This is a genomic window from Variovorax sp. RCC_210, assembly GCF_041355175.1.
GTDB lineage: Bacteria > Pseudomonadota > Gammaproteobacteria > Burkholderiales > Burkholderiaceae_C > Variovorax.
Genome location: NZ_JBFUPJ010000007.1, coordinates 1 through 114,169 on the forward strand (window position 1 = coordinate 1; position 114,169 = coordinate 114,169).

At 69.5% G+C, this 114,169-nt stretch carries 94 protein-coding genes (1 of these 94 cut by a window edge); 46 read left to right on the plus strand and 48 right to left on the minus strand.

All coding sequences use genetic code 11. The features are described 5' to 3' along the window. Positions 1-231: 231 nt before the first annotated feature. The 19 genes from AB6807_RS19905 to AB6807_RS19995 all read right to left on the minus strand — a co-directional run bounded on the left by AB6807_RS19905 (position 232) and on the right by AB6807_RS19995 (position 26,056). Positions 232-1,833, minus strand: coding sequence for an ABC transporter substrate-binding protein (locus AB6807_RS19905; protein WP_371085907.1), 1,602 nt, complete (start codon positions 1,831-1,833; stop codon positions 232-234). A gap of 34 nt (positions 1,834-1,867) precedes the next feature. Continuing rightward, positions 1,868-3,616 carry a hydantoinase B/oxoprolinase family protein gene (locus tag AB6807_RS19910; RefSeq protein WP_371085908.1) on the minus strand — a complete coding sequence of 583 codons (1,749 nt, stop codon included), beginning with the start codon at positions 3,614-3,616 and terminating at the stop codon, positions 1,868-1,870. Then, a complete protein-coding gene (locus AB6807_RS19915) occupies positions 3,613-5,301 on the minus strand; it encodes a hydantoinase B/oxoprolinase family protein (protein WP_371085909.1) in 1,689 nt (562 codons plus the stop codon). The genes AB6807_RS19910 and AB6807_RS19915 overlap by 4 nt, the downstream gene beginning before the upstream one ends. A 268-nt stretch (positions 5,302-5,569) precedes the next feature. Then, entirely contained in the window at positions 5,570-7,726 is a 2,157-nt protein-coding gene (locus tag AB6807_RS19920) for a hydantoinase/oxoprolinase family protein (protein WP_371085910.1), read from the minus strand. 76 nt (positions 7,727-7,802) lie between these two features. Continuing rightward, positions 7,803-8,993 carry a cystathionine beta-lyase gene (gene metC, locus AB6807_RS19925; RefSeq protein ID WP_371086164.1) on the minus strand — a complete coding sequence of 397 codons (1,191 nt, stop codon included), beginning with the start codon at positions 8,991-8,993 and terminating at the stop codon, positions 7,803-7,805. Between the two features lie 62 nt (positions 8,994-9,055). After that, positions 9,056-9,715 carry a cysteine dioxygenase gene (locus AB6807_RS19930; RefSeq protein ID WP_371085911.1) on the minus strand — a complete coding sequence of 220 codons (660 nt, stop codon included), beginning with the start codon at positions 9,713-9,715 and terminating at the stop codon, positions 9,056-9,058. Positions 9,716-9,740: 25 nt separating this feature from the next. Further along, a complete protein-coding gene (locus tag AB6807_RS19935; protein ID WP_371085912.1) occupies positions 9,741-10,622 on the minus strand; it encodes an amino acid ABC transporter ATP-binding protein in 882 nt (293 codons plus the stop codon). Beyond that, entirely contained in the window at positions 10,609-11,427 is an 819-nt protein-coding gene (locus AB6807_RS19940) for an amino acid ABC transporter permease (protein ID WP_371085913.1), read from the minus strand. The genes AB6807_RS19935 and AB6807_RS19940 overlap by 14 nt, the downstream gene beginning before the upstream one ends. Then, positions 11,417-12,163, minus strand: a complete 747-nt coding sequence (locus AB6807_RS19945; protein WP_371085914.1) for an amino acid ABC transporter permease — start codon at positions 12,161-12,163, stop codon at positions 11,417-11,419. The genes AB6807_RS19940 and AB6807_RS19945 overlap by 11 nt, the downstream gene beginning before the upstream one ends. After that, entirely contained in the window at positions 12,160-13,410 is a 1,251-nt protein-coding gene (locus AB6807_RS19950) for an aminotransferase class I/II-fold pyridoxal phosphate-dependent enzyme (protein WP_371085915.1), read from the minus strand. Before AB6807_RS19950 ends, AB6807_RS19945 begins: the two co-directional genes overlap by 4 nt. Before the next feature lie 20 nt (positions 13,411-13,430). Then, positions 13,431-14,261: a transporter substrate-binding domain-containing protein gene (locus AB6807_RS19955; RefSeq protein ID WP_371085916.1), complete on the minus strand. Its 831-nt coding sequence runs from the start codon at positions 14,259-14,261 to the stop codon at positions 13,431-13,433. A gap of 295 nt (positions 14,262-14,556) precedes the next feature. Beyond that, the gene (locus AB6807_RS19960; RefSeq protein WP_371085917.1) at positions 14,557-15,417 is read right to left on the minus strand and encodes a transporter substrate-binding domain-containing protein; all 861 of its coding nucleotides are present in this window, start codon (positions 15,415-15,417) and stop codon (positions 14,557-14,559) included. Positions 15,418-15,496: 79 nt separating this feature from the next. Then, positions 15,497-17,188, minus strand: a complete 1,692-nt coding sequence (locus tag AB6807_RS19965; protein WP_371085918.1) for a rhodanese-like domain-containing protein — start codon at positions 17,186-17,188, stop codon at positions 15,497-15,499. A gap of 133 nt (positions 17,189-17,321) precedes the next feature. Next, positions 17,322-18,218 carry an NmrA family NAD(P)-binding protein gene (locus AB6807_RS19970; protein WP_371085919.1) on the minus strand — a complete coding sequence of 299 codons (897 nt, stop codon included), beginning with the start codon at positions 18,216-18,218 and terminating at the stop codon, positions 17,322-17,324. Further along, the gene (locus AB6807_RS19975; protein WP_371085920.1) at positions 18,215-19,315 is read right to left on the minus strand and encodes an ABC transporter substrate-binding protein; all 1,101 of its coding nucleotides are present in this window, start codon (positions 19,313-19,315) and stop codon (positions 18,215-18,217) included. The genes AB6807_RS19970 and AB6807_RS19975 overlap by 4 nt, the downstream gene beginning before the upstream one ends. 169 nt (positions 19,316-19,484) lie before the next feature. Further along, positions 19,485-21,149, minus strand: a complete 1,665-nt coding sequence (locus AB6807_RS19980; protein ID WP_371085921.1) for an ABC transporter substrate-binding protein — start codon at positions 21,147-21,149, stop codon at positions 19,485-19,487. Then, a complete protein-coding gene (locus AB6807_RS19985) occupies positions 21,146-22,720 on the minus strand; it encodes an ABC transporter substrate-binding protein (protein ID WP_371086165.1) in 1,575 nt (524 codons plus the stop codon). The genes AB6807_RS19980 and AB6807_RS19985 overlap by 4 nt, the downstream gene beginning before the upstream one ends. Positions 22,721-22,812: 92 nt before the next feature. Beyond that, positions 22,813-24,366 carry an amidase gene (locus AB6807_RS19990; RefSeq protein WP_371085922.1) on the minus strand — a complete coding sequence of 518 codons (1,554 nt, stop codon included), beginning with the start codon at positions 24,364-24,366 and terminating at the stop codon, positions 22,813-22,815. 70 nt (positions 24,367-24,436) lie between these two features. Further along, positions 24,437-26,056, minus strand: a complete 1,620-nt coding sequence (locus AB6807_RS19995; protein ID WP_371085923.1) for an ABC transporter substrate-binding protein — start codon at positions 26,054-26,056, stop codon at positions 24,437-24,439. 239 nt (positions 26,057-26,295) lie between these two features. On the opposite strand from AB6807_RS19995, the gene AB6807_RS20000 reads away from it, so the two are divergent. The 12 genes from AB6807_RS20000 to AB6807_RS20055 all read left to right on the plus strand — a co-directional run bounded on the left by AB6807_RS20000 (position 26,296) and on the right by AB6807_RS20055 (position 40,310). Continuing rightward, entirely contained in the window at positions 26,296-27,543 is a 1,248-nt protein-coding gene (locus AB6807_RS20000) for an acyl-CoA dehydrogenase family protein (RefSeq protein WP_371085924.1), read from the plus strand. Between the two features lie 103 nt (positions 27,544-27,646). After that, positions 27,647-28,831 carry an LLM class flavin-dependent oxidoreductase gene (locus AB6807_RS20005; RefSeq protein WP_371085925.1) on the plus strand — a complete coding sequence of 395 codons (1,185 nt, stop codon included), beginning with the start codon at positions 27,647-27,649 and terminating at the stop codon, positions 28,829-28,831. Positions 28,832-28,911: 80 nt separating this feature from the next. Further along, positions 28,912-29,937 (plus strand): aldo/keto reductase, encoded by a 1,026-nt coding sequence (locus AB6807_RS20010; RefSeq protein WP_116913672.1) that lies wholly within the window; start codon positions 28,912-28,914, stop codon positions 29,935-29,937. Next, positions 29,934-31,199: an SfnB family sulfur acquisition oxidoreductase gene (locus AB6807_RS20015; protein ID WP_371085926.1), complete on the plus strand. Its 1,266-nt coding sequence runs from the start codon at positions 29,934-29,936 to the stop codon at positions 31,197-31,199. The genes AB6807_RS20010 and AB6807_RS20015 overlap by 4 nt, the downstream gene beginning before the upstream one ends. 26 nt (positions 31,200-31,225) lie before the next feature. Next, positions 31,226-32,191 (plus strand): aliphatic sulfonate ABC transporter substrate-binding protein, encoded by a 966-nt coding sequence (locus tag AB6807_RS20020; protein ID WP_371085927.1) that lies wholly within the window; start codon positions 31,226-31,228, stop codon positions 32,189-32,191. Continuing rightward, positions 32,188-32,979 carry an ABC transporter permease gene (locus tag AB6807_RS20025; RefSeq protein WP_371085928.1) on the plus strand — a complete coding sequence of 264 codons (792 nt, stop codon included), beginning with the start codon at positions 32,188-32,190 and terminating at the stop codon, positions 32,977-32,979. Before AB6807_RS20020 ends, AB6807_RS20025 begins: the two co-directional genes overlap by 4 nt. Next, entirely contained in the window at positions 32,976-33,755 is a 780-nt protein-coding gene (locus tag AB6807_RS20030) for an ABC transporter ATP-binding protein (protein ID WP_371085929.1), read from the plus strand. The genes AB6807_RS20025 and AB6807_RS20030 overlap by 4 nt, the downstream gene beginning before the upstream one ends. After that, the gene (locus AB6807_RS20035; RefSeq protein ID WP_371085930.1) at positions 33,752-34,789 is read left to right on the plus strand and encodes an LLM class flavin-dependent oxidoreductase; all 1,038 of its coding nucleotides are present in this window, start codon (positions 33,752-33,754) and stop codon (positions 34,787-34,789) included. The genes AB6807_RS20030 and AB6807_RS20035 overlap by 4 nt, the downstream gene beginning before the upstream one ends. A gap of 78 nt (positions 34,790-34,867) precedes the next feature. Then, positions 34,868-35,908 carry an ABC transporter substrate-binding protein gene (locus tag AB6807_RS20040; protein WP_371085931.1) on the plus strand — a complete coding sequence of 347 codons (1,041 nt, stop codon included), beginning with the start codon at positions 34,868-34,870 and terminating at the stop codon, positions 35,906-35,908. A 141-nt stretch (positions 35,909-36,049) separates the two neighbouring features. Then, positions 36,050-36,853 (plus strand): MetQ/NlpA family ABC transporter substrate-binding protein, encoded by an 804-nt coding sequence (locus AB6807_RS20045; RefSeq protein WP_286515631.1) that lies wholly within the window; start codon positions 36,050-36,052, stop codon positions 36,851-36,853. 73 nt (positions 36,854-36,926) lie between these two features. Then, positions 36,927-38,522, plus strand: a complete 1,596-nt coding sequence (locus AB6807_RS20050; protein ID WP_371085932.1) for an ABC transporter substrate-binding protein — start codon at positions 36,927-36,929, stop codon at positions 38,520-38,522. A gap of 159 nt (positions 38,523-38,681) precedes the next feature. Further along, complete coding sequence (locus tag AB6807_RS20055; protein WP_371085933.1) at positions 38,682-40,310, plus strand: thiamine pyrophosphate-binding protein; 1,629 nt, start codon at positions 38,682-38,684, stop codon at positions 40,308-40,310. Between the two features lie 16 nt (positions 40,311-40,326). On the opposite strand, the gene AB6807_RS20060 is transcribed toward AB6807_RS20055, so the two are convergent. From AB6807_RS20060 to AB6807_RS20075, 4 genes are all read right to left on the minus strand, one after another. Beyond that, positions 40,327-41,601, minus strand: a complete 1,275-nt coding sequence (locus AB6807_RS20060; protein WP_371085934.1) for an acyl-CoA dehydrogenase family protein — start codon at positions 41,599-41,601, stop codon at positions 40,327-40,329. 29 nt (positions 41,602-41,630) lie between these two features. Further along, on the minus strand, positions 41,631-41,975 hold the full coding sequence (locus AB6807_RS20065) for a DUF3088 domain-containing protein (RefSeq protein WP_371085935.1): 345 nt from the start codon (positions 41,973-41,975) through the stop codon (positions 41,631-41,633). Positions 41,976-42,006: 31 nt separating this feature from the next. Then, complete coding sequence (locus AB6807_RS20070; protein ID WP_371085936.1) at positions 42,007-43,209, minus strand: acyl-CoA dehydrogenase family protein; 1,203 nt, start codon at positions 43,207-43,209, stop codon at positions 42,007-42,009. A gap of 125 nt (positions 43,210-43,334) precedes the next feature. Beyond that, complete coding sequence (locus AB6807_RS20075; protein ID WP_371085937.1) at positions 43,335-44,378, minus strand: ABC transporter substrate-binding protein; 1,044 nt, start codon at positions 44,376-44,378, stop codon at positions 43,335-43,337. A gap of 213 nt (positions 44,379-44,591) precedes the next feature. Between AB6807_RS20075 and AB6807_RS20080 the strand changes: the two genes are divergently transcribed. After that, positions 44,592-45,038, plus strand: a complete 447-nt coding sequence (locus tag AB6807_RS20080) for a GNAT family N-acetyltransferase (protein WP_371085938.1) — start codon at positions 44,592-44,594, stop codon at positions 45,036-45,038. Between the two features lie 113 nt (positions 45,039-45,151). Next, a complete protein-coding gene (locus AB6807_RS20085) occupies positions 45,152-46,498 on the plus strand; it encodes an LLM class flavin-dependent oxidoreductase (RefSeq protein ID WP_371085939.1) in 1,347 nt (448 codons plus the stop codon). Positions 46,499-46,514: 16 nt separating this feature from the next. Here the strand turns inward: AB6807_RS20085 and AB6807_RS20090 are convergent, their stop codons facing one another. Further along, a complete protein-coding gene (locus AB6807_RS20090; protein WP_371085940.1) occupies positions 46,515-47,531 on the minus strand; it encodes a DUF2891 domain-containing protein in 1,017 nt (338 codons plus the stop codon). A 229-nt stretch (positions 47,532-47,760) separates the two neighbouring features. On the opposite strand from AB6807_RS20090, the gene AB6807_RS20095 reads away from it, so the two are divergent. The 5 genes from AB6807_RS20095 to AB6807_RS20115 all read left to right on the plus strand — a co-directional run bounded on the left by AB6807_RS20095 (position 47,761) and on the right by AB6807_RS20115 (position 53,470). Beyond that, positions 47,761-49,566 carry an FAD-dependent oxidoreductase gene (locus AB6807_RS20095; RefSeq protein ID WP_371085941.1) on the plus strand — a complete coding sequence of 602 codons (1,806 nt, stop codon included), beginning with the start codon at positions 47,761-47,763 and terminating at the stop codon, positions 49,564-49,566. Positions 49,567-49,717: 151 nt separating this feature from the next. Further along, on the plus strand, positions 49,718-51,565 hold the full coding sequence (locus AB6807_RS20100; protein WP_371085942.1) for a 2-oxoacid:acceptor oxidoreductase subunit alpha: 1,848 nt from the start codon (positions 49,718-49,720) through the stop codon (positions 51,563-51,565). Next, entirely contained in the window at positions 51,562-52,617 is a 1,056-nt protein-coding gene (locus tag AB6807_RS20105; protein ID WP_371085943.1) for a 2-oxoacid:ferredoxin oxidoreductase subunit beta, read from the plus strand. Before AB6807_RS20100 ends, AB6807_RS20105 begins: the two co-directional genes overlap by 4 nt. Positions 52,618-52,663: 46 nt before the next feature. Then, the gene (locus AB6807_RS20110; protein ID WP_116913635.1) at positions 52,664-53,101 is read left to right on the plus strand and encodes a CBS domain-containing protein; all 438 of its coding nucleotides are present in this window, start codon (positions 52,664-52,666) and stop codon (positions 53,099-53,101) included. 42 nt (positions 53,102-53,143) lie between these two features. Next, a complete protein-coding gene (locus AB6807_RS20115) occupies positions 53,144-53,470 on the plus strand; it encodes a hypothetical protein (protein WP_371085944.1) in 327 nt (108 codons plus the stop codon). Positions 53,471-53,485: 15 nt separating this feature from the next. Here the strand turns inward: AB6807_RS20115 and mug are convergent, their stop codons facing one another. Continuing rightward, positions 53,486-54,034, minus strand: coding sequence for a G/U mismatch-specific DNA glycosylase (gene mug, locus AB6807_RS20120; protein ID WP_371085945.1), 549 nt, complete (start codon positions 54,032-54,034; stop codon positions 53,486-53,488). Positions 54,035-54,264: 230 nt separating this feature from the next. Between mug and AB6807_RS20125 the strand changes: the two genes are divergently transcribed. The 4 genes from AB6807_RS20125 to AB6807_RS20140 all read left to right on the plus strand — a co-directional run bounded on the left by AB6807_RS20125 (position 54,265) and on the right by AB6807_RS20140 (position 57,305). After that, a complete protein-coding gene (locus tag AB6807_RS20125) occupies positions 54,265-55,266 on the plus strand; it encodes a GlxA family transcriptional regulator (RefSeq protein ID WP_371085946.1) in 1,002 nt (333 codons plus the stop codon). Positions 55,267-55,447: 181 nt separating this feature from the next. Beyond that, complete coding sequence (locus tag AB6807_RS20130; RefSeq protein WP_371086166.1) at positions 55,448-56,443, plus strand: SLAC1 anion channel family protein; 996 nt, start codon at positions 55,448-55,450, stop codon at positions 56,441-56,443. 38 nt (positions 56,444-56,481) lie between these two features. Beyond that, entirely contained in the window at positions 56,482-56,643 is a 162-nt protein-coding gene (locus AB6807_RS20135) for a hypothetical protein (RefSeq protein WP_371085947.1), read from the plus strand. 254 nt (positions 56,644-56,897) lie between these two features. Next, on the plus strand, positions 56,898-57,305 hold the full coding sequence (locus AB6807_RS20140; protein WP_116913639.1) for a transcriptional repressor: 408 nt from the start codon (positions 56,898-56,900) through the stop codon (positions 57,303-57,305). A gap of 37 nt (positions 57,306-57,342) precedes the next feature. On the opposite strand, the gene AB6807_RS20145 is transcribed toward AB6807_RS20140, so the two are convergent. Next, positions 57,343-58,278, minus strand: a complete 936-nt coding sequence (locus tag AB6807_RS20145; protein ID WP_371085948.1) for a LysR substrate-binding domain-containing protein — start codon at positions 58,276-58,278, stop codon at positions 57,343-57,345. Between the two features lie 100 nt (positions 58,279-58,378). Here AB6807_RS20145 and AB6807_RS20150 point away from each other — a divergent pair, with 100 nt between their 5' ends. The 6 genes from AB6807_RS20150 to AB6807_RS20175 all read left to right on the plus strand — a co-directional run bounded on the left by AB6807_RS20150 (position 58,379) and on the right by AB6807_RS20175 (position 67,203). Continuing rightward, positions 58,379-59,929 carry an MFS transporter gene (locus AB6807_RS20150; RefSeq protein ID WP_286515590.1) on the plus strand — a complete coding sequence of 517 codons (1,551 nt, stop codon included), beginning with the start codon at positions 58,379-58,381 and terminating at the stop codon, positions 59,927-59,929. Between the two features lie 232 nt (positions 59,930-60,161). Next, positions 60,162-62,339 carry a TonB-dependent receptor gene (locus tag AB6807_RS20155; RefSeq protein ID WP_371085949.1) on the plus strand — a complete coding sequence of 726 codons (2,178 nt, stop codon included), beginning with the start codon at positions 60,162-60,164 and terminating at the stop codon, positions 62,337-62,339. A 26-nt stretch (positions 62,340-62,365) separates the two neighbouring features. Then, positions 62,366-63,106, plus strand: coding sequence for a cobalt ABC transporter substrate-binding protein (locus tag AB6807_RS20160; protein WP_371085950.1), 741 nt, complete (start codon positions 62,366-62,368; stop codon positions 63,104-63,106). Positions 63,107-63,210: 104 nt separating this feature from the next. Continuing rightward, positions 63,211-63,516: a hypothetical protein gene (locus AB6807_RS20165; RefSeq protein WP_371085951.1), complete on the plus strand. Its 306-nt coding sequence runs from the start codon at positions 63,211-63,213 to the stop codon at positions 63,514-63,516. Between the two features lie 436 nt (positions 63,517-63,952). Further along, on the plus strand, positions 63,953-66,307 hold the full coding sequence (locus AB6807_RS20170; protein WP_371085952.1) for a TonB-dependent receptor: 2,355 nt from the start codon (positions 63,953-63,955) through the stop codon (positions 66,305-66,307). Between the two features lie 113 nt (positions 66,308-66,420). Continuing rightward, positions 66,421-67,203 carry a tetratricopeptide repeat protein gene (locus tag AB6807_RS20175; RefSeq protein ID WP_371085953.1) on the plus strand — a complete coding sequence of 261 codons (783 nt, stop codon included), beginning with the start codon at positions 66,421-66,423 and terminating at the stop codon, positions 67,201-67,203. Positions 67,204-67,224: 21 nt separating this feature from the next. Here AB6807_RS20175 and AB6807_RS20180 read toward each other — a convergent pair whose 3' ends face one another. Both AB6807_RS20180 and AB6807_RS20185 read right to left on the minus strand, forming a co-directional pair. Then, positions 67,225-68,076 (minus strand): hypothetical protein, encoded by an 852-nt coding sequence (locus tag AB6807_RS20180; RefSeq protein ID WP_371085954.1) that lies wholly within the window; start codon positions 68,074-68,076, stop codon positions 67,225-67,227. 83 nt (positions 68,077-68,159) lie between these two features. Then, complete coding sequence (locus AB6807_RS20185) at positions 68,160-69,083, minus strand: LysR family transcriptional regulator (protein ID WP_371085955.1); 924 nt, start codon at positions 69,081-69,083, stop codon at positions 68,160-68,162. A 136-nt stretch (positions 69,084-69,219) separates the two neighbouring features. Here AB6807_RS20185 and AB6807_RS20190 point away from each other — a divergent pair, with 136 nt between their 5' ends. The 4 genes from AB6807_RS20190 (at position 69,220) to AB6807_RS20205 (ending at position 74,514) form a co-directional block, all read left to right on the plus strand. Beyond that, a complete protein-coding gene (locus AB6807_RS20190; RefSeq protein ID WP_371085956.1) occupies positions 69,220-70,149 on the plus strand; it encodes an alpha/beta fold hydrolase in 930 nt (309 codons plus the stop codon). After that, complete coding sequence (leuC, locus tag AB6807_RS20195; RefSeq protein WP_371085957.1) at positions 70,146-71,552, plus strand: 3-isopropylmalate dehydratase large subunit; 1,407 nt, start codon at positions 70,146-70,148, stop codon at positions 71,550-71,552. The genes AB6807_RS20190 and leuC overlap by 4 nt, the downstream gene beginning before the upstream one ends. Then, positions 71,549-72,235, plus strand: coding sequence for a 3-isopropylmalate dehydratase small subunit (gene leuD, locus AB6807_RS20200; RefSeq protein ID WP_371085958.1), 687 nt, complete (start codon positions 71,549-71,551; stop codon positions 72,233-72,235). Before leuC ends, leuD begins: the two co-directional genes overlap by 4 nt. A 107-nt stretch (positions 72,236-72,342) precedes the next feature. Next, the gene (locus tag AB6807_RS20205; RefSeq protein ID WP_371085959.1) at positions 72,343-74,514 is read left to right on the plus strand and encodes an ATP-binding protein; all 2,172 of its coding nucleotides are present in this window, start codon (positions 72,343-72,345) and stop codon (positions 74,512-74,514) included. A 35-nt stretch (positions 74,515-74,549) separates the two neighbouring features. Here AB6807_RS20205 and AB6807_RS20210 read toward each other — a convergent pair whose 3' ends face one another. Then, positions 74,550-74,810, minus strand: a complete 261-nt coding sequence (locus tag AB6807_RS20210) for a hypothetical protein (protein ID WP_116913650.1) — start codon at positions 74,808-74,810, stop codon at positions 74,550-74,552. A 390-nt stretch (positions 74,811-75,200) separates the two neighbouring features. On the opposite strand from AB6807_RS20210, the gene AB6807_RS20215 reads away from it, so the two are divergent. The 4 genes from AB6807_RS20215 to AB6807_RS20230 all read left to right on the plus strand — a co-directional run bounded on the left by AB6807_RS20215 (position 75,201) and on the right by AB6807_RS20230 (position 79,844). After that, positions 75,201-76,277 carry a helix-turn-helix domain-containing protein gene (locus tag AB6807_RS20215; protein ID WP_371085960.1) on the plus strand — a complete coding sequence of 359 codons (1,077 nt, stop codon included), beginning with the start codon at positions 75,201-75,203 and terminating at the stop codon, positions 76,275-76,277. After that, the gene (locus AB6807_RS20220) at positions 76,270-77,343 is read left to right on the plus strand and encodes a helix-turn-helix domain-containing protein (RefSeq protein ID WP_371085961.1); all 1,074 of its coding nucleotides are present in this window, start codon (positions 76,270-76,272) and stop codon (positions 77,341-77,343) included. Before AB6807_RS20215 ends, AB6807_RS20220 begins: the two co-directional genes overlap by 8 nt. 116 nt (positions 77,344-77,459) lie before the next feature. After that, entirely contained in the window at positions 77,460-78,572 is a 1,113-nt protein-coding gene (locus AB6807_RS20225; protein ID WP_371085962.1) for a helix-turn-helix domain-containing protein, read from the plus strand. A 69-nt stretch (positions 78,573-78,641) separates the two neighbouring features. Continuing rightward, the gene (locus tag AB6807_RS20230; RefSeq protein ID WP_371085963.1) at positions 78,642-79,844 is read left to right on the plus strand and encodes an FUSC family protein; all 1,203 of its coding nucleotides are present in this window, start codon (positions 78,642-78,644) and stop codon (positions 79,842-79,844) included. Between the two features lie 44 nt (positions 79,845-79,888). Here the strand turns inward: AB6807_RS20230 and AB6807_RS20235 are convergent, their stop codons facing one another. Further along, entirely contained in the window at positions 79,889-80,407 is a 519-nt protein-coding gene (locus tag AB6807_RS20235) for a hypothetical protein (RefSeq protein WP_371085964.1), read from the minus strand. Between the two features lie 221 nt (positions 80,408-80,628). Here AB6807_RS20235 and AB6807_RS20240 point away from each other — a divergent pair, with 221 nt between their 5' ends. From AB6807_RS20240 to AB6807_RS20250, 3 genes are read left to right on the plus strand one after another with little or no spacing between them, the layout of a single operon-like run. Continuing rightward, on the plus strand, positions 80,629-80,979 hold the full coding sequence (locus AB6807_RS20240; protein ID WP_371085965.1) for a GCG_CRPN prefix-to-repeats domain-containing protein: 351 nt from the start codon (positions 80,629-80,631) through the stop codon (positions 80,977-80,979). Then, the gene (locus AB6807_RS20245; protein WP_371085966.1) at positions 80,976-81,488 is read left to right on the plus strand and encodes a cupin domain-containing protein; all 513 of its coding nucleotides are present in this window, start codon (positions 80,976-80,978) and stop codon (positions 81,486-81,488) included. Before AB6807_RS20240 ends, AB6807_RS20245 begins: the two co-directional genes overlap by 4 nt. Then, complete coding sequence (locus AB6807_RS20250; RefSeq protein WP_116913655.1) at positions 81,485-81,853, plus strand: hypothetical protein; 369 nt, start codon at positions 81,485-81,487, stop codon at positions 81,851-81,853. The genes AB6807_RS20245 and AB6807_RS20250 overlap by 4 nt, the downstream gene beginning before the upstream one ends. Positions 81,854-81,890: 37 nt before the next feature. On the opposite strand, the gene AB6807_RS20255 is transcribed toward AB6807_RS20250, so the two are convergent. From AB6807_RS20255 to AB6807_RS20275, 5 genes are all read right to left on the minus strand, one after another. Beyond that, positions 81,891-82,913 (minus strand): helix-turn-helix domain-containing protein, encoded by a 1,023-nt coding sequence (locus AB6807_RS20255; RefSeq protein ID WP_371085967.1) that lies wholly within the window; start codon positions 82,911-82,913, stop codon positions 81,891-81,893. A gap of 98 nt (positions 82,914-83,011) precedes the next feature. Beyond that, complete coding sequence (locus tag AB6807_RS20260; protein ID WP_371085968.1) at positions 83,012-84,154, minus strand: alpha/beta fold hydrolase; 1,143 nt, start codon at positions 84,152-84,154, stop codon at positions 83,012-83,014. A 53-nt stretch (positions 84,155-84,207) separates the two neighbouring features. After that, the gene (locus AB6807_RS20265; protein ID WP_371085969.1) at positions 84,208-84,678 is read right to left on the minus strand and encodes a glycine zipper 2TM domain-containing protein; all 471 of its coding nucleotides are present in this window, start codon (positions 84,676-84,678) and stop codon (positions 84,208-84,210) included. 128 nt (positions 84,679-84,806) lie between these two features. After that, entirely contained in the window at positions 84,807-85,808 is a 1,002-nt protein-coding gene (locus AB6807_RS20270; RefSeq protein WP_286515562.1) for a tripartite tricarboxylate transporter substrate binding protein, read from the minus strand. A gap of 92 nt (positions 85,809-85,900) precedes the next feature. Further along, positions 85,901-87,109 carry a CaiB/BaiF CoA transferase family protein gene (locus tag AB6807_RS20275; RefSeq protein ID WP_371085970.1) on the minus strand — a complete coding sequence of 403 codons (1,209 nt, stop codon included), beginning with the start codon at positions 87,107-87,109 and terminating at the stop codon, positions 85,901-85,903. Between the two features lie 195 nt (positions 87,110-87,304). Here AB6807_RS20275 and AB6807_RS20280 point away from each other — a divergent pair, with 195 nt between their 5' ends. Continuing rightward, positions 87,305-88,195, plus strand: coding sequence for a LysR family transcriptional regulator (locus tag AB6807_RS20280; RefSeq protein ID WP_371085971.1), 891 nt, complete (start codon positions 87,305-87,307; stop codon positions 88,193-88,195). Between the two features lie 10 nt (positions 88,196-88,205). On the opposite strand, the gene gcvA is transcribed toward AB6807_RS20280, so the two are convergent. After that, positions 88,206-89,144, minus strand: a complete 939-nt coding sequence (gene gcvA / locus AB6807_RS20285) for a transcriptional regulator GcvA (protein WP_371085972.1) — start codon at positions 89,142-89,144, stop codon at positions 88,206-88,208. A 176-nt stretch (positions 89,145-89,320) separates the two neighbouring features. On the opposite strand from gcvA, the gene AB6807_RS20290 reads away from it, so the two are divergent. Together AB6807_RS20290 and AB6807_RS20295 are read left to right on the plus strand one after the other, a co-directional pair. Then, positions 89,321-90,430 (plus strand): MFS transporter, encoded by a 1,110-nt coding sequence (locus AB6807_RS20290; RefSeq protein ID WP_371085973.1) that lies wholly within the window; start codon positions 89,321-89,323, stop codon positions 90,428-90,430. A gap of 185 nt (positions 90,431-90,615) precedes the next feature. Next, positions 90,616-95,721, plus strand: coding sequence for an autotransporter outer membrane beta-barrel domain-containing protein (locus tag AB6807_RS20295; RefSeq protein ID WP_371085974.1), 5,106 nt, complete (start codon positions 90,616-90,618; stop codon positions 95,719-95,721). Between the two features lie 81 nt (positions 95,722-95,802). Here the strand turns inward: AB6807_RS20295 and AB6807_RS20300 are convergent, their stop codons facing one another. From AB6807_RS20300 to AB6807_RS20325, 6 genes are all read right to left on the minus strand, one after another. Beyond that, positions 95,803-97,353 (minus strand): Ldh family oxidoreductase, encoded by a 1,551-nt coding sequence (locus AB6807_RS20300; RefSeq protein WP_371085975.1) that lies wholly within the window; start codon positions 97,351-97,353, stop codon positions 95,803-95,805. Further along, a complete protein-coding gene (locus AB6807_RS20305) occupies positions 97,354-98,163 on the minus strand; it encodes an ABC transporter permease (protein ID WP_371085976.1) in 810 nt (269 codons plus the stop codon). Continuing rightward, on the minus strand, positions 98,150-98,692 hold the full coding sequence (locus AB6807_RS20310; RefSeq protein WP_371085977.1) for an ABC transporter permease: 543 nt from the start codon (positions 98,690-98,692) through the stop codon (positions 98,150-98,152). Before AB6807_RS20310 ends, AB6807_RS20305 begins: the two co-directional genes overlap by 14 nt. 325 nt (positions 98,693-99,017) lie before the next feature. Beyond that, positions 99,018-99,836, minus strand: coding sequence for an ABC transporter ATP-binding protein (locus AB6807_RS20315; RefSeq protein ID WP_371085978.1), 819 nt, complete (start codon positions 99,834-99,836; stop codon positions 99,018-99,020). Next, positions 99,824-100,918 (minus strand): ABC transporter substrate-binding protein, encoded by a 1,095-nt coding sequence (locus AB6807_RS20320; protein WP_371085979.1) that lies wholly within the window; start codon positions 100,916-100,918, stop codon positions 99,824-99,826. The genes AB6807_RS20315 and AB6807_RS20320 overlap by 13 nt, the downstream gene beginning before the upstream one ends. 41 nt (positions 100,919-100,959) lie before the next feature. After that, positions 100,960-102,291 (minus strand): LLM class flavin-dependent oxidoreductase, encoded by a 1,332-nt coding sequence (locus AB6807_RS20325; RefSeq protein ID WP_286515540.1) that lies wholly within the window; start codon positions 102,289-102,291, stop codon positions 100,960-100,962. Between the two features lie 343 nt (positions 102,292-102,634). Here AB6807_RS20325 and AB6807_RS20330 point away from each other — a divergent pair, with 343 nt between their 5' ends. Further along, complete coding sequence (locus AB6807_RS20330; protein ID WP_371085980.1) at positions 102,635-103,315, plus strand: XRE family transcriptional regulator; 681 nt, start codon at positions 102,635-102,637, stop codon at positions 103,313-103,315. Positions 103,316-103,359: 44 nt separating this feature from the next. On the opposite strand, the gene AB6807_RS20335 is transcribed toward AB6807_RS20330, so the two are convergent. From AB6807_RS20335 to prpR, 6 genes are all read right to left on the minus strand, one after another. Next, positions 103,360-104,925: an esterase/lipase family protein gene (locus AB6807_RS20335; RefSeq protein WP_371085981.1), complete on the minus strand. Its 1,566-nt coding sequence runs from the start codon at positions 104,923-104,925 to the stop codon at positions 103,360-103,362. A 17-nt stretch (positions 104,926-104,942) separates the two neighbouring features. Continuing rightward, entirely contained in the window at positions 104,943-107,174 is a 2,232-nt protein-coding gene (locus AB6807_RS20340) for a TCAD7 domain-containing protein (protein WP_371085982.1), read from the minus strand. 11 nt (positions 107,175-107,185) lie between these two features. After that, positions 107,186-107,533, minus strand: coding sequence for a GYD domain-containing protein (locus tag AB6807_RS20345; RefSeq protein ID WP_116913113.1), 348 nt, complete (start codon positions 107,531-107,533; stop codon positions 107,186-107,188). A 26-nt stretch (positions 107,534-107,559) separates the two neighbouring features. Beyond that, the gene (locus AB6807_RS20350) at positions 107,560-109,212 is read right to left on the minus strand and encodes a hypothetical protein (RefSeq protein ID WP_371085983.1); all 1,653 of its coding nucleotides are present in this window, start codon (positions 109,210-109,212) and stop codon (positions 107,560-107,562) included. Next, positions 109,209-110,513, minus strand: a complete 1,305-nt coding sequence (locus AB6807_RS20355; RefSeq protein WP_371085984.1) for a CHAT domain-containing protein — start codon at positions 110,511-110,513, stop codon at positions 109,209-109,211. Before AB6807_RS20355 ends, AB6807_RS20350 begins: the two co-directional genes overlap by 4 nt. 187 nt (positions 110,514-110,700) lie before the next feature. Then, the gene (gene prpR / locus AB6807_RS20360; protein WP_371085985.1) at positions 110,701-112,680 is read right to left on the minus strand and encodes a propionate catabolism operon regulatory protein PrpR; all 1,980 of its coding nucleotides are present in this window, start codon (positions 112,678-112,680) and stop codon (positions 110,701-110,703) included. A 214-nt stretch (positions 112,681-112,894) separates the two neighbouring features. On the opposite strand from prpR, the gene AB6807_RS20365 reads away from it, so the two are divergent. Together AB6807_RS20365 and AB6807_RS20370 are read left to right on the plus strand one after the other, a co-directional pair. Continuing rightward, positions 112,895-113,872 carry a Bug family tripartite tricarboxylate transporter substrate binding protein gene (locus AB6807_RS20365; protein ID WP_371085986.1) on the plus strand — a complete coding sequence of 326 codons (978 nt, stop codon included), beginning with the start codon at positions 112,895-112,897 and terminating at the stop codon, positions 113,870-113,872. A 7-nt stretch (positions 113,873-113,879) separates the two neighbouring features. After that, positions 113,880-114,169 carry the 5' portion of an oxaloacetate decarboxylase gene (locus AB6807_RS20370; protein ID WP_371085987.1) on the plus strand. Its footprint extends 610 nt past the window's final position, so only the first 290 of its 900 coding nucleotides appear in the window; it begins with the start codon at positions 113,880-113,882; its stop codon lies beyond the right edge, outside the window.

Genomic DNA, 114,169 nt, shown 5'->3' on the forward strand with positions numbered 1-114,169 from the left:
GGGGATCAGGGCCGCAGCTGTTTGAGCGAAGCGAGTTCTGCGGACCCCCCTCTACGTCGAGCACCGCAGGTTGCCCGTAGCGAAGCGAAGGGACGCAGACAGCAGGGTCGCCTTTTCTTTGGCTACTTTCTTTTGGCGAAGCAAAAGAAAGTAGATCGCCCGCCGGGGCGAGACCCGGCCGACAGCCTAAAGAAAATTCACAGCCAGAAGCAAGCACCGGCAGCAAGCGACTTACTTCTTCCCCTCATCTACCCAAACATCCGCCAGATTCGACTCCACCCCATCCGCCGTCAGCGAATGGTCATGCACCCGCTGGCTGGCGATGGTGATGAACACCGGCTGGTACAGGTTCAGGTCGGGCACGTCGCGCGCGACGGTGTCCTGGAAGTCCTTGAACAGCTTCAGCCGCTTCGCCGGGTCGTTCTCTACGGCGGCGTCTTCCAGTAGCTTGTCGACCACCGGGTTCTGGTAGTGCGTGCCGTTGGAGAAGGGCACGCCCTTGATGAAGTTCTTCGACCAGTACAGCCGCTGCACGCCCACGGTGGGGTCGAACAGGTTGCTGGCGCCGTTGTGGGTGAAGGCGAAGTCGCGGTCGGTGTAAATGCGCTTGATGAAGGCGCTCGGGTCCTGCGCGCGCACGGTCACGGCGATGCCCACGCGCGCGAGCGCGGAGCGCAGGTAGTCGGCCAGGCGCGGGCCGTCGGCGCCGATGGGGTTGAAGTCCAGCGGCACGGCGAAGCGCACGCCGCCGGCCTTCTTCGGGTAGCCGGCCTCGTCGAGCAGGGCGTTGGCCTTCTTCACGTCGAAGGCGTAGGGCGAGGGCGCGGGGTCGTGGAAGGCCTTCAGGCCCGGCGCGATGGGCGAGTAGCTGACCTGGCCGTAGCCGTAGTTCACCACCTTCACGATCACGCCGCGGTCCACGGCGTGGGCCACGGCCTGGCGCACCTTCTCGTTCTTGAAGTACTCGTTGTCGAGGTTGAACTCCAGGCGCGTCACGTTCGACGAGTAGCTGTTGCCCTTGGTCTCGAAGCGCAGCGCGGGCACCTTCTTCAGGCGCTCCAGGTCGGCCAGCGGCACGGGGGTGCGGTAGCCCAGGTCGACGGTGCCGGTCTCGAAGGCCACGGCCGCCGCCGCGGGGTCGGTCACGAAGCGCACGATGAGCTGGTCGACGAAGGGCTTGGGCTTGTCCCAGTAGTCGGCGTTGCGCTCGTACACGATGTGGCTGCCGCGCACCCACTCCTTGAACTTGAACGGGCCGGTGCCGATGGGCGCGTTGTTGTTCGGATTGTTCGCCGGGTCGGTGCCCTCGTAGATGTGCTTGGGCACGATGGGCGTCTCGGTGGCGACCAGCGCGCGAATCAGGTACGGCGCGGGCTTGGACAGCCGCAGGATGGCGGTGTACTTGTCGGGCGTGTCGATGGCGGTGAGGTTGGCAAAAGTGTTGCGCCCGCGCGGGTGGATCTTTTTCAGCAGCTCGATGGAATACGCCACGTCGGCAGAGGTGAAGTCCTTGCCGTCGTGCCACTTCACGCCCTGGCGCAGGGTGAAGGTGTAGGTCAGGCCGTCGGGGCTGATGGCCCACTTGGTGGCCAGCTGCGGCTGCGGGTTGACGTCGTAGTCGTACTTCAGCAGCCCTTCGGTGACCTTGGCGCTCACGCTGAGGATGGGCGTGGCCACGTTGCCGATGGTGACGAGCGCGGTCGGCTCGCTGGTCGACAGCAGCGTGAGCGTGCCGCTGTGGTTGGGCGGCGCGGCATGGGCCGCGAGGCCCACGGCGAGCAGCGCGGCAAGAAGGGCGCTGCGAAGCGGGAAAGCGTTGTTCGAGAAAAGCATGGTGTGAGGAAAGAAGTCGGAAGAACAGAAAAGATCAGGCAGTGACCGGTGCTAACGACGCGGCACCGGCACGGACCGACGCCGCGGCGGCCTCGGCCGACACCAGCCCTTCGCGCAGGTCGCGCGCCACCAGCGCCGGGTCGCGCTTCGAAGGTTCGCCCAGGCCGCCGCCGCCGGGCGTCTCGACCACCAGCCGGTCGCCCGCGGGCACGATCTGCCGGCCCTTGGCGCGCAGCGTGGCGCCCGAGGCCAGCCGCAACCGGCCCGGCGCGCCGTCGCCACCGCCGAGCGCGCCGCGCGCGGGGTTGTCCACCCGGTCGAAGGCCGCGGCAATCAGGAAGGCGGCGTCGGGCTGCGCATGCCGCACCTCGATGACCTGGCCCAGGCCGCCGCGCACGGCGCCGGTGCCGCCGGAATCGGTGCGGAACTCCTTGCGCTCGAAGACGACGGGCGCCTGCGTCTCCAGGATCTCGAGCGACACGTTGCGCACGCCGCTCGGGTAGGCCGTGACCGACAGGCCGTCCTTGCCCGGCCGCGCGCCGGTGCCGCCGGTCGAGAAGCTGATGACGTTGAAGCGCGCGCCGCGGCGCACGGCCTCGGCGTCGGCCTGGCTGGTGCCCGCGAGCACTTCGCCGCCGACCAGCTGCAGGTTCCACAGCGACGAGGCGCCTTCGGCCGGCACCTTGTCGGCGCGGGCCTGGCGCAGCGCGCCGAACACCGCGTCGGGCAGCAGCTGGCCGACCACATGGCGCGCCGTGACGGCGGCCGGGTGCAGCGCGTTCAGGATGCAGCCCGCGGGCGCCTCCACGCGAATGAGGCCGAGCGAACCGGCGTTGTTCGGCACGTCCGAGCCCACGAGGCAGCGGATGCCGAAGGAGGTGTAGGCGTCGGTGTACGCCTTCACCACGTTGATGCCGCGCGCCACCGTGCCCGAGGTGCCGGCATAGTCGACGACGATGCCGTCGTCGGCGATGGTCACCGACACCTGCAGCGTGATGGGCGCGTCGTAGCCGTCGGCCACCAGGGTGTTGTGCCAGGTGCCGCGCGGCCAGTCGCGCAGCGCCTCGCGCATGGCCTGGGCCGAGCGCGCGATGACGAAGTCGCCCAACGCCTCGAGGTCGTCGAACCTGAACTCGCGCAGCAGCGTGCGCAGCCGGCGGCCGCCTACTTCGTTGCAAGCCACCAGCGCAAACAGGTCGCCTTCGACCTGCTCGGGGTCGCGCACGTTGGCGCGGATGATGGCGCGCACCGCCGGGTCGACCGTGCCCTGGCGCACGAAGCGCAGGATGGGCAGGAACAGCCCCTCGTGGTAGATCTCCAGCCCGTCGGGGCTGGAGCCGATGCCGCCGATGTCCACCACGTGCAGCGTGGAAGCGAACAGCGCCACCGCCTTCTTCGCCGCGCCTTCGCCGTGGAAGACGGGCGTGACCATGGTCATGTCGAACAGGTGGCCGGTGCCCTTCCACGGGTCGTTGGTGAGGTACACGTCGCCGTCTTCCATCGTGTCGACGGGAAAGCGCTGCAGAAAGTGCTTGACCGATTCGGCCATGGAGTTGACGTGGCCCGGCGTGCCCGTCACGGCCTGCGCGATCATGCGGCCGTCGGGCAGGAACACGCCGGCCGACAGGTCGCCGGCCTCGCGCGTGGAGGTGCCGAAGGCGGTGTGGATCAGCACCTGTGCCTGTTCCTCCACCACGGAAAGAAGCCGGTTCCAGGCGAGCTGGTTGCGGATGAGCTGGCTGCTGGCCAGCGCCTTGGGAGTTGGGTTCGGGGTGGTGCTCATGCAGCGGTTCCTGCGAAATCTTCGGAAGGGGTGGGTGCGGTCCTGGTGACCAGCCCGGCTTTCAGGTCGCGTGCGACCAGCGCGGGGTCGCGTCGTGCCGGGTCGCCCAGGCCGGCGCCGCCGGGTGTCTCGACCACGAGCACCTCGCCCGCGGGAATGACCTGGCGGCCCTTGCCGCGCAGCGCGGTGCCCGAATGCTTGAGCCGCGCGGCGCCGGGTGCGCCGTCGCTGCCGCCGAGCGCGCCGCGCGCGGGAAAGCGCACGCGGTCCCAGGTGGCCGAAAGCACCATCGGGTCGCCGTCGGCGTTCTCGATCTCGATGACCTGGCCGAGCCCGCCGCGCGAGGTGCCGGCGCCGCCCGAGTCGGGCCGGTACTCCTTGCGGCGGAACAGCAGCGGCGCCTGCGTCTCGAGGATTTCGAGCGACACGTTGCGCACGCCGCTCGGGTAGGCCGTGGCCGAGAGCCCGTCCTTGCCCGGCCGCGCGCCGGTGCCGCCGGTCGAAAAGCTCACGATGTTGAAGCGCCGCGCGCGCCGCAGCGCATCGTTCGGCCCGCCCTCGATGGGCTGGCCGCCGAACAGCCGGATGTTCCACAGCGACGACGCGCCTTCGGCCGGCACGCGGTCGGGCCGTGCCTGGCGCAGCGCGCCGAACACCAGGTCGGGCAGCATCTGGCCGATGGCCGCGCGCGCCGCCACCGCGGCCGGCGGCAGCGCGTTGACGATGGAGCCTTCGGGCGCCACCACGCGAATGGGCGCGAGCGAGCCCGAGTTGTTGGGCACGTCGGCGCCCACCAGGCAGCGGATGCCGAAGGAGGTGTACGCGTCGGTGTAGGCCTTGGGCACGTTGATGCCGCGCGCGATGCTGGCCGAGGTGCCCTCGAAGTCGACCAGGATGCCGTCGTCGGTGATGGTCACGGCCGCGTGCAGCGCCAGCGGCGTGTCGTAGCCGTCGACCGTCATGTGGTTGCGCCAGGTGCCCTTGGGCCAGTCGCGCAGGGCCTCGCGCATGGCCAGCCGCGAGCGTTCGATGATGTAGTCGCCCTGCGCCTGCAGGTCGGCCAGCTTGAACTCGCGCAGCAGCCGCTGCAGCCGCACCGCGCCCACGGCGTTGCAGGCGACCAGCGCATGAAAGTCGCCCTCGACCTGGCCGGGCTCGCGCACGTTGGCGCGCACGATGTCCAGCACGGCCTCCTCGATCACGCCCTGGCTCACGAAGCGCAGCGGCGGCAGGAACAGGCCTTCGTGGAAGATCTCCAGCGCATCGGGCCCGGCGTTGACGCCGCCGATGTCGACCACGTGCACGGTCGAGGCGAACAGCGCCACCGGCTTGCCGCCGTGGAACACGGGCGTGACCATGACCACGTCGAACAGGTGGCCCGTGCCCTTCCACGGATCGTTGGTGACGAACACGTCGCCGTCGCGCATGGTGTCGATGGGAAAGGCGCGCAGAAAGTGCAGCACCGAATCGGCCATCGAGTTGACGTGGCCCGGCGTGCCGGTAACGGCCTGCGCGACCATGCGGCCGTCGGGCAGGAACACGCCGGCCGACAGGTCGCCGGCCTCGCGCGTGGGGGTGCCGAAGGCGGTGCGGATGAGCGCCTGCGCCTGCTCTTCGACGACGGCGAGCAGGCGGCTCCAGACGAGCTGCTGGCGCAGTTGCTGGCGTGCGGGTGCGGCGGTCATAGGTATTTCTCCCTTCCCCTTTGGGGGAGGGCAGGGGTGGGGGTAGGCGGCGATCGATGAGGCGCCGCGTGGGAGCCAGCGCCGTCGTGCCCCCATCCCAGCCTTCCCCCAAAGGGGGAAGGAGCAATGCGGAATTTCTCCCTCCCCTTCCGGGGGAGGGCAGGGGTGGGGGCAAGCAGCGATCGATGAGGCGCTGCGTGTGGGCCAGCGCCGTCGTGCCCCCATCTCAGCTTTCCCCCGAAGGGGGAAGGAGCAAGACGGGTCTTGCTCATGCCGCGGCCTCTTCGGCGATTTCTGCATCGGCGTGGCGCACCGAAGCCTTGTCGTCCAGCACCAGCGCCCCAAGCCGCGTCGCACGCGCCTCGAAGCCCGCGATCACATGCGTGGTCGTCTCGTCTTCCACGATCAGCGCGGGCCCTGCGATCCACTTGCCCGCGGCCAGCGCCTGGCGTTCGTACACCGGCACCTCGGCCCACTGGCCGGCTTCGGCGTCGTACAGGCGGCGCGTGCCCGAAGGCGCCGCGCGCCCGGTGTCGGCCACCACCTCGTCGGGCTCTGGTGCATCGCGGCCGCCGGCTTCCACCGCGACCGACCAGCTCACCGCCTCCGCGGCGATGTGCGGCAGGCTGCGGCCGTACAGCGCGGCGTACCGCGCCTCGAAGCGCTCGTGCAGCGCCTTGCTGGCCGCTGCATCGAACGGACCTTCAGGCAGCTCGACCGGAATCTCATGCCCCTGCCCCGCATAGCGCATGAAGGCCTGGCGGTGACGCACCAGCGCGGCGCCGGGCGCGGCGCGCAGCACCACGTCGTCGGCGGTGGCCGTCAGCTCGGCCAGCAGCCTGTCTACGGCGACATGGTCGATGCGGTCGAGCCGCTGCGCCAGGCTGCGTACGGTCTGGTACGCCACCGGTGCCCACAAAAAGCCGAGCGCCGAGCCGACACCGGCCGAATTCGGAATCACCAGCCGCGCCACGCCCAGCTTGCGCGCCAGCAACGCGGCATGCAGCGGCGCCGCACCGCCGAAGGCGATGAGCGTGCTTTCCTCCGCGACCTTGCCGAGCTCGGACGCGTGCACGCGCGCGGCGTTGGCCATGTTCTCGGTCACGATCTCGACCACGGCCTGCGCGGCCGATTCCACGTCGAGGCCGGTCTGCGCGGTAAGGCCCTGCAGCAGCGCATCGCGCGCACGCTGCGGGTCCAGCTGCACCTTGCCGACCGCGAAGCGCGCCGGGTCGATGGTGCCCAGCGCGGCATGCGCGTCGGTCACGGTGGGCAGCTCGCCGCCCAGGCCGTAGGCGGCCGGGCCGGGCGAGGAGCCGGCGCTGTCGGGGCCCACCTGCACCACGCCCAGGTGGTTCACGCGGGCGATGGAGCCGCCGCCCGCGCCAATTTCCACCATCTCGATGACCGGGATGCGAATCGGCAGGCCCGAGCCCTTCAGGTGCCGGTGCACCCGGCCGAACTCGAAGCTGCGGCTGATCTGCGGCTGGTAGTCGTCGATGAAGCAGATCTTGGCCGTGGTGCCGCCCATGTCGAACGAGAGCGCGCGCGACGCGCCGATCTGCTCGGCCACCTGGCGCGCCAGCACGGCGCCGCCCGCGGGGCCCGACTCGACCAGCCGCACCGGCTCGTCGATGCCCGCCTGCAGCGTGGTGATGGCGCCGCCCGAGGTCATGAGGAAGGGCTCGGCGCGCAGGCCGCGCGCGGTGGCGCCTTGCTGCAGGCGGCGCAGGTAGCCCGCCACCTGCGGCTGCACATAGGCGTTGGCGCTGATGGTCGACAGCCGCTCGTACTCGCGGATCTCGGGGCACACGTCGGAGGCCAGCGACACCCACAGACCGGGCGCGTGCTCGCGCAGCAGCTCGCGGACGCGGCGCTCGTGCACGGGGTTGGCATAGCCGTGCAGGAAGCACACGGCCACGCTCTCGATGCCGTCGGCCAGCAGCTGCCTGGCAAGCACGGCCACCTGCGCCTCGTCCAGCGGCGTGATCACGCGGCCGGCCGCGTCCACGCGCTCGACCACGCCATGGCGCCAGTGGCGCGGCACCAGCGGCGCGGGCTTGTCGAGGAACACGTCGTACTGCGCGAAACGGTCTTCCAGGCCGATTTCCACCAGGTCGCGAAAGCCGTGCGTGGTCAGCAGCGCGGTGGGCGCGCCCTTGCGCTCGATGAGCGCGTTGGTGGCCAGCGTGGTGCCGAGGATGAGCAGGTCGACATCGGCCCAGCCGGCGCCGGCCTTCTGCAGCACTTCTTCGACACCGCCGAGCACGGCCTGCTCGGGCGCCGTCGGCGTGGTGAGCACCTTGAGCGTGTGTTTCTCGGCGCCGCGCAGCAGCACCACGTCGGTGAAGGTGCCGCCGACGTCGACGGCGACGCGCACGCGCGCATCGAGCGGCGCGGAAGATGAATGAGGGTTCGAGGACATGAGGTGAGGTGTTCTTGTGAGAAAGGAAATCAGCGCGGCGCGGTGGCCGTGGCCAGGGCCGTGTTCAGAGCCGTGTTCAGGCCTTGTTCAGCGCCTGCGCCAGGTCGGCGATCAGGTCCGCCGGGTCTTCCAGGCCGATGTGCAGGCGCACCACCGGTGCATTGCCGGTCCATTGCCGGTGCTCGCGCAGCCGCTCGGGTTGCGCCACCAGCGCCAGGCTTTCGTAGCCGCCCCACGAGGCGCCGATGCCGAAGAGCGCGAGCGCATCGACGAAGGCGTTGGCCGCCGCCGGCGTGGCATGGCTGAACTCGAAGGACACCAGCCCGCTCGCGCCGCTGAAGTCGCGCTTCCACAGCGCATGGCCGGGGTCGCCCGGCAGCGCGGGGTAGAAGACGCGCGACACCTGCGGCTGCCGCTGCAGGAACTCCGCCACTTCGGTCGCGTGGCGCTGGTGCTGCGCCAGCCGCACGGGCAGCGTGCGCACGCCGCGCAGCGCCAGGTAGGCGTCGTCGGCGCCCACGGTCAGGCCCAGCGCCTCGTAGGCGGTCGAGATCTTCGCGGCCAGCGCCGGGCTGTCGACCACCACCACGCCCTGCATCAGGTCGGAATGGCCCGAGATGTACTTGGTCGCGGCCTGGATGGAAATGTTCGCGCCCAGTGCCAGAGGCTGGTAGAACCAGCCGCCGCTCCAGGTGTTGTCGGTGGCCACGGTCACGCCGCGGTCGCGCGCGACGGCGGTGAGCGCCGGCAGGTCGAGCACCTCGTACAGCAGCGAGCTCGGCGACTCCAGGTACAGCAGCCGCGTGTTCGGCCGGATGCGGCTGGCCAGGTCGTCGTGCGTGGGCGAGAAGTATTCGACCTCCACGCCCAGCCGCTGGAGCAGCGTGCTGTCGACGCGGCGCAGCGGCGCGTACACGCCATCGGCCACCAGCGCGTGGTCGCCGGGCGACAGCAGCGCCAGCAGCACCAGCGTGATCGCCGACAGGCCCGAGGGCGTGAGGAAGGCGCGGTGCCCGCCCTCCAGTCCCGTCACCGCGTCCTCGAGCGCGCGGTGCGTGTCCAGCCCGTGGCGGCCGTACGCGGCCACGCGCTCGCCGGCGGTGCGGCGGTGGTGGTGGTCCGCGTGCGCGGCGGTGTTCTCGAAGCGCACGGTGCTGGTTCGCACCACGGGCACGTTGACCGGGCCGCTGCCGTCGCGCAGCGCGGGCGCGCCGGCGTGCAGCAGCTTGGTGCGCGCGCGCAAGGTGTCGCCTTCGGTCACGCGCAGGGTGTCGCCTTCGCTCACGCGCAAGGTGTCGCCTTCGCTCACGCGCAAGGTGTCGCCTTCGCTCACGCGGCCACCTTGCTCGGCTTGAGCTGCGTGGCGTTGTAGTTGACGACCGCGCCGGTCTCCAGGTTCACGCCGATGCGCTGCGACAGCGTTTCCAGCGGCCGGCCGTACAGGTGGAAGTGCAGCGTGGGCTGCTCGCCGATCACGTGGATGCTGTGCAGGTCGTCGGCCAGGAAGCCGATGGACGTGCCGGGCTGCACCGTCACTTCGCGCTCCAGCGCGAGCCGGGCCACCGCGGGGTCGCTGCCGTCGTCGGTACGGCGGTAGACGCGGTTTTCTTCCTGGCCCTCGACTGCCACGATGGTGGCCCAGGTCGTGTGGTTGTGCGGAATGGAGGTCTTGCCGGGGTTGATGGAATTCAGGTACAGCGCCACGCCGTCTTCGCCGTCCGCGGGGTTGAGCCGGTAGCGCGTGGAGGCGCCTACGCCCTCTGTTGCGGCGGGCGGGGGAAAGTCGGCGCGCGTGAACAGCGCGGTGTGCGAGGCGAGTTGCTCGAGCCGTGCCGTGATGCGCGCGAGCACGGCGCGGTCGAAGGGCTGCGTGGCTGCGATGGCGCGCACGTCGGCCAGGGCCTGGTCGACGGCGGCGCGGCGTTGCGTCGCGATGTCGGCCGAAGAGGGTGTGGAAGGAGTGGAAGGAGTGGAGGTTTCTGTTGTCATGGTTCTTGGGGAAGCAAGGTGGGGTTCAGAGCGCGAAGCGCAGTCGCTCGAAGGGCAGCGTTTCGGGGAAGGGAGCGGGCAAGTGGGCGGGCTGGGCCGGCGCCAACGCGGAGGCGCGCGGCCCTTCGCCCAGCGGGCGGTGCAGGAAGGCGCGGGTGCGCTCGCTCTCGGGCGCGCCGAAGATGCGCGCGGCCGGCCCGTGCTCTACGATCACCCCGGCCTCGGTGAAGTACACCGTGTCGCTGATCTCCTCGGCAAAGCGCATCTCGTGCGTCACCAGCACGCAGGTCAGGCCGTCGCGCACCAGGTCGCGGATCACGGTGAGCACCTCGCCCACGGTCTCGGGGTCGAGCGCGGAGGTCACTTCGTCGAACAGCATCAGCTCGGGCCGCATCGCCAGCGCGCGCGCAATCGCCACGCGCTGCTGCTGCCCGCCCGACAGCTCGCCGGGGTAGGCGGCTTCCTTGTGCGACAGGCGCACCTTGTCGAGCAGCGCGCGCGCTTCGCGCTCGGCGGTGGCGCGGTCGCGCCCGGCCACGCGCGTGGGCCCGATCACCAGGTTCTGCAGCACCGTGAGGTGGGGGAACAGGTTGTACTGCTGGAACACGAAGCCCACGCGCTTGCGCAGCGCAATCAGCTCGCTCTCGGTGCGCAGCGTGTCCACGCGCGTGTCGCCCACGCGAATCTCGCCGTGCTGCGGTCGCAGCAGCCCGGTGATGCAGCGCAGTACGGTCGACTTGCCCGAGCCCGAGGGCCCGATGATCGACACCGCCTGGCCGCGCTGCACCTCGAGGTCGATGCCGCGCAGCACCGCGTTGTCTCCGAACGAAAGCTGCACGCCGCGCAGGGCGACGAGCGGTGAGGGTGCAGCAGAAGAGACGGGAGAGACAGGTTCAATGGCGGGCATGGCGGCGCTCCAGCGCGCGCGTGGCGCGGGCAATCGGGTAGCAGTAGGCGAAGAACACGCCGAGCAGCGTGAAGTAGACGAGCACCGTGAAGTCGGTGCGCGCCACGGTGTTGCTGGCGATCTGCGCGGTGTCGACCACGTCGTGCGCGCCCACCAGCGAGGCGAGCGCGGTGCTCATGGTGATGCTGGCGTACAGGTTCATCCACGGCGGCAGCATGCGGCGCAGGCACTGCGGCAGCACGATGAGCCTGAAGATCTCGGTGCGGCGCAAGGCCAGCGACTGCGCCGCCTCCCACTGCGCGCTGGGAATCGACTGGATCGCGCCGCGAAAAATCTCCGCCACCACCGCGCTGGTGGGCAGCGCCAGCCCGATCACCACCTTGATCCAGTCGGGGAAAGGCACCGTCCACTTCACCAGGTGCAGCTCGAACGGAAACACGTAGGTCGTGAAGTAGATGAGCACCAGCACCGGCGCATTGCGAAAGAACTGCACGTACCAGCGCGTGAGCACGCGCAACACGCGCAGTGGCGACAGCGACAGCGCCCCCACCACCAGCCCGGCCAGCGTGCCCAGCGCCATGGCGAGCACGCTGATCTCGATGTTGGTGAGCAGCCCCCACAGCAGCGCGGGCGTCCATTGCCACAGGAACACCAGCGCGACCGGCGTGGTGCCCGTGGCCACCCAGGTGCCTGTAACCGCCAGCACGGCCGCCAGCGCCGTCCACCACGGATGCCGGCGCGGGTCGAAGCGCGTGCCCGAGGCGGCGCGTGCCGGCAGGAGGTTCGCTACCGCTTCATTGGCCATAGCCGGGCATCCTCAAGCGGCCTTCGAGCCAGTGGCCGGCGCGGCTGACCAGCCAGGTCAGCGCGCCGAAGTACAGCAAGATCAACAGCAGCAGCTCCAGCACGTTGTCGCGCTGCGTCCAGATCATGATCGACTCGTAGGTCACGTCGCCCACCGCAATGGCCGAGGCCACCGCCGTCATCTTCACCAGGTCGACCAGGTTGTTGACCAGCGACGGCAGCGCGAAGCGCACCGCGAGCGGCAGCTCCACGCGCCACAGCAGCTGCCGCTGCGAAAAGCCCAGCGAGCGCGCCGCCTCCAGCGTGACCTGCGGCACCGCCTCGATGCCCGCGCGCAGCGCCTCGGCATGGAAGGCGCCCTTGTGGATCGCCACCACGATCACCACCCACACGAAGGGCGTGAGCGGGTTGCCGCCCACGCCTTCGAGCTGGCGCGTGATGAGCATGTTCAGCACCAGGAACGCGCAGTAGAGCTGCACCAGCGTCGGCGTGTTGCGCGTGACCTCGACGAAGGCGCGCGCCGGCAACGCCAGCCACCGGCGGCCCGAGGTGAGCGCGGCGGCCATCGCCACGCCCGCCACCAGGCTGGCCGGAATGGTCAGCAGGCAAAGCTCGAAGGTGACGACCAGCCCGCGCAAGAAGGCCTGCCGCTCGCCCAGGTCAAGCAGGAAGGCGTAGTTGAGCCCCAGCGGCTTGATGGCCGCCACCGCCTGGGCGAGCAGGCCGGGCTCGCTCATTCGGGCGCCTTCAGTGCCGCGACAGCGCGCGCGATGCGCTGCACCGCCTGCGCGAGCACGGCGTCGCTGGCCGCGATCGACAGGCGGATGTAGGGGGAGAGTCCGTACGAGGGCCCATCGACCACGGCAACGCCTTCGGCTTCGAGCAGCCAGTCGACGAAGTCGGTGTCGCTGGCAATCGCGCGGCCGTCGGGCCGCACGCGGCCGATCAGCGCGGCGCAGTTCGCGTAGACGAAGAACGCGCCCTGCGGCGGCAGCACGACCAGGCCCGGCACCGTGGCCAGCGCCTCGGTGACGAGTGCCGCACGGCGCGCGTAGGCCGCGCGCGCTTCACCGACGAAGCGCTGGTCGTCCGACTGCAGCGCGGCCGCCGCCGCGGCCTGCCCGATGGCATTGGCCCCGGACGTGGCCTGCGACTGGATGACCGTCATCGCGCGCGCCAGCGCCTCGGGCCCCGCGCCCCAGCCGATGCGCCAGCCCGTCATCGCATAGGTCTTCGAAACGCCGTTGACCAGCAGCGTGCGCTCCCGCAGGTCGGGCGCGGCGTGCAGCAGATGCGGCGGCGGTGCGTCGCCGAACCAGATGTGCTCGTACACCTCGTCCCACAGCACCAGCACGCGCGGATGGCGGCGCAGCACCTCGGCCAGCGCCTGCAGTTCGTCGCGGCTGTAGATGGCACCGGTCGGGTTGCCCGGCGAGTTCAGGACGAGCCAGCGCGTGTGCGGCGTAACGGCTCGTTCGAGCGCGCGCGCCGTGAGCTTGAAGCCACTGGCCTCGTCGCACGGCACGATGACCGGCGTGCCGTCGTTCACGCGCACGATGTCCGGGAACGAGGGCCAGTAGGGCGCGGGCACGATCACCTCGTCGCCCGCGTCGAGCGTGGCGGCAAAGGCCTGGAACACGATCTGCTTCGCGCCGTTGGCGACCACGACCTGCGCGGGTGTGTAGCCAAGGTCGTTCTCGCGCCGGTACTTGGCCACGATGGCCTGCCGCAGCGCGGCGGTGCCCGGCGTGGCCGTGTACTTGGTCTGTCCGCGCGCGAGCGCGTCGGTGGCGGCCTGCTTGATGTGCGCGGGCGTATCGAAGTCGGGCTCGCCCGAGGTCAGCGTGAGCACGTCTCGCCCTTGCGCGACCAGCGCGGCGGCGCGGGCGCTGGCGGCGGCGTTGGCGGAGAGCTTCACGCGGGAGGCGCGCTGCGAGAGTGCGAGCGCGGGCGTGGTGGTGTTCACGGTGCTTGCGTTGTCCACGGTGTTCGTTGGCGTGTTGCTCACAGCGGCGCCTTCGCGAACTTCGCCTTCAGCTCGTGCAGCAGCGGCGTGGGCGTCATGCCGTTCTTCTTCTCCACCTCGATGAGCCAGCCCGTGCGGTGCCAGCCCTGCACGATGCGGTCGATGGCGGCCTGCGTGTCGGCCTCGCCCTTGCGCACCCAGATGACGGAGGGCGAGGGAATCAGGTCCGACGGGGACACGATGGCGTAGTCCTTCCAGTCGGTGTTGCCCGCGGCCAGCTCGCGCAGCGTGGGGCTCACATGCACCGCGGCCACGCAGTTGCCGCCCTTGAGCGCCAGCAGCGATTCGGGTTGTCCGCGAAAGGCCTTGATCTGCGCGCCGTACTGTTCGGCCAGCGGCTTGGTGAAGTTGCTGCCTTGCGACACGCACACCGGCTTGCCCCGCAGGTCTTCCCACTTCGAAAGCCCGCTGTCCTTGCGGGCGATGGCCGCGCCACCCACTTCTTCGAACGGCGTGGGAACGAACGAAAGAATCTCGCTGCGTTCCTGCGTCCACTGCATGTTGGCGATGAGGATGTCCACCTTGCCCTGCTGCAGGAACTGCACCCTGTTCGACGGCTGCACCTGCACCGTGTCCAGCCCCACGCCCAGGCCCTTGGCAACCCCTTCGGCCAGCTCGACGTTGTAGCCCACGGGTTTCTGCGTCGCCGGATCGATGGTGCCGAAGGGCGGCCCCGAGAGGATGACCCCCACGGTCAGCTTGCCGCGCTGCCTGATCTTGTCGAGCGTCGCGTCGGCGTGGACGGCGCCTGCGGTTGCTGCCAGGTACAGGGCGGTCAGCAAGGGGAGGAGTAGGGGGCGTGGCTTCATGTCGTGTCAGGAAGGGTGAGGGCGGGGGGTGCGATCGCGCCGACGGGGTATCCCTTTTCTCGAATGTCCCCCGGGGCTTCGCCCCTCCTCCTTTATTTCTCGAAAAGGGACACCCCGACGTCGCGATCGCTGGGCAGTGCGGTCGTCGGTCAGCGCTTCACAAGCAGCGTGTCCAGGTGAACAGGGCGTCGGGTGCTTCCCGCAGCGAAATAAAGGAGGAGCCGAAGGCGGGGGACATTCGCGGAGGGAAGTACCCGGCGGCCTGTTCACCCGCCCCGAACCAACGTAAAAAAACTCAGGAAGCAGCACCCCGGAACTTCGCCTGCAGCTCAGGCAACAGGGGCTGAGCAGGCTCGATGTGGTTGCGCTTCTCCGTCTCGATCAGCCAGCCGGTGCGGTGCCACTGCTTCACCACCTTGTCCACCGCCGCGATCGTGTCCGCCTCGCCCTTGCGGGCCCAGACGACCGAAGGCGCCGGCAGGATTTCTTCAGTGATGGGCGCGGCATAGCCGGCCCATTCCGCACTGCTGCGCAGCAACGGCTGGATCAAGGTCGAGTCGTGCACCGCGGCCACGCAGTTTCCGCCGCGCAACGCCAACAGCGATTCCGAAGAAGTCTTGAAGCCCCGCACCTGCGCGCCGTATTGCTCCTGCAGCGGCTTCACGAAACTGCTGCCCTGGGATGCGCAGACGATCTTGCCGCGCAGGTCTTCCCACTTCGCGATGCCGCTGGTCTTCAACACGGCCGCCGTGCCGCCCACGCGGTAGAACGGCGTCGGCGCGTAGCCCAGGATCTCGCCGCGGTCGGGGTTGTATTCCATCGACGCGATCAGCAGGTCCACCTTGCCCGACTGCAGGAACTGCACCCGGTTCGCCGGTTGCACCTGCACCAGCTCCACTTCCGCGCCGAGTTGCTTGGCCAGGTCGCGCGCCAGGTCGGGGTTCCAGCCGATGAGCTGCTGCGTGGCTGGGTCGATGGAGCCGAAGGGCCCGCCATTGACCATCACGCCGATGGCGACCTTGCCGCGCTGCTTGATGCGGTCGAGCGTGGCGTCGGCATGGGCCGCGCCCGCGCCGATGCCCAGCAGCGTGGCCAAAGCCACGGCGGTGCGGGAAGAAGAGAAGAGGGAAAAGACGGAGTGCGAGCGGGAGTTCATCGTTGGGGGCGCCCGAAAAAGGCGAAGCAAGGCAGGCGGCGATCTTCCGAGCCCGCGCCTGCCCCCGCAACGAACGCCTTCAACTATCGATATGCGTTTTTTCGTGCGAACCGGTGTTCGCATCCGCCGGAACGCGGAAGCTGGCCAGCTCCTCGGGCGCGCACTGCGCGATCAGGCCCAGCTCCCAGTCGAGGTAGCGCCGCGCCGCGTCCAGGTTGCCGTCGTGCCGGTCGTGCACGAACAGCAGGTAGTCGATGGCCTCGGCATCCGGCGGCGATGCCGGCGTGGCCTGCTGGGCCCAGCCTGCCGACGCAATCGCTTCCGCGCGCGCCCACCACAGGTGCTGCCAGCCGGCCTCGCGCAGGTCTTGCGCGGCCAGGCGCGCGGCGGTTTCGTCGGGCGCGACCAGCAGCACCGGGTGCTGCTGGTCACCGCCGGTGGCCTCGCGCGCATCGGCCACCACGCGCGGGCGAATCGACCAGAGCGCGCCGTGTGCGTGCTGCGCCCGGTACGCCTGCGAGGGCCGCAGGTCGAGCACCGCGGGCGCGGTGTCCGCGTCGTCGCGCCAGGCGGAGAGCACCTCGGCGTCGGCGGCGGTCAATGCCGGGGGCAGCTGCACAGGGGCGCGCACCGGCACGCGCAGGTCGCTGGCCAGGCCGTCTTCGACCAGCGCCGCGTCCAGGCCGAGCCGGCGCAGCCACAGGGCCACCACCGGAGCGCGCGTGCCGTCGTCGTCGAGCACCAGCACGCGGGCATGGCGCACGCCGATTTGCAGGTCGGTGGCCTGCAGCAGCTGGCCGCCGGGCGCATGGCGCGCGCCGTGCAGGCCGCCGGCCGCGAATTCTTCGGCCGTGCGCACGTCGAACACGAAGGTGGTACGCGTGCCGTCGTCGAGCCAGCCTTGCGCCTCGGCCGCGGTCAGCACCGGCACGTTGGCGCGGTGGGCCGCTGCGGCGGCGTCTTCGCGCGCGGCTTGGCGCTGCGCGGCGTCGGGCGGCGCCGGCAGCGTTCGGGCGCTGCCGCGCTCCAGCTGCAGGCCCGCCAGCGCCCAGCCCTGCGTGCCGTTTTCGAGCGCGAGCACCGGGTTGGGCACGCCCAGGTCGCGCAAGATCTGCGCGCCCACGATGCTGCGCGTGCGCCCCGCGCAGTGCACGACGATGGGCGTGGTCGCGTCGGGCACCAGCGCGCGCCAGCGCAGCGCCAGTTCGCCGTTGGGCACGGGAATGGCGCCGGGCAGCGTCATCTTGCGGTGCTCTTCGAGCGTGCGGCCGTCCAGCAGCACCAGCGGCTCGCCCTTGCGCTGGCGCTCGGCCAGTTCGAGCGCGCCGATGTGCGGCACGCCGAAAGCGTGCTCGGCGATTTCGCCGAAGGTCTTCGACGGCAGGTTCACGCCCTTGAACAGCGTGTGGCCGGCACGCGCCCAGGCCGGCGCGCCGCCGGCGAGCACCGACACATCGTCGTAGCCCAGCGCGGCGAGGCGGCGCGCGGCCAGGTGGGCGAGGGCGTCGCCCTGCTCGCCGTCGTCGAACAGCACGGTGCGGGTGGCGCGGCGCGGCACCAGCCGCGCCACTTCGGTTTCGAGGCGGCTGTAGCCGGCATGCACCGCGAAGAAGGGGTGGCCTTCGCCGTACTGGCCGTGCTCGCGGATGTCGAGCAGCGCCAGCTCACGGCCGTCCTGCAGCCATTGGTGCAGGGTGGCGGCCGAAAGGGTGGGCGTGGGGTTGGTGGAGGCCGTGGCGGCTGGCTTGGAGATTTCGGCAGTAAGGGACATGGGGTGCGCGGGATGAGAGGTCGGCGGCACCATAGCCCCGGCAGCATGCGCGTGGCTACGAAGACTTCCGCATAAGCAAACTCAGCCTTTGTCGCACGCGCGCGGCCACGTCATGCCGCGGGCACGGCCTGCCTCACGCATCGGCATGACGCGCCAGCACCTCGGCCAGAAAGGCTTCCACCGTGCGTGGCGCGCGCCTGAGCACTTCGGCGACCGTGCCCGTCACGGGCTGTGCCTCGCCCGCGGCGATCAGCTCCGCGAACTGCGCATGCACGCGCGCGATGAAGGGCGAAGGCGCGTTCGCCGCCTGGCGCTCGCGCAGCGCCTGCGCGGACAGCGGCGTAGCGACGATGTCGCGGCCCGTGAGGCGCGCCGCAATGCGGGCGATATCGCCGTAGCCCACCGCCTCGCCGCCTGTGAGCACCCAGGGCGCTGTCGATGCGCCGGGCGCTGCGGGTTGCTCGAAAAGCGCCTCCACCGCCACGTCCGCAATGTCCCTCGCATCGATGAAGGCCACGCGCGTGTCGCCCGGCGGCGCGTGCAACACGTCGCCGGCGGCCAGGTCGGCGGCCACGCGCGCCAGCATCACCTGCAGCCATGCGTTCGGGCGCAGCACGCGGTGCGCGATGCCGCTGCGCGCGAGCGCGGCCTCGATCTCGCCGTGCGCGTCGCCCGACAGCGAGCGGCCCGGCGGCACGATGGTCCAGTGCGAGCCCGACAGCTTCACGATGCGCGGCACGCCGGCCGCCGCCGCCGCGTCGATCACAGCGATCTGCTGCTGCGCGAGCGTGGGCGTGATCGGCGACAGCAGGAACAGGTGCGACACGCCCTGCAGCGCGCGGCGCAAGGCATCGGGGTCGTCGAAATCGCCGACGGCTGTTTCGGCGCCTTGCGCGCGCAGGCCGCCGGCCCGCGCCGCATCGCGCGTCAGCGCGCGCACCGTGGCGCCGCGCGCGAGCAGCCGGGGCACCAGCAATTGGCCCAGGCGGCCGGTGGCGCCCGTCACCAGGATGCGGGGCGGGGTGCTCATGCGGCGGTGCCCAATGCGATGGCCGGGGCGGGTTCGGCGGTGGCCTGCTTCGCCTTCGCATGCAGCGCGCGCAGCGGGGCCTGGTCGACCCAGGCATCGAGGTCGAAGTCGCCTGGCAGGAAGCCCCATTCGAGCAGGAAGTCCTTGAAGTGCCCGATGGCCGCGACCAGCGGCGCGTCGAGCCCGATGCCCAGGTGCTTGTGCACGTCGGGCCCGTTCGATGCCAGCACGGCCTCTTCGTTGGTGGCGATTTCGCGCGCGACGAAGCGCAGCGTTTCGTCGGGGTGCGCCTCGGCCCAGCGGCCGGCGCGCGCCACCACGTCGAGCAGTCGCACCACCAGGTCGGGGCGCTGTTGCGACAGCGCTTCGTCCACCGTAAGCACGCGCGGCGTGCCGTTGTTGATGCGCACCTTCGGGTCGGGGTGGTTGCCGAACTCGGCCACCACCTGCGCGCCGATCAGGTTGGCCACCACGATGCCTTCCGCGCCCTTCAGGAAGATGGCGTCCACCTCGCCGCTGGCCAGCGCCTCGACCTCGCGGAAGTACGGGTGGCGGCGGCGCAGCCCGAACAGGCTGGCCTCGCCCTGCGCAATGATCACGGACTCCTCGATGGGCAGCTCCACCAGCGTCACGTCCTTGGTCGTGAGCCCGCTCAGCGACAGGCCCGACACCAGGCCCTTCAACGCCGTGGCGCGGTGAAAGTCGATCAGGTCGTTCACGCGTCGTGGCACCGCGAAGCGCCGGCCGGCCAGTTGTTCGATGGACGCGATGCCGCGCCCCGGCAGCGTGACGATGGCCTGGAACTCGTCGGTCCAGGTGATGGCCACCAGCCGCGTGGCGCGCCCGTTGGCACGCGCCCAGATCGGCGGAATGTTGCCACCCTGGCGGAAGGACCACGCGAGGTGATGGTCGAAGTGGCTTTCGCGGATGCTGCGGTCTTTCGAGTCGATGATCGATTCGATGGCGATGCCTTCCGCCGCGAAGGTCTCGGCGAGCCAGCCCTGGCGCGCGGCGATGCCGAGCGGGGAGGGGACGGGGCAGCGGGTGTACCAGAGGGTGTCGGGGGTGGTGGAGGTGGTGGAGGTGGATGAAGTCATGGGTTGATCTCCTGTCTGAAAAAAGAGCACGGCTCGGCTGTTGCTCCCTCTCCCCTCGGGGAGAGGGCTGGGGTGAGGGCCGGCGGCGATGGCAAGGGCATTGCGCGTGCAAAGGCCGCACCCTCACCCCAACCCTCTCCCCAAGGGGAGAGGGAGTAAGAGGGCGCGTTCACGCGCCTATCCACGCACCCGCCAGGTTCCCCGCAATCCCATCGGCGCTCACCGTATGCCCCCGCACGCGGCGGTCGGCAATCGTGTAGTTGTCCAGCGCCAGCAGCGTGATGTCCGGCAAGTCCCGCACGATGTGGCGCTGAAACTCCGCGAAGGCCGCGCTGCGCCGCCCCTCGTCGACCTCCACCGCGGCCGCTTCGAGCAGCCGGTCGACCTCGGGGTTGCTGTAGCCCGAGCCGTTCGAAAACGGCAGCCCCTTCTTGAAGTTCTTCGACCAGTACAGCCGCTGGATGCCGACGGTCGGGTCGAAGGTGTTGCTCATCACGCTCACATGCAGGTCGAACGCGCGATCGGCGTACACGCGGCGCACGTAGGTCGCGAAGTCCTGCGCGCCGATGGTCACCTCGATGCCGATGCGCCCCAGGCTCTGCTTCAGGTACTCGGCCGTGCGCTGGCCGCCCTCGTTGGGGATGGGCACCAGCGCCAGCTTCAGCCGCAGGTTGCCGCCCGCCTTGCCGCGCGTGAAACCCGCCGCGTCGAGCAACGCCTCGGCCTGCTTCACGTCGTGCGGCAGCACGGGCAGGTCGGGCACGTAGAACTTCTTCAGCGCCGGGTGCACCGGCCCCGGAATGAGCCTGCCTTGCCCGTACCACACCGTCTTCTGCACCACCTGCCGGTTGATGGCATGCGCAATGGCCTGGCGCACGCGCAGGTCCTGCAGCGCGGGGTTCTCCAGGTTGAACTCCACGCGCGAGACGTTGTTGATGTATTGGTAGCCGTTGGGCTCGAACACCAGGTTCGGCTTGGCGCGAAGCCGCTCCACATCGCCCAGCGGCACCGGCGTGCCGGGGCTCAGGTGCACCTCGCCCTTTTCGATGGCGGCGGCGCGCGCCGCCGCATCGGGAATGAAGCGCACGATGAGCCGGTCGACGTAGGGCTTGGGGTTGTCCCAGTACTCGGGGTTGCGCTCGTAGGTCACGTGGCTGCCGCGCACCCACTCCTTGAAGACGAAGGGGCCGGTGCCGATGGGCGCGTTGTTGTTCGGGTTGGCGTCGGCCTTGCCGCTCTCGTACAGGTGCTTGGGCACGATGGGCGACTCGGCCGCCGACAGCGCCGTGAGCAGGTAGGGCACGGGCTTGCTCAGCACCAGCACGGCGGTGTACGCGTCGGGCGTGCGCACCTCGGCCACGCTCGAAAAGGTGGCGCGCCCGCGCGGGTGGTACTGCTTGAGCAGGCCGATGGAATGCGCCACGTCGGCGGAAGTGAAGGGCTTGCCGTCGTGCCACTTCACACCGCGGCGCAATGCGAAGGTGTACTGCAGCCCGTCGCTGCTCACGCTCCATGCCGTGGCCAGTTGCGGCTGCGGCGACAGGTCGAAGTCGTAGGTCAGAAGGCCTTCGGTGGTCTTGGCCGAAATGAGCACCGACGCACCCGCCGAATGCGCGATGGTGGTGAGCGTGGGCGGCTCGGGGTCGATCAGCACGGTGAGCGTGCCGCCGCGCACCGGGGTGCCGGTGGTGGCACCAGCAGCTGGCGCCTGCGCCCACGAGGGCGCGAGGCCTGTCAGCCCCGTCAGCCCCGTCAGGCCCGTAAGGCCCGTCAGGCCGAGGCTGGCGCCGCCCTGCAGTAACCGGCGGCGGGGAAAGGCAGTGGGTGTCGTCATGTGCGGGTCTTGATATGGATGTCGGCGAAGTTGCCAGAGAGCCCTTCGGCGCCGACCGTGTGGCCGCCGATGCGCCGGTTGGCGACGGTGACCTGCGCCACCGCCACCAGGCCGATGGTCGGCAGCTCGGTGGCGATCACGCGCTGGAACTCGCTGAACAGCGCGCGCCGCTTCGCGGGGTCGTTCTCCACCGCCGCGGCTTCCAGCAGGCGGTCGACCGCGGGGTTGTCGTAGTGCGCGCCGTTCGAAAAGGGCACGCCGGGGCGAAAGTTCTTCGACCAGTAGAAGCGCTGGATGCCCACCGTGGGGTCGAACATCTGGCTCATGCCCTGGTTGTTGAAGTCGAAGTCGCGCTCGGTGTACACGCGCCTGATGTAGCTGCCGAACTCCTGCGTGCGCACCGTCACCTCGATGCCCACGCGCGCCAGCGCCTGGCGGATGTACTGGCCCACGCGGTTGCCGCCACCGTCGAACACGTCGTGGCTCACGCGAAAGCGAATGCCGTCGGCGCCGCGGGCAAAGCCCGCCTCGTCGAGCAGCGCCTCGGCGCGCTTGCGGTCGAAGCGCGGCACCGCCACCTTCGGGTCGTGAAAGTTCTTCAGCACCGGCGAGATGGGCCCCGGCGCGGCCACGCCGTAGCCGTACCACACGGTCTTCAGGATCACGTCACGGTCGATGGCGTGCGCCACGGCCTGGCGCACCTTCGCATGCCGGAAGTAGCGGTTGTCCAGGTTGAACTCGATGCGCGTGGTCGAGTTGTTGAAGTACTCGTTGCCGCGCGTGTCCAGCGCCAGGTGCGGCAGGTCCTTCAGGCGGTCCAGGTCGGGAATGGGCACGGGCGTGGCGCCCGCGAGGTCGACCGTGCCGCTTTCCAGCGCGGCCGCGGCGGCGGCCTGGTCGGGAATGAAGCGCACCACCAGCCGGTCGATGTAGGGCTTGCCCGTGTCCCAGTAGGTCGGGTTGCGCTCGTAGATCACGTGGCTGCCGCGCACCCACTCCTTGAACACGAAGGGGCCGGTGCCGACGGGCGCATTGTTGGCCGGGTGGCTGGCCAGGTCCTTCCCCTCGTACACGTGCCTGGGAACGATGGGCGACTCGGCTGCGGCCAATGCGGTCAGCAGGAAGGGCGCGGGCTTGCTCAGCACCAGCACGGCGGTGTGCGCGTCGGGCGTGCGCACCTCGGCCACGCTGGCGAAGGTGGCGCGCCCGCGCGGGTGCGAGGCCTTCAGCGACAGGATGGAGAAGGCCACGTCGGCCGACGTGAAGTCGCGCCCGTCGTGCCACTTCACGCCCTGGCGCAGGCGGAAGGTGTATTGCAGGCCGTCGGGCTGCACCTCCCACGCCACGGCGAGCTGCGGGCGCGGGCGCAGGTCGAAGTCGTAGCTCAGCAGCCCTTCCACCGCCTTGGGCGACACCAGGAAGGTGCCCGCGGCGGAGTTGACCAGGCCGACCAGCGTGGGCGGCTCCAGCGCGGTGAGCAGGGTGACGACGCTGCCGGGGGTGTACCGGGCAGGCGCTACGGATGCTGCGGACGCTGCGGGTGTGGTCGTCGCTGCAGTCGTTGCTGCCATGGCGGATGTCGCCACAGGCGCAACCAGCGGCAGCCCGAGGCCGCCGAGCAGGCGCCGGTGAAAGCGCCTTCGGCTGATGGGGAGCGTGGGCTTCATGCGGCCGGGGCCGACGCGTTCGCGGCGCCCGAAGCGTCCGCAGCATCCGCCGCGTACCCCGGCGGCGCGATGAAGCCGCCGTACACCTGCTCCAGCAGGTGCGCGAACGCGATGGTCGTGCGGTCTTCCAGGTACGGCCCCACGGCCTGCGCGCTCACCGGCAGGCCTTGTGCGTCGAGGCCGAGCGGGAAGCTGGTGGCAGGCAGGCCCGGCAGCACCGGCAGGCCGGCCCAATGGAACAGGTCCAGAAAGCGCACCTCGCGCGTGCCGCCTTCGAACTCGACCGGGTACGTGCGCGCGTCTTTGGGCTCGCTGTGGTTGTGGCGAAAGGCGGGCAGCGGCGCAACGGGTGTCACCACCACGTCGTAGGCCTCGAAAAGCCGCTCCCACTGGTGGCGCAGCACGTGGCGCGCCTCGTTGTCGCGCAGCCATTCGGCGTGGCGCAACGTGGGCGCGCGCAGCCAGGCGGCGTCGGCGCTGTTGTCCTCGGGCGAAAGCGCGTCGAGCCGTTTCTGCGCGGCCTCGCTCAGCGCGGGCGGCGTGGCCAGCGACGAGCCCAGCAGGCTGCGGTACACGCGGTGCTGCAGCGCCAGGTCGGGCAGCAGGCCGGCCGGCACGTCGGCCACGCGGCTCACCTGCACGCCCTGCGTGCGCAGGCGTTCCACCACGCGCTCGACCACCTGTTGCTCGTGCAGGCTGCGTTCGGTGCCGGGCCATTGGTCGATCACCAGCACCCGAAAGCCTTGCAGCGTCGCGTGTCGCGCGGGCGGCAGCGTGGCCTTCCAGGCCTTGGCGGCCAGCGGCTCGCGGTTCAGCAGCAGGTCGAGCGCCAGTTCCAGGTCGGCGGCGGTGCGCGCCAGCGGGCCGGCCACCGTCAGGTCGCGGTCGGCCACGCGGCCCGAAGGCACGCCGGTGCCGCCGAGCGCGACCAGCCCGGCGGTCGGCTTGTGGCCGTACACGCCATTGAAGTGCGCCGGAATGCGAATGGAGCCGCCGATGTCGGTGCCCAGCTCCAGCGCCACGTAGCCGGCGGCCAGCGCGGCGGCCGAGCCGCCCGACGAGCCGCCCGGCGTGCGCGCCAGGTCCCAGGGGTTGTTGCTCGTGCCGTAGATCGCGTTGTAGCTCTGCAGGTCGGCCAGCGCCAGCGGCACGTTGCTCTTGCCGACGATCACCGCGCCGGCCTCGCGCAGCGCGGCCACGGCGCGTGCGTCGGTGGCGGCCACGTTGTCGGCATAGGCGGGGTTGCCGCTGCTGGTGACGAAGCCGGCCACGTCGAACGATTCCTTCACCGTGATCGGCACGCCCAGCAGCGGCCGGCGCTCACCGCGCGCCAGGGCCGCATCGGCCTCGCGCGCCACGGCGCGGGCGGCCTCGTCGTTGCGCACCACGACCGCGTTGAGTTCGTTGTCGAACCGGTCGATGCGCGCCAGCACGTGTTCGAGCAGGGCGACGGCCGACACGCGGCCATCGGCCAGCGCCTGGGCCTGCGCGCGGGCGCTGGCGAAGGTCAGCGAATCGAGATCGGAGTGGTGGATGTCTTGCGTAGTCATGTCGATGTCCTTCGGGTGTGTTCTTCTGGGTTGTTCTTCAAGCGTGTTCCGCCGGCCCTGGCCTTGGCGTTTACTTGCGCGGCTCGACCCAGGTGTCGGCCAGGTCGCCGGCCATCAGGTCGATGCTGTTGTTCAGGTTGTGCACGCGCGCGCTGTACACCTGGATGAGCGGCACGCTCACCAGCGGCAGCACGGGCAGCTCGCGCCCGACGATCTGCTGCACCTGCTTGAACTGCGCGGCGCGCTTGCCGGCGTCGACCTCCACCGCCGCCTGCCGGAACAGCTCGTCGACCTGCGGGTTGTCGTAGTGCGCGCCGTTGATCCAGATGAGCGGGTTGCGCACGCCGTCGCCCCAGTAGATGCGCTGCACGCCCACCGTCGGGTCGAACAGGCGGCCCAGGCCGTTGATGTTGATGTCGAAGTCGCGCGTGGTGTACACGCGCTTCAGAAAGGTGGGCAGGTCGCCATCGACCACCTCGACCTTGATGCCCACGCGGCCCAGCGCCGAGCGCAGGTAGTCGGTGGTGCGCTTGAACTCCGCGCCGGGGATGTAGCTCACCCGCAGCGAAAAGCGCTGGCCGTTGGCCTGCTTGGGTTGGCCCGCCTCGTCGAGCAGGCGGTTGGCCGCGGCCACGTCGAAGGGGTAGCGGAAGGTGCTGTCGTCGTAGTAGTCGGCCAGCACGCGCGGCACCGGCGAGTTCACCACCTCCACGCGCTTGTAGTAGATGGTGTTGCGAATGAAGTTGCGGTCGATGGCCTGCGCAATGGCGTGGCGCACCTTCACGTTGGCCAGCACCGGGTTCTCCAGGTTGAACTCCAGGAACGAGGCGTTGTTCAGGAAGCCGTCGTAGGTGTCGTCGATCTTCAGCTTGGGGTTGGCGGCCAGGCGGTCGAGGTCGGCCAGGCCCACGCCCTGCGCCACGTCGACTTCGCCGGTTTCCACCGCGGTGGAGATGGCGGCCGGGTCGCGCACGAACTTGACGATCACGCGGTCGAGGTGCGGGTAGCCCTTGCGCCAGTAGTTCGGGTTCTTGCGCAGCACCAGGTGGCTGCCGCGCACCCATTGCTCGAACACGAAGGGACCGGTGCCCACGGGCGCGGTGATGTTCGAGTTGCCCAGCGGCTCGCCGTCGCTGTAGCGGTGCGCCGGCACGATGGGCAGCTCCGCCGACGACAGCGACTTCAGCAGGAAGGGCGCCGGCTTCGACAGCACGATGACGGCGGTGAGCGGGTCGGGCGTGTCCACGCGCTCCACGTTGGCCAGCGTGATGCGCCCGCGCGGGCCCTGCTTTTTCTGCGTGAGCACCGAGTAGCGCACGTCTTCCGACGTGAGGTCGTGGCCGTCGTGGAACTTGACGCCGGGGCGCAGCTTGAAGCTGTACTTCAGCCCGTCGGCGCTCACCTGCCATTCGGTGGCCAGCAGCGGCTGCGGCGTGAACTTGGCGTCGTAGCGCAGCAGGCCTTCGGTGACCTTGGCGCTCACGTTGCGGTTGTCGGTCTTGGTGTCGAGGAAGGACACGAGCGAGGTCGGTTCCTGCGACACCGCATAGGTCAGCGTGCCGCCTTCGACGGGCTTCTGCGAAGGGGCTTGTGCCGACGCGGTGAAGGGCAGCGCGGCCAGCGCGAGGTGAACCAGCCGCCGGTCGAAATGGAGTTTCTTGAGCAGTGAAGGCAGGAGAAGGGAGAGCATGAATTGAAGCGCCGTACCGGCAATGGAGTTCGATGAAAGTCCAGCCGATGGTCTTGGAAATTGGCGCGCGCACTTAGCATTTTTTCGATCTTCGAAATTCAGTCCGAAGGCAGCGCCAATACGGCGCCAATACGGCGCGGCCGCAATCGGCGAAACGAGAAATCCGAATTTGGTTATGCGAAAGCCGAACGGCGCGCGAGCCTATATTCGCGGCCCTCTGCTTCGTTTCAGGAATCGCGATGAACGCCGTCCTCCAGCCCGCAACGCATACCGCGCAGGCACCGGAACTCCACACGCTGCTGGCCCGCTTGCCCGCGCTGGCGGCATCGATGGCCGAAGGCGCCGCCCAGCGCGAGCGCGACCGCACGTTGCCCTTCGAGGCCTTCGCGCAGTTCAAGGCCTCGGGGCTCGGCACGCTGCGCGTGCCGCCGGAGCGTGGCGGCCCGGGCGGCACCATCGAAGACCTCGTGCAGGTGGTGGCCACGCTGGCCGCGGCCGACTCCAACGTGGCGCATGCGCTGCGCACGCACTACAACGCCATCGAGCTCTGGACCACCGCGCCGCCCGATGCGAACAGCGACCGGCAGCTGGGTCGCGTGCTGCAAGGCGCGCTCTTCGGCGGCGCCTTCACCGAACTGGGCACGCCGCGCTCGGGCACCGTCACCACCGCGCTCGAACGCCGGGGCGACCAGCGCGTGCTCAACGGCAGCAAGTACTACGCCACGGGCACCGCCTTCGCCGATTTCGCGAGCATCGCGGTGCACGACGAAGAAGGGCGCGACGCCACCGTCATCGTGCCCACCGACCGCGAGGGCCTGCATGTGAAAGACGATTGGGACGGCATGGGCCAGCGCCTGACGGCCAGCGGCAGCCTGGTGTTTGACAACCTGCGGGTGCACGACGACGAGGTGGTGCACCCCCGGCAACGCAGCCTGCAGCGCCGGCATGCGTCGTCGTTGCGCCAGCTCTACCTGGTGGCGGTGGCCGGCGGCATCGTGCGCAACGTGTTCAGCGATGCGCTGCACTACGTGCGCCACCACGCGCGCCCCGCGGCGCACAGCCCTGCGGCTTCGGCGCCGCAAGACCATTTCACGCAGTGGGTGGTGGGCGACCTGGCCACGCACACCCATGCGGTGGACGCGCTGATCGCGGACAACGCACGCCGGCTCGACCGCACGGCCGAGGCGCTGCGGCGCGGAGGCGATGGCGATGATGACGACCACGGCGCCGCGCAGCTCGTGCTCGACGGCGCGCTCGCCACCGCCAAGACGCAGCTCGCGGTGAGCCGTATCGCGCTGCAGGCGGCCGAGCGGCTGTTCGACGCGGGCGGTGCTTCGGCGACGTCGCGGCAGCACAACTTCGACCGGCACTGGCGCAACCTGCGCACCCTCTTCAACCACAACCCGCTGCAGCAGAAGGCGCGCGTTGTGGGCGACTACCACCTCAACGGCACGACCGCGCACCTGGAAGAAGGCAAGGTGTTCTGAACTGGCCTTGCATTGCACGCTGGTGAATTTCGATATGCGAATTCCGGGCGTGCCAATTGCGCGGCGCTTGTCCAGAATTGTTGAACCCCAGAGGTAATTCCCCATGCCCATTTCCAACCGGCCCGGCGCCATTGCCGGGTGGGAGCGCTTTGTCGCGCCTACCGAATTCAGCGAGAGCCCCATTTCGCAGGCCTTTCGCCAGCCCGTGCTGCTGGGCCTGTTCCTCCCGATACAGGCGGGCGGCTGGAGCGCATCGACCCTGCCGCGCAGCACCGACTGGCGCTACGACTACAACAAGAACCTGGTGCTGAAGGCCGAGTCGCTGGGCTTCGACCTGGTGTTCGCGCTGTCGCAGTGGCTGCCCAAGGGCGGCTACGGCGGCGTGTTCGACGGCAACGCGCTCGACTCGTTCATGACCACGGCGGCGCTCACCGCGGTCACGAGCCGCATCATGCTCATCTCGACCATCCATGTGCTGTACGGGCCGCTGCATCCGCTGCACCTGGCCAAGTACGCGGCCACGCTCGACCACATCTCGGGCGGGCGCTGGGGCATCAACGTGGTCACCGGGCACCGCGCGGTGGAGCACGAGATGTTCGGCTCGCACCGCATCGAGCACGACCGGCGCTACGAGCTGGCGGCCGAGTTCCTGGAGGCCGTGCAGCGGCTGTGGGCCGACACCGAGAACTGGTCGTTCCAGGGCGAGTCGCCGTGGAAGCTCGACGGCGCCTTCGTCACGCCCAAGCCGAATTTCGGCCGGCCGGTGCTGGTGAACGCCACGGGCTCCGACGCCGGCATTGCCTTCGCGGGCCGCTACTCTGACATCGTCTTCATCACCAGCCCGAGCGGCTCGGCCTTCGCAAGCGCCATCGAGGCACTGCCGGCGCACACCGCGCGCGTGAAGCAGGCCGCGCGCGACGTGGGTCGCGAGGTGCGCACGCTGCTCAACCCCATGGTCATCAGCCGCGAGACCGAGCGCGAGACCTGGGACTACCACGATGCCATCGTCGCCCATGCCGACGCCGACCCCAAGACCAGCTTCAACCGCTTCGACAGCGACGCCCACGCCTGGCGCGGCCGCGTGGGCAACGACGCGGCCAAGCGCCGCGCCATCGGCGGAAACATCGAGGTCATCGGCACGCCCGAGCAGGTGGTGGAGCAGTTCGTGCAGCTCAAGCGCGCGGGTGTCGACGGGCTGCAGCTGAGCTTCTACGACTTCAAGCCCGACCTCGAGTTTTTCGGCGACCGCATCCTGCCGCTCATGAAGCAGGCGGGGTTGCGGCTGTAGCCGCGCTTTCTTCCCTTTTGCGTTCTTCGCGCACACCCGACACCTCAAGCCTTACAGAGAGTTTCTTTTCAATGAGCACCATCGACTACCGTCCCCTCGGCCGCAGCGGCATCCTCGTGTCGCCGCTGACGCTGGGCACCATGATGTTCGGCAACCAGACCGACCGCGCCACCGCGCAGCGCATCACCGAGCGGGCCTTCGAGCAGGGCATCAACTTCATCGACACCGCCAACGCCTACAACAAGGGCGAGTCGGAAACCGTGGTCGGCCAGCTGGTGGCGGCGCAGCGCCACCGCTGGGTGGTGGCCACCAAGTTCGCCAACGCCGACCCCGACATCGCCGGCCCGAACAACAAGAGCACCGGCCGCCACGGCATCGTGCAGTCGGTGGAGGCCAGCCTGCGGCGCCTGGGCACCGACCACATCGACCTGCTGTACCTGCATCGCGAAGACCGCGCCACGCCGGTGGCCGAGACGGTGCGCGCGCTGGGCGACCTGATTCGCGCGGGCAAGCTGCGCAGCTACGGGCTGTCGAACCACACGGCCTGGAAGATTGCCGAGTTCTCCCGCACGGCCGATGCGCTGAACGTCGACCGTCCCGTGGCGAGCCAGCCGCTGTACAACCTGGCCAACCGCCAGATCGAGGCCGAGCACCTGCCCGCCGCCGAGTACTACGGCCTGGGCGTGGTGTCTTACAGCCCGCTGGCGCGCGGCGTGCTCACCGCCAAATACCAGCCCGGCGAGGCGCCGCCGCCCGGCACGCGCGCCGGCCGCGACGACAAGCGCATCCTGCAGACCGAGTGGCGTCCCGAGTCGCTGGAGATCGCGCAGCGCGTGAAGCAGCACGTGGAAGGCCGCGGCATCACGCCGGGGCAGTTCGCGCTGGCCTGGGTGCTGAACAACAAGCTGGTCACCTCGGCCATCGCCGGGCCGCGCACGCTGGAGCAGTGGGAAGACTACGTGCCCGCGCTGCAATACCGCTTCACCGAGGAAGACGAGGCGCTGGTCGATGGGCTGGTGACCACCGGGCATTCGTCGCGCCCGGGCTTCAACGACCCGAGCCATCCGTTTTTCGGGCGCGTGCCGCGGCATCGCCCGGCGGCATGAGCGCCGTGCTGGCCTCCGTGAGCAAGCGCCACGCTGAACACGGCACCGCGCCCGGTGAGCGCACGGCGCGCGCCGTTGCACCAGCGCAGCTGCTGCGCAACGACGCCGAAGTGCTTGACGCGGCGCGACGCATCGCCGGCCTCATCGCCGAGGGCGCGGCGGCGCGGGACCGCGAGCGCATCCTGCCCGAGCGGGAGCTCGACCTGGTCTCCGGCGCCGGACTCTGGGCCATGAACGTGCCGCGCGCCCGCGGCGGCGCGGGCGTGTCGTACGCGACCGTGGCGCAGGTGTTCGCCTTGCTGTCGGCGGCGGACGCGTCGATCGGCCAGATCCAGCAGAACCACAACAGCGCGGTGTTCTGGCTGTCGAGCATCGGCACGGCGGCGCAGAAAGACTTCTTCCTGGGCGAGATCCTGCGTGGATGCCGCTTCGGCAATGCCAATGTCGACGCGGCCACCGTGCCCGGGGTTCAAGGCGCGCAGCCCACCGTCATCGCGCGCACGGCCCATGGCTACGTGCTGAGCGGCGAAAAGATCTACGCGACCGGCGCGCTCTTCGCGCACTACGTGACCGTCATCGGCCAGAACGAGGCGGGCGAGAAAACCGTCGCCATCATTCCGGCTGGCACGCCGGGCCTCACCATCGAGGACGACTGGCAGAGCTTCGGCCAGCGCACCACCGCCAGCGGCCGCGTGCGGCTCGACCGCGTCGAGCTGCCAGCGCTGTGCGTGCTGCCCATCCACCGCGCCTACAGCGAGCAGTCGATGGGCGCGGTGTCGCAGCTGAGCCATGTGGGCATCGACCTGGGCATCGCGCAGGCCGCCCTCGACGACACGGTGCGCTTCTTGCGCGGCCACGCGTCCATCAGCCAGCCCGAGGGCGCGCCGCGCGCGGTGACCGACCCGCTGGTCATCGCGCAGGTCGGCGAGATACAGACCCGGCTGCACGCCGCCGAGGCCATGACGCTGCGCGCGGGCCTCGCGGTCGATGCGGCCATCGCCGTGCCCGACAAAGCCCGCCGCGCCGCCGCTTCGCTCGCGGTGGCCGAGGCCAAGTGGCTCACGTCGGACATTGCGCTGCACGCGTCGAGCAAGCTCTTCGAGCTGTGCGGCACGCGCTCGGCGCAGCACCCGCACGCGTTCGACCGCCACTGGCGCAACGCCCGCGTGCACACGCTGCACGACCCGGTGCGCCACAAGCTCAGCGTGGTGGGCGAGCACCTGCTCAACGGCATCGGGCCCGAGAGCGCCGGCGCGCTCTGACCTCTTTCAAAAACCATCGGTTCGCCATGATTTCCAGACGACATTTCGCCATCGCGGCCAGTGTGGCCGGCGCCGCCGCCGGCCTTTCCCCCCGCGCGTGGAGCGCCAGCGGCCTGAAGGGCAACACGCTGACGCTGGGCTACCAGAAGACCGGCATCCCGCTGGTGGCGCGGCAGTTGAAGGTGTTCGAGAAGCGCTTCGAGCCGCTGGGCATCCGCATCGAATGGGCCGAGTTCACCTCGGGGCTGAACCTGCTGCAGGCGATGGACACGGGCGACGTGGCCTTCGGCAATGCCGGGAACGTGGGCTGCATCTTTCTGCAGGCCTCGGGCGGGCGCGTGGCCTACGTGGCGGCGCAGCCGTCGACGCCGCGCTCCGAAGGCATCCTGGTGAAAGAGGGCTCGCCCATTCGCACCATCGCCGACCTGCAGGGCCGGCGCGTCGGCTACGCCAAGGGATCGAGCTCGCACAACCTGGTGGCCGCCGCGCTGGAGAGCCAGGGCCTGGACATCAAGGCCGTGACCAGCATCGGCCTGGGCGCGGCCGACGCGGGCTTTGCCTTCGACGCCGGCGAAATCGACGCCTGGGCCATCTGGGACCCGTACTTCACCATGGCCCAGCGGCGCGGCAAGACGCGCGTGGTTGCGTACCAGGGCGATGTGCTGAAAGACAGCGCCAGCTTTCTGCTGGCCAACACCGAGTTCGCCAAGGCCTGGCCCGCGCATGTGCGGGCGCTGGTCGAAGGTTCGGCAGAGGCCGGCGCCTGGGCCCGTCGCAACCTGGGCGAGGTGTCGAAGTCGCTCTCGGCGGCCACCGGCATGCCGCTGGACGTGGTGAGCGAGGTGAACGCCAATGCCGGCTTCGACGTGGTGCCGCTCGCGCCGGCCATCCTCGATTCGCAGCAGCGCACGGCCGACCGGTTGTTCAAGCTGGGCGTGCTGCCCAAGGCGGTGGATGTGCGCGCTGCCGTGTGGTCGGGCGCGGCGGCGTGAACTTTGCCGTGAACCGCACCGTGACCCGCGCCGCAAGCATCGGCCGCCGCCTGCTGGTGCTGGCCATGCTGGTGGTCGCGTGGCAGTGCGCCTCGTGGTTCGGCTGGGTCAACGTGCAGACGCTGGCATCGCCGCTGGAGGTGTGGAGCGCGGGCGCCAAGCTGTGGCATTCGGGCGAGCTGGTGCCCAGCATCTTCATTTCGCTGCGCCGCGTGAGCATCGGGCTGCTGATCGGCGTAAGCATCGGCGCGGCGCTGGGGCTGGTCGCCGGGCTGTCGCGCATCGGCGAGGAAATCGTGGACGCGCCGCTGCAGATGCTGCGCGCGCTGCCGTTCCTGGGCCTGCTGCCGCTGCTCATCGTGTGGCTGGGCATCGGCGAGGGCATCAAGGTGGGGCTGGTGGTGATCGGGGTGATCTTTCCGATCTACCTCAACCTGCACAAAGGCATTCGCGCGGTCGATCCGCGCTTTGCCGAGCTGACGCAGGTCTGCGGCGTGGGGCGCTGGGGCCTCATTCGCTGGGTGGTGCTGCCGGGCGCGTGGCCTTCGTTCCTGGTGGGCTTGCGCTTTGCGCTGGGCATCGCGTGGCTGTCGCTGGTGGTCACCGAGGCGGTGAACGCCGACGCGGGCATCGGCTACCTTATCCAGCAGGGCCAGCAGTTTCTGCAGACCGACGTGATCCTGCTCGGCCTGGTCATCTACGGCCTGCTCGGGCTGCTGCTCGAGGGGCTGGTGCGGGCCATCGAGTGGCGCACGCTGGACTGGCGCAAGGACTTCGCTTCCGCATGAACGCACGCATTCCCTTCATTCAACCCGTGGCTGCCCATGTCGGCGCGCCGGCACCCGCCGTCGAGGTGCACGGCCTGGGCCGCGCCTTCGACGGCCGCGCGGTGCTGCGCGGCATCGACCTGGCCATCGCGCCCGGCGAGTTCCTGGCCATCGTGGGCAAGAGCGGCTGCGGCAAGAGCACGCTGCTGCGCGCCATCGGCGGGCTGGACCGCGGCTTCACCGGCACGCTGCGGGTCGACGGCGTGGTGGCCTTCGGCTTCCAGGATGCGCGGCTGCTGCCGTGGGCGCGCGTGTGGCAGAACGTGGTGTTCGGGCTGCGCGGCCCGCGCGACGTGCTGCGCGCCAAGGCGCTGGAGGCGCTGGCCGCGGTCGATCTCGCGGCGCGTGCCGACGCCTGGCCGCGCACGCTGTCGGGCGGGGAGGCGCAGCGCGCGGCGCTGGCGCGCTCGCTCATTCGCGCGCCTTCGGTGCTGCTGCTCGACGAACCCTTCGGCGCGCTCGACGCGCTCACCCGGCTTCGCATGCACGCGCTGGTCAACGGGCTGTGGCGCGACAAGGGCTTTGCGGTGGTGCTGGTCACGCACGACGTGGAAGAGGCCGTGCTGCTGGCCGACCGCGTGGCCGACCTGTTTCGCGTCGAGCTGCCGCGCCCGCGCTCGCGCACCGACGAACGCTTCGAGGCCGCGCGGCTTCGCATCCTGGACGGCCTGGGCGTGCTCGCACTCGACGCGAGCCTCAGCGCCCACGAGGAACCCCATTCGGAACTTCATTCATGACCCACCCCCTTCGATTCGGTGTCTGGGCGCCCGTGTATGGCGCCTGGGGCAGTTTTCAGCACCCCGGCGATCCGCCCGATGCCGGCTACCGCCGCAGCCGCGACCTGGTGGTGCGCGCCGAGGCGCTGGGCTTCGACTCGGTGCTGCTGGCGCAGCACATCGTCAACCCCTCGTTCAAGGACGAGGCCGTGCTGGAGACATTGACCGCCGCCGCCGGCATCGCCGAGGCCACCGAGCGCATCGAGATCATCGCGGCCATCAAGCCGCTGCTGTTCCACCCGGGCGTGCTGGCCAAGATGTCGCTGGGCATCGACGACATCAGCGGCGGCCGGCTGGCCATCAACCTGGTGAGCGCGTGGTTCCGCCCGGAGATGGGCCGGCTGGGCATCGACATGCCGGCACACGACGCGCGCTACGCCTATTCGGCCGAGTGGCTGGACGTGGTCACGCGGCTGTGGTCGGGCGAGGTGGTGAGCCACCGGGGCGCGCACTTCAGCATCGACGAACTGCGGCTGGCGCCGCGCCCGCGCAAGGGCGCCCGCCCGACGGTGTACCTGGGCGGCGAGTCGGAGGCGGCGAGGCAGTTGGCGGCTGGCGCGGCCGACGTGCTCTTCATCAACGGCCGGCCGCTGGCGGACACCGCCGCGTTCATCGACGACATGCGCGCTCGCCCGCGCCAGGGCGCCGCGCTGCGCTTCGGGCTCTCGGCCTTCGTGATCGCGCGAGACACCGAGGCGGAGGCGCTGGCAGAGTACGAGCGGCTGCAGGCGCTGTCCGACCTGGACGACCGCTCGGCCATCCTGCGCGGGGTCGATCCCGAGGTCGCGATGTTCAAGGTGGGCGCGGGCCAGAAGAAGGTCGGCACCAACGGCGGCACGCTGGCCGGGCTCATCGGCAGCTACGCGCAGGTGGCCCGGAAGATCGAGGCCTTTGCCGAGGCCGGGGTCGAGCTTTTCATGCTGCAGTTCCAGCCGCTCGAAGCGGAGCTGGAGCGCTTCGCGCGGCACGTGCGGCCACTGGTCGCGCGCCGCTGATCGCGCGCCGCTGGTCGCGCGCCGCTGGTCGCACCCCGCTGATTTCCTGATTTCTTTCAAACCGCTGGAGCCACCCTGATGACCTCGTTCGACACGCCGCTGCGCCGCGGCGCGTACCTGCTTTTTTCGCTCGTCTTCGCCTGCGGGCTTGCCGCCTGCGGCAAGGAGACTGCCGCGCCTGCTGCTGTTGCTGCCGGTGCCCCGGCCGGCAAGCTCGACCCCGCCAACCCGGTCACGCTGGTGGTCGGCGTGCCGCGCAACTTCGGCTACCTGAGCACGCTGTGGGCGCGCGACGCGCAAACGCCGGGCGTGAAGATCGAATACAAGTACTTTCCCAACTTCGTCGACATGCTCACCGCCTTCAACGCCGGGCAGGTCGACATCACCGAGATCGGCGACGTGGGCGCGGCCCAGTCGTTCGCGGCCAGCAAGGGCAACGTGCGCGTCATCGCGGTCACGCAGCCCAACGCGGGCAACACCGGCCTGCTGGTCGCTAAAGACAGTCCGTACCAGAAGTTCGAAGACCTGAAGGGCAAGCAGCTGCTGTTCCTGAAGTCGACCAACACCTACCTGGGCGTGAAGCACAAGATCGCGGACGCGGGCCTGCAGGAGCCGGACTTCAAGTTCGTCGAGCTGGCCGGCCCCGCCGCCGTGAAGGCGTTCCAGACCGGCCAGGTCGAGGGCTACCTCACCATCGACCCCAACATGGCGGACGTGGTCGAGAAGACCGGCGCACGGCTCATCTCCGACGGGCGCGACCAGCGCATCCAGAACCTGTACCCCTACGTGACGCAGAAAAAGGTGGTCGAGCAGAAGAGCGCCGCGCTCGCCGCCTTCGTGCACGTGCTGGCCGACACCATCGCGTGGGCGCAGGCCAACCCCGACGAGCAGGCGCGCATCGTGGCGCCCAAGATCCAGTTCAGCGAGTCGGCCATCAAGACCACCTTCGGGCGCGGCGCCAAGGCGCTGCAGCCCATCGACGCGCGCTTTCTTGCCGAGCAGCAGGCCAACTTCGACGAACTGCTGGCCGCGGGCGTGCTGAAGGAGGCGGTGCAGGCGAAGGATCTGTACCTGGCCGATTTCAACGGCAGCATCAAGCCGTCAGCGGACCCGCGCTGAAGCGCAAGAAACGCAATGAGCGTGCGGTAGCACACGCCCTTGCTCCGTAAACGAATAAGCAACCGCCGATTCATTGCTTGGGCGCGGCGCACTGCGCCACTAACCTGCGCGGTGTCAAACAACACCGAGGGAACCCAAGCCATGTCGATCTCGTTTCAACGCGCACTGTCCGTGATGGTGCTCTCTGTTGCCGGCCTCGCCGCGTCTGCCCACGCACAGGAGGCCCTGCGCGTGGCCGCCTCGCCCGTGCCGCACGCGGAGATCCTGGAGTTCATTCGCCCGCAGCTCAAGGCGCAGGGCGTGGACCTGGAAGTGAAGGTCTTCAACGACTACGTGCAGCCCAACCTCGCTGTGAGCGACAAGCAGCTGGACGCCAACTTCTTCCAGAACCGGCCGTACCTCGACTCCTTCAACAAGGACCGCAAGACCGACATCGTCGAGGTGCCGCACAGCGACGTGCACATCGAGCCCTTCGGCGCCTACTCGCAGAAGATCAGGAAGACCTCCGAGCTGCGCGACGGCGCCGTCATCGCGATTCCGAGCGACCCGTCGAACTCGGGCCGCGCGCTGTCGCTGCTGGCCAGGCAGGGGCTCATCAAGCTGAAGGACGCGTCGAACATCAAGTCGACCGCGCGCGACATCGTTTCCAACCCCAAGAAGCTGGTGATCCGCGAGCTTGAGTCGGCCCAGCTGCCGCGCGCGCTGCCCGACGTGGACCTGGCGCTCATCAACACCAACTACGCGCTCGAAGCCAAGCTCGACCCGGCCAAGGACGCGCTGTTCATCGAAAGCGGCCAGAACTCGCCCTACGCCAATTTCATCGCGGCGCGCAAGGACAACGTGAACTCCCCGGCGGTGAAGAAGCTGGTGGCGGCCCTGCACACGCCGGAGGTGCGCAAGTTCATCGAGGGCAAATACAAGGGCGCGGTGATTCCGGCGTTCTGAGCAGCCGCGATTGCCTGACCTCACACAACGGTCACAACGGTCACAACGTCAACAACGACAGACAAGAACTGAAATGAAACAATGGACAGCGGCGCGCACCTTCGCGCGCCAGGCGGCGGTGGCCGCCATCGCGGTGTTCGCCGCATGGAGCGTGGCCGCGCAGCCGCGCGCGGGCGGCACGTTGACCTGGCTGGTCAACCCGGTGCCGGCGTCGATCGTGCCGCTGACCACCACGGCCGGCGGCAACGCCGAGATCGGCCCGAAGATCGTCGAGGGGCTGCTCACCTACGACTACGACCTGAAGCCCAGGCCGCTGCTGGCCACCGCCTGGTCGCAGAGCAAGGACGGCCTGCAATACACCTTCGAGCTGCGCAAGGGCGTGAAGTGGCATGACGGACGCGACTTCACCTCGGCCGACGTCGCCTTCTCCATCCTCACGCTCAAGCAGGTGCACCCGCGCGGGCGCGGCACCTTCGCCAACGTGGTGGACGTGAAGACGCCCGACGCGCACACGGCCGTCATCGTGCTGAGCAAGCCGTCGCCCTTTCTTCTGACGGCGCTGGCGGCCACTGAATCGCCCATCGTGCCCAGGCACCTGTACGAGGGCACCGACATCGCGTCGAACAAGTACAACAGCGCGCCCGTGGGTACGGGCCCGTTCGTGTTCAAGGAGTGGGTGCAGGGCAGCCACATCATCCTGGAGCGCAACCCGAACTACTGGGACAAGCCCAAGCCCTACCTCGACCGGGTGGTGGTGCGCTTCGTGCTCGACTCGGCCGCGCGCGCCGCCGCGCTGGAGTCGGGCGCGGCCGACCTGGCCAATGGCACGGGCGGCATCCCGCTGTCGGACGTGGAGCGCTTCGGCAAGCTGCCGGGCGTGCAGATCGATGCGCGCATTTCGCCGTACCTGGGCAGCCACCAGCAGATCTATTTCAACCTGGACACGCCCGCGCTGCAGAAGATCGAGGTGCGCCGCGCCATTGCGCAGGCCATCGACGTGAACGCCTTCGCCAAGACCGTGTGGTACGGCTACGGCACGCTGTCGGCGTCGCCCATCGGCAAGGGCATCAGCCGTTATCACGACGCGAGCATCCAGCCGTACCCGTTCAACCCGAAGGAGGCCGAGGCCGCGCTGGACGCGGCGGGCTTCAAGCGCCCCGCCGCGGGCGGCACGCGGCTGAAGCTGCGCGTGCTCTACAACCCGTTCCAGGAGCGGCGCGCGGCCGACTTCGTGCGGCAGTCGCTCGGGCGCATCGGCATCGACGCGGTGGTGGAAAGCTACGACTTCGCCACCTACGTGACCAAGGCCTACACCGACCGCGCCTTCGACATTACGCTGGAGAGCCTGACCAACCTGTTCGACCCCACGGTGGGCGTGCAGCGCGTGTTCTGGTCGAAGAACTTCAAGGTGGGGCTGCCGTTTTCGAACGCGGCGCACTACGTGAACCCCGAGGTCGACCGCCTGCTGGAAGCCGCTGCGGTGGAGGTGGACGAGGGCAAGCGCCGGCAGCTGTTCGTCGACTTCCAGAACATCGTGCACCGCGACATTCCTTCCATCGAGCTCGGCGCCAACCCGGCGATCACGGTGGCGGCGAAGAAGGTGCGCGACTACGCGCCGACGGGCGAGCACATTCGCGGGAGTTTCGCGGACCTGTACTTCGCGCCTTGAAGGCGGTGTGCGGTCGAGGGGCCGCGCTGTTCGAACAGGGGGGCGGGAGCCGTAGGGCCGCTGGGCCGCGTGATGCACGCGCACACCGAAGTGCTGCATGATCGCCGGCGAGCTTTTCTCCCCCCAGATTCTTCGTCCTGCGCCAGGACCCGCGAACCCATGACCCATCCTTCGAGCCAACGAGGCGCCGACGCGCTCATCCAGTCCCTGCGGGCCGCCGGCGTGCGGCGCATCTTCACGCTGTCGGGCAACCACATCATGCCGGTGTTCGATGCCGCCTACGGCAGCGGCATCGAGCTGGTCCACACCCGCCACGAGGCCAGCGCGGTGCACATGGCCGACGCGTGGTCGCGCATCACCGGGCAGGTCGGCATTGCGCTGGTGACCGGCGGGCCGGGCCATGCGAACGCGGTGGCGGCGCTGTACACCGCGCAGATGGCGGAGGCGCCCATCGTGCTGCTGTCGGGGCACGCGCCCAACGACCAGATCGGGCAGGGCGCCTTCCAGGAGATGCGCCAGGCCGAGATGGCCGCGCCGGTCTGCAAGGCCGCCTGGGTGTGCGCGCATGCGGACGACGTGGCCGCCGATGTGGCCAGGGCCATTCGCCTGGCCCTGTCCGGCCGGCCCGGGCCGGTGCACCTGAGCTTGCCGACCGATGTGCTCGAGGCCGCCACCTCGGCGGGCGTGCCGGAAGCCGGCGCGTTTTCTGCGGAGCCCGTGCCACTCGACGCGGCCGTCGCGGCAGACCTGGTGCAGCGCCTTGCGCAAGCGAAGCACCCCATGGTGCTGGTCGGCCCGGCCTGCATGACCCACGCCGCCCGCGCCCTGACCGACGCGCTCGAACAGGCGACCGGCGTGCCGGTGATCGGCATGGAAAGCCCGCGCGGTGTCGGCGATGCGAGCCTGGGCGCGTTCGCGCAGTTGCTCGCGCGCGTCGACTGTCTCGTGCTGGTGGGCAAGCGGCTGGACTTCACGCTGAAGTTCGGCACGGCCTTTCCCGCGGCAGCGCAGGTCCACCAGGTCGATGCGGAGGCCGCGGAGATCGAACGCAGCCGCCGCGCGCTTGGTGAGCGGCTGCAGGTCACGGCGCAGGCCGATGCATGGTCGGCGCTGCGGGCGCTGACTCAAGAGGCGCAAGCGCACCAACCCTCAGCTTCCGATTGGTTGACTGAAGCGCGCAGCGCCATCGACTACCGCCCCGCCGCATGGGACAACGCCACGTCACTACTGCCAGGCCGCCTGCACCCCGTCCAGATGCTGCGCCCCCTGCAGGCCGTGCTCGACAGCCACCCCGAATCCGTGCTGGTCTGCGATGGCGGCGAGATCGGCCAGTGGGCCATGGCCTGCCTGCGCGCTCCGCACCGCGTGAACAACGGCGTGGCCGGCGCCATCGGCGCGGGCCTGCCCTATGCGCTGGCGGCGCGCTTCGCCCGGCCCGAGGCACCCGTGGTCGCGGTGATGGGCGACGGCACGGTGGGCTTTCACATCGCAGAGTTCGACACGGCCGTGCGCCACGGCCTGCACTTCGTGGTGGTGGTGGGCAACGACGCGCGCTGGAACGCCGAGTACCAGATCCAGCTGCGCGACTACGGCGTCGAGCGCCTCGTCGGCTGCGAGCTGCGGCCCCTGCGCTACGACACCGTCGCGCAGGCCTTCGGCGCGCACGGCGAAGGCGTGACGGACGCCGCCGCGCTGCCACAGGCGGTGCAGCGGGCGCTGGCCAACGGGCTGCCGGCCTGCGTGAACGTGATGATCGAAGGGGTGCCCGCGCCGCTGATCAAGCGCTGATCGGCATCCCCGCTCGTCACTGGAAGGTGCCGGGCTCCGGCACGGTGTCGCTCACGAACCAGCGCCCGACGTTGCGCGTCTTGTACTCGGCCGGGTTGTGCAGCGTGTGGATGCGCGCGTTGCGCCAGAAGCGGTCGAGGCCTTCGGGCCGCACGGCGGAGCGGGCGCCCATCACCTCGAAGATCTCGCTGGTCACTTCCAGCGCGACCTGGCCGGCCAGCACGTTCGCCGCCGCGATGGCCACCGCGGCCTCGCCGCGCTGCGCGTGCGTCAGCGCCTCGCCCTGCGCGGCCACATGGTCGAGCGCCGCGAGCGCGCGGTCGGCCAGCGCGGTGGCGGCCCGTGTCTTCACGTAGAGCTCGCCGTACTGGCGCTGCACCCACGGGTCGTCGGTGTGGCGCGCCACGCCCGAATGCACCCAGGGGCGCGACTTGTGCAGCGTGTACGCGCGCGCGGCGCGAAGCGCGCCCTGCGCGGTGCCGACGAACACGTTGAGCAGCACGCTTTGCTGCTGCAGCGGCGTCACGGTGCGCCAGGCTTCCGCCGGCGCGCCAGCCGGGTTGAGCGGCGCGGGCGCGCCCAGCACTTCGCCTTGATGCACGCGCACGCCGTGGTAGCTGACGCGGCCGCTGCCGGTCTGGCGCTGGCCGATGCCGTTCCAGTCGTCTTCCACCACGATGCCTTCGCGGTCTGAAGGAAGGGCGGCGAAGCGGCGCTCGCCGGTCTGCGGGTCTTCCCAAGCCACCGACAAAAAGTCGGCCACGTGCGAGCCCGAGGTGAAGGGCCGGTAGCCGTCGAGCACGAACCACTCGCCCTCCTGCCGGCCGAACAGGCTCCTGGAGAAGCTGTTGGCAGTGTTGCCCCAGAACCAGTTGCCTTGCACCGAGCGGCGCCAGAGCTCGGCGGTTTTCCCGGGCTCCTTGCGCAGGCGGGGGCTCAGCAGGCTGCTGTGGTGGTAGCCGAACAGGTGGCCCAGCGAGCCGTCGACCTGCGAGAAGGTGCGCGTGATGCGCAGGGCCGTGGACCAGGGCTCGCCCTGGCCGCCGTGCTCGCGCGGCAGCAGCAGGTGGAGCAGGTCGTTTTCCTTCAGCAGCTGGATCTGCGCCAGCGGCTTGCCGCCCGCGCGGTCGCGCTCGATGGCGTCGCGCTCGAAGATGTCGCGCAGCGCCACCGCGCGGGCCAGGTAGGGGTTGGCGGTGTCGGGCTCGAACAGGGCGGGTGCGTCGGCGGCGGCAGGGTGCAGGTACGCGACGGCGGCGTTCGAGGTGCTGGGGGCAAGGGATGCGGACATGGGCGGCAGGTGGGGTGTGCGTCGGGGCGTCAGTGGACCTTGGGGAAACCGTGGCGCTCCGCCAGCAGTTCCAGGATGCGGCGCGTGTCGGTCACGAAGCGCTTGTCGCCCAGCACGAGCGCATCCGCGGGCGCGGGTTGCTCGTCGCCGAGGATCAGCGCGGGCAGGCCCTGGTGCGCCTCGTCGAGCGCGGCGATCACCTCGGCGCGCGGGCGCGTGAAGGGCTGGTGCGACACGTCGAGCCGCGCGCGCAGTTCGGGCGCCGCGGCCAGCAGCCCTTCGACGGGCAGGCAGTGCGGGCAGACGAAGTGCTCGCCCGGCTGTTTCGGGTCTTCGAAACCGGGGGCAAGCAGAAGGAGGCGGTCGCGGCTCATGGCGGGTCTTTCAGATGCAAAAAATGGAGGCTCAGCGGTAGATCGCCGGCTCGGGGTGCGCGCCCGTCAGCAGCCAGGTGCCGACCAGGCGCTTCTTGTATTCGGCGGGGTTGTGCAGCGTGTGCGTGCGCGTGTTGCGCCAGAAGCGGTCGAAGCCGTTGGCCGTGGTGGCCGATCGCGCGCCCATCACCTCGAAGATGTCGCTGGACACGGCCAGCCCCGTTTCTCCGGCGTAGAGGTTGGCCGTGGCGACGGCGATGGCGGCCTTGCCGCGCTCGGCCTCGCCCAGTGCGCGGCCGTGGGCATAGGCCGCGTCCAGTGCCGTTGCCGCGTCTTCGGCCAACTCGGTGGCGGCCAGCGTCTTGATGGCGAGCTCGCCGTACTTGCGCTGCACCCACGGGTCGTCGGTGTGCTTGTCCACGCCCGAATGCACCCAGGGGCGCGACGTGGTGTTGGTGTAGTCGCGCGCCTCTTCGAGCGCGCCCTGGGCACTGCCCAGGAACACGTTGAGCAGCACGCTCTGCTGCAGCAGGGTGGTGAGCGAGGCGAAGGGCGTCAGCGGCTCGCCGGGCTGGCCGAGCAGTTCGTCGTCGCGCACGCGCACGCCCTGGAAGCGCACGGTGCCGCTGCCCGTCTGGCGCTGGCCGATGCCGTCCCAGTCGTCTTCGATCACGATGCCCTCGCGGTCTTGCGGCACCACGGCGGACAGGCGCTGGCCCAGGGGGTTCTCCCACGAGACCAGCAGCCGGTCGGCCACGTGCGAGCCCGAGGAGAAGGGGCGGAAGCCGTCGATGACCCAGGCTTCGCCACCGCCTGCGCCGTCATCGCTCTCGCGTCGGGCACTGGAGGTCGGCGACATCGCATTGCCCGAGTTGCCCCACAGCCACTGGCCCTCGGCCGAGGCACGCAGCAGGCTGTCGCGCTGGGCCGGCGTGGCCCGTGCGTTGACTGCATGCAGCGGCAGGTGGTGGTAGCCGAACAGATGGGCCAGCGAGCCGTCGGTCTTCGCGAATTCACGCACCACGCGCAGCACCGTGCGCCACGAGGCGCCCGCGCCGCCGAACTCTGCGGGAATGGCCGCCGCGAGCAGGCCGCTTTCGCGCAGCAGGCGCACCTGTTCCAGCGGACGGCCGCCAGCCTCGTCGCGCGCCACCGCATCGGTGTGGAAGAGCTTGCGCAGCGCCGCCGCGCGTTCGACCCAGGGGTCGGAGGAGTCGTGTTCGAAGACGGGCATCGGTGCTTTCCGGGTGCTTTCAGGAAGATGAATTCATCGTAGGCCGCACCCGATGCACACGCCAACGCGAAATTCGCGCATCGATATTCGGCCGCGGCCTGCGGCGAGTTCGCTTCGCAGGGGCCTCAGGCCAGCACGTCGACCGTCAGGAATTTCGCGAAGCGCGCCGGGTCGGTGGTCTTCTTCAGCACGCCCACCTGCTTGAGGTCGACCGCGTAGCTCTCGATCTCCTTTGTGAGGTCGAAGCGCTTCGTGTGGTGCTGGTAGCCGATGGTCGCCAGGATGGCGCCCAGCTCGTCCTGCGCCACCTTGGGAAACAGCTTGCTCACCGCGCGGCCGGCCTCGTTCGGGTTGTCGGAGATGAAGAGCGCCGCCTGGTGCAGCGCGCGCACCACGCCCGCCACCTGCTTCGGGTTGCGCTTCACCAGCTCGCCGCGGGCCGCGACGATGCAGCACAGCCGGTCCTTGAAGTCGCCCTTCAGGATGTTGGCGATCTCGGTGTACGCGCCGGGGTTGCGCTTTTCCACCAGGTAGAGGTTGGGGTCGGAGTCGGCGATGACGTCGATCTCGCCCTTCTTCACCGCCACGTCGAGCTGGTCGGCGGGGTACACGCGCCACTGCACGTCCTGCTCGGGGTTGACGCCGCGCCGCGCCAGCGCGGTCGAGAAGAACTGGCGCCCGTAGCCCGCGGGGCTGGCCACGCCGATGGTCTTGCCCTTCACGGCCTCGATGCTCGCGATGCCCGAGCCCTTCGGCGCGAGCACGCGAATGCAGCCCGCGTGCGCCGTGCCGACCACCTTCACGTCGAAGCCGGCCTCCAGCGGCTTGAGCCATGCGTGGATCAGCCCCAGCGAGATGTCGGCCTTGCCGGTGGCGATGGATTCGAGCACCTGGTCGGTGGCGCCCGCGAAGTTGATGATGTTCACCTTCACGTTGTTCTTCTCGAAGTAGCCCAGCTCGTTGGCCACCACGATGGGGCTCAGGCACAGGCCGGTGCCGGTCCACGAGAGCGTGAGCGGCTTGTCGTCGCCGTCCGCGCTCCAGGCGCGCTGGCCGAGCAGGCCGAGGCCGGCGGCGCCCAGCGTGGCGGCGGCGCCGCGCACGAGGGTGCGGCGGGTCGGCAGACGTGAGGATGGGGAGGGCGATGCGGGGTGCGGTGAACGGCTCATCGAAAAGGCTCCTTGTGAAGACGTGGACGAAACGGTGGGAACGCGGGAGCTGCGAACGTATCGGCGCGCGCATCGCGCGGTCAACGCATAAAAGCGCATGACCAAACGCGTCGCGCCGCATTCGGAAAATTCGGCATACCCCTGGTCAAGACGCAGAGCCGCGCGAAGCCTTGGCCGCATGAAAATGCGCGCATGCAAAACGACACGACCCCCATGACGCCCCCCGCCCATTCGACCGTGCTCACCGACACCCCCGAAGACGCCGCGCGCGCGGCCATCGTTCGCGGGCTGCTCGCCTACAACCACGGCAAGACCGGCATCTCGGACCACCGGCCGCTCGCCGTGCTGGTCCACGACGAAGGCGGTGCCGTCATCGGCGGCCTGTGGGGCCGCACGGCCTACGGCTGGCTCTTCACCGAACTGCTCTTCGTGCCCGACAGCCTGCGCGGCACCGGCCTGGGCCGCTCGCTGCTGCTGCAGGCCGAAGCCGAGGCGGCGGCGCGCGGCTGCCACGGGGCGTGGCTGGACACCTTCGCCTTCCAGGCGCGGCCGTTCTACGAACGCCTGGGCTACGAATGCTTCGGCGAGATCGGCGACTACCCGCGCGGCTCGTCGCGCTTCTTCATGAAGAAGGCGCTGTCGCCGGCCAGCGTCGGCTGAACCGCTGGCGGGGTCGTCGTGCATGCCGGCTTCAACGATTTCCGCATCAGCAAATGCGGGAACCGTCTAAGGCCGACGCCCAGAATGGACCGATCAAGATCCCTTCTGACACCATGACCGCTTCCCCACGGCAAATGCACCTCGGCGCCTTCTTCTTCGGCGTCGGCCACCACCTGGCCGCGTGGCGGCACCCCGACGTGGACGCGGGCGCGGCCAGCAGCATCGAGGCGCTGAAAGAGTGGACGCGTATTGCCGAGGCCGCCAAGTTCGACGCCGTGTTCTTCGCCGACAACGTCGGCCTGCCCGGCCCGCCCGACGAGGTGGTCGCGAAGAACGCGCTGTGGTATCCGCTCGATCCGCTCATCACGCTGGCGGCGCTGTCGCAATCGACCACGCACATCGGGCTGGTGGCCACGGTGTCGGCCACCTACCTGCCGCCTTACCACCTGGCGCGCAAGTACGCCTCGCTCGACCAGGTGAGCGGCGGGCGCAGCGGCTGGAACCTGGTGACCTCGGGCAGCGACTTCGAGGCGCGCAGCTTCGGCCTGCCGCAGCAGCTCGCGCATGCGCACCGCTATGCGCGCGCCCACGAGTACGTGAAGGTCGTCAAAGGCCTGTGGGACACCTGGGAGGACGATGCCTTCGTGCACGACAAGGCGGCCAACCGCTTCTTCGACCCGCGCAAGCTGCACCGCGTGGCGCACGAGGGCGAGCACTTCACCGTGCACGGCGGCCTGCAGACGCCGCGCGCGCCGCAGGGCTACCCGGTGCTGGTGCAGGCGGGCTCCTCGGGCGACGGGCAAGACCTGGCCGCCGCCACCGCCGAGGTGGTGTTCACCGCGCAGCAGACGCCCGAAGATGCGCGCGCTTTCTACAACGCGCTGAAGGGCCGCCTGGCCGCCTACGGCCGCACGCCCGACCAGGTGAAGGTGCTGCCCGGGATCTCGCCCTTCGTCGGGCGCAGCCAGCAGGAGGCGCAGGAAAAGTTCGAGCAGCTGCAGGGGTTGATCGACCCCGTGCTGGGCGTGGGGCTGCTGTCGACCTTCCTGGGCAACGTCGACCTGTCGGGTTACTCGGTAGACGACCCGTTCCCGCAGGACCTGCCCGTGACCGAAGGCTGGAAGAGCCGGCAGGTGCTGTTCAGCGAGATGGCGCGGCGCGACAACCTGTCGATTCGCCAGCTCTATGAAAAGGTGGCCGGCGCGCGCGGCCATTGGACGCTGGTCGGCACGCCCGAGACCATCGCCGACCAGCTCGAGCACTGGTTCACCACTGGCGCGGCCGACGGCTTCAACGTGCTGGCGCCGACGCTGCCGCACGGCCTGAAAGACTTCGCGCAGCTGGTCATTCCCGAGCTGCAGCGACGCGGGCTGTTTCGCACCGAGTACACCGGCCGCACGCTGCGCGAGCACCTGGGGCTGGCGCGGCCGGCGCACCCGTTGGCGGCCCGCCAGGGCTGACGTTCGAGTCTGAAGCTCAGGCCTCCAGCGCCAGCACCGCGAAGCTGGCCAGCCAGTGTTCGCCCATGTAGTCGCCCGCCACGTGGGGCAGCCCGTGCACGAGGTGCTCGTCGGCCGCCTGCTGCGCGACCGCGTGTCGTGCGTCGCCTTCGGGCAGTGCCGAGGCAATGCCGCGCCAGCACCAGGCGCGGCTGAGGTTCAGGCCGTCGAGGTGCGCGATCTTGCCGTCGGTGCGGTCGGACACCGTCGCCGGGCGGAACAAGGTGGCGGGCTCGTGCGCGGCGATGCGGGGCAGGAAGCGGTCGAGCCAGGGCGCGTACTCGGCGGCCGGCAGCAGGCGGCGCATGCACTCGGCCTCGATGAGCGCGGACGACAGAAAATCGTCGCCGCTCGGCTCGCCCCAGGCCGGGCAATCGGTGTCGCTGCCGTACCAGCGGCGGGCGGTACTTGCGAGCAGCTCCGACAGCGCGTCGTCCGAGCTCGCTTGCGCATAGTCGGCGGCCATGCGCAGGCCGAAGGCGGTGTTGAAGTGCGTTCCCACGCGCACGGGGTAGACCGACAGCGGCAGGAAGTCGCGGTAGCGCTGCGCGAAGACTTCGGCCAGCGGCGCCAGCGTGTTGGCCCCGCGCGCGTCGGGGTGCTGCGCCAGTTCGGAAGCCAGCTTCAGCAGCCAGCCCCAGCCGTAGGGGCGCTTGAAACCACGCGCCGTGGGCTGCGCCAGGTAGGCGCATTCGGCCGTGACCTTGTCGTGCACGAAATGCGTGTCGAACAGGCGCTCGATGCGCGCGGCGGGTGCCATGCCCGGAAAGCGGCGCAGCAGGTAGGCCAGCATCCAGTAGCCGTGCACGCACGAGTGCCAGTCGTAGCTGCCGTAGAACACAGGGTGCAGCTCGCTGGGCGTCCGCGCGTCGGTGGGGCCGGCCAGCACGTGGTCGGGCTTGTTGGGGTACTCGCGGGTGACGTGGCCGAGCGCGATGTCGGCGAAGCGGGCGCCAAGGTCGGGGGTGAGGTCGGGGGTGAGGGTGTGTCGCATGAGGGCTTTCAGTCGATGCGGTGGAGCGTGCGAGCCATGGTTGTCGCGGCTCGCCATGCTGCACGAAGTCGGGCGAACGCACTGGCTCGGGGACTCTTTTGCGCTGCAGCGCAGCATGCGAAAGCTGCGGGATTCCACCAAGCCCGCACGCCCGGCAGCGCCGCATACTGGCCCGACAGCCACTCGCCGCGCCCCTTTCGGGTTCCAGGCGACAGCCAGGAGACACGCGTTGCAGCGAACCAATATCGCCAACCCGACCTATTTCCACAAGGTCGTCGATTGTCAGTACGCCTGCCCGGCGCACACCCCCGTTCCCGAGTACATCCGCATGATCGCGCAGCGCCGCTACAGCGACGCCTACATGATCAACTGGGCCTCCAACGTGTTCCCCGGCATCCTCGGGCGCACCTGCGACAGGCCTTGCGAGCCGGCCTGCCGGCGCGGGCGGGTGGAAGAGGGCAACACCGGCGTGCCCGAGCCGGTGGCCATCTGCAGGCTCAAGCGCGTGGCCGCCGACATGAAGGACGACGTGCACGCCCGCATGCCCAGGCCCGAGGCGCGCAACGGCAAGCGCGTGGCCTGCGTGGGCGCGGGCCCCGCGTCGCTCACGGTCGCGCGCGACCTGGCGCCGCTGGGCTACGAGGTGACGGTGTTCGACGCCGAGGCCAAGGCCGGCGGCTTCATTCGCACGCAGATACCGCGCTTCAGGTTGCCCGAATCGGTGATCGACGAGGAGACCGGCTACGTGCTCGACCTGGGCGTGGAGTTTCGCGGCGGCGAGCGCATCGACTCGATGAAGGCGCTGATGGCGCAGGACTGGGACGCGATCTTCGTCGGCTGCGGCGCGCCGCGCGGGCGCGACCTGGACATCGAGGGCCGCCATGAAGCGGCGGCGCAGATCCACATCGGCATCGACTGGCTCAACTCGGTGTCCTTCGGCCACGTGAGCAGCATCGGCCGGCGCGTGATCGTGCTGGGCGGCGGCAACACGGCCATGGACTGCTGCCGCTCCGCGCGCCGCCTTGGCGGCACCGACGTGAAGGTCATCGTGCGCAGCGGCTTCGCCGAAATGAAGGCCTCGCCCTGGGAGAAGGAAGACGCGCAGCACGAGGGCATTCCGATCATCGACTTCCACGTGCCCAAGGCTTTCGTGCACGAAGGCGGCAAGCTCGTGGGCATGCGCTTCGAGCGGGTGCGCGCCGAGTTCGACGACCGTGGCCGCCGCACGCTGGTGCCCACCGGCGAGCCCGAGGCGTACTTCGAATGCGACGAGGTGCTGGTGGCGGTGGGCCAGGAAAACGCGTTTCCGTGGATCGAGCGCGATTGCGGCATCGGCTTCGACAAGTCGGGCCTGCCGACGGTGGACGCGACCACCTTCCAGTCGACGGTGCCGCGCGTGTTCTTCGGCGGCGACGCGGCCTTCGGCCCGAAGAACATCATCACGGCGGTGGCGCACGGCCACGAGGCCGCGGTGTCCATCGACAAGCTGCTGCGCGACGAGCCGGTGGCCGTTCGCCCGCCGCCCATGACCAACCTGGTGTCGCAGAAGATGGGCATCCACGAGTGGAGCTACGACAACGACACCTCGAACGACCTGCGCTACAAGGTGCCGTGGGCCAAGGCCGAGACGGCGCTGGCGAGCATTCGCGTGGAGGTGGAGCTGGGCTTCGACGCCGCCACCGCCTTCAAGGAGGCCGAGCGCTGCCTGAACTGCGACGTGCAGACGGTGTTCGTCGAGACCGCCTGCATCGAATGCGATGCCTGCGTGGACATCTGCCCGATGGACTGCATCAACTTCATCGAGAACGCCGACGAGGCCGAGTTGCGGCCGCGCCTGAAGGCACCGGCCTTGAACCTGACGCAGGAGCTGTACGTGTCGGGCGGGCTCAAGACGGGCCGCGTGATGGTGAAGGACGAAGACGTGTGCCTGCACTGCGGCCTGTGCGCCGAGCGTTGCCCGACGGGGGCGTGGGACATGCAGAAGTTCCTGCTGAAGATGACGCCCGCGGGCGCGGAGCAGGGAGTGGCGGCATGAGGTCCCCGTCTTGCCCCCTCTCCCCTCGGGGAGAGGGTTGGGGTGAGGGCAGGGGCCTGTGCAATCGCGCCGCCTCTGCCACCGCCGTCGGCCCTCACCCCCGCCCTCTCCCCAAGGGGAGAGGGAGCCATACAAGCACGGAGATGGCCGCATGAACGTCCCGCAGATCGAAGCCGTCAACGACTTCGTCATCAAGTTCGCCAACGTCAACGGCTCGGGCTCGGCCTCGGCCAACGAGCTGTTCGCCAAGGCCATCCTGCGCATGGGCGTGCCGGTGAGCCCGCGCAACATCTTCCCCAGCAACATCCAGGGCTTGCCGACCTGGTACGAGGTGCGCGTGACCGAAGAGGGCCACCTGGGCCGGCGCGGCGGCACCGACATGATGGTGGCGATGAACCCGCAGACCTGGGACGCCGACGTGGCCGAGCTGGAGCCCGGCGGCTACCTGTTCTACGACAGCACGCGGCCGCTGCCGCCGTCGAAGTTTCGCGACGACATCCGCGTGATCGGCATGCCGCTCACCGAGATCTGCAACGCCGTCTACCAGGACCCGCGACAGCGCCAGCTTTTCAAGAACATCGTGTACGTGGGGGCGCTGGCCATCCTGCTGGGCATCGAGCCGGAGGTGGTCGAGAAGCTGTTCGGCGAGCAGTACAAGGGCAAGGAAAAGCTGCTGGCCTCCAACGTGCGCGCGCTGCACCTGGGCTGCGACTTCGCGCGCGAGAACCTGCGCGAGCCCGTGGGGCTGCGGGTGCGGCGCGCCGACCGCGTGGGCGAGCGCATCTTCGTGGACGGCAACAGCGCCGCGGCGCTGGGCTGCGTGTATGGCGGCGCCACGGTGGCGGCGTGGTATCCGATCACGCCGTCGTCCTCGGTGGCCGAGGCCTTCCAGAAGTACTGCACCCAGTTCCGCGTGGACCCGGCCACGGGCCAGCACCGCTTTGCCATCGTGCAGGCCGAAGACGAGCTCGCCTCCATCGGCATGGTGGTGGGCGCGGGCTGGAACGGCGCGCGCGCTTTCACCGCCACGTCGGGGCCGGGCATTTCGCTGATGGCGGAGTTCATCGGGCTGGCCTACTTCGCGGAGATTCCCATCACGCTGATCAACGTGCAGCGCGGCGGGCCTTCCACCGGCATGCCGACGCGCACGCAGCAGGCTGACATCCTGGCGTGCGCGTATGCCTCGCATGGCGACACCAAGCACGTGCTGCTGTTTCCGCAGGACCCGCACGAATGCTTCGAGCACGCGGCCGCGTCGCTGGACCTGGCCGACCGGCTGCAGACGCCCGTCTTCCTGATGACCGACCTGGACATCGGCATGAACCAGCGCCTGTGCGAGCCCTTCGAATGGGACGACAGCAAGGCCTACGACCGCGGCAAGGTCATGAGCGCCGACGAGCTGGAGGCGGGCCGCGACTTCGGCCGCTACAAGGACGTGGACGGCGACGGAATTCCCTGGCGCACGCTGCCGGGCACGCACCCGAGCAAGGGCAGCTACTTCACGCGCGGCACCACGCGCGACGCCTACGCCCGGTATTCGGAGCGCGGGCCCGACTACATCTACAACATGGAACGGCTGCTGAAAAAGTTCGAGACCGCCGCCACGCTGGTGCCGCAACCGGTGCTGCGGCCCGCACCGGGGAAGACCACGCTGGGCGTGATCTATTTCGGCTCGACCAGCCCGTCGATGCACGAGGCGCTGCAGGCGCTGGAAGCACGCGGCATCCACCTCGACGCGCTGCGGCTGCGCGCCTTTCCGTTCCCCAGGAGCGTGGCGCAGTTCCTGGCGGCGCACGACAAGGTGTTCGTGGTCGAGCAGAACCGCGACGCGCAGATGCGCAGCCTGCTGGTCAATGAACTGGACGTGGACCCGGCGCGGCTGGTGCGGGTGCTGCACTTCGACGGCACCCCCATCACGGCGCGCTTCATCGTGCAGGCGATCAGCGCAAACCTGCAGTCCAGCCCCCAGGCGCATGCCGATGCGAAGGAGCCCGCATGACCTACCTCGCCAAGCCGCGCCTGCGCCACCCGACGCTGAGCACCAACAAGGTCGGCTACACGCGGCGCGACTACGAAGGCAAGATTTCCACGCTGTGCGCCGGCTGCGGACACGACTCCATTTCCGCGGCCATCATCGAGGCCTGCTGGGAGCTGGACATCGAGCCGCACCGCGTGGCCAAGCTGTCGGGCATCGGCTGCAGCTCGAAGACGCCCGACTACTTCCTGGGTGCGTCGCACGGCTTCAACACCGTGCACGGCCGCATGCCCAGCGTGCTCACGGGCGCCAACCTGGCCAACCGCGACCTGCTGTACCTGGGCGTGTCGGGCGACGGCGACTCGGCCTCCATCGGCCTGGGCCAGTTCGCGCACGCCATGCGCCGCGGCGTGCGCATGGCGTACATCGTGGAGAACAACGGGGTGTACGGCCTCACCAAGGGCCAGTTCTCGGCCACGGCCGACCAGGGCTCCAAGAGCAAGAAGGGCGTGGTCAACACCGACAGCCCGGTCGACCTGGTGGCCATGGCGCTGCAGCTGGGCGCGAGCTACGTGGGCCGGGGCTTCTCGGGCAACAAGGCGCAGCTGGTGCCGCTCATCAAGGGCGCCATCAGCCACGGCGGGGCGGCCTTCATCGACGTGATCAGCCCTTGCGTGGCCTTCAACAACCACCCCGGCAGCACCAAGAGCTACGACTACATCCGCGAGCACAACGAGGCGGTGAGCCGCATCGACTTCATCGGCGGGCGCGACGAGATCGCGGTGGACATCGAGCCGGGCGAGGTGATGGACGTGCGCCAGCACGACGGCACGCTGCTGCGCCTGCGCAGCCTGCACCCCGACTACAACCCCGGCGACCGCTACGCCGCCATGGCCTACATGCAGCGCCACCACGAAATGGGCGAGGTGGTGACGGGCCTGCTCTACGTCGACCCGCTGGCCACCGACCTGCACACCGCGCTGAACACCTGCGACAAGCCGCTCAACGCGCTCGACGCCGGCCAGCTCTGCCCGGGCGCGAAGGCGCTCGAGCGGCTCAACACCGCCTTGCGCTGAACGCCGGGCGGCGGCACCATTCACGCTACTTTCCGGAGGGCGCACCATGGCCGAGCGCACCGTATTCCAGTCCGTCTCGCGGGCCCACGTGGTCAGCCTGGGCCCGCAGGCCAGCGTGCGCGACGCCGCCTGCGTGATGACGCGCGCCAACTGCGGCAGCGTGCTGGTCATGGAGCTGCCCGACACGCTGCTGGGCATCCTGACCGAGCGCGACCTCATGACCCGCGTGCTGGCGCGGGGCCTGGACCCCGACCGCACGCCGGTGAGCGAAGTGATGACGCCCAACCCGATCTGCGTGCCGCCCGAAACGCTGGTGTCCGACGCGGTGGCGCTGATGCTGGAGCGGGGCTTCAGGCATTTGCCGCTCACGGCGGGAACGAAGATATTGGGCGTGTTCTCGGTGCGCGACGCGCTGCCGCGCGAGATTGGCGCGGCGGTGAGCCTGAGCGAGTTTCGCGAGCAGGTGAACGACGCGCTGGGGTAGGGCGGCAAGGCGATTCTTCAGGCGCCGGAAGCAGGCACTGCGGTGGCGATGGGCCATCTATGCCTGTTCTCCTACTCGGCGATCCGGCGCGGCGGCGCACGATCGTTTCATTGCAACGATTTCAGTGCGGAAAAGAACATGCTGACTTTGGAAGCCGAGCGGGTTCTCGCCTATTTCCGGCAGGAGTACTGGCCCCACGAAGAACGGTCGGCCAACGCGCTGCAACTCCACAGGAGCGTGGTGGCCTGCCGTGACGGCATCCGGGAGCTGATGGCGGCCGGCATGCTCACCGAGTCGCTGGACAAGTCGTTCTTCCGGCTCACGGACAAGGGCGTGGACGCATTGGCGCTGTCCGACGCAAAGCTCTGAACGAGCCCGGAGCCTTCAAGGGTGGGGCGACCCGATGGCGTCGTGCAGCGCGCGGTAGGCGCTGACCAGTTCGTCGAGTGAAAACGAGCGGTTGAGTCCGCTCGGATTGGGCAGGATCCACGTCTCGATGCCCGCGAAGCGTTCTTGCTGCAGGCCCCAGGTGACCTGCTTGTGGCCCGTCATGCCCGCGTAGGCCGCCTTGCCGAGGAAGGCGAGGCGGCGCGGTTTGAACGCCATCATCTTTTGAATGAACTCGCTGGCTGCTGCGGCGAATTCGTGCGGTGCCACTTCGCTTGCGCGCGCGGTGCCGCGAGCGACCACGGTCGTCAGCCCGCATCCCTGGGCCAGCAGAAGACTGCCCTGCTCGGGTGTCATCAGTTGAGCAGTGAAGCCTGCCAGGTGCAGCACCCGCCAGAAGCGATTGCCCCGCCCATCGAAATGGTGGCCCGAAGCCGCGGCGCGCTGGCCGGGGTTGATGCCGCAGAACACGACCTCCAGGCCGGGGGCGAGAAGGTCGGGCAAGCCACCCTGGGTGGTGTTCGAAAGGGTGGCGTCGTGCGGCATGCGATGGAGTGTGCAGCGGGTGCGCTGCACGGCCGCGCAAGTTTCTGCCTGCGCGACGCTGCGCGCGCAGCCGGGATGGTGCATTCGCGGCCAGGTTGCAGCTGTTTCAGGCCACCGCGGCGTGTGAAGACAACAGGTCACGGGCGACGAAAACGGCCAGTCCTAGAATGGCCGGCCGCTCCAATCAATCCTCAAGCACGGTCTTCGCCGCAACGAAAAAAGCTGGAAACATGAAGCTCGTGATCGTCGTGTTCGACGGGGTGCAGGCACTGGACATCGCAGGCCCGATGGACGTGTTCGCCGAGGCCAACAACTACCTGGCGCCGCACCAGCAGTACGAGATCACGCTCGTCGGCCTGCACGCCGGCAACGTGCGCTGTGCCAACGGCATGGAGCTCAAGGTCGACACCGACTACCTGCACTACGACGGCCAGCCCGACCTGTTGCTGGTGGCAGGTGGCCCCAGGCTGCCGGAGGTGCAGGCCTACGCGCCCCGCTTTCTGGAATGGCTGGGCGCGAAGGCGATGCTCTCGCAGCGCTTCGGCTCCGTGTGCAACGGCGCGTTCACCCTCGGCCATGCGGGCTTGCTGAACGGCAAGGAGGTAACCGCGCATTGGCACGACGTGGACCGGCTGGTCGCGCAGTTTCCGCGGGCACGCGTGCGGCCCGACAAGATCTTCGTGCGCGACGGCAAGCTCTTCACCTCGGCCGGTGTCGCCGCCGGCATGGACCTGTGCCTGGCGCTGGTGACCGAAGACTGGGGCCACGAGATGGCGCTGCGCATCGCGAAGCGGTTGATCGTGTACATCCGCCGCGACGGCGGGCAGTCGCAATACAGCCCCTACCTGGCGGTGGGCCCGAAGGAAGAGACCATCGTGGCCAAGGTGCTGCGCCACGTGACGGACCACATCGACGAGCAGCTCTCCATCGACCAGCTGGCCGACGCCGTGGGCGTGAGCCGTCGCACCTTTTCACGCGTGTTCGCCAAGCACGCCAACATGACGCCTTCGGCCTTCGTGGACCAGGTGCGACTGGAGTTCTGCCGCAAGCTGCTGGAAGAAACCGACCTGCCGTTGAAGACGGTGGCGTTTCGCTGCGGCTTTCACAGCGCGAGCCACATGCGGACCATCTTCGCGAAGCGGCTCGACACGAGTCCGCGGGAGTACCGGGCGCGTTTCAAGGGAGCGCAGCCTGCGGCGCAGGCACATGATGCGGCGCTGGAACTGGCCTGATAGCGGTGCTGATTGGCGCAAACGCCACCGCTTTGCAGGCGGCTGAACGCGCCCCCGAACCTAGACTTTGAACGTCGCTCCCGCTAACGAAAAGAGCGGCGCAACGACGGAATTTCTCCAATGACGAGAGCGCTGCATTCGCAGCGCGTTGGCGGAGCTTTTCCTCCAACCAGGAGCACGTATCAACACCACGCAAACGCCGAGCCCGGCGGGCCACCCGCGGCAGGCATCCATCCAGTACCTTCCCGTCAACCTGTTCGCTTCGGTCATGGGCATCTCGGGCCTGGCCACGGCGTGGCGGCAAGCCAGCCACCAGTTCGGCGCGAGCCCGCTCATCGACGCCGCGATCGGCTGCGTTGCCGTGGCGCTCTTCGCGTTGCTGTGCGTGGCCTATGCCGCGAAGGCGGTGCGCTGCCCGCAGGCGGTGCGCAACGAGTTCATGCACCCCGTTGCAGGCAACTTCTTCGGCACCGCGACCATCGCGACGCTGCTGGTGTCGTCGGTGGTGGCGCCGGTGAGCGCGCGGGCGTCGGAGCTGCTCTGGAGCGTGGGCGCGGCGGCGACGATTGCGCTGGCATTCACGATCGTCAGCCGCCTGTTGCGCGGCAAGGTCGATGCGGGCCATGCGGTGCCGGCGTGGCTCATTCCGGGCGTGGCCACGCTGGACATCACGGTGGCCGGCAGCACCATGCCGATGGCCTGGGCCCGGGAGCTCAACCTGTTCTCGATGGCGGTGGGCACGATGGTGGCGCTGGTGTTCTTCACGATGATCGTGTCGCGCCTCATCCATCACCACGAAAAGCTCGCGAACGAGATGGTGCCGTCGCTGATGATCTTGATGGCGCCGTTCGAAGTCGGCTTTCTCGCGTACACGAGCTTCTTCCAGCGCGTCGACGCCTTCGCGGCGATGCTTTTCTACTTCGGGCTCTTCGTGTTCCTGGCGCTGGTCTTCAAGGTGTTCAAGCGCAGCGTGCCCTTCGCGGCCGGGTGGTGGGCGCTGAGCTTTCCGATTGCGGCGCTCGCCAATGCCGCGCTGCGCTATGCGGAACACGCCGGGAGCGCCGTGGTGACTGCGCTGGCGGTGGCGTTGCTCGCGTTCCTGAGCGGCCTGATCGCGGTGCTGCTGTTTCGCACGTTGCGGCTTTTTGCGAGCGGCAAGCTGCTCGCGCCGCGGTGAGTTCGCTTCGCCTTTTTCCACTCGATAAGTTGATGAACATGTCTGAAAAACTGTCCGCGAATTCCGCTGAGGCCGACGCACTCGCCCAGGAACACGCTGCCGCGTTGATCGCGCAATGGGAGCAGGTCGGCAACTGCAGTTGCCTGGACCGGGTCGAAGCCGCCGGGGCGAGTCGCCCAGTGGAGGCCGTTGCCGAATGAAAGGGCCTGCGAAGTTGATGGTTTCTCTTCGACAAATGAGAAGCAATCTCATTTGATGTAAGATTCGCTCATCGAAAGGCGCAGCGGTTTTCCTTGCTCCTTTCATCGATTTCATCGTGGGGCGACCCGAGACCTTCAAACGTCTCCAAGGTCGTTTTTTGCTAGCCATCGGTTCTCCGGCCAGCCATGCATTTTTTCCACGAGCCTCCCCCGGCTTTCTCTCGTCCCTCTTTTTTCTTCCGCCTCCCCGACGCATGGAGCACGCCGACAAACTCAAGCACACGGGCCTGAAGGCCACGCTTCCGCGGATGAAGGTGCTGGAGCTGTTCGAGCACAGCGACCGGCGCCACCTCTCGGCCGAAGACGTGTACCGGCAACTGCTGACGCTGGACCTCGACATGGGGCTGGCCACCGTCTACCGCGTGCTGGCGCAGTTCGAGCAAGCGGGGCTGCTGAAGAAGAGCCAGCTCGGCGCGGGCAGGGCGGTGTACGAGCTCAACGACGGCGAACAGCACCACGGCCACCTGGTCTCGCTGGTGGACGGCGCGGTGCACGAATTCTTCGATCCGCGCATCGAGGAGCGCCTTGCGGCCATCGCGATAGAGAAGGGCTTCGACCTCGACGATTACGTGGTGACGGTGTTCGGCCGGCCACGGCGCTGAAGAGCGCGACCCTCTCGTCTTTCAGCACTTAAGTGCTTCATCCGGGCAATGACCCGGCGTGGATGCGCGGCGGCAACTGCACCACCAGGTAGTCGATCAGGCTGCGCACAGCCGGCAGCATGCCCCTGGGCGGCGGATACACCAGGTGCAGCATGTGCCCCTCGGCCGCCCAGTCGGGCAGCACCTGCTCGAGCCGCCCGTCGTGCAGCGCGGCCGCGACGACGGGTTCGGGCAGGAAGGCAACGCCGATGCCGTGCACCGCGGCCTCGAACAGCACGCTGAAATCGCTGGTCACCAAACGAGGGTGCACCTTGGCGGTGTCCGCCTGCCCCGCGCGGCGCTTCAGATGCCAGTGCGCGCTGCCGTCCTGCCGGTCATGCATGTCGTGCACGTGGCTGATCACGTCGATGTCGCCCAGCGCGGCCAGTTGCTGCGGCCGGCCATGCGCGGCCACGAAGGCGGGGCTTGCGACCAGGATGAGCCGCGCCGTGCCCAGCGACTGCGCGACCATGCCCGGCTCGGGATCGTTGCGCGGGCGGCCGCGCAGCGCGAGGTCGAAGCGCTCCTCGATCAGGTTGACCGTGCGGTCGGTCGCTTCCACCAGCACCTTCACCTTGGGGTGGCGCGCCAGGTAGCCCGGCAGCACGGGCGCGAGGTAGCTCTGCGCCATCACCACGGGGCACGACAGGCGCACGGTGCCCGAGGGCTCCTTCTGCAGTTCGGCGACGCTGTCGTAGGCGGCCTCCGCGCTTTCGACCGCCGCGAGGCAGCGCGCGTAGAAGCGCTCGCCCGCCTCGGTCAGCGCAATGGAACGGGTGGAGCGCTGCAGCAGCCGCAGCCCCACGCGCTGCTCCAGCTCGGCCACGCGCCGGCTCAGCCGGGTCTTTTCGACGCCGGTGGCGCGCGCCGCCGCGGTGAAGCCGTTGTTCTGGACCACGGAGGCGAAGAAGTAGAGATCGTTGAGGTCGTGCATGGGGCTGATTGGTGCAGTGGAGCACCAGTCCTTGGCGATTCGGCCATCTTATCAATCGATTGGTGCGGCCATAGAGTCCTGCTACAGCACGGAGACCGCCATGAACTCGCCCCATTCGCCACCCGCAAAACCCGCATCGCCCGACCCGGCGCTGCTGCTCATCATCTTCCTGCTGACCTTCCTGGAGTTCCTGCAGACCGGAATGATCGCTTTCGGCGCGGGCCCGATCATGGGAGAAATCGGCGCGTCTCCCGAGGAGTTCAGCCTGGCCACGGTGGTCTATGCGTGCGTGGCGGTGTCGACCATTTCCAAACAGCGCTGGCTGGTGGAGCGCCTGGGCTGGCGCAACTTCGTGCTGCTGTCGCTGGGGCTGTTCGTGCTGGGCGGCGCCATCTGCGGCACCAGCGGCTCGTACCCGCAGTTCCTGGCCGGGCGCGCCGTGATGGGGCTGGGCGGTGCTGCCTTCATGACGACGGGCCGCGTGCTGGTGAACCTGATTGCGCCGGGCCCGAAGCGCTTCACTGGCATCCGCTACTTCGCGACGGGGCTTGCCGCCGGCATTGCGTTTGCGCCGGCGCTGGCGTCGTTCGCGGTGTCGCACGGCCATTGGCACGGCATCTTCGCGATGTTGATCGTCGCGGCCCTGGTCGCGGCGGTGCTGGCGGCGCTGTGCCTGCCCACCGAACTGGTGCCGGCGCAGTTGCGCAGCCAGAGCCATCCCCTGGTGTTCATGGGCCTGGCCAGCGGCAGCTTTCTGCTGCTTTATGTGCTGCAGCGCAGCCAGTACGACTTTTTCAGCGACGCGACGATGCTCACCGCCGGGCTCGGCTGCGGCGCGCTCGCGCTGTATTACTTCTTCAGATCGCTGCGCCGGCATGAGCGGCCGCTGCTCGCGCTGAAGGCGCTTCGGCATCCGCGCTACATCGGCGGCGTGGCGGTGTTCACGCTGTGCTACGTGCTGTTGGGTGCCAACAACTTCATGCTGCCGGTGCTGATGCAGCGCACGCTCGGCTATTCATGGGAAACGGTGGGGCAGGTCCAGTCGCTGGGCCTGTCGTCGGCGCTGGCGGCGTGGATGCTGATGTCGTGGGCCATGCCGCGCTGGCCGGGCGCGAAGAAGTTCCTGGTGTCGGGTTTCGTGGCGCTGGCGATGTTCGGCGTGCAGCTCTCGCGCATCGACGCGGACGTGTCGCTGTGGGCCAGCGTGCTGCCCGCGCTGGCCTGCAACGGCGTCTTCCTGATCTTCGTGATGGCGACCACGGCGATGCATGCCTTTCGCGATGTGCAGCAGGACGAGTCGGTGCTCTCGCACGCGCAGCAACTGAAGAACATGACCGCGCAGTTCGGCACGGCGCTGGGCACCGCGGCCGCCACCTTGCTGCTGCAGTGGCGCAGCACGGCGCACTACAGCGTGCTCAACAACCGCTTCGCGACGGGGGATTCGGTGTACACGCAAACGCTGCACGACCTGAGCCAGTTGCTGGCATCGCGCGGCGCAGGTCCTCAGTCGGACGCGATGGCCGCGGCGTCGCTGGCGCAGGTGTTGGGGCAGAACGCGACGCTGCTTGCGTGCCTGGATTACTTCGCGGTCATCGCCGTGGTCGGGGTGCTGGGTGCGTTGGCGATGGGTTCGCAGCGGCTGATGAAGTAGGGCCAGAAAAAGGGCGGAAGCAAGGCCGTGTCGAAGGGGCATTGGCACGACACAGTTAGGCAACAATTATGATGAGAATGCTTGTTATTAACATTCTCGTCCGGAGTGGGCGCCATGGGGAATGCGCGCCGAACACGGTGCGCTTTCCGGCCGCCGCACTCCGTTTTTCTCACCCGGCTCACCTCGCTCAGCCGGGTTTTGTTTGCCTTTTCCTGTTCGATTTTCCCCACCCATGCCTTCGTCGACTGCCTCTTCGTCCCGCGCAGAATTCCGTTTCACGCCCACCCCGCTCGCACGCCTCGCGCGCCAATGCCTGGGCGCCTCGCTCGTCCTCGCCGCCGCCGGTGCGGCTGCGCAAACCGCCTCCGCGCCAGGCCAGCTGCAGGAAGTCACCGTGTCCGACCAGGCCGAAGCCATCGGCGGGTTGCAGAAGACGTATTCGGGCGGGCAGTTCGCGCGCGGCGGCAGCCTGGGCATCCTGGGCATCACCGACCTGATGAACGTGCCCTTCAGCACGACCAACTACACCTCCGAGCTCATCGACAACCAGCAGGCGCTGAGCGTGGCCGACGTGGTGATGAACGACGCGTCGGTGCGCCCGCTGACCTCGCGCGGCGGCTTCGGCGACGACTTCCAGATTCGCGGCTTCACCGTGCCCAACTCCGACATCGGCATGAACGGCCTGTTCGGCCTGTCGCCCACCACGCGGATTCCGCTGGAGATGATCGAGCGCGTCGAAGTGCTCAAGGGCCCGGGCGCGCTGGCCAACGGCGTCGGTCCCACGGGCAGCGTGGGCGGCAGCATCAACGTGGTGACCAAGCGCGCGGCCGACGTGCCGCTCACGCGCCTGACCACCACCTACATGAGCCGCGCCCAGTTCGGCACGCACCTCGACGTGGGCCGGCGCTTCGGCAAGGAGAACGAGTGGGGCGTGCGCGTGAACGGCGTGCTGCGCAACGGCGAAGGCAACATCGACAACGGCAAGCAGAAGCTCGGCCTGGCCACTCTGGGGCTCGACTACCTCGGCACGCGCCTGCGCTGGTCGCTGGACGCTTTCGCCAGCAAGGGCGACACGCGCGAGTTCCGTCCGCAGACCAGCTTTGCCGCCGGCATCACGGAAATTCCGGAGCCGCCGTCGGCACGGCTGAACTTCTATCCGGGCACGCAGCTGAAGGACAACGTCAAGACGACCATCTCGCGCGTCGAGTACGACATCAGCGACACCACCATGGCCTACGGCAGCGTGGGCTACACCGACCAGGACTACCAGCAGACCTTCCCGAGCGGCCGGCCGAACTCGCTGGGCAACTTCAACGTGTCGAACGCCTACTACGACTACTACGGCAAGACCACCGCTGCAGACGCCGGCCTGCGCACCCGCTTCAAGACCGGCAGCGTGGGCCACACGCTGGCGCTGGGCGTGAACCTGCTGAGCCAGGAGACGGGCTTCTTCTACGCGACCTCGCCGCGCACCAACCCGTCCAGCCTGTACAACCCTGCGCCGCTGCCGGCGGTGACGGCGCTTCGCACGCCCGCGACCAAGGCCGGCGAGCTCAGGCAGACCAGCGTGGTGCTGGCCGACACGCTGTCCTTCGCCAACGACCGGCTGCTGGTCACGCTGGGCCTGCGCGACCAGACCATGGAGCAGGAGGCGTTCTCGCAGACCACCGGCGCATCGACCAGCCGCTACAAGGCCAGCGCCGTCACGCCGCTGGCGGGCGTGGTGTTCAAGGTGGCGAACAACGTCTCGCTGTACGGCAACTACACCGCCGGCCTCACGCGCGGCGGCACGGCCGGCCCGGGCACGGCCAACGTCGGCGAAACCTTCGCGCCGCAGAAGTCGAAGCAGTACGAAGCAGGCGTGAAGGTCGACTGGGGCCAGCTCACCACGCAGGCCGCCGTGTACCAGATCACCCGGCCCAACAGCCTCACCGACCCGGCCACGCTGGTCTACAGCTTCGGCGGCGAGCAGCGCAACCGCGGGCTGGAGCTGACGGCCTACGGCGAAATCCACAAGGGCTTGCGCCTGATGGCCAGCGCCGCCTTCAACGACGCCACGCTCACCCGTACCGCCGGCGGCGTGAACCAGGGCAACGACGCCACCGGCGTGCCCAAGCGCACCTTCAACCTCGGGCTCGACTGGGACACGCCCTGGGTGCCGGGCCTGAGCCTGAACGGCCGCGTGATCAACACCTCGTCGGTGTACGCCGACGCCGCCAACCGCCTGAGCGTGCCTTCGTGGACGCGCCTGGACATCGGCGCGCGCTATGCCACCAAGGTGGCGAACAAGGCCGTGACCTTCCGCGCCAACCTGGAGAACGTGTTCGACAAGAACTACTGGGTGACCAGCACCTACGTCACCGTGGGCGCGCCGCGCACGCTGATGCTCTCGGCCTCGATCGACTTCTGAAACCCTTCCGACACAAGAGAATCCGCATGACCCGAACGTCTTCCATCGCCAGCGCCGCCCTTGCCCTGCTGGGCCTTGCCAACGCCGCGCAGGCGCACCAGATCTGGATCGAGCAGCCCGCCGGGCAAAAAACCGCCATCGTCCGCTTCGGCGAATTCGGCGACAACCTGCGCGAGGCCTCGCCCGGCCTGCTCGACAAGTTCGGCAAGCCCACGGCCACGCTGCTGTCCGCCAAGGGCGACCAGGCCGCCGCGCCGCAAAAGACCGCCACCGGCTTCGCCTTGCCCTTCGGCGCGGCGGCGGGCGACAGCATCGTGGCCGAAGACGCCGGCTACCCGCTGTACACCCGCAAGCAGGGCGACACCGAAACGCGCAACCGCTACTACCCGGCCGCGCGCCTGGTCACCAGCCTGGCCGCGCAGCAACCCAAGCTGGCGCTCGACCTGGTGCCCTCGGGCCAGCCGGGCGAGTTCAAGCTGTTCTTCAAGGGCGAGCCCAAGGCCAAGACCAAGGTGGCGCTGGTCACCCAGTCGGGTTGGAGCAAGGAGGGGCACACCGACGAGCAGGGTGTCGTGAAGTTCGACATGCCCTGGCAGGGCACCTACGTGGCAGAAGTCAGCGTGAACGAGCGTGCGCCCGGTGAGCGCCAGGGGGCGGAAGGCGTCGAGAAGTTCGAGTCCGTGAGCTATGTCACGTCGTTGACGTATGTGAAGAGCGACGGCCTGGCGCCGCTGCCGGCCGGGCCCGCGGCCGCGCCCAACAAGTAAGCGAAAGAGGCCGGCCGGGCCTCATTGACTGCGTGGCGGGTGAAAAAGGGCTGAATCCAGATGTGAACTTTGGTCGTACTGGTGAAAACCCTGATCACCACGCCATGCCACACCTTGAAGAAGCCACATTCGCCACCGACCGTTTCGACGTGCTCGACGCCCAGGGGCGCAGCGAGACGGTCGTCGAATACACGACCTACCTGACCAGCTCCAGCGGAACGACGCACTTCAGGCCCATCTTTGCGGGCGTGCGTTATGGGCTGGAAGACGGAACTGCCGTGCGCCGCACCGGCGAGCGACGCTTCGAGGCGCTGGGCGGACGGTGCATGCGCGCCATCGAGCGGCAAGACCAGCGCGGTCAATGCCAGCGCGCGCGGGCACCGCATGCGCGTTGCGGCGCCGAGAGCTGAGAGCTAAGAGCTAAAAAAAGGGGCTGGCGCCTGACGCTGCCCAGCCCTCGGGCTTGCGCTTACTGAAGCTCGTCGAGCTTCCTGGCGGTCATGAAACCCGACACCACGACCGCGGCAACGGCGGCAAGGCTCAGCAAAAGGGTGGCCATCTGTTAACTCCTGGATAAAAGTATTGCCGCGATTCTAGGGGTAAACCCTATATCGAGGAGTTCATCGGGTCATTGGCGGTGAAACCTGAACACTGTCTTAACAATGCAACAAAGTTCGCTTGTATTTGCAAACGAAAGGTAAAGAAGCGTCGTGATGGTATTGCGAGTCATTAGCATTCGCATGCCGCATAAGAGTACAGACTTCATCTGAACCGCGATCTCCCGACTGTCAGAGGGCGGGAGCGCATCGCTACCGAGCGGCCCAACAACACCCTTGGAGGGCTCACATGACTTACATCAAAAGTCGCATGCATTCGCCTGCGCGCTACCTTTCCGGCCGCACGGCCACCACCGCCACGCTGGTCGCCGTCGGCTCCATCGGCGCCGTTCACGCCCAGACGCTGAACGAAGTTCGCGTCGAGGCCGGCTCCGAATACAAGGTCGACCAGTCGTCCTCGTCGAAGGCCACGGCGCCGCTGCTGGACACCGCCAAGTCGGTCACGGTGATCCCCCAGGAAGTGATGACCCAGATCAACGCGACCTCGCTGACCGAGGCGCTGCGCACCACGCCCGGCATCACCTTCGGCGCCGGCGAAGGCGGCAACCCGGTGGGCGATCGGCCCTTCCTGCGTGGCTACGACAGCCAAGCCAGCACCTATGTGGACGGACTGCGCGACATCGCGCCGAGCACGCGCGAAGTGTTCAACCTGGAATCGGTGGAAGTCGTCAAGGGCCCTGACTCGACCTCGGGCGGCCGCGGCGGCGCCGGCGGCACCATCAACCTGTACAGCAAGACGCCGAAGAACGAGAACTTCTTCACCGGCACCGTGGGCCTGGGCAGCGACAAGTACCACCGCGAGACCATCGACCTGAACCGCACCTTCGGCGAGAGCAGCGCGTTCCGCCTCAACGTGATGGACTTCGGCTCCGACATTCCCGGCCGCTACGGCCCGAGCAACAAGCGCTGGGGCATCGCGCCTTCGGTCACGTGGGGCCTGAACACGCCCACGCGCGTGACGCTTTCGTACTTCCACATGCAGACCAACGACGTGCCCGACGGCGGCGTGCCGTACGAGCTGCCCTCCAGCTTCCCGCGCTTCGGCGAAGTGAAGCTGCAGCCCACCTTCGGCGGCAACCGCGAGAACTGGTACGGCGTCAAGCGCCGTGATTTCCGCCAGGACAAGTCCGACGCGCTGACCCTGCAGGTCGAGCACGACATCACGCCCGAGATGAAGTTCCGCAACATCACGCGCTTCACCAAGTCCACCATGGACTACATCTGGACCCAGCCCGACGACAGCCAGGGCAACGTGGCGCGCGGCCTGGTGTGGCGCCGCTTCAACGGCAGCATGCGCGACATCTACACCTTCGCCAACGCCTCCGAGCTCACCGGCAAGTTCCAGACCGGCAGCGTCAAGCACAGCTATGCGCTGGGCCTGGAGCTGTCGCGCGAAAAGGCCGACAACGACAGCTACACGCAGCTCAACAGCGCCTACGCCGCGCAGCAGAAATGCCCCGGCGGCCTGGCACGTTCGAGCTATGTGTGCACCAGCCTGTTCACGCCCGACCTGAACGATCCGTGGCTGGGCACCTTCGTGCCGAACAACAACCCGACCAGCTTCCGCACCGACACGGCGTCGCTGTACGCGTTCGACACCGTCGAGCTCACGCCGCAGTGGCTCGTCAACGGCGGCCTGCGCCTGGACAACTACAAGACCCGCCAGACCAACCCCTACCCCAGCACCACGGCCACGGGCGGCCTGAGCCTGCCGGTGATCACCAGCCTGAACCGCCCCGAGTTCTCGCGCAACGACACCCTGGCCAACTACCAGCTCGGCGTGGTCTACAAGCCGGCGCCCAACGGCAGCATCTACGCGTCGATCGGCACCTCGTCCACCCCGGGCGGCAACTCGCTCGGCCAGGGTTCGGAGTCGCAGGCACTGAGCGCCACCGTGGGCGGCGTGGCCAACACGGCGCTCGACCTGAAGCCCGAGAAGAACCGCAGCGTCGAGCTTGGCACCAAGTGGGAGCTGCTCGACCGCAAGCTGTCGCTGACCGGCGCGCTGTTCCAGATCGACACCACCAACGCCCGCATCACCAACCCGACCGACGGCAGCGTCACGCTGGCCGGCGACAAGCAGGTGCGCGGCTTCGAGCTCGGTTTCTCGGGCAACGTCACGCGCCAGCTGCAGGTGTTCGGCGGCTACACGCTGCTGGACAGCAAGGGCAAGAACATGGGCCTGTCGAGCACCACCGATGCGAGCAACCGCACCGTGTACGTGCCCAACGCGGCCACGGGCCAGCCCTTCCCGAACACGCCCAAGCACAGCGCCAGCATCTGGGCGACCTACAAGCCGACGCAGGACTGGACCTTCGGCCTGGGCGCCTTCTACCAGAGCGAGGTCTACGGGGGCTTCGCCTACGCGGCAGGCACCGGCGGCGCCACGCTCATCAAGCGCAGCGTGCCCGGCTACACCCGCGTGGACGCCATGGTCGGCTACCGCGTCAACAAGAGCTTCAGCCTGCAGCTCAACGTGCAGAACCTGACCGACAAGACCTACTACTCGTCCGCCTACTCGACGCACTACGCCAACATGGCGCCGGGCCGCTCCGTGACGCTGATGGGCAGCTTCGCGTTCTAAGAACTCTGACCTGACGGCCTGAACCGGAGCCCTGGAAGCCGACGCTTCCAGGGCTCCTTCGCACTTTCGCCGCCGCAAGGCGCACCCACACACACAACGAACACAGCAAGACCGTGACCGCAGGCAGCACCGGCCCCCAACGCATCTTTCCCAACGCGAGCGATCTCGACGCGCTGAGCCGCGCGCAATGGGAGGCCATCCTGAACGGGCCCGCGGCCCCGGCCGTGACGTGGATCACCGCCGCCGCGCGCGAGAACAACGCACAGGCACAGGCCGTGCTCGGCCAATGGCTGCTCGACGGGCGAGGCATGGAGCGCAACGCGAGCGCGGCCTTCGCCTGGTTCCAGCGCGCAGCCGCGCAAGGGCACGCCATGGCCGCGAACATGGCCGGCCGTTGCCTGGAGCACGGCTGGGGCACGGCGGAAAACCACGCCGAAGCCGTGCGGCTCTACCGCCAGTCCGCCGACGGCGGGCTCGACTGGGGCATGTACAACCTGGCCAACATGCTGGCCACGGGTCGGGGCGTGGCGCTCGACCAGCCGCAGGCCTTCGACTGGTACCGGCGGGCCGCCGAACTCGGGCATGCACGCTCGATGAACATGGTCGGGCGCTACCTCGAAGAAGGGCTGGTGGTGGCGCAGGACACCGTGCGCGCCTTCGCGCTCTACCGGCAATCGGCCGAAGCCGGCGATTTCAGGGGGCAGTTCAGCTACGCGAGCATGCTGCTCGAGCAGGGGCAGGTGGACGCTGCGGTGCAGTGGTTCGAACGCATTGCCGACTCGGCGCCTGCGGTCCACATCGAGCGCATCGCCCGGCAGCTGTCGGCGTCGCCGGAGCCCAAGGTCCAGCAGGTGGCGCAGCACCTGCTCGCCGAAAGCGCGAAGCGTTCGAGCTGACGGCGGGCACGGGCGGGCTGATCAGCGGCTGTCGCGCTTTCCTTGCGCATGCCGGTTCTGCGAACCGGCGTGTGCATGCAGCGCGATGTTCTCCGCGCGCTCCTTCAACGGGTTCAACCGGGCCGCGCGCGGGTTGATGTCCAGCGGCGCCGTGACGAGCGGCGCGCCCGCCGCGGCAGCACCCAACGGCGAAAGCGTGGCGGGAGCCTTCGACGAATGCTCCTGCACAGGCACGGCCGCCAGGGCCGCGTGCTTGAGTTCCAGCGCCTGCTTGACCGCGGTCTTCAGGCTCATCGGCTTCGCAGCCGGCTTGCGGCTTTTCCTGGCCGGCGCTTTCTTCGTGGCAGCGGTCGGTGCGGGCTCGGCCTTGGCGGCGGTCTTGCGCGCCGCCGGCTTGGTCACCGTGTTCACCTTGGTCACCTTCGTGGTGTTCTTCGTTTTCGCAGGCGCCGCCTTCACCGCTCGCGCCTTCGGAGCAACGCCGCTCTCCTTCGCTTCCTTCGCGTCGAGCTGCGCAAGCCGCGCCTCGAAGCGGTCCAGCACCTCCTCGAACACCGTCGCCTTCTTCGCCGTGCGCTCGTTGTCGCCACCGGCGGCCGCGCGCTTGCCTGCCGCGGCCTTGCGCGTCGCGACGCTCTGGCGCCGGTACAGGTCGCGGTACTTGTCGCGCAGCGCGCGTGCGCGTGTCACCTTGCCGCGCAGGCGCGCCGCGGTCAGTTCCTTGACCGGGCCGGCCCGGCTCTGGTCGAAGACCGCGAGTTCCGCGGCGGTCAACAGCACTCGCGCCTGAGTAAGGGTGTAAGCCATGCGATGTCTCTCCTTCATGTGATTGAGGGCAGGCTTCCACCTTAGTGGCTGGCCCTCGGTGGCCATGTGGGACGGGGTCGACGATTTGCCCTTGCGTGAGCGTGGCAACAACAGGCAATCCCGAGGCAATCCAGAGGCAACTCAGGCCCTCACCAGGGCGAAGCGCCGTCAGTCGCGCCTTCGCGCCGCGCTTCGAAAGCCTCGTGCAGAAACTCCACCAGCGCCCGCGTCTTCGCCGACATGTGGGCCTTGGTCGGAAAGACCATGAAGATGTCCGCGGGCGGCGGCGACCAGCTGCCCAGCACCTGCCGCAGCCGCCCCGAACGCAGGTAGGGCGCCGCGTCCCACTGCGAGCGCATCAGGATGCCGTGCCCGTCGAGCGCCCAGGCCAGCGCGCATTCGCCGTCGTTGCTGCTCAGCGCGCCGCGCACCTTCACCGTTTCCTGCCGGCCACCCGAGCGCAGGTGCCACGAGCCGAAGGCCTCGTCGCCCTCGCGGATGAACAGGCAGCTGTGCTGCGGCAACTCACGCGGGTGCGCGGGCTCGCCTGCCTTCGCCAGGTAGCGCGGCGAGGCGCACAGCACGCGCGCGTTCGAAGCGAGCTTGCGCGCCGTCAGCCGCGCATCGGGCAGGGTGCCGATGCGCACCGACAGGTCGAAGCCCTGCTCGACCAGGTTCACCGGCCGGTCTGTGAGGTGCAGCTGCACCTCCACGTCGGGAAAGGCCCGCGCGAACTTCGACAGCGCCGGCGCGATGAAGCGCCGCCCGAACCCCATCGTGGCGCTGACTTTCAGCAGCCCGCGCGGCGCCACCTTGGCGCCCGAGACGGCGCGCTCGACCGCGTCGAGCGCATCGAGCACGCGCGCGCCTTCGGTGAGGTAGGTCTCGCCTTCGGGCGTGAGGCTGATGCGCCGCGTGGTGCGGTTGAGCAGCCGCACCCCCAGGCGCGCCTCCAGCGCGGCGAGGCGCTTGCTGACCGAAGGCGGCGTAAGGCCCAGCTCTTGCGCGGCGGCGCTGAGGCTGCCCTGCTTCATGAGCACGGCGAAGAAAGACAGGTCGGAGAGGGAATCCATGCGCCGAATACTAAGTCGCCACAAGAAAGAATCAATTGCATGTGGCGACTTTGTGGCACGCAGAGAACTAACTACGATTTGCCGCAGTGGCCCGAAGACGCAAGGCCAGAGCCCACGCAGACACCGAAGGACACCCATGAGCGACCTTTTTCCCGGCTTCGAAAAACACCACGTCGACGTGGGCGGCGGCATCGCCATCTCGGCGGTGGTCGGCGGGCGCGGCGCCCCGTTGCTGCTGCTGCACGGCCACCCGCAGACGCATGCCATCTGGCACCGCGTCGCGCCCGTGCTGGCCGAGCATTTCACCGTGGTGGCGGCCGACCTGCGCGGCTACGGCGATGCCTCGAAGCCGCGCGGCGATGCGGACCACGCCAACTACGCCAAGCGCGCGCTGGCCGCCGACCAGGTCGCGCTGATGCGCCACTTCGGCCACACCCGCTTCAGCGTGCTGGCCCACGACCGCGGCGCGCGCGTGGCGCACCGCCTGGCCATCGACCACCCCGAGGCCGTGCGCTGCCTGGTGCTGCTCGACATCGCACCCACGCTGGCCATGTACGCGCAGACCACCGATGCCTTCGCGCGCGCCTACTGGCACTGGTTCTTCCTGATCCAGCCTGCGCCGCTGCCCGAACGCCTCATCGAGGCCGACCCCGCCGCCTACGTGCGCGAAGTGATGGGCCGGCGCAGCGCGGGGCTCGCGCCCTTCGACCCGCGCGCGCTCGCCGAATACCAGCGCTGCCTGGCCTTGCCGGGCGCCGCTCACGGGCTGTGCGAGGACTACCGCGCGTCCGCCGGCATCGACCTCGTGCACGACCAGGCCGACCGCGACGCCGGCCGCCTGCTGCAGCCGCCGCTGCTGGCGCTGTGGGGCGCGCAAGGCGTGGTGCATCGCTGCTTCGATCCGCTGGCCGAGTGGCGGCGCGTGGCGCGGCATGTCGAGGGCGAGGCCTTGCCCTGTGGCCACTACATCGCCGAAGAAGCGCCGCAGGCGCTGCTGGACAGGGCCTTGCCCTTCCTGGAGCAAGGAAACCACGCGGACCACACGGACTACGGAGCCCACGCATGACCGCGCCCACCACCCTCTACCGCAAGCTGGTCGATTCGCACACCGTGACGCAGCTCGACGCGCAGAACGTGCTGCTCTTCTGCGACCTGCACCTGATGAACGAGTACACCAGCCCGCAAGCCTTCGCCGGCCTGCACGAGCAGGGCCGCGGCGTGGCGATGCCGGGGCAGAACGTGTCGACCGTGAGCCACATCATTCCCACGCATGCGGTGCGCCACCGCGTCATCCAGGACCCGGCCTCCGCGCTGCAGGCGAGCAACCTGAAGCGCAACTGCGAGCGCCACGGCATCGCGCTGTTCGACACCAACGACGCGGTGCAGGGCATCGAGCACATCATCGCGCCGGAGCACGGCATGATCCGCCCCGGCATGGTCGTGATCTGCGGCGACAGCCACACCACCACCTACGGCGCGCTCGGCGCACTGGGCTTCGGCATCGGCACATCGGAGGTCGAGCATGTGCTGGCCACGCAGACGCTGGTGTACCGGCTAGCGCAGGACATGCGCATCCGCGTCGATGGCCGCCTGCCGACCGGCACCACCGCGAAAGACCTGGTGCTGATGATCATCAGCCGCATCGGCGCGCAGGGCGCGCGCGGCTTCGCGGTGGAGTTCTGCGGCGAAGCCATCGAGGCGCTGTCGGTCGAGGCGCGCTTCACGCTGTGCAACATGGCGGTCGAGGCCGGCGCGCGCGGCGCGTTGATTGCGCCCGACCAGGCCGCCATCGACTACGTGCTGGCGCGCGCACCCGACATCGACGACGCGCAACGCGCGCTGGCGTTGGCGCACTGGGCCACGCTGCGCAGTGACGAGGGCGCGCGCTTCGATGTGGAACACCGCTTCGACGCGGCGCAGGTCGCGCCCTACGTCACCTGGGGCACCAGCCCCGACCAGGCCGTGGCCATCGATGGCATGGTGCCTGCGGCCGAGGGCCTCCAGCGCGCCAGCATCGCGCAGGCGCAGCGCTACACCGGGCTGGCGGCGGGCGCGCCGCTCGAAGGGCTGGCCGTGCAGCACGTGTTCATCGGCTCGTGCACCAACGCCCGCATCGAAGACCTGCGCGCCGTCGCGCAGGTGGTGCAGGGCCGGCACGTGGCGCCCGGCATTCGCGCGATGGTGGTGCCGGGCTCCGGCGCGGTGCGCGTGCAGGCCGAGGCCGAGGGCATCGCGGCATTACTGGTGCGCGCGGGCTTCGAATGGCGCCAGCCCGGCTGCTCCATGTGCCTGGCGATGAACGACGACGTGCTCGCGCCCGGCGCGCGTTGCGCATCGACCACCAACCGCAACTTCGAGGGGCGGCAGGGCCGCGGCGCCATCACCCACCTCATGAGCCCCGCCATGGCCGCGGCCGCCGCCGTCACCGGCCACATCACCGACGTTCGCAAGCTGGAGCCTTTGCAATGACCCCAACCCCCACGCAAGAGAGCGCGCAAGAACACGACCGCATCGAAGGCATCGCCGCGCCCATTCCCATCGCCAACCTCGACACCGACCAGATCATGCCCAAGCAGTTCCTGCGCGGCATCGACAAGGCGGGGCTCGCGCAGGGCCTGTTGTGGGACCTGCGCTTTCATGGCGACGGCAGCCCGCGCGAAGACTTCGTGCTCAACCGCGGCGCCTATGCGGGCACGCGCATCCTCGTGGCAGACGCCAACTTCGGTTGCGGCTCCAGCCGCGAGCACGCGGTGTGGGGGCTCCAGCAGTACGGCATCGAGGCGGTGATTGCGCCCAGCTTCGGCGAGATCTTCTATTCGAACGCCATGAACAACCGCCTGCTCGCGGTGATGCTGCCCGAGGCCGACGTGCAGGCGCTGCTCGGCCTTGCCGCCTCGCCGGCATTCGAAGCATCGCCGCTGCGCCTGGAGATCGATGTGCGCCGCCTCGAGGTGCGCTCGCCTTTGGGCACGCACGGCTTCACGCTGTCGCCGCGCCACCGCGCCATGTTCCTCGAGGGCCTCGACCTGATCGGCGCGTCGCTGGCGCACCGTGCCGCCATCGATGCCTTCGCGCAGCGCCACTGGGCCGCCCAACCCTGGACGCGCGACGTGGCGCGCCGCACCAAGGCGCGGCTCGACGGCCTCGCGTAAGCGGACACGCACGCGCGGCGTCAGCCGGCATCGAAGTTTGCTTCGCGCAGTCTCCCGGCTGCCACGCCGGCGTTCCCGAAATGCGGGCAATTTGGGATAGTCGGCGGATGCGCAATTCCCCCGCCTTGCAAGCCGCTTCCACAGGCCGCGCGTTCCTCCAGAACGCCGGCGAACTGGGCGGGCTCATCGATCGCTTCGACTGGGGCGCGACCGCCATCGGCGCCATCGACGGCTGGCCGGCGGAGATGAAGTCCGTCCTGGCCTTCGTGCTGCGCAGCCCCACGCCCATCGTGACGCTCTGGGGCGAGAAGGGCGTCATGATCTACAACGACGCCTACGGCCCGTTCGCCGGCAACAGGCATCCCGAGCTGCTGGGCTCCAACGTGCTCGAAGGCTGGCACGAGGTGGCTGACTTCAACGCCAACGTGCTGCAGAAGGTCTACCACGAGGGCGGCACGCTCTCGTACAAGGACCAGGAGCTCACGCTGGTGCGCGACGGCACGCCGCGCATGCTGTGGGCCGACCTCGAATACTCCCCGGCGCTGGACGCGGAGGGTACCGTTCTCGGCGTGGTGGCCATCGTCGTGGAGACCACCGACCGCGTGCTGGCCGAGCGGCGTGCCGCGACCGAGCACGAGCGCGCCCGGGTGAACGCCGAGCGGGTGCAGCTCGCGCTCAGCGCGGGCGCCATCATCGGCGCCTGGTTCTGGGACCTTCCTACAGACCGCTTCACCATCGACGAAGGGTTCGCCGCCAGCTTCGGCATCGACCCGGCGCTGGGGCGCAGCGGCATTCCGCTGGAGCAGATCATCGCCACGGTGCACCCCGACGACCGCGACGGGCTGCTCGCGGCCATCAACGCGGCCATCGGGCGCGGCGGTGCCTACGCGCACCAGTACCGCGTGAGGCGGGCGGACGGCAAGTACTACTGGATCGAGGCGAACGGGCGCGTCGACCACACCGCCGACGGCACGCCCATCAGCTTTCCGGGGGTGCTGATCGACGTCGAGGAGCGGCGCGCGGTGGAGGCCGAGCGCGACCGCGCCATCGCCATGCTGCGCACCCTGAACGACCAGCTGGAGCAGCGCGTGACCGAGCGCACCTCCGAGCTGCTGAAGACCGAGGAGGCGCTGCGCCAGGCGCAGAAGATGGAGGCGGTCGGCCAGCTCACCGGCGGCCTGGCGCACGACTTCAACAACCTGCTGGCCGGCATCTCGGGCGCGCTGCAGCTCATCGGCATTCGCCTGGCGCAGGGCCGGCACAACGACCTGGAGCGCTACATGGGCGCGGCGCAGGGGGCGGTGAAGCGCGCGGCGGCGCTCACGCACCGGCTGCTGGCGTTTTCCCGCCGGCAGACGCTCGACCCGAAGCCTACGAACATCAACCGCCTGGTCGCCGGCATGGAAGAGCTGGTGCGCCGCACCGTCGGCCCGTCGGTGGAGCTGGAGGTGGTGGGCGCCGGCGGGCTGTGGCCGGCGCTGGTGGACCCGTCGCAGCTCGAGAACGCCTTGCTGAACCTGTGCATCAACGCGCGCGACGCCATGCCCGACGGCGGCCGCATCACCATCGAGACCGCCAACAAATGGCTGGACCGCCACGGCGCGCGCACCCACGACCTGCCCGAAGGCCAGTACCTGTCGCTGTGCGTGACCGACACCGGCACCGGCATGTCGCCCGACGTGAAGGACAGGGCCTTCGAGCCCTTCTTCACCACCAAGCCGCTGGGGCAGGGCACAGGGCTCGGCCTGTCGATGATCTACGGCTTCGCCAAGCAGTCGGGCGGGCAGGTGCGCATCTACTCCGAGGTCGGAAAGGGCACCACCGTGTGCATCTACCTGCCGCGCCACCACGCCGGCGGCGACATCGACGAGGACGGTGTCGAGGTGCGCCCGCCGCCACGCTCCGAGCAGGGCGAGACGGTGCTGGTGGTCGACGACGAACCCACCGTGCGCATGCTCGTGACCGATGTTCTGCAGGAGCTCGGCTACAGCGCCATCGAGGCCGCAGACAGCGTGGCGGGGTTGAAGATCCTGCAGTCCGACGTGCGCATCGACCTGTTGATCAGCGACGTGGGGCTGCCCGGCGGCATGAACGGCCGGCAGATGGCCGACGCGGCGCGCCAGTCGAGGCCGGAGCTGAAGGTGCTGTTCATCACCGGCTACGCGGAAAACGCGGCGGTGGGCAACGGCCACCTGGAGCGCGGCATGGCGGTGATGACCAAGCCGTTCCAGCTGGAGGCCCTGGCGGCCCGCGTGCAGGAAATGATTTCGCAGGGCTGAGCGGGCGAGTCATCGGCGCGCGGAAGGCGCGGCCTTCAGTAGCGCACGCCGCGGTGGTATTCGTCGGCGATGGCGACTTCGTCCTGCGCCTGGCGAATCAACTCGATCGCGCGGCCCGCATGGCCGCCGAAGGTGGGCCCGTTGACCTGTTGCGCCCCCTGGATGTGATTGATGGCCACCTGCAGCGCCTGCTCGGCGTTCTGGAAGTTGGGGTGCGACAGCGCGAAGGCGGAAGCACAGGCGGTGAGTGTCGCGGTGGCGGCAACGCCGCCGATGAATGCAGTCAAAGTTTTCATGATGGTTCGAGATCGGAAGGATGTGGATGACGAGCGGGCGCGCACGGTGCGCGCCCTGGCGCCGGTGGCACTCGACAAACAACGTGTGGTCCCGGCAGCCATGACTGTCGCCGTTGCGCGGGCGGCGCGGTGTGCTGCGCGTCCGATCTCTTGCACCGGCGTCCCGCGGCCTCGTTGCTTCACTGCCTCGCCTCGGGTGGGTCGTGGAGGGTCTCGGTGCGCGGCATGGCTTGCGAGTCGATCTCCGATCTTTGCTGCTCAGGTGAACCCGCAGGTCTCGCAACGCCCTGCAACAAATGTGCGCGGCCCTTGGCACCGGCCCGCAAATGCATACAAAACCTTGTCGAGGGCAGACAATCTTTCCATCCGCCGATGAGGAAAGGTATGCGAATGCCGACGATTTCCGAGCATGGGCTTGTCTTCACCCAATTCGACGCGAGCGCGCTGGCGCCCGCCGAACGCTTCGACTGCTGGCAGCACCGGCTCACGGATGCGTTTCGCCTGTCGATGCCCGACGGCACGGCGGCCCACCAACTGGAAGCGCGGACTTCGGTATGGACGCTCGAGGGCCTCATGCTGGGCCCGCGAACCTGCGGCGGCCACATCCTCACGCGCGACGCGCACACCGTGCGCGCCTCGCACCTCGACCATTACAAGCTGCATGTGCGCCTGGGCGACGGCGTTACCCGCGTGCAGGCGGGCGAGACGCGGCGGCTGCTGCGCCGCGGCGAATTCGCAATTACCGACATGGCGCGCACCGAATGCATGGACGTGGACGCCGGGGCCAGCGTGGCCGTGTTCGTGCCGCGCGAGGCGCTCGACAGCCTGTTGCCGCAGCCGCTGGACCTGCACGGCGTGGTGCCCGCGGGCGCCTGCGCGGGCATGTTCGTGGACCACGTGGCCGAGCTGGCCCGGCAGATGCCGCGCATGCGCCCGGAAGAAGTGGAAGGCGCGCGACTGGCCACCCTGCACCTGCTGGCGGCCAGCCTGGCGCCCACGGCGGCCCTGCTGCCGGCCGCGCGCCCGGCGGTCGAAGACGCGCTGCGGCGCCAGGTGTGCCGCTACATAGAGCACAACCTCACCGACGAGGCGCTGCATGCGCAGGCGCTGTGCGAGCGCTTTCGCGTGTCGCGCTCGATGCTGTACCGGCTGTTCGAACCGCTGGGCGGGGTGGCCAACCACATCAAGGAGCGCCGGCTGGCGCGCGTGCGCACGGTGCTGGCGTCGGCTTCGCGCTGGCAGTCGGTGTCGCGCATCGCGGAGGGCCACGGCTTCAAGAGCGCCACGCATTTCAGCCGCGCGTTTCGCGAACGCTTCGGCTGCAGCCCGCGCGATGTGCAGGCGGCGTGGCCGGCAGGGCGCGAGCGCGGTGCAGGTGGGGGCACGGGTGGGGCCATGCCGGGTGGGGTCGGCGTTACAACCGCCGTGCCGGTCTTCGGCCAGTGGCTGCACGCGCTGCATGACTGAGGTCGCCACCTCCGGCCCGGCGGGTGGGGCTGTCGCTGCTCCTCCTGCTGTTCAGCAGCCGGTGTCGCCCTTCGTGCTCGACACCTCCGCCCTGTCGCTGGCGGACCGCATCGAGCACTGGCGCGCGCAGATGGCGCCTATCGGCATCGTCGAGATCGACCCCGCGGCCGAGCGCCCTTGGAACGTACGCACCCAGGCGTGGAACCTGGCGGGCATGCTGGTGTCCGCGGGCGAGTACGGCGCGCAGCGCATGGTGCGCACGCCGGCGCTGGTGCGCAAGGAGCCCATCGACCACTACACGCTGCAGCTGGCGCACGACGGCACCGGCCTGCGCATGCGGCACGGCGAGCGCGAGTTGGCGCTGCTTCCCGGCCAGCCGCTGCTCAGCGACCTGGCGCAGCCGAAGGCGCTGTCGCACGGGGCGGGGCGCATCACCTCGCTGTTCATTCCGCGCGACGCGCTCGACCGACTGCTGCCGCGGCAGTTCGACCTGCATGGCGTGGTGCCGCAGGGCGCGTGCGGGGCGATGCTGGTCGCGCACCTGCAATCGCTGGTGCTGCGGCTGCCCGGCATGACGCAGGGCGAAGTGGCCGGCGCCTTCGAGGCCACCCTGCACCTGCTTGCCGCGAGCCTGGCGCCGTCGGCGGCCACGCTCGACCTGGCACGCCCCGCGCTGACGCAGACGCTCATGCGCCAGGTGCTGCGCCACATCGACGACCACCTGCTGCGCGCGGACCTGTCCAGCGAAGGGGTGTGCAGCGCCTTCGGCCTCTCACGCGCCACGCTGTACCGCATGTTCGAGCCGCTGGGCGGCGTGGCGCACTACATCCGCTCGCAGCGGCTGGAGCGCATCCACTCGGTGCTGCGCGCGCCTTCGGGCAGGGTGTACCTGTCGCGGCTGGCGGAGCAGCATGGGTTCAAGAACGCGGCGCACTTCAGCCGCGCCTTCCGGGCACACTTCGGCTACGCGCCCACCGAGGTGCAGGCGGCGGATGGGCATGCCGCCGTCGCCATCGACCCCGCGGCCACCACGCCGGCCAAATGGTGGCGCACCGTGCTGGCCTAGCCTGCGATGAGACACCCGACACAGATTTGGGATGGCCAGCGCACCCGGCCACCCGCCCGGTTCCTAGAATTTCCGTCGCAGGGAGCGCAAGCACAAGAAGACCGCCAGAGGACCCCGTGACGCCCCCGACCGAAGCCCCGACCGAACCCCCGGCCGAACCCCCGGCGATACAGCAGATCGTCTTCAGAAGCGACGAACTGCCCGCCGCGCAACTGAAGGACCACCTGCGCGAGCGCTTCTCGGCCAACTTCGAGCTCGACTTTCCTCGCGGCCCGCTGGACCCACAAGAACCGCACGCTTCGCCTGATTCGCAGGGTGGCGGCAGCGTGGAGCACCGCGGCTTCATGCTCGGCGAGCTCGCGATGATGCAGCGCTCGTTCTTCTTCTCGCACAGCGTGCTGCGCACCAGCGCCTCCATCCGCAGCAGCCAGGTCGATCACTACTGCCTGAACCTGCCGCTGCGCCAGGCCAGTCCGTTCGCGCTGCGCGACCCGTCGGGCGAAGCGCGCGGCGTGAAGCTGCGGACACCACTCTTTTTGGACATGTCGCGCCCCTACCGCATGGACTTTGTCCCGGGCGAAGACATCTCGGTGTTCATTCCACGCGACGCGCTCGATGCCTTGCTGCCCAAGAAGGTGGACCTGCACGGCTTTTCGCCGCAAGGTATCTCGGGCCGGCTGCTGGGCGAGCACCTGTGCGCGCTGGCGACCGCCGCGCCCGTCATGACGCAGCCGGAGGTGCAGGCCGCGGCCAGGGCCACGTTCTGCATGATGGCCGCCAGCGTGGCCCCCACGGTGGAATCGATGGCGCTCGCGCGGCCGCAGTTCGAGCAGCTGTTCATCCGCCAGATCAAGCGCTACGTGGACGCGAACCTGGGCGACAGCACGCTCGGCGCAGAGCGGCTGTGCGCGCAGTTCGGCATGTCGCGCAGCGCGCTGTACCGGCTGCTGGAGCCCGTGGGCGGGGTGAACACCTTCGTGCGCGAACGCCGGCTCGGCGCGGTGCACGCGCTGCTGGCGGCGCCCCAGAAGCGCATCTACCTGGCGCGCGTGGCGGACGACTTCGGCTTCAAGAGCGCCGCGCATTTCAGCCGCGCGTTTCGCCAGCAGTTCGGCTACAGCCCGAGCGAGGTGGGCAGCCAGGCCATGCCGTCGATGGCACCCGTGACGAAGGCGCAGGCCGCGGGGCAGGGCTTTGCCGGCTGGCTCAACCAGCTGCAGAAGCACTAGCGGCATGGCGCATCGGTGCGGGCGAGGGCCGATGAGGCGTTTCTTTTTTGCGCGTGCCGAATGCGTGCGATGCGTTCAATTCGTCCGGCACGTTTGACGCGCGAGGTCCTCGCGCCGCTGCGCGACATGGCGCTCGGCCTGCGCGACGAATGGCACGGCCGCGCGTGGCGACACCCGCGCAACGTGCACGCGCTGCGGCAGGTCGCGTCGGTGGCACTCGCCGTGCTGGCCTGCCACGCGCTGGGCCTGGCCGACAGCTGGTGGGCCGCCATCAGCGCGTTCACCGTGATGCAGGCCGGCTGGCGCACGACGCTGGCGCGCGCGGGCCTGCGCCTGCTGGGCACGCTGGCGGGCGCGTTGCTCGGCTGGCTGCTCGGGCCTTGGCTGGCGCCGCACGCGGCGGCCTTCGTGCTCGCCGTGGGCTTGATCGCGTGGCTCTGCCTGTACGGCGCGCTGGCCTTCGCGCAGGGCTACGCCTGGGTGCTCGGGCTCGTGACCTTCGTGATGGTCGTGTGCGAGGCGCGCACGGTCGGCGCGGCCACGGTCGGCATGGCGGGCGCAGCCGCGCTGGCCGACTTCGCGCGCGTGCGTGTCTTCGATGTGGCCATCGGCAGCCTGGCCTGCGTCTGCGTGGCGGTTGCCGCCGACGCCCTCGGCGCGCGGCTGGGTCGCCGCGGCGGGCAGGCCGGCGTGGCGTTGCCGATCAGCGCTGCATCGGGTGTGGCATCGGGCGCGGACGTTGCGGTCGTCCGTCGCAATGCCGCGCACCTGGCCTTGCACTGCGCATTCGCCGTTGCCGCGTTGGCGCTGGCCTGCACGCTGACCGAGCTGCGCCATCTCACGCAGGCCATGGTCACCACCATCGCGGTGCTCGTGGTGCCTGTCGAGGGCCTGGTGGCCGCCACGCGCAGGCGCGTGGCGCAACGCATGGCGCAGCGGGCGGCCGGCTGCCTGCTGGCCATCGCGCTCGCCGCCGCCGTGCTGCCGTGGGTCGAAGGCCGGCCGCTGGCCGCCCACGTCGCGCTGGCCGCGGGCGTGTGGTGCGCGGCGTGGCTGCAGGAGGGCGCGGCGTCGGTGCGCTACATGGCCTTGCAGTTCGGCGTGGCCTTCATCATGGTCTTCGTGCAAGACCCCGGCACGCCGCTGGGCGAGGCGCCGGCCTTGCAGCGCATGGCGGGCATCGGGGTGGGCATCGCCGTGCTGGCGCTGTCGATGGGCCTGGCCGCCGTGGGGCGCGCCGCCTGGCTCGGGCGAGGCCGTGCAACGGGTTGACCCACGCCAGGCGTGCGTGGGTGGGCCGGCGTGCCGTGCCCGCGTCAGAAGCTGGCCTGTACCGATTCGCCCCCCGCCAGCTGGCACTCGCCGGTGCCGCCGCCGGACATGCCCGCGTCGGGCCGCGTCATCTGGAAGCGGCAGCGCATCAGCTTGCCGACCGGGCTCTTCAGGTTGGCGACGACCTTGCCGCTGTAGACGGTGCTGAACTGCACGGCGTCCATGGGGAGCATCGGCGCCATCGGAGCTGCTGCCCATCCAGGGCCGTAGCCCGGCCAGTCCGACCAGCCCATGGGCCAGCCGGCCCACATGGGCGCGAGCGTGTCGCTGTCGACCTGGCGCGTGATCTGCATGAAGCGGCCCTGGTACGTGGCCTCGGGCAGCGTCGCGGTCATGGTGCCGTCGATGGCGCCGTCGTTGCTTTTCCAGGCGATGAGCACGGGGTCGACGGCGCGGCCGTTCTTGACCAGGTCGGCGCCGATGATGCCGCTGGAGGCGCAGCCCCCAAGGACGGCTGCGGCAGTGGTCGCCGCGAAGAGCGATGCGAAACGAAGGGAAGGCATGGGGTGAGTCCTGACAGTGTGGTTGCGTGAAGGCACCGATGCTCGCGCGCTGTGGCCGCGCGCAATTTCCTGGCGGTCCCGTTTGTTGCCACGCCGTCCCGCCGCACGAAAACGCAGGCGCGCCGGTGGGACGAAACCGCATGAACTGGGATCGGCAGGACACATGCCGCGGGCCCCGTTTTCTACGATCGCCTCACTCTTTCAACACACGAGGAATCACCATGGCAACGTGGAAAAAACTGCTGCTCTGCGCGGCGATGCTGGGCGGCGCGGCCGGCCCCGCGGTGAACGCGTTCGCGGGCACCGACATCAACACCCGCGGCGACACCGCCGTCGTGAACATAGACAGCGCGATGGTCGTGCCCGTTTCCGGCGGCTGCGGCCCCAACGGCTGGCGCGGCCCGTGGGGCGGCTGCCGCTACACGCCTTACTACGGCCCGCTGCCCGGCGGCTACTACCAGGAGTACCCGCGCGTGCGCTACAGCTGCCCGCCGGGCTACTGGCGCGGCCCGTGGGGCCACTGCCGCAACACGCCGTACCACGGCCGCCTGCCCGACGGCAGCTGGAAGTGACCGGCGCGCCGCCGGGCCTGAGCACCGCGCGCCCCGCACGCGCCGAGCCGATCATCCGCATTCCCTCGATCGGCATGGGCGTGCGCGTGCGCATCGCCGCGGCATGGGGCGCCGACCTGCCGGTGGTGGTGGAGACCACCAACGCCGCCGGCTTCGGCCCGCCGTTGCATCGGTGGGAGCGCAGCGAGATCTTCGAGGTCGTGACCGGCCGCTTCCTGTTCGAGGTGGACGGGCGGCGCTTCATCGCGCGGCGCGGCGACCTTGTCAGCGTGCCGGGCGGCGCCGCGCGGGCCTTCGTCAACGTGACGGGCACGGGCGCGCGGCAGAAGGTGATCATCCAGCCGGGCACCGACGCGGCGGCGTTCTTTCGCGAGCTGGCGGCGGCCATGGCGGCCGAGCCGCCGCGGCGGTGCGCCATGCTGCGCGTGTTCGGCCGGCGCTGGGGCGTGGACTACCTGGGCGCGCCGCTGGACGCCGGCGAGGGAGCGTCGCAAGATGGCGGGCCATGACTGAAACCGGACTGGTCGAACTGCGCTTCTGGGCGCTCATCGCGCTGTCGCTGGCGGTGCCGGTGGGCCTGTATGCGCTGCTGCGAAAGCGCCGCGCCATCTCCACGCGCACCACGCTGCTGCTGGGCGTGACGCTGGTGACGGTGGCCGCGGTCGACACCGGGCTGCTGCACAGCCTGGCCTCGGGGGCGGCGCAGACCGTCACCAAGCTCGACGACGTCTTCGCCTCCGAGATGGCCATCGGCCTCTACCTGGTGCCGGCGCTGTTCGGCGGCGTCGGCATCGACCTGATTTCCACCGTGCTTCGCAACCACCTGCAGGCGGCCGAGCACCGGCACCGGTCGGGGCACAAGGGCGGGGGCTGAGCCCCTGCCTCATGTCAAAGGCTGCAAGCCGCAGACCTCACTGCAGGCTGCTCAGCCAATCGTCGAAGCGCACCGAGGCGCGCGGGCGGGCGCCGCGCTGCGCGCTGTTGAAAGGCACTTCGCGCGCGCTGTAGCCGAACTGCTCGCGAAAGGCCTTGCTGAAATGCGCTGCGCTCTTGAACCCGTGCGACTCGGCCAGCCGCGCGATGTGCGGGCGCTCCGACGACTGGCTCAAGATCTCGTGCACCCGCGCGAGCCGCCGCTCCTTGATGTACTGCGCCACCCCGCCCAGCGGCTCGAACAGCCGGTAGAGCGTGGAGCGCGACACCTTCAGCTGCACGCACAGCTGCGCGGCGCTCAGTTCGTCTTGCGTCAGGTGCTGCTCCACATGCTTGCGCGCCCGGCGCAGCAGCACGTTGTCGATCGCGGGGCGGGCGAGCGCCTGGTTCTCGGCGCTGGAGGCCAGGCTGGCGGCAATCAGGTTGACCGTGGCCTGCGTCAGGAAGGGCAGCTCCTCGGGCGTGGCCGAAGGCAGGCCCAGCAGCAGCGCGGAAAGGTGCTCGCCCAGCAGCCCGGCGCATGCATTGCGCGGCGACACGCCGTGCAGCGGCATGGGCCGTGGCAGCGCGTTGTCGAGCATGTCGCGCGGCACGTAGGCCACGGCGCTCGCGCATGCCGATTCGCTGCGCTCGGGCAGCGCCATGTCGGTCACCACGAACTGGCCCGGCGCCAGCGACACCTGCGCGCCGTCGGCATCGCAGTGGAACTCGCCCGAGCGCATCAGCAGCACGCGGTAGTGGTCGAGCTGGTCGGCGCGAATGTTCTTCTCGCGGCGCATGCGGGTCTGGGTGGGGCCGAAGTTGGCGTTGCCCACGAGCAGGCCGTCCATGCGCCACATCGACACGTCGGCGTGAAAGTGCGGCGAGGCCGCCTCGTCGACCAGCGACATGTCCCAGCTCTGCGACAGGTTGGAGCGCCAGCGGTCCAGCGCGGTGCCCGCCGGCAGGCTGCTGGAGTCGAAGCGGATCTGCGGAACGGGCGAGGATGCGACGGCGAACATGGCGGCTTCCTGGACGATGTGGGGTCTGATTACTTTCGATGTTAAGTAAATGGAGGCCCAGGCAGTGAACGCAGCGTCCCAGATGTTTGCATTCCGTCTCAGGCGCCTTGTCGCAGTGCCCCGCCGCAGTCGCTGGGCGCGGGCCGCCCGGCGAAGCGGTCGGCCATCCACGCCACGGCGGGCGCGGCGCCGTCGCGGCCCGCAAAGCCGTGGTTCACGCCCGGCAGCATCAGCAGCCGCACGCTGCCGCCGGCGGCGCACTGGCGCGCCGCATAGACGCGCGTCACGTCGGGGCGCACCAGCCCGTCGGCCTCGCCCTGCGCGATGAACAGCGGCACGACGCGCGGCAGCGGGCCCGGCGAGTTCAGCGCCAGCATCGAGCGCCAGGGCTCCAGCTTGCTGAAATTGCCCACGCTCAGGAAGGTGTGCGCCAGGCTGCGGCCCGAGACCATGCGGCGCACGATGTCGAAGGCCGACTCGATGCATTCGTTGGCCAACGCGTCCACCGCCGGCATGGCCTGCGGCAGCACCAGCTTGTCGATGGGCAGGCCGTACACGCGCGACCACGACCACAAGGTCATGGCCGACAGGTTGCGCCCGCCGATGCTGTCGAAGTCGTCGTCCAGCAGCGCGAGCAGGTCGGTGGCGGGGGCCGCGGCGGCCACGCCTTCGAGCGTGAGTTCGGGCGCGTACTGCCGGGCCATCAACCCGGTGAACAGCGCCGCCTGGCCGCCCTGCGAATGGCCCCAGACCGCGAAGCGCGAACCCGCGTGCGCATTCGGCAGCGCCCGCGCCGCGCGCAGCGAATCGAGCACCGAGCGCGCCTCGCTGCCGCCCACCAGGTACGGGTGCGGGCCGGCGGTGCCCAGCCCGGGGTAGTCGGTGGCCACCACCACCCAGCCGTGCGCCAGCATCTCCGGCAGGCCCGGAATGCGGCGGAACACCTGCAGCGCGAGCGAGGGCGCGCAGGCCGGCACGATGCCCGTGGTCGGGTGGGCCCAGGCCACCATGGGGCGGCCACCCGGCGGCACCGGCCCCTCGGGCACCACGACGATGCCCGAGACCACGATGGGCTCGCCGCGCTCGCCGAGCGATGTGTAGAGGATGCGGCTGGCGCTGGCGCCCATCGGCGCGCCCGTCATGGGAACCGCGCGCAACAGCGCGCCGGGCGCGGCATGGACGAAGCCGCAGAACGCCGCGGCAATGAGCGCGAGCAGCGCGCGAAGAAACTGCGATCTCATGGGAGTTCAGGTGGTGGCCGCTACGGGCCGTCCGCAAGGCCTTTCTTCGGGGCTCATCGCCGTGGCACGACGCGCGCGCCCATGCCGCTGCCTTCGAGGTACACGCGCATGCCCGGGTACAACGCCGGGTCGACCGGCTGCGTCACCGCGACGATCACGCCGCTGTCGGTGCGCACCACGACCTGCTGGCCGGGCAGGGGCTGCTCGTAGTCGTTCTGCTGGATCTGGTTGCCCAGCATGCCGCCGCCGATGGCGCCCAGCAGCGTGGCAACGTCGCGCCCCGTGCCGCGGCCTACCAGGTTGCCCAGCCCCGCGCCGGCGATGCCGCCGACGACGGCGCCGATGCCCTGGTGCTGAACGCTCTGCAACTGCGTGGGGTTGATCTGCTCGACCACGCCCTGGCGCACCTCGACGGCGCCGGGCGGCGCGCCGGTGTAGGTCGCGCAGGCGCCGAGGCTCAGCACCAGCGCGAGCGAGGCAGCAATGTTGAAGAGGCGCGAGGGCGCGGAGAACAGCGATTTCATGGCGGGGCAGTCGAAGAATGAAGGGTGCGGCCATCGTAGGAATGCCGTGCCCCGCGCAGTTGTCGCTGCGTCCCGTTTCATGCCTTGCCGTGTCGCTCCCCCTGCGCTCGGCAGCCGCCCGCAGCCGCTCAGACCGCGCTGATGTTCTTGTCTTTTGCCACCTTGGTCCACCGCGCGGCATCCGCCGACAGCCGCTTGCGCATGGCCTCCGCCGGCTGGTAGGCGGCGATGGCGCCGGCGTGCACCAGCTTGTCCTGCACGTCCTTGTCCTTGGCGAGGATGTCGGAGAGCTCCTTGTTGATGCGCGTGACCACCGACGCGGGCGTGCCCAGCGGCGCGATCAGGCCGCCCCACGAATCGAAGTCGAAGTTGGGAAAGCCCTGGGCCGACACCGTCTTCACGCCCGGCAGCAGCACGTTGCCGCGCGGCGAGCTGACGGCAATGGCGCGCAGCTTGCCCGACTTGATGTGCGGCAGCGCCGCGACCACGTCCGCGAACATCACGCCCAGCTGGCCGCCCAGCAGGTCGGTGACGGCCGGCGCGCTGCCTCGGTAGGGCACGTGCTGCATGTCGAAGCCGCCCAGGTCCTTCAGCTGCTCCATGGCCAGGTGGCCGAAGCTGCCCGCGCCCGAGCTGGTGTAGTTCAGCGGCGTCTTCGCGGCCTTGGCCTGGGCGATGAGGCTCTGCAGCGAATCGACGCCCGGCATCAGCGTCGGGTTGACGACGATGGCCATGGGCAGGTCGTACACGGTGGCCACGCACATGAAGTCTTTCTCCACGTCGTAGGCGCCGTTCTTGTACAGCAGCGGCGCCAGCAGCGCGGGCATGCCGAACATCGACAGCGTGTTGCCGTCGGCCGGCGACTTGATGAACTGCGCCGTGCCGATGGAGCCCGACGCGCCGGGCCGGTTGTCGACCATGATCGACGTGCCCAGGCGTTCGCCCAGCTTCTGCGACGCGATGCGCGCGGCCGTGTCGGTCGGGCCGCCGGCCGGGAAGGCCACGACCATCTTGACGATCTTGGCCGGCCAGGCGGCGTCGGCTGCGAAGGCCGGCAGGCCGAGGGTGGAGAGTGCGCCTGCGGCGCCCGTGGCCAGCAGGTGCCGGCGGCTGATGTGAGCTTGGTTCATGTCTGTTTTTCTGAAAGAAGAATGTGGAGTGGCGCAGCGGTTGCGGCTGCCCCCGCTACTCCCGCTGCCCCCGCTGCTCCCGCTGTCGGGGTTCAGATCGCCTGCTGCGCGCGCGCGGCGGCGATGGCCTGGTCGTCCATGGCCAGCACTTCGCGCAGCACCTCGTCGGTGTGCTGCCCCAGGTGCGGCGGCGGGCGGCGCACGGGCGTGCGTTCGCCGTCCATCACGTAGGGGGGCGCGAGCACGGTCTGCTGCCCGGCCTCGGTGTCGTCGAAGTGGTGCAGCAGCCTGGCCTGCGCGGTGCGTTGCGAGGTCAGCGCCTCGTGCATGCCGAGCACTTCGCCGCAGGGAATGCTGGCTTGCGCCAGGCTGTCGAGCAGCGCGCGGCGGCCCATGCCGCGCAAGGCTTCGCGCACCAGCGGCAGCAGCACTTCGCGGTTGGCCGAGCGCGCGGTGTTGGTGGCAAAGCGCGGGTCGGTGGCCCATTCGGGCCGGCCGACCACCTGCTCGCAGAAGCGCACGAACTGGCCGTTGTTGCCCACGGTGATGACCACCGGGCCGTCCGCGGCATCGAACACGCCGTAGGGAACGATCGACGGATGCGCGTTGCCGAACTTGGGCGGGTCGCCCGCCTTCAGCAGCGCTTCCATGCCGTAGTAGGAGGTGATCATCAGCCCGCAGTCGTACAGCGCCATCTGCACGTGGCGTCCGCGCCCGGTGGCATGGCGCTCGTACAGCGCGGCAAGAATGGCCTGGCCCGCGTACATGCCGGTGAACATGTCGACCGCCGCCACGCCGAACTTCAGCGGGCCCTGGCCGGCCTCGCCGTTCATGGCCATGATGCCGGCCTCGCCCTGCACCAGCAGGTCGTAGCCCGGGCGCTGCGCCTCCGGCGTGCTGCGCGCATAGCCGGAGATGGAGCAGTACACCAGCCGCGGGTTCGACGCGCTCAGCGCCTCGTAGCCCAGGCCCAGCTTGTCGGCGCCGCCGACCTTGAAGTTCTCGATGACCACGTCCGACTTGTCGGCCAACTCGCGCGCAATCTGCACGCCCGCGTCCGATTGCAGGTCGATGGTGACGGAGCGCTTGTTGCGGTTGGCGCTGTTGAAGTACGAGGTGTTGCGCGTGCCCACGCGCACGCCCCAGTCGCGCGTGTCGTCGCCGCGGCTGGGGTGCTCGACCTTGATGACGTCGGCGCCCAGGTCGGCCAGCGCCATGGCGCACATCGGGCCCGCGAGCACGCGGGACAGGTCGAGAACACGAAGGCCGGCCAGGGGCTGGACAGGGGCGGTCAGAGGCATGGGGAGATCGGGCGAACGAACTGGAACGAGCAAAAACGAGCGAGGCAAGCCGAGGCAAGCAGCGACCGCAGGAGAGAACCTTGCGGTGCGTACTGAAAGCTGGCAGGGAGCCGGGGAGGCTCGAATTATTCGTCGGCACGAAAGAATTGACAATCGTGCGACATTTATGACGTTTGTGTAAATCTGGAATTGACAATGGATGTTCAAGCCTTGGGCCTGCTGGTCGACATCATCGAAGCGGGCAACCTCAGCAAGGCCGCCGCCATGCTGGGCATGAGCCGGGCCAACGTGAGCCAGCGCATCAACCGCTTCGAGCGCGAGCTGGGCGCGCAGCTGCTGCGGCGCACCACGCGCCAGCTGGAGCCCACCGAGCTGGGCATGAAGCTCTACGCGCACGGGCGTGCCGTGCGGCACGAGGTGAAGGCCGCGGCCGAGGCCGTGAGCAGCCTGGGCAAGGGCCTGCAGGGAATGATCCGCCTGAGCGTGCCCAGCGGCTACGGGCAGCTGCGCATGTCGGGCTGGCTGGCGGAGTTCATGGAGCGGCACCCGGAGATCACGCTGCACGTGATCTTCGACAACGACATCGAGGAGCTGGTGAAGGGCTCGGTCGATTTCGCGGTGCGCGTCATGGCCGAGCCGCCAGCGCACCTGGTGGCGCGCGAGCTGGGGCCGGTGCGCTACGTGGCCTGCGCGACCGCCTCGTTCATCGCGCGGCACGGCATGCCGACGAGCCTCGAAGAGCTGAAGCAGCTGCCGCTCATCACCTCGCAGCAGACCGGCGAGCGCCTGAGCATGGCCGGCGTGCAGGCGGGCGGGCCCGGCTCGTTGCGCACGCGGCCCCGGCTGATTTCAGCGAACTTTCACTTTCTGTGCGATGCGATCGCGCAGGGGCTGGGCGTCGGGCTGGTGCCCGACTACATGGTGCAGGTGCCGATGGCGCGCGGGGAGATGCAGGCCGTGCCGCTGAAGGACGGGGACCTCGACTTCCTGGCGACGCAGAAGTTCTTGCTGTACGTGCCGAGCAGGTACCAGACGCAGGCGGTGCGCACGCTCATCGACTTTCTGGTGGCGAAGGAGCGGGGCTGAGCCGCCGCTTTCAGCCGGTGCGTCCGCTGGCCTGCAGCCAGTCGCAGAACGCCAGCGCGTCGGCGTCCTGCGCCGAGCGCTCCGCAAGAATCCAGTAGAACTCCTTTTCGTGCGTGGTCCAGGCGCTGAACGGCATCGCCAGCAGGCCGCCGGCCACGCTGTCCGCCACCAGGTCGGGGTTGCCCAGCGCAAAGCCCATGCCCTGCACGGCCGCCTGCACCGCGAGGTGCGCGTGGTCGAACCCCAGCTCGGCGGCTGGGCGCAACTTGCCCACGCCCGCGGCCGCCAGCCAGTCGCGCCACACCAGCGGTGTCGAGCGGCTGTGCAGCAAGGTGTGGCGGGCCAGGTCGGCGGGCTTGCGCAGCGCCGGTGAGCGGGCGAGCAGCGCGGGGCTGCACACCGGCGTCAGCGCATCGGGCAGGAAGGCACCGAAGCGCACGCCGCGCCAGCCGGGGCGCGCCTGCAGCATGGCCAGCTCGTCCGCGGAGAGGCAGCGGATCGACACGTCGAACGCCGCGGGCACGAAGTCGAGCACGCTCACCGTGGTGGCCAGTTGCACGTCGGCGTCCTGCACCTGGGCGCAGAAGCCGGCCAGGCGCGGAATGAGCCATTGCGCGGCCAGCGTTGGCAGCGCATTGACCGTGAGCGTGCGGCGCCGCGTGGTGCGGCCGATGCGCTCGGTCGCGTCCGCCAGCAGGTCGAAGGCGCTGCTCAGGCTCGGCAGGTAGGCGGCGCCTTCGGGCGTGAGCGCGAGCTGCCGGCCTTCGCGCGCGACGAGCGCCACGCCCAGCCATTCCTCCAGCCCCTTGATCTGGTGGCTGACCGCGCTTTGCGTCACGCTCAGTTCGTGCGCCGCGCGCGTCACGCTGCGCAGTCGCGCCGCCGCCTCGAAGGCGCGCAGCATGTTGAGCGACGGCAGCCGCCGCACGTTTGCATGAGTTGAGCTCATGGGTCCAGCCGTAAAAGTCGATAGTCGCGCAGCTTACCGCTCCCTAGCATTCGGGCATGCGTCCCTTCGATCTTCTAGAAAATCTCATTCATTGCCGGGGCTTGAACGGCCAGCCTGGCCTTCCGCTGAAGCGGCGTGAAAAGACGTCGCCGCCTTCCGATCACGCTGCCGCGCGGGTGGGCACCCGCCTCTCGTTTCTGGTGGCGGGCTTCGGCATCGCCTGCTGGGCGCCGCTCGTGCCGTTCGCCAGGCAGCGGCTGGCCATCGACGAGGCCATGCTCGGCTTGTTGCTTTTGTGCCTCGGTGTCGGCTCGCTCGTCGCGATGCTGGCGACCGGCCCGTTGAGCGCGCGCTTCGGCAGCAAGCCGGTCATCCTGGCCGGCGGCTTCGGCCTTGTGCTGGTGCTGCCCACGCTGTCGGTCGCCGCGACGCCGCTGGCGTTGGCCGCCGCGCTGTTCGCCTTCGGCGCCGCGCTCGGGTCGATCGACGTGGCGGTGAACGTGCACGCGGTGGAGGTGGAGCGGGCCGCGGGCAGGCCGCTGATGTCGGGCTTTCATGCGCTCTTCAGCATCGGCGGCTTCGCTGGCGCGGCCACGATGACCGCGCTGCTGTCCTGGGGCGTCGCGCCGCTGGCGGGCACGCTGGCCTGCGCCGCGGCCATGGCGACGGCCATGGTCTTCGCGTGGCCGCGCCTGCTCGCGGGCGCGCAGGGCCGGGTCGAAGGGCCGCTTTTCGTGCGGCCGCGCGGCATCGTGCTGCTGCTCGCAGGGCTGGCCGCGGCTGCCTTCCTGGCCGAAGGCGCGATGCTGGACTGGAGCGCGCTTCTCGTTACCGACGCCGGCCTCGTCGCCTCCAGCCATGGCGGCGTCGGCTACATGCTGTTCGCCGTCGCCATGACGGCCGGCCGGCTCGCGGGCGACAAGGCCGCCGCGGCCTTCGGCGACCTGCGCCTGCTGCGCTGGAGCGGCGTGCTGGCCGTGATCGGCTTCGCCGTGCTGCTGGCGGCGCCGGGCGCGGTGGCCAGGATGGCGGGGTTTCTTCTCATCGGGCTGGGCGCGTCCAACGTCGTGCCGGTGCTGTTCCGCAGGGCGGGGACGCAAGCCGCCATGCCACCGGCCCTGGCCGTGGGGGTCATCACCACCGCCGGCTACGCCGGCATCCTGGTGGGGCCCGCGGGCATCGGTTTGGTGGCGCATGCGGTCGGTTTGCCGGCCGCTTTCTGGGTGGTGGCGGCGTTGATGTGTCTTGTGCCCCTGACCGCCGGCACCGTGGCGCGCACCGGTTAATACCCCAGTTATTGCCCGGTTTGCTTGCTCCGGGAAATTGTAAAAAGGCAGGGAACTTACCTAGTTTTAGGTATAGCGACAAAAAGCAACAGAACCTTACACTTCGCCCGCAATTCCGTCAGGCGCCGTTCAGCTTCGCGCCTTTTGCCCCGTTTCCGGGGCCGAGAAGACCAGGGGGAGACAAGATGAACACGAATTTCCGCAGCGTGTGGAACGCATCCACGGGCGCTTGGGTGGCCGTTTCCGAAACCGCCAAGGCGCGAGGCAAGCGCAGCGGCTCCAGCGTGACCACGCGGGTCGGCGCGTCCGGCGTGCTGCTGGCCGCGGCGCTGTTTGGGTCGGCGGGGCCCGCGTTTGCAAACTGCGTGTTGACCGGCAACGTCAACCTGTGTACGGGCACGACCGGCAACAGCAACTTCGTCGCGGCCGGCACCGAATTGCGCAACGAAGGCGTGATCGGGACCGCAGGACTTTCGGGGTTGGGGGTCGTTTCGACTGCGGACGACGTGACAGTGACCAACGCTTCCGGTGCCACCATCCAGGGCGGCGGCATCGCGCTTTTGACCGGCGCCAACAGCGTCTTCCAGAATCTTGGCGGCCAGGCGATCGGCGACAACCTTGGCGTCGTTCTCACGCAATCGACAAGCTCTGTCATCAATTCGAAGGGCGGCACGATCAGCAGCACGAACAGCTACGGCATCGATCTGCAGAACGGCGGCGAGATCCTGAACACCGGCAAAAGCCAGATCCTGGGGGGAAGCCTCAACGCGATCATTTCGAAGGTCGGCGCCACCAAGATCACCAACGAGCTGGGATCGGTCATCGGCGCCAAAAACAACGCCATCAATACGGGCCCCGCCACCACGCTGATCAACGCGGCCCAGATCAACGGCCACGTCGTCCTTGGCGGCGCCGGCGGCCACAAGGTGAACCTGTTCACCGACGGCCAGATCAACGGCAACCTCAACATCGCGGGCAAGGACTCGGTGCTCACGCTCGACGGCGCGGCCGGCACCACCGGCGTGTATTCCAACGCGGTGACCGGAGAGACCACGTTCGAAGGCAGCGTCGTGAAAGTCGGCGACGGCCGCTGGGAGCTCGATCGCACGGCCACGCAGATCAATTCGCCGTTCAAGCCGGGCAGCGTGCAGGTCGCGCAGGGCACGCTCAGCGTCGGCGCGGGGGCTCGCCTCGACGCCGCTGCCACCGTTCAGGTCGACAAGGGCGGCACGCTGGAGCTGAACGGCGCCAAGCTCGCGAACACCATCAGCGGCGCGGGCTCGCTCGTGGTCAACGGCGTTGCCGCCAGCGGGCTCTCGGGCAACAACGCCACTTTCACGGGCGGCGTCACGCTGGCTTCCAGCGCGCTGGTGCTCGGCCACGCATCCGGGCTGGGCAGCGGGGCGCTGACGGTGACGGGCTCCAGCGGCCTCGACTGGACGTCGGTCGTTGGAACACTGAACAACAACGTGAACATCGCCACCGGCGGCAAGCTCGCGCTGCAAGGCAAAGACACGCTGGTGATGCAAGGCGCGTTCTCTGGCGGCGGCTCGCTGACCAAGGATGGCGTCGGCACGCTGGTGCTGACCACCGCCAGCACCAACACCGGCCCGGTCGTCGTCAACGCCGGCACGCTGTCCATCCACAACGCGAGCGGCAGCGCGACCGGCACGGGCACCGTGCAGGTCAACACCGGCGCCACGCTCACGGGCGGCGGCATCATCTCCGGCCAGGTCGAAATCGTCGGCGGCCGCCTGTCCGTGGGCAACGGCATCGGCCCGATGAGCGTCGGCAACCTCGTGCTCGACGGTGCCTCGTCGCTCGACTTCGACCTGGGCGACGCCGGCGTCTGGGGTGGCGCGAACAACGACCTGCTCAACGTCAACGGCAATCTCACGCTGGCGGGCAAGCTCAACATCGTCAAGGCGCCGGGCGGGCAGTTCGGCGCGGGGCTGTACCGCCTCATCAACTACACCGGCACGCTGACCGACGCCGGCATGACGATCAACACCGCGCCGGGGACCCTCAGCGACCTCTCGCTGCAGACCAGCATCTCGAAGCAGGTCAACCTGGTCAACACCCAGGGCCTGTCGCTCGGCCTGTGGGACGGCGGCAACAACGGCGACTACAACGACGGCAAGGTCAGCGGCGGCAGCGGCACCTGGCGCGCCGGCTCGCCGGCCGAAGGCTGGACCGACACGACCGGCAGCGTCAACACCACGTGGATGCAGGACAGCGTGGCCATCTTCGGCGCGACCGCGGGCACCGTCACCGTCGACAACAAGGGCGTGGGCGGCGCGGTGCGCGTGGGCGGCGTGCAGTTCATGACCGACGGCTACGTGATCAACGGCGACGCGCTCACCATCACCGCCGCCAACACCAACTTCCGCGTGGGCGACGGCACGGGCATCAAGACCGGCATGACGGCCACCATCGACTCGGTGATCATGGGCGCGGGCGGCCTGCAGAAAGACGATGTCGACACGCTGGTGCTGACGGGGGCCAACACCTACACCGGCGGCACCACCCTCAAGGCCGGCACGCTGTCGGTCGCGAACGATGCGGCGCTGGGCGATGCAGCGGGCGCGCTCACCTTCGACGGCGGCGCGCTCAAGGTGACCGGCTCGGCGTTCAGCACCCTGTCGCGCGGCATCACGTTGGGCAGCGGTGGCGGCACCCTCGATGTCGACAGCGCGTTCAACACCCTGGAAGTGACTTCCACCGTGGGTGGCCCTGGCCGCCTGGTCAAGACCGGGGTCGGCACGTTGACGCTGGCGTCCGAGAACACGTATGCGGGCGGCACGACCATCGATGGCGGCGCGTTGAACGCGATGGTCAGCGGCGCGCTGGGCACCGGGCCCGTGGCGGTCAACGCCGGGGGTTTTCTCGCCTTCAAGGGCAGCGCGGATGCGAGAAGCCTGAGCATCACCACGGCGGCAGCCGACGGTATCGCGAATGGCGGCTCCATCGAGTTCAGGGACAAGAGTTCGGCGGGCAGCGCGACATTCGTCAGCTATGCCGCCTCCGGCACGACCTTCCGCGACAACACGAGCGCAGCCAACGCGGTCTTCGAAAACCGCGGCGGCAGCACTGCCTTCTGGGACAACTCCGATGCAGGCAATGCACGCATTACCAACTTCAACGGCGGTGCGACCGACATATGGTTCGACGCGTCCGCTGGCCACGCCACCATCACCAACGAGTCCGGTGGTTCGCTAGACATGCGAGACAACGCGACGGCTGCCCAGGCCAAGGTGGTCAACAAGGCCGGTGGCGTAGTGAACATCGACGGCCTGACCGCAACCGGCACGTCCATCGGTTCGCTCTCGGGTGCGGGCAGAGTGCTCCTTAGCACCAAGACCCTGACCACCGGTGGCCTGAACACGGACACCGAAGTCTCCGGCGTCATCTCCGGCAACGGCGGCTCGCTCGTCAAGGTCGGCACCGGCGCGCTCACGCTGTCGGGCGCCAACACCTACACCGGCGGCACGTCGCTGCGCCAGGGGCGGCTGAACGTCGGCCACAGCCAGGCGCTGGGCACCGGCGCGCTGTCGATGGACGACGACACCACGCTGGGCTTCAGCGCCGACGGCGTGGTGCTTTCCAACGCCGTGAAGCTCACGGGCCAGAACGATCCGGTCATCGACACCGGCGCCTTCAGCGCCACGCTCGCGGGCGCCATCAGCGGCGGCGGCTTCATCACCAAGCAGGGCACGGGCACGCTGACGCTGTCGGGCGCCAACACCTACACGGGCGCGACCAATGTCGCGCAGGGCACGCTGAAGGCCGGTGCGGCCAACACCTTCAGCGCGGCATCGGCGCACAGCGTGGCCGCTGGCGCCACGCTCGACCTTGCCGGCTTCAACCAGAGCGTGGCCTCGCTCGCCAACAGCGGCACCGTGTCGCTGGTGGGCGCAGTGGCGGGCACCACGCTCACCGTCAACGGCAACTACGTCGGCAACAACGGTGTCTTGAAGCTCGGCACCGCGCTCAGCGGCACCGGCCCTTCGGACCGCCTGGTGATCAACGGCGGCACCGCCAGCGGCAAGACCAGCGTGCAGGTGACCAACCTCGGCGGCCTGGGTGCGCTCACCGCGGGCAACGGCATCGAGGTGGTCACCGCGCAAGGCGGCGCGACCACCACCGCGCAGACCACGAAGGACGCCTTCTCGCTGGCCGGCGGCCATGTCGATGCGGGTGCCTACGAGTACCGGCTGTACGCGGCGGACGCAAGCGGCGCGGGCGAGAACTGGTTCCTGCGCTCCAGCATTCCCGCGGCGACATCGCCGACCAGCCCGGGCGCACCCGGCGTGCCGATCGTCACCTACCGGCCCGAAGCCTCGCTGTTCGCCTCGCTGCCCAGCCAGCTGCGCCAGGGCAACCTCGCGATGCTGGGCGACCTGCGCAAGCGCGTGGGCGACGACGATGTGAAGGGCACGGCGACAGCCCCGACGGGTTCGGACCGCCGCGCCTGGGCCCGCGTGCTCTCCACCGACATCGACATCCAGCAAGGCGGCGCCGTGTCGCCGAACAGCAAGGGCCGCCTCACCGGCTTCCAGGCCGGCACCGACCTGCTGGCCACATCGAACTGGCGCGCCGGCCTGTACGTCGGCCAGCTCGACGGCGACGCGCGCGTGAGAGGCTTTGCCAGCGGCATCCAGAACCTGGCCGTGGGCCGCAACGACTTGCGCAGCCAGTACGTGGGCCTCTACGGCACCTACACCGGCGACAGCGGCTTCTACGCCGACGCCGTGGTGCAGTCGGGCCGCCACCGCTACACGGTGGAGCCGCTGCTGAGCTTCGGCACCGGCGGCAAGGGCAACAGCCTGCTGGGCTCCATCGAAGTGGGCCAGGCCTTCGCGCTGGGCGGCAGCGGCTGGAGCGTCGAGCCGCAGCTGCAGCTGATCCACCAGCACATGGACCTGGGCAACTCCGTCATCACCGGTGCGGTGGTGCAGCCGCAGGCCGACAACGGCTGGATCGCGCGGGCGGGCGTGCGGCTGAAGGGCCAGCTCGACACAGGCGTGGGCACGCTGCAGCCGTATGGCCGCTTCAACGTCTACAAGACGTCGAGCGGCGCGGACATCGCGCGCTTCGTCAACGGCGCTACCACCACGGACATCGCGGCGCCCACGGGCGGCACGAGTTCCGAGCTGGCGGGGGGCTTCACGCTGGCGTTGAGCCCGTCGACGAGCCTGTACGGCGAGCTGGGCAAGCTGTGGGCATCGGGGGGCAATGCGAAGGTGAAGAGCTCGGTGAACGGCTCGTTGGGTGTGCGGGTGAAGTGGTAGGAGTGGTCGGGCCCTGAGCGCCCTATGGGGTGCCTCAGGGCGCGGTCACGGGCAGCTGGAACCAGTACGCTGACGCCGGCATCACGAATCTTCGAGGCGTACCGTGATGTTCGAACCGCCTCGGAGCAGCGTGTTGAAGATCGGGCAGTTCGACGTGAAGTGGTCGACGAGGTCTTGCGCAACATCGCGCGCAACGCCCTCGATCTGAAAAGCCAGCTTGATGAAGTCGTACCGCGTGCCATCGTCGTCGGAGCGCTTCAATGATGTTTTCACCTTGGCAAGCCGAACCGCAGCGCCCGTTTCCTCGGCCCGCTTGTAGACAAGGGCCAGGCCGCAAGACCCCAGCGAACTCAGCAGCAATTCAGCGGCGTTGACGGCGACGCCCGGCCCGCCGTTGGACGCCTTGGCGTCGGTGACGAAGCTGAAGCGGGCATTGCTGGCGGTGAACCGTCCGTGGGTATCGCTGGACGACACGACAACATGGGCGTCGTGGACGACGTCGTGAGGGGCATCGTGAAGGGTGTCTGGGGTGGCGGACATCGTTGTCTTCGAGTGGGTGGGTGTGATCGGGTGTTGTTCGGCGTGCAGCGGTCGCTGCACAGGGCCCGGAAGAGGCAGGCCGGCAAGCTCGCCTATGCGCGTCAACGCGGCGACCAAGGCAGGGGCGATGGGAATCCCTTCATCGAGCGCCTGCGCAAGGCTGCGGATCGCTCGGTCGCCGGGCACCCGGGCCGCCGCACCACCGGCTCGCTGGTAGATGCCGACCCACTCCTGCATCTTGCGGGCGTAGGCCTCCGGTCCCGCGATGTCGGGGCTGGCGATGAAGCCGAAGGCGCCGCATCCGGGTGCGGCAGACGGCTCCGCCAGGTCGGGGCTCGCGTTGGTCAATACGCCCGCCAGCACCTGCACGATCATGGCCAGCGCCAGCCCCTTGTGGCCCGCCATCGGCTGCATGGCACCCTGCAGCGCGGCCGCCGCGTCGGTCGTCGGTCGGCCTGATGAATCGATGGCCCAGTGATCGGGAATCGGGCGGCCTTCGCGGTGCGCGTCGAGCACATGGCTGAACGCGACCTGGCTGGCTGCGAAGTCGATCAGCAGCGGCGCGGCGCCCGGCCGGGGCGCGGCGAATGCGATCGGGTTGTTGCCGATGGCCGGCCCGCTCGCGCCGATGCCGGCCATCACCGGTTGCGTCGACTGCATGAGCAGGGCCACGCTTCCCGCTTGCGCCGCGCGATAGACGTGGGTGGCGAGCGCACCCAGGTGACCCGCATCGTGGATCAGGAAGGGCACGAACCGGCGCTGCGCATTCAACTGGCCTTGCGCGAGCATCAGCGCCTGCTCTCCGGCCCAGGGGCCGAAGCCCCGGTTCGTCTCGACGTGGAACACGCCGGCCTGCCAGCGGCCATGGACCGTCGCGTCGGCATGGAGCGCCTTGCGACGCAGCTGGTCCCAGTAGGTGGGCCAGCGCGCAAGCCCGTGCGTGTGGATGCCGAAGGCGTCTGCCAGCAGCAACTGCCGGGCGCCCCGGCGGGCCGCTTCCGCGGGAAGCTCGGCCTGCACGAGCAGCGCCGCGAGCCAGCGCTCCAGGTCCGCAAGGGCCCAGCGCGCAGCGGTGGTGTGGGGGCTCGGCATCTAGCGGCTCCAGCGGTGCTGCGCGCTGGCGATGAGCGAATCCGCCGCGTAGCCGACGGCCATGGTCAGCAGCACGCAGGCATAGACCTTCGACGTTTCGAAGTACCGCTGCGCGAGCACGATGACCTCGCCCAGCCCGCCGCCCGTGACCATCTCCGCCGTGAACACGGTGATGAGCCCGATGGGGAACGCGATGCGCAGCCCGGTGAGGATGGAGGGCAGCGTCGCAGGCAACACGACGCGCACGATCAGCGCGAGCGGCGACGTGCCCATCGAGCGGGCGGCCCACAGCATCTTGGTCGGAATCTGTTCGGCGGCGGCCTTCGCCGACAGGAGAAAGGGAAACACGCAGGTCACGACGACCAGCACGATCTTGGACGCGTCCTCGATGCCGAACCACAGCGTGACCACGGGAATCAGTGCGATCTTCGGCATCGGAAAACCGAGCGCGGTGATGGGCTCGAAGGCCCAGCGCAGCCACTTGAAGCGCGCCAGCAGGTAGCCCAGGGGCACGCCGACCGCCAGCGCGATGCCGATGCCGAGTACGGCGCGGTACAGGCTGGCCCACAGCGCGGGCAGCAGGTCGCCGCCCGCCAGGCCCGCGCCCAGCGCCTGGAGCACATCGCTGAACGTGGGCAGGAACAGCGGACGGACCCAGCCCGCCCGGGCCACGAATTCCCAGGCCAGCGCCAGCAGGACCAAGGGATAGACGGCGAGCCATGCGGCGCGCCCCAGGCCCACGGCATGTTGCGCCGTCTGCCGGACTGCCTGGCGAACTGTCTGGCGAGTGGCGTGCTCAGTCCTGCCCATCCGACACCTCCTGCCATCGCAGCGCGCGACGCGAAAAGCTCACCAGCGCAAGGTCGCTGAGGTAAGCCACGGCCACCACGACGACCAGCGACGCGAACATGTAGTCGTAGTTGCCCGAATCGCCGTACTGGAAGATGAGCTTGCCGATGCCCTGGTTGGACACGATCATTTCGCACGCGATCACCACCAGGAAGGCGAACCCCAGCGCGATGCGCAGGCCGATCAAGATCGCAGGCACCGTCGCGGGCAGCAGCACCCGCACGAGAACGGCCAGCCTCGAAGCGCCCATCGATTGCGCGCTCCACCGCAACACCCTGGGCACGTCGCACGCCCCGCGGTAGGTGTAGAGCACGATGGGCAGCAGCGAGGTCACCGCGACGATCACCACGTTGGTCGCGGTGCCGACGCCGAACCACAGCACCAGCAGCGGAATGAGCGTGGTCTTGGGCAGCGCGTAGGTCGCCTTGAGCAGCGGGTTGAAAAAGCCTTCGGCCCCGCGGCTCGTGGCCATCCAGAGGCCGAGCGGCACGCCGACGACAAGGCCACGCCCAGGCCCACCGCGCCCGAACGCAGCGTGGCGCCGAGGTTGGCGGCCAGTTCGCCGCCCTTCAGCAGGTCCGCGAAAGCCTTGGCCACGGCCGGGAGCGATGGCAGGAATGCCGGATCGACCCAGCCCCATCGGGTCGCGCATTGCCACAGCGTGAGCAACGCGGCGAGCGTGAGCAGGCCGCAGGTTCGCCGCTTCCAGATTGAAGACGTCGAAGACGTCGAAGATGAGGAGGACGGTGACAACGTCGACGCGGTCACCTGCGAGAGTGGCGACGAGGAGGGCGGCAACGAAGCATCAGCGCTGCTCAAGCCTGTGCCCCTGACGCGGAAAGCGAAGCCTTCACCTGTTCGCGCACCGACAGCCAGACGCGGTTGTGCAGCTCGGTGAACTCGGGCGACAGCATGATCTGCTCGCGCTCCAGCGTGTGGTCGATGGTGCTCGCGTAGTGCGCCACGATCTGGCCCGGGCGCTTGGACATCACGTAGATGTCGTCGGACAGGTAGGCGGCTTCGTGCAGGTCGTGCGTGACCATCAGCACCGTCATGCCCGAGGACTGCCACATGCGAAGCAGCTCGTCCTGCATGAGTTCGCGCGTCTGCGAGTCGAGCGCGCCGAAGGGTTCGTCCAGCAGCAGGATGTCGGGCTGGTACGCGAAGGTGCGTGCCAGTGCAACGCGCTGGCGCATGCCGCCCGAGAGTTCGCGCGGATACCGCGCGCCGAAGCCCTCGAGGTGCATGAGCTTGAGGTAGCGCTGAATGGTGTCGCTCACCTCGTCCCTGGACGCGCCCTTGGACTTGATGCCGTACGCGATGTTCTGCGCCACCGTGAGCCAGGGGAACAGCGCGTACTCCTGGAAGACCACGCCGCGGTCGATGCCGGGGCCGGTCACCGGCTTGCCCAGCGCCTGCACCACGCCCGAGCTGGCCGACTCGAACCCGCCGAGGATGTAGAGCAGCGTGCTCTTGCCGCAGCCGGACGGCCCGACCAGGCTCGCGAACCTGCCCCGCCTGACCTCCAGCGTGGCCTTGTGCAGCGCGAGCACGTTCTGGCTGCCGTTGCCGAAGGTCTTGCTGACCTCGCCCAGGAAGATGCCCGCGTCCTGCGACGGCGTCAAAGCTTGCATGCCGCGGGCAGGAACGAGGGGTCCACGCTCTTGGCGAGCGACACCGCGTTGGGCAACAGCCCGAGCTTGTGCATCGCGTCGACCGGGGCCTGCACGTCGCTGACAGAGATGCATGCGTTGACGTCGCGGTAGAAGTCGGCCGGCTTCAGGAAGTACTCGTCGAGCTCGGCCTCCGGGCTCTTGATGAGCTCCGCCGTGACCTTGACGACGGTCTTGCGGTTCGCGGGGTCGTAGATCCACGCGCGCGCCTCGACAAAGTCCGCCAGCCACGCCTTCACGGCCGGGCCCTGCGTCTTGAGGAACTGGTTGCGCGCCGCCTGGAAGAGCACGGGGTAGGGCGGCACCACGCCCACCGCGTCGAAGACGAAGCGGATGCCGCCCTTCTTCTTTTCCTGCACCTGGAAAGGCATGGCGAGCACGCCGACGTCGATGCGCCTTTGCCGCAGCGCCGAGCCGATGTTGCCGAAGGGCATTTCCACCACCCGCACGTCGCGCTTCGGATCGAGGCCCGCCTTTTCCAGCGCCAGCCGCAGGATGATGTCGACGCTGCCGTTGAAGGCGTTGACGGCCACCGTCTTGCCCTTGAAGTCGGCCACCGTCTTGATGGGGCTGTCTTCCAGCACGACGAAGGGGTTCGATGCATAGCCCTTCACGCCGTCCTGGTGAATGGCCGCGATGGCGCTCACGCCACCGGCCACGCCGCCGGTCTGGACCAGCGTGGCCAGCGTGGTGAAGGCCAGCGTGCCGATGTCCGCCTGGTCGGCGGCCAGCAGCGTGGCCACGCCCGGCGTTCCCTTGGCGGTGGTCGCCTCGAGCGTGTATTCCTTGCCGTAGCGCTTGAGCACGTTGGCCTTGAAGTACTCGCTGAAGATCACCGTCTCGATCTCGCCGGGGCCGACCACGCCGGCCGACGCATAGCGGATGACCGGCACGGATGCCGCCTTCACGATGGACGGCATGGCCACCGCGCCGCCCAGGATGGCGGACGCCTGGAGGAAGCGGCGGCGGGATGTGGCGGTGCTGGTGGCGGTGACGTCGGCAGTGCGTTCTGTCGAAAGGGTCGAAAGGAAGGAGGCGTTCATGGTCAATGGCGTTGGATGGGGAACATTCGGCGCGGCCGGATTCAGTTCGGCAGGGCAAGGCCGAGTTGGTCTCGAAGGGTGGGGCCCTCGTACTCGGAACGGAACACGCCGAGCGTCTGCAGCTCGGGCACCACGAGCCGCGTGAAGTCCTCGATGCCGCCCGGCAGGTAGGGCATCTGCACCATGAAGCCGTCGCACGCGCGCTCGTCGAACCAATGCTTGAGCGTGTGCGCGACCTCCGCGCCGGTGCCGTTGAAGTCGCGCAGCGGGCCGATGGCATAGCGCATGCCGATCTCCGTCAGCGACAGGCCCTGCTTCTGGCTCAGCTCGGCAACTTCCTTGTAGTGGCCTTGCACGCCGGGCGGCGCAATGGCGGGCAAGACCTCGTCGAGCGGGAACTCCGAGAGGTCGATGTCCAGGTGGTACGACAGCGTCGACAGGCCCGCCTCGGGGCTGGTCAGGCGGTCGAGAAGCGCCTGCTTCTGCTGCGCGATGTCATGCGTTTCGCCGACAACCGGCACCACGCCCAGCAGCACATGAACGTCGTCGGGGTTGCGCCCGTGCCGCGCCACCCGCTCCTTGATGTCGCGATAGAAGGCCTGCGCCGAGGTGATCGACGAGTGGGTGACGAAGATCACCTCCGCCCACTTCGCCGCAAAGTCCTTGCCGCGGTCGGACGCGCCCGCCTGGATGAACACGGGCCGCCCCTGCGGCGGCCTGCTGACGTTGAGTGGGCCTTCGACATCGAACCACTCGCCCTTGTGCGAAATGGGCCGCACCTTGGCCGGGTCCGCGAACATGGGGGTCGCCTTGTCGAGCACCACGGCGTCTTGCTGCCAGCTCTCCCAGAGCTTGCACGCCACCTCGAGGAACTCGTCGGCGCGGTCGTAGCGCTGGTTCTTGTCGGGCAGGCCGGTCTTGCCGAAGTTGGCGGCTTCGGCCGGCTGGAACGAGGTCACGATGTTCCAGGCGGCGCGCCCCGCGCTCAGGTGGTCCAGCGTGGCCAGCGAACGCGCCAGCTGGAAGGGCTCGATGTAGGAGGTCGAAATGGTGCTGGCCAGGCCCAGCCGCTTGGTTGCCGTGGCCACCGCGGTGAGCACGACCACCGGGTCGAGGCGCAAGGCACCCAGCGCGCCATGAATGAGCTGGCTGGCGGCGCTGTTCCTGAACTTGTGAGGCACCGCCAGGATGTCCGGTATGAACAGCATGTCGAACAGGCCAGCTTCCAGTTGGCGGCCGATTTCCTGGTAATAGTCCAGCGAAAGAATGTCCGTGCGGGCGCTCGGATAACGCCAGCCGCCGTGATGGCCCGAAACAGGCCCGGCCATGACATAGGCGGCGAGCTTGATCTGGCGCGAATTCTGCGATTTCATTTGCTTGACCTGAATGCGGTTTTCACGAACTTGCCGACATGCGGCGCCCGCGCTTTGCATATCTGTTCATCGAATAAAGATATGAGAATTTCTGACGAAGCCATATCGCCTGTGACCTGCCGGACCGCCCCCGCACAAGGGCTCTGAGCGCGTGCAAGGCACCACGTTTTTGCGTCACAATCGGGCCGTTTTTCGGCGAAATTTTCGATTTGTAAAAAACTCTGATTTCGCCGTCGGGTTTAAATTGTAGGCGCGCACTTATGGCCTCGTTAATTTGCTTTAATAAAACGTTTTCATAAGCATATTTTTCGATATCGAAATTATTTTGCGTAAATAGAAATTCATGAGCACTGCTTCAGCTGATATTGATTTGCCCGCCATCGACGAAGATTTCGCGACGCGGCTGCGCCAGATCATTGCGAAGGTGGGAAATGCGAGCACCCTGGCGCGCCGCGTGGGGGTGTCGAACAGCGCGCTGACGCGCTACCTGGCAGGCAGCGAGCCGTCGCGCCGCGTATTGGTGTCGTTGGCCGATGCGGCGGACGTGTCGCTGGAATGGCTGATGCGCGGCACCGGGCGCGCGCAGCCCTGGGCGCCGACCGACCTTCCCAAGACGATGACCACGCTGCCCCTGTACCGGCTCGCCGGCAAGGAGCCGGGCGTTTTCGGCGATTCGATGCCGACGATTTTTCGGGCCCAGGCCTTCTGCAGCGCATGGCTGCGCGACCAGGACCTGGACAGCGAGCACCTCGCCGCGATGAAGATGCCGGGCGACGCGATGCGCCCCACCTTGAGTTCGGGCGACATCATCCTCATCGACACGCGGCACAACCAGATCACCGACGGGCGCATCCACCTCATCACCGACCACACGCGCAACCTGCTGCTGCGCCGCCTGCAGGTGCACATCGGCGGCCAGGTGCGCGTGCTGGCGGACAACGCCGACTACAAAGAAACGACGGTCGATGCAGACCAGCTCACGGTCTTGGGGCTGGTGGTCTGGCGCGGCGCGGTGCTGCGCTGACCGAACACGCCGGCCGAGGCACTGAGGCGCAGGGGCTCAAACGCTCAAGCGAGCCACGCCAACAGCCGCTGCGACACCTTCTCGTTCTGGAACAGCGTGGTGTGCGACACGCCCTCCCTGGGCTCAAACAGCAGCACCCGACCGGCGTCCAGCGGAAAGCGGCTGCTGCCGTTCGTCTGGAACACGCCCTCGGTCGGTACCACGAGGTCGTTGCCGGCCTCGCCGAAGACGGTGTCCAGCAGCAGGTCGGTGCCGCCGGCCACCAGCCCGCGCAGGCCGGTGTCGATGGCGGAATAGTTGGAAGCGATGGCGAAGTAGTCGGCGGGCGCGGCGGTGCCGGCATTGACCCGGCCCAGGAACTCGCCCTGCGGCCGCATGCTCGCCAGCCCGTCGAGGCCCTTGAGCGCGCCGTGCGCGATGACCTTCACGACGGTGACCAGCGCCTCCAGCGTCTCGGTCACCGGACCGGTGGGAAACAGCGCGAGCAGCGTGGTCAGCCGGTCGACCATGGCCACCATGTGGTCGGGGTCGGCCAGCACCGTGCCGTTGTTGGGCGCGGCGCCGAACACCAGGCGGCGCACCCGGGCGCGGGCGGTGTCCATGCCCGGCGCGGGCGGCGTCTCGGCCAACACGCGCGAGACCAGGCCGCCGCGGCTGTGGCACACGATATCGAGGTCGATGCCGCCGGGCGGCAGCTGCCCGAGCAGCCACCGCACGTTGGCCTCGGGGTCCACGCTGACGCTGGGGTGGTCGAAGGCGAACACGCGGCCGCCGTAGCGCTGGTGCAAGGCGTCGAGCGTTGGCGACGGCAACGCGCCGAAGCCCGCGCTCGACGTGCTGAAGGTGCCGTGCACGAACAGCAGCGCCGGGCCCTGGGCCGCCAGCGCGGCGAGGGTGTCGGGCGTGTGGCGCACGGCGGGCGCGCCCTGGTAGTCCTGCGGGGTGAAGCTGCGCACGGCATAGGGGCGGTTCTTGTCTTCCCACCGGCCCACGAAGTGCTCGCCGACGGCGCCCAGGACGGGGTCGGTCAGCGGATAAACCAGCACCTTCAGCAGCTTGCGCCCGACCAGGCCGAGCACGCTGCGCTGCGTGCCGCTGTCGGACGCGAGCGCCGGTGGCGGCGCCACCTGCGCCGGGATGCGGAAGCGTTTGACGCCGCCGCCCCCGCCGCGCGATACCGGCGCTGACGGCGCTGATGGCGACCCCGACGATGGCGCTGTTGCTGTCGGTGTTGCAGGCTCAGGCAAGTGCCAATGCAGCGCGCCCGCGTCGTCGACCGACAGCACCAGCTGGCCGGTGTCGTCGCCCAGGTCGGGCACCTCGAGCTCGATGTCGCCAGCGGCCGCGCCGGCGCTGCGCCCGGTGGTGCCGCCCGCCGCCGCGGGCTTGAGCGTCAGGTCGATCAGGCGCACCTGCGACACGTCGGCCGCCGCCAGCGCGGCGTCGAGCGCGTCCATGCCCTGGTCGAGCCCGCGCACGCTGGCGCGCGTGGTGGCGGTGGTGCCGCCGGCACGCAGCTCGGCCGCGCCGGTGAAGCCCGGCGTGCGCAGGGCGTAGCCAGGGCCGATGGACACGGTCTGGTTGGTTCCGTTCAGGAGAGTGGCTGCCATGGTTGAAAAACCTCCGTTCAGGGCGCGCGCCGCAGCGTCAGCCGCGGGTGGCCGTAGTACACATACGAAAGAAAGGTCGGGACGGGCGTGCCCGCCGTGCCTGCGTACCGGGCGCGCAGGTCGCGCAGGATGGCGCCGACTGGCTCGCCTTCCGCTGGCGCCGCGGATGCATCGGATGCATCGGATGCCTCGGTTGCCGCAGGCAGCGCCCGTCGCCAGAACTCGATGGCGATGTCGTGGGCGACGTCGTCGTCCACCTCCCACAGCGCGCCCAGCACGCCGCCGAAACCGCCGCGCAGCGAGTTGCCGGGGAACCCCGCCATGTCGCCCAGCAGCTCGCCGCCGATGCCCAGCATGCAGGCGTTGAGGAACAGCAGCGGCTGGCGCTCGCCGCCGTATTTGGCGGCGCGAAAAAGCGTGGAGCGCAGCGGCGCGCCGTCCTGCAGGAACATCGCGGAGCCGTCGGGCCGCGTGGGGTCGAAGTCGCCGTGGCCCGCCAGGTGCACCGCCTCGACCGCGACAGGGCCCGACTTGCCCTGCAGCGTGGCGTTGAGCAGGTCGCGCATGCCCTCGGCCGTTGCCTTGAGCGTGACGCCGGGGTAGCTGCCGCTGAGCGCCTCGACCTCGGCTTCGGCCTTGGGCAGCTTGCGCAGGCCCGAGGCCGCGCTGTACCACGCGGCCATGGTCGCCATGTTGCGCACCTGCAGCGAGGCGATGGGGTGCGCGGCCGGCCGTGCCGCGGCATTCGCCGCCAGCGGCGGCGCGGCGCTGTCGCGCAGCCACCGGCCAGCCAGCGTCTGCGCGCCCAGGTAGCTGGGGCGCGCGGCGTCCAGCGGCGCGTCCATCCACGCGAGCTCCCAGGGCACGTAGGGCTCGGCGCTCACGATGAGCAGCGACACCGGCTCCGGCGCCAGCCGGCCGCTCAGCTCGGCCAGCGCCTGGAAGAACTCGCCGGGCAGGCGCTCGGCCACCAGCCGGCCCAGGCTCTCCAGCGCGGTGGCCAGCAAGGCGCTGTTGCCGTACTGGCGCACCTCCTCGACGACGGAGCGCGCGAAGGTCTTGGCGTCCTGGCCCAGGTCCATGTCGAAGGGGCCGGTGGCGGTGGCCAAGGCATGCGGGCTGATGAGGCGGCACACGTACTGGCCGCTGGCGGCGTTGCGGTCGGGCTTGCCGATGTCCAGCGTGAGGTCGGGCACCCTGGCATCGGCCACCAGCGCGACGGGCGTGGCGGCCGCGGGCATGGCCTGCCAGGGCTGACCGAGGGGGCGGGGATCGAGCCGGTCGCCGTGTGCCGCGGGCATGATCGCCAGCGCCCGCGAGGCGGTGCCGCAGACCGTGCCGCCCAGCACGTAGCGCACCTCCAGCGTCGTGAGAAAGGGCTGCGCCGGGTTCTCTGGCTCCAGCCCGACCAGCTTGAAGCTGACCTGCGCCGTCGCCACGTCGGCGGCGGTCACGCGCAGCGGCCGGCTCCAGCCTTCGGGCGCCTGCACGCCGGGGCCGGCCGACAGTTCGACCTGGAGGTCGAGCGCCTGCATCTCGGCCGAGAAGGGCAGGTCGACCGCCGCGCCGCTCACCTGGGCCTGCGCCTGGGCGCCGAACCCGACGATCACCTCGAACACCTCGCCCGCGGCCTTGGCGTCGGGGGCTTCGATGCGCGGCCAGGCCTTGATCGGTCCCGCGGGCGGTGCCACCGGTGTGGGCATGGGCGTGGGCGTGGGCGTCGGCCGCGCGGCACCGGCGGTGGCCGGGGCGAGCGGATCGGCGCCGCGCAGCGCCATGTCGGCGGGTGACGGCGCACGTGCCGGCAGCACGAATGCGTCCGCGGCCACGCGCAGCGACACGCTCACGGGCTCGCCGTTCAACAGCGTCACGCCGTTGCGCATGACGACCGCGCCGGCGCCGATGTCGATCGGCGGCTGGCTGTCCGGCTCGTGCAGGTTGAGCACGTCGAGCAGCGGCAGCGCCGGCGGCGCATGGCTGCACGCGACGAGCACCTCGCGCAGTTCGCGTGCGTACCAGAGCACGTGGGTTCCCCACTGGCGGCGGATGGCGGCGCCGCAGTCGTCCGCGTCGCGGGCCAGCCTGGCAGCGACTTCTTCGACGGGGCGGCCCACGCGCGCGGCCACCGCCGCGATGCGCGCGCGGGCCGCGTCCTGCGCGGCGTCCAGCCAGTAGCCGTTGAGCGCCAGGCGCTGGAGCACGGCGCCGGCGCTCATGCTGGCGTCCAGGTCGATGGCGGGCATCAGCATGTGTGTGCCTCCTACGGTGAAGGCTGGTCGCCAGCCTGCGGCGGATGCAGCACGTCTTGCGCCTGGCGAACGGCTGCCAGCGTCGCCTGCTGCGTGAACAGCGTGCTGGTGCGCACGTTCTGGATGCGGCCCTGGCCGTAGATGAGCATCACGCACGAGAGCGCGGTGGCCTCGTCGGGAAACTCCGAGATGGCCACGCCGTCGCAGTCGCCGAAGGCGTAGTAGAAGCCGTGCAGCGTGCCGCCGAAGGCCTCGATGGCGGTGCGCACGACGTCCGCGCGGTCTGACGACTCTTCGTTCTCGAGCATCTGGCGGATCTGCTCGTCCTTGTAGCGCCATTGGTGCAGGTAGAGCGGCATCAAGTTCTTTCTTTGCTGTCTTCGTTTCAGCGGGCCAGCTCGGACTTCTCTGCGGCCTGCGCCACGGGCACCGGTGCGGGAACGCTGGCGGGCAGGTTCAGCTCGTAGGCGGCGATGGGGGGCACCGGCAGGCTCAGCGCCTTCGGTTCGCCAGATGCCGCGACGGTGTCGCGCGCGGCGGGCTCGCGGCGGCGCCGCGCCAGCTCCGGAATGGCCGCGCCCATCGCCGCACCCAGCACCAGGCCCGCGACGACGGCCGCCAGCGTTCGCCAGGTCCAGAACTCGGCGAACGTGTCGGCGGCGAACCCGCGCGACACCACCGCCGAGAGCAGCCAGGCGGCGCCGAACAACGCGGCGTCCAGGCCGCGCCGCGCGCGTGGGTCGTCCACCGCCGCCCACCGGTGGTCCTGCGTGAGCCAGGCGACCAGCGCACCGGTCAGGAAGGTCGAGGGCAGGGTGGACGCGGCCTCCGCCAGCCGCTGCAGCGCGCCCGGCATGCCGCCGTAGATCAGCGCGCCCGCCGCGAGATTGACCAGCACCGAGAAACCGAGCGCGCACGCCCCCGCCGCGACCACGAAGCCCGGCGGCGTGCGGCGGTGCAGCCCCGCGCTCGCGAACCCGAAATAGAACTTGGGCAGGATGGCGATGGCCAGCGTGCCCAGCACGATCACCAGGATCACCGCGATGCGCTGGCCCACCGACAGCCCCGCGCCGTCGTCCGGCGGCAGCACGACGAAGAAGATCCACAGGCCCGCCAGCATCAACAGCGCCGCATAGCCGAAGGCGCGCGCAAGGTTGTCGGGCTCGCTCGCGCAGGCCGTGAACCCCATGCGCTCCAGCGCCGCGTTGCGCCCGGCCTGCCGCGCATTGGTGGCCAGCACGCCGCGCGCGGCGAGCACGCAGGCATCGCGGTAGAACAGGCCGATGTCCTCGCACACGTCCGAGATCATGTCGCTCACCAGGTGGCGCAGGCGGTCGTCCAGCTCCTTGTTGCCGTCGATGCCGTGCTCGGCGGCGATGACCTTGATTTCTCCCAGCTGCTCGATGGACGCCAGCGTGCGCGACACCCGGAACGAGAGCCGGTCGAAGCGCTGGCGCAGCCGGTAGAGCTCGTGCGTCACCTCGCGCGTGTAGCGCGCCAGCGCGCGCTCCTGGTCCCAGCCGCGCAGCTGGATGAAAAGCTCCGCGGCCCTGCGCATCTGCTGGTGCAGCGGCTGCGCCAGCGGCAGCCAGTCGCGCTCGGCGTCGATGCCGCGCATGCGCAGCATGTCGCGGGCCTGGGCCTGGACGTCGCTGCCGGCCTGGAAGGGCATCTCGGCCAGGAACTTGGCGAGCGACAGCGCCTGCTGCGGAATGCCGGCCGCGCCATGCAGCCGCGCGCGTACGCGTAACGACAGCGGCGCAATCGACCGCAGGCAGGCGACCAGCGCCAGCGCCAGCCACAGCACCAGCGTGCGCGCGCCCGACCCCCGCGGCGCATCGGCGCCCATGATGCGCAGCAGCACGCCGTAGCACAGCATGAACATCAGCAGGTACAGGCCGGCATGCACGGCCACGGCCGTCCAGTAGCGCCGCGCGGTGGTGTAGCTGCGCGACCAGCTCGGGCGGTTGAACCCGGCGGAGGCCATCAACACGGTCAGTCCGGCCGCGAAGACCATGCTGACCGACCACAGCGTCATCGGTCGCCCCAGAGTTCGCGCAGCTTGGACTGCGCCAGGCTCATCCGCGCGGGCGGGGCGGCGGCGGGCACCGCGCGAGCTGCGCCGACCGTACCGACCGTACCGACCGTACCGACAGTCCCGAGTACACCGAGCGCCTCCTGCGGCATCGGCGCGTCCGGCATCGCCTCGAACAGCGCGAACGACCCCGAGCGGGTGAACAGCACCGGAATGGCCCATTCCGCGTCCGAGTTCATGCGGATGTACTTGCGCGCCACGGTCAATGCGCGCTCCACCGTCTGCCCCTTGGTGAGCGACTTGTAGAAGTGCTCCGAGAAGCGCGACGCGGCCGTGTTGGTGATGGCGAACTGCATCGCGATGGCCATCGGCACGCCTTGCTCGACCAGCGCCGCGCCCACGCTGGAAGACGCGTTGCCCTGCGCGCTCTCGCAGCAGTTGAGCACCGCCAGGTCGACATCGCCATCGGCCAGGATGTCCGCCAGCCGCGAGGCCGACACCTTCACCGGGCCGCCGAGCCCGTCGTCCATGACGACGAAGCCTTCGCTGCGGGTCTGGCCGTCGGCGTCGGTGTAGCGGTCGGTGCCGCCGTGCCCGATGAAGTGAAAGATGTGCCAGGGCCCGCGCTGCATCATGTCGAACAGGCCGTCGGGCGTGGCGCGCAGCACCCAGTTGAACTCCACCTGCAGGCCCGGCGCGCGCAGGATTTCTTCCATGTGGCGGCGCTCGGCCTCGGTGTCCAGCCAGGTCCAGGTGCCGCCCGGGTTGGCGATCATGCCGAGCACGCGCACCGGCCCCTGGCCGCGCACCGGCGCGCGCTGCTGCGTGCTGTGCAGGTAGCGCACCAGCGGCGACTTGCTGCTCAGGCACAGGTAGTGGTCGGGCTTGCCCGCCTCGTCGAACACGTACTCCCACGGCAGGCAGGCCAGCTCGGGCGGGTCGATGCGCAGGTTCAGCCGCAGGCCGGTGTCGTCCTTGCCGAGCAGCAGGGCGCGGCTGCCGGTGTAGGTGGCCGACACCGAGCGCGAGTCCCTGAACACCGCCTTGAACACCTCGGCCCCGAAGTCGCGCAGCACTTTTTCCTCGGGCGAGATGATGGGCCCGCCGCGCAGGGTGAGCCGGCTCTTGAGCACCGCGTTCTCCAGCTCCAGCAGCAGCACGCGGTCGGCCGGGCCGCCGAAGGGCCACTGGAGCACTTCGCGCTCCGACGACCCGGCCGGCGAGTTGGTCACCTCGGCCAGGTAGCGGTCGCCCTCGCGCCAGATGCGCAGGTCGAAGTTCTCGTAGCGGGTCTCTGTAGGCATTGCCAACCCCCGGATGGCAAGGAATGCAGGCGCGGGCGTGCCGTTGCGCCCGCGGCATCGATGCCGGATGCTCGAATCACGAAGACCGCACTATTGCCGGGACGCCGGCGCGCTTCAATCCCTCAAACAGTCGATGTCGCGGTCTTTGGCATATTGCTGATGGGGGATGAGGGGCCGGAGCCTGCTTTCAGGCGCCTGCGTCGCGCAGCCGCCGCCACAGCGTCGAGCGGCTGATGCCGAGAACGGCGCAGGCCTGCGCCTGGTCTCCCTGCACCGACTGCAGCACCTCGCGCACGCGGCGCGCTTCGGCGTCCCGGCCGGCGCCCTTGAGCACGCGATCGCGCAACGGCGCGGGCCGCGCCTGCGTGCACTCGGGAAACACTTCGAGCAGGCGCGCGCGGTCCAGGTCGCCTGCCGGCGCCAGGTAGCCCTGGCACCCCAGCAGCCGCTCGACGAAGTTCTCCAGCTCGCGCACGTTGCCGGGCCAGCCGTAGCCCGCGGCCACCTCCAGCAACGCGTCGAGCCAGCGCGAGGCCTGCGCTAGGGCCACGCCCGCCTTGCCCGCGCGGCGCGCCAGCAACTCGGCGGCCAGCGGTGCGATGTCGTCGGCGCGTTCGCGCAGCGGCGGTGTTTCCACGCGCAGCACCGCCAGCCGGTAGTACAGGTCGCGGCGGAACTGGCCACGCTCCACCTGCGCCGCCAGGTCGGCATGGGTCGCCGCGATGACGCGCAGGTCGACCGGCACCGCCGCCGTCGCGCCCAGGCGGAGCACTTCGCGCTCCTGCAGCACGCGCAGCAGCCGCGTCTGCAGCGCCAGCGGCATGTCGCCGATCTCGTCGAGAAACAGCGTGCCCGTGTGCGCCGCCTCGACCAGGCCGGTCTTGCCGCCGCGCCGCGCGCCGGTGAAGGCGCCTTCCTCGTAGCCGAAGAGTTCGCTTTCCAGCAGGCTTTCGCCCAGGGCCGCGCAGTTGACCGCGAGAAAGGGCTGGGTCGCGCGTCGGCTCGCGGTGTGAATGCCTTGCGCCACCAGTTCCTTGCCGGTGCCGCTCTCGCCCACGATGAGCACGGTGGCGTCGCTGGCCGCGCAGTGCGCCGCCAGCTCGCGCACGCGGCGGGCCGCGGGGCTCTCGCCGCTGAAGGCCTCCAGCCGGTAGCGCGCGGGCGCGCCGCGCTGCCGCTGGTTGGCGCGCAGGTGGCGGTCCGCGCGCTGGATCACGGCCGGGTCGCGGCACACCAGCAAGGCGCCGGTGACCTCGCCGGCCTCCACGATGGGCGCGCGCCGCACGACCAGCGTGCGCGCGCCGAGCTGCAGCACCTCGTCGGCCGGCGCTTCGCGCAGGCGCAGCGTGGCGCCCAGGTCGAGCACAGGCTCCACGTCGCCGAGCACGCGGCCTGTGAGCTCGTGGGCGGGAACGCCCATCAGCTCGGCCATGGCGGGGTTGAGCGCCTCGATGCGCTGGTGCAGGTCGACGGCCACCACGCCGTCCTGCAGCTGGCCGAGCACGGTGTTCAGCCGCTCGTGGCGCGCGCGTTCGGCGCGGCCGAGGCGCGCGAGGTGAATGGCGTCTTCCAGCGCCTGGCGCACGGCGTCGTCCGAATACATCAGCACGCTGGCGATGCCGGCCTGCTCGGCCTGCTCGGCCAGGTCGGACACCAGGCCCGGCGCGACCACGGCGCCGACGCCGGCCGCGCGCAAGGCCTGCACGCAGGCCGGCGCGTCGTCGGGGCCGCGGTAGCTGAACTGCGCGATGCCCATGCCGAACAGGGCATCGAGCTGCGCCAGGTGTTCCGACGGCCCCTCGAACGACACCAGCCCCACGCGCGGCGAGATCGCGCGGGCGGCGGCCAGCGCGCGCATCAGGTCGAAGCCGCGCACCTCGACGATGACCACCGGAATGTCCAGGTGCCGGCGCAGCCATTCGCCGCTGGCGCCTGCCGCCACGATGACGTCCACCGGCGCGCGCGCATGCAGCGCACGCACCGCGTCGACCGCCTCGTCGAAAGCGTGCGCGACCAGTTCGACCTGCGCCTGCGCTGCCACCGCGGGTGCCAGCCGCGCGAGCACGCGGCCCAGCCGGTGGCGGGCCACGGCCACGATGCGCGGCGGGCGCTGTGTGACGAAGGGCTGGGGGAGGGGCCGGATGGGGGGCGGGGCGGCATCGTTCATTTCGCGGATTTTATGGTTTCAAAAATGAAACATAAATGAAATGAGCGATTTGAAAATGCTCCCGAAAACGCACTGCCTGCAGCGGGGGATTCCTTTGAAATCAACGACTTGCGCTGCCAATTCATACGCACGTGCCGCGTGGCACAGCGTTTGCGAATTCACGGCGGTGACCTGTCCGCAGGCCATGACTTTCCACAAACAAAGGAGCCAACAGATGAACTTCCGCCGTCTTTCCACCCTGACCTGCGCCACCGTGGCCGCGTTGGCCTGCGCGCTGCCCGCGGGCGCGCTGGCGCAAGGCTGGCCCACCAAGCCGATCCGGCTCGTCGTGCCGTTTTCCGCCGGCGGCGCCAACGACCTGATGGCGCGCGCCGCGGCCGAAGGTGCGTCCAGGCAGCTCGGCCAGCCCGTGGTGATCGACAACAAGCCCGGCGCGGGCGCGATCCTGGGCGCGGACGTGGTCGCCAAGAGCGCGCCCGACGGCTACACCTTCCTGGTGAGCGCGGCCGGCGTGGTGTCCAACAGCATGATCAAGAAGAACATGCCCTACAAGGACGACGCGCTGGTGCCGGTGGCGATGATCGCGCTGGCGCCCTCGGTGGTGGTGGTGCCCGCCAACGCGCCGTACAAGGACCTGAAGGAGTTCATCGCCGCGTCGAAAAAGTCGGGCAGCGGCTTCCACTGGGCCACGGCCGGCACCGGCAGCACGCCGCATTTCGTCGAAGGCCTGCTGGAAACCAAGTACGGCGGCAAGCTCGACGTGGTGCCCTACAAGAGCGGCTCGGAGTCGATCACCGCGGTGCTCGGCAACCAGGTCGAGGCCACGTCGGAAGCCAGCATCGTCGTGCTTCCTTACCTGAAGAGCGGCAAGCTGAAGGCGCTGGCCGGCACCTGGTCGCAGCGCATCTCGGCCTACCCGGAGCTGCCGACGGCCGCGGAAGAGGGCTTCCCCGAAATTCGCATCGCGCACTGGGCCGGCGTGCACGCGCCGCGCGGCACGCCGGACGCCATCCTCGACAAGATGGCCGCGGCCATCGACGCGGCCATGAAGTCGCCCGAGACGGCCAAGCGCCTGAAGGACATGGGCATCGAGCCCATCGGCGGCACCCGCGCGAGCTTCACCAAGTTCGTCGACGAGGAGCGCGCGCGCCTGGGCGGCGTGGTGAAGGCCACCGGCATGAAGGAAGACTGAGCACCGAATGAACGACACCAAACTCAACACGCCCCCCAAGCCCGACGCCAACCCGAAGCAGGCCCTGCGCCGCCTGGCCGACGCGCGCCGCGGCGTGCTGGTGCCCGGCGCCTTCAACGCGATGTCGGCGCGCATCATCGAAGACCTGGGCTTCGAGGCGATCTACGTCACCGGCGCCGGCGTGACCAACATGTACCTCGGCCTGCCCGACCAGGCCTTCATGGGGCTGCACGAAATCGCCGAGCACACGGCGCGCATCCGCGACGCGGTGAACCTGCCGCTGCTGGTCGATGCCGA

What these genes read in the sequence shown, in the direction of transcription:
- AB6807_RS20190 (WP_371085956.1), top strand. Translation starts at nt 69,220, where the DNA reads ATGAGCGACCTTTTTCCCGGCTTCGAAAAACACCACGTCGACGTGGGC.
- AB6807_RS20170 (WP_371085952.1), top strand. Translation starts at nt 63,953, where the DNA reads ATGACTTACATCAAAAGTCGCATGCATTCGCCTGCGCGCTACCTTTCC.
- AB6807_RS20355 (WP_371085984.1), bottom strand. Translation starts at nt 110,513, where the DNA reads ATGCCTACAGAGACCCGCTACGAGAACTTCGACCTGCGCATCTGGCGC.
- prpR (WP_371085985.1), bottom strand. Translation starts at nt 112,680, where the DNA reads ATGAACGATGCCGCCCCGCCCCCCATCCGGCCCCTCCCCCAGCCCTTC.
- AB6807_RS19960 (WP_371085917.1), bottom strand. Translation starts at nt 15,417, where the DNA reads ATGAACTCCCGCTCGCACTCCGTCTTTTCCCTCTTCTCTTCTTCCCGC.
- AB6807_RS19985 (WP_371086165.1), bottom strand. Translation starts at nt 22,720, where the DNA reads ATGGCAGCAACGACTGCAGCGACGACCACACCCGCAGCGTCCGCAGCA.
- AB6807_RS20365 (WP_371085986.1), top strand. Translation starts at nt 112,895, where the DNA reads ATGAACTTCCGCCGTCTTTCCACCCTGACCTGCGCCACCGTGGCCGCG.
- AB6807_RS20040 (WP_371085931.1), top strand. Translation starts at nt 34,868, where the DNA reads ATGACCTCGTTCGACACGCCGCTGCGCCGCGGCGCGTACCTGCTTTTT.
- AB6807_RS20270 (WP_286515562.1), bottom strand. Translation starts at nt 85,808, where the DNA reads ATGAACCAAGCTCACATCAGCCGCCGGCACCTGCTGGCCACGGGCGCC.
- AB6807_RS20005 (WP_371085925.1), top strand. Translation starts at nt 27,647, where the DNA reads ATGCCCATTTCCAACCGGCCCGGCGCCATTGCCGGGTGGGAGCGCTTT.
- AB6807_RS20260 (WP_371085968.1), bottom strand. Translation starts at nt 84,154, where the DNA reads ATGAGATCGCAGTTTCTTCGCGCGCTGCTCGCGCTCATTGCCGCGGCG.
- AB6807_RS20150 (WP_286515590.1), top strand. Translation starts at nt 58,379, where the DNA reads ATGAACTCGCCCCATTCGCCACCCGCAAAACCCGCATCGCCCGACCCG.
- AB6807_RS20080 (WP_371085938.1), top strand. Translation starts at nt 44,592, where the DNA reads ATGACGCCCCCCGCCCATTCGACCGTGCTCACCGACACCCCCGAAGAC.
- AB6807_RS19930 (WP_371085911.1), bottom strand. Translation starts at nt 9,715, where the DNA reads ATGACAACAGAAACCTCCACTCCTTCCACTCCTTCCACACCCTCTTCG.
- AB6807_RS20140 (WP_116913639.1), top strand. Translation starts at nt 56,898, where the DNA reads ATGGAGCACGCCGACAAACTCAAGCACACGGGCCTGAAGGCCACGCTT.
- AB6807_RS20240 (WP_371085965.1), top strand. Translation starts at nt 80,629, where the DNA reads ATGGCAACGTGGAAAAAACTGCTGCTCTGCGCGGCGATGCTGGGCGGC.
- AB6807_RS20035 (WP_371085930.1), top strand. Translation starts at nt 33,752, where the DNA reads ATGACCCACCCCCTTCGATTCGGTGTCTGGGCGCCCGTGTATGGCGCC.
- AB6807_RS20305 (WP_371085976.1), bottom strand. Translation starts at nt 98,163, where the DNA reads ATGGGCAGGACTGAGCACGCCACTCGCCAGACAGTTCGCCAGGCAGTC.
- AB6807_RS20215 (WP_371085960.1), top strand. Translation starts at nt 75,201, where the DNA reads ATGCCGACGATTTCCGAGCATGGGCTTGTCTTCACCCAATTCGACGCG.
- AB6807_RS20185 (WP_371085955.1), bottom strand. Translation starts at nt 69,083, where the DNA reads ATGGATTCCCTCTCCGACCTGTCTTTCTTCGCCGTGCTCATGAAGCAG.
- AB6807_RS20160 (WP_371085950.1), top strand. Translation starts at nt 62,366, where the DNA reads ATGACCCGAACGTCTTCCATCGCCAGCGCCGCCCTTGCCCTGCTGGGC.
- AB6807_RS20060 (WP_371085934.1), bottom strand. Translation starts at nt 41,601, where the DNA reads ATGTCCGCATCCCTTGCCCCCAGCACCTCGAACGCCGCCGTCGCGTAC.
- AB6807_RS20180 (WP_371085954.1), bottom strand. Translation starts at nt 68,076, where the DNA reads ATGGCCACCGAGGGCCAGCCACTAAGGTGGAAGCCTGCCCTCAATCAC.
- AB6807_RS20045 (WP_286515631.1), top strand. Translation starts at nt 36,050, where the DNA reads ATGTCGATCTCGTTTCAACGCGCACTGTCCGTGATGGTGCTCTCTGTT.
- AB6807_RS20280 (WP_371085971.1), top strand. Translation starts at nt 87,305, where the DNA reads ATGGATGTTCAAGCCTTGGGCCTGCTGGTCGACATCATCGAAGCGGGC.
- AB6807_RS20315 (WP_371085978.1), bottom strand. Translation starts at nt 99,836, where the DNA reads ATGCAAGCTTTGACGCCGTCGCAGGACGCGGGCATCTTCCTGGGCGAG.
- mug (WP_371085945.1), bottom strand. Translation starts at nt 54,034, where the DNA reads ATGCCGCACGACGCCACCCTTTCGAACACCACCCAGGGTGGCTTGCCC.
- gcvA (WP_371085972.1), bottom strand. Translation starts at nt 89,144, where the DNA reads ATGAGCTCAACTCATGCAAACGTGCGGCGGCTGCCGTCGCTCAACATG.
- AB6807_RS20265 (WP_371085969.1), bottom strand. Translation starts at nt 84,678, where the DNA reads ATGAAATCGCTGTTCTCCGCGCCCTCGCGCCTCTTCAACATTGCTGCC.
- AB6807_RS20220 (WP_371085961.1), top strand. Translation starts at nt 76,270, where the DNA reads ATGACTGAGGTCGCCACCTCCGGCCCGGCGGGTGGGGCTGTCGCTGCT.
- leuD (WP_371085958.1), top strand. Translation starts at nt 71,549, where the DNA reads ATGACCCCAACCCCCACGCAAGAGAGCGCGCAAGAACACGACCGCATC.
- AB6807_RS20050 (WP_371085932.1), top strand. Translation starts at nt 36,927, where the DNA reads ATGAAACAATGGACAGCGGCGCGCACCTTCGCGCGCCAGGCGGCGGTG.
- AB6807_RS19965 (WP_371085918.1), bottom strand. Translation starts at nt 17,188, where the DNA reads ATGTCCCTTACTGCCGAAATCTCCAAGCCAGCCGCCACGGCCTCCACC.
- AB6807_RS20335 (WP_371085981.1), bottom strand. Translation starts at nt 104,925, where the DNA reads ATGGCAGCCACTCTCCTGAACGGAACCAACCAGACCGTGTCCATCGGC.
- AB6807_RS20100 (WP_371085942.1), top strand. Translation starts at nt 49,718, where the DNA reads ATGAACGTCCCGCAGATCGAAGCCGTCAACGACTTCGTCATCAAGTTC.
- AB6807_RS19975 (WP_371085920.1), bottom strand. Translation starts at nt 19,315, where the DNA reads ATGACTTCATCCACCTCCACCACCTCCACCACCCCCGACACCCTCTGG.
- AB6807_RS20205 (WP_371085959.1), top strand. Translation starts at nt 72,343, where the DNA reads ATGCGCAATTCCCCCGCCTTGCAAGCCGCTTCCACAGGCCGCGCGTTC.
- AB6807_RS20340 (WP_371085982.1), bottom strand. Translation starts at nt 107,174, where the DNA reads ATGCTGATGCCCGCCATCGACCTGGACGCCAGCATGAGCGCCGGCGCC.
- leuC (WP_371085957.1), top strand. Translation starts at nt 70,146, where the DNA reads ATGACCGCGCCCACCACCCTCTACCGCAAGCTGGTCGATTCGCACACC.
- AB6807_RS20350 (WP_371085983.1), bottom strand. Translation starts at nt 109,212, where the DNA reads ATGACGCTGTGGTCGGTCAGCATGGTCTTCGCGGCCGGACTGACCGTG.
- AB6807_RS20030 (WP_371085929.1), top strand. Translation starts at nt 32,976, where the DNA reads ATGAACGCACGCATTCCCTTCATTCAACCCGTGGCTGCCCATGTCGGC.
- AB6807_RS19920 (WP_371085910.1), bottom strand. Translation starts at nt 7,726, where the DNA reads ATGTCCTCGAACCCTCATTCATCTTCCGCGCCGCTCGATGCGCGCGTG.
- AB6807_RS20125 (WP_371085946.1), top strand. Translation starts at nt 54,265, where the DNA reads ATGAAGCTCGTGATCGTCGTGTTCGACGGGGTGCAGGCACTGGACATC.
- AB6807_RS20235 (WP_371085964.1), bottom strand. Translation starts at nt 80,407, where the DNA reads ATGCCTTCCCTTCGTTTCGCATCGCTCTTCGCGGCGACCACTGCCGCA.
- AB6807_RS20135 (WP_371085947.1), top strand. Translation starts at nt 56,482, where the DNA reads ATGTCTGAAAAACTGTCCGCGAATTCCGCTGAGGCCGACGCACTCGCC.
- AB6807_RS19910 (WP_371085908.1), bottom strand. Translation starts at nt 3,616, where the DNA reads ATGAGCACCACCCCGAACCCAACTCCCAAGGCGCTGGCCAGCAGCCAG.
- AB6807_RS20230 (WP_371085963.1), top strand. Translation starts at nt 78,642, where the DNA reads ATGCGTTCAATTCGTCCGGCACGTTTGACGCGCGAGGTCCTCGCGCCG.
- AB6807_RS20325 (WP_286515540.1), bottom strand. Translation starts at nt 102,291, where the DNA reads ATGAAATCGCAGAATTCGCGCCAGATCAAGCTCGCCGCCTATGTCATG.
- AB6807_RS20110 (WP_116913635.1), top strand. Translation starts at nt 52,664, where the DNA reads ATGGCCGAGCGCACCGTATTCCAGTCCGTCTCGCGGGCCCACGTGGTC.
- AB6807_RS19970 (WP_371085919.1), bottom strand. Translation starts at nt 18,218, where the DNA reads ATGAGCACCCCGCCCCGCATCCTGGTGACGGGCGCCACCGGCCGCCTG.
- AB6807_RS20085 (WP_371085939.1), top strand. Translation starts at nt 45,152, where the DNA reads ATGACCGCTTCCCCACGGCAAATGCACCTCGGCGCCTTCTTCTTCGGC.
- AB6807_RS20300 (WP_371085975.1), bottom strand. Translation starts at nt 97,353, where the DNA reads ATGCCGAGCCCCCACACCACCGCTGCGCGCTGGGCCCTTGCGGACCTG.
- AB6807_RS20055 (WP_371085933.1), top strand. Translation starts at nt 38,682, where the DNA reads ATGACCCATCCTTCGAGCCAACGAGGCGCCGACGCGCTCATCCAGTCC.
- AB6807_RS20275 (WP_371085970.1), bottom strand. Translation starts at nt 87,109, where the DNA reads ATGCCTCTGACCGCCCCTGTCCAGCCCCTGGCCGGCCTTCGTGTTCTC.
- AB6807_RS20165 (WP_371085951.1), top strand. Translation starts at nt 63,211, where the DNA reads ATGCCACACCTTGAAGAAGCCACATTCGCCACCGACCGTTTCGACGTG.
- AB6807_RS19915 (WP_371085909.1), bottom strand. Translation starts at nt 5,301, where the DNA reads ATGACCGCCGCACCCGCACGCCAGCAACTGCGCCAGCAGCTCGTCTGG.
- AB6807_RS20070 (WP_371085936.1), bottom strand. Translation starts at nt 43,209, where the DNA reads ATGCCCGTCTTCGAACACGACTCCTCCGACCCCTGGGTCGAACGCGCG.
- AB6807_RS19905 (WP_371085907.1), bottom strand. Translation starts at nt 1,833, where the DNA reads ATGCTTTTCTCGAACAACGCTTTCCCGCTTCGCAGCGCCCTTCTTGCC.
- AB6807_RS20320 (WP_371085979.1), bottom strand. Translation starts at nt 100,918, where the DNA reads ATGAACGCCTCCTTCCTTTCGACCCTTTCGACAGAACGCACTGCCGAC.
- AB6807_RS20330 (WP_371085980.1), top strand. Translation starts at nt 102,635, where the DNA reads ATGAGCACTGCTTCAGCTGATATTGATTTGCCCGCCATCGACGAAGAT.
- AB6807_RS19980 (WP_371085921.1), bottom strand. Translation starts at nt 21,149, where the DNA reads ATGACGACACCCACTGCCTTTCCCCGCCGCCGGTTACTGCAGGGCGGC.
- AB6807_RS20000 (WP_371085924.1), top strand. Translation starts at nt 26,296, where the DNA reads ATGAACGCCGTCCTCCAGCCCGCAACGCATACCGCGCAGGCACCGGAA.
- AB6807_RS20145 (WP_371085948.1), bottom strand. Translation starts at nt 58,278, where the DNA reads ATGCACGACCTCAACGATCTCTACTTCTTCGCCTCCGTGGTCCAGAAC.
- AB6807_RS20020 (WP_371085927.1), top strand. Translation starts at nt 31,226, where the DNA reads ATGATTTCCAGACGACATTTCGCCATCGCGGCCAGTGTGGCCGGCGCC.
- AB6807_RS19995 (WP_371085923.1), bottom strand. Translation starts at nt 26,056, where the DNA reads ATGCTCTCCCTTCTCCTGCCTTCACTGCTCAAGAAACTCCATTTCGAC.
- AB6807_RS20210 (WP_116913650.1), bottom strand. Translation starts at nt 74,810, where the DNA reads ATGAAAACTTTGACTGCATTCATCGGCGGCGTTGCCGCCACCGCGACA.
- AB6807_RS19945 (WP_371085914.1), bottom strand. Translation starts at nt 12,163, where the DNA reads ATGAGCGAGCCCGGCCTGCTCGCCCAGGCGGTGGCGGCCATCAAGCCG.
- AB6807_RS20155 (WP_371085949.1), top strand. Translation starts at nt 60,162, where the DNA reads ATGCCTTCGTCGACTGCCTCTTCGTCCCGCGCAGAATTCCGTTTCACG.
- AB6807_RS19940 (WP_371085913.1), bottom strand. Translation starts at nt 11,427, where the DNA reads ATGGCCAATGAAGCGGTAGCGAACCTCCTGCCGGCACGCGCCGCCTCG.
- AB6807_RS20105 (WP_371085943.1), top strand. Translation starts at nt 51,562, where the DNA reads ATGACCTACCTCGCCAAGCCGCGCCTGCGCCACCCGACGCTGAGCACC.
- AB6807_RS20345 (WP_116913113.1), bottom strand. Translation starts at nt 107,533, where the DNA reads ATGCCGCTCTACCTGCACCAATGGCGCTACAAGGACGAGCAGATCCGC.
- AB6807_RS19935 (WP_371085912.1), bottom strand. Translation starts at nt 10,622, where the DNA reads ATGCCCGCCATTGAACCTGTCTCTCCCGTCTCTTCTGCTGCACCCTCA.
- AB6807_RS20015 (WP_371085926.1), top strand. Translation starts at nt 29,934, where the DNA reads ATGAGCGCCGTGCTGGCCTCCGTGAGCAAGCGCCACGCTGAACACGGC.
- AB6807_RS20065 (WP_371085935.1), bottom strand. Translation starts at nt 41,975, where the DNA reads ATGAGCCGCGACCGCCTCCTTCTGCTTGCCCCCGGTTTCGAAGACCCG.
- AB6807_RS20090 (WP_371085940.1), bottom strand. Translation starts at nt 47,531, where the DNA reads ATGCGACACACCCTCACCCCCGACCTCACCCCCGACCTTGGCGCCCGC.
- AB6807_RS20295 (WP_371085974.1), top strand. Translation starts at nt 90,616, where the DNA reads ATGAACACGAATTTCCGCAGCGTGTGGAACGCATCCACGGGCGCTTGG.
- AB6807_RS19955 (WP_371085916.1), bottom strand. Translation starts at nt 14,261, where the DNA reads ATGAAGCCACGCCCCCTACTCCTCCCCTTGCTGACCGCCCTGTACCTG.
- AB6807_RS20250 (WP_116913655.1), top strand. Translation starts at nt 81,485, where the DNA reads ATGACTGAAACCGGACTGGTCGAACTGCGCTTCTGGGCGCTCATCGCG.
- AB6807_RS20255 (WP_371085967.1), bottom strand. Translation starts at nt 82,913, where the DNA reads ATGTTCGCCGTCGCATCCTCGCCCGTTCCGCAGATCCGCTTCGACTCC.
- AB6807_RS20075 (WP_371085937.1), bottom strand. Translation starts at nt 44,378, where the DNA reads ATGAGCCGTTCACCGCACCCCGCATCGCCCTCCCCATCCTCACGTCTG.
- AB6807_RS19990 (WP_371085922.1), bottom strand. Translation starts at nt 24,366, where the DNA reads ATGACTACGCAAGACATCCACCACTCCGATCTCGATTCGCTGACCTTC.